The sequence below is a fragment of the Achromobacter deleyi genome (genome assembly GCF_902859705.1).
Classification (GTDB): domain Bacteria; phylum Pseudomonadota; class Gammaproteobacteria; order Burkholderiales; family Burkholderiaceae_B; genus Achromobacter; species Achromobacter deleyi.
The window spans coordinates 54,573-165,139 of the sequence record NZ_CADIJO010000005.1 but is presented as its reverse complement, the minus strand read 5'-3'; the positions used below and the strand labels follow the sequence as shown (position 1 = coordinate 165,139).

109 protein-coding genes, 1 tRNA gene and 1 pseudogene (2 of these 111 cut by a window edge) are annotated in these 110,567 nt (G+C 66.8%); 57 read left to right on the top strand and 54 right to left on the bottom strand.

Annotated elements, in window-relative coordinates; genetic code table 11:
- The 5 genes from HV798_RS09770 to HV798_RS09750 all read left to right on the top strand — a co-directional run.
- On the top strand, positions 1 to 684 hold the 3' portion of the coding sequence (locus HV798_RS09770; RefSeq protein ID WP_175192591.1) for a tetratricopeptide repeat protein. It extends 24 nt beyond the left edge of the window; 684 of the gene's 708 nt are visible here — the last part of the coding sequence; its start codon lies off the left edge, out of view; its stop codon occupies positions 682 to 684.
- Positions 685 to 741: 57 nt separating this feature from the next.
- Positions 742 to 1,149: a hypothetical protein gene (locus tag HV798_RS09765; RefSeq protein ID WP_175192590.1), complete on the top strand. Its 408-nt coding sequence runs from the start codon at positions 742 to 744 to the stop codon at positions 1,147 to 1,149.
- Positions 1,150 to 1,155: 6 nt separating this feature from the next.
- Entirely contained in the window at positions 1,156 to 1,563 is a 408-nt protein-coding gene (locus tag HV798_RS09760) for a LolA-like protein (protein WP_025135324.1), read from the top strand.
- A gap of 48 nt (positions 1,564 to 1,611) precedes the next feature.
- On the top strand, positions 1,612 to 2,031 hold the full coding sequence (locus HV798_RS09755) for a YbaN family protein (RefSeq protein WP_217481162.1): 420 nt from the start codon (positions 1,612 to 1,614) through the stop codon (positions 2,029 to 2,031).
- A gap of 179 nt (positions 2,032 to 2,210) precedes the next feature.
- On the top strand, positions 2,211 to 3,158 hold the full coding sequence (locus tag HV798_RS09750; RefSeq protein WP_175192589.1) for an alpha/beta hydrolase: 948 nt from the start codon (positions 2,211 to 2,213) through the stop codon (positions 3,156 to 3,158).
- Between the two features lie 78 nt (positions 3,159 to 3,236).
- Here HV798_RS09750 and HV798_RS09745 read toward each other — a convergent pair whose 3' ends face one another.
- The 4 genes from HV798_RS09745 to HV798_RS09730 all read right to left on the bottom strand — a co-directional run bounded on the left by HV798_RS09745 (position 3,237) and on the right by HV798_RS09730 (position 8,025).
- Positions 3,237 to 5,018 carry an IlvD/Edd family dehydratase gene (locus HV798_RS09745; protein WP_175192588.1) on the bottom strand — a complete coding sequence of 594 codons (1,782 nt, stop codon included), beginning with the start codon at positions 5,016 to 5,018 and terminating at the stop codon, positions 3,237 to 3,239.
- 68 nt (positions 5,019 to 5,086) lie between these two features.
- Positions 5,087 to 6,103: a TRAP transporter substrate-binding protein gene (locus HV798_RS09740; RefSeq protein ID WP_175192587.1), complete on the bottom strand. Its 1,017-nt coding sequence runs from the start codon at positions 6,101 to 6,103 to the stop codon at positions 5,087 to 5,089.
- A gap of 52 nt (positions 6,104 to 6,155) precedes the next feature.
- Complete coding sequence (locus HV798_RS09735; RefSeq protein ID WP_025135329.1) at positions 6,156 to 7,436, bottom strand: TRAP transporter large permease; 1,281 nt, start codon at positions 7,434 to 7,436, stop codon at positions 6,156 to 6,158.
- 46 nt (positions 7,437 to 7,482) lie between these two features.
- Positions 7,483 to 8,025 carry a TRAP transporter small permease gene (locus HV798_RS09730; RefSeq protein ID WP_175192586.1) on the bottom strand — a complete coding sequence of 181 codons (543 nt, stop codon included), beginning with the start codon at positions 8,023 to 8,025 and terminating at the stop codon, positions 7,483 to 7,485.
- A gap of 133 nt (positions 8,026 to 8,158) precedes the next feature.
- Between HV798_RS09730 and gntR the strand changes: the two genes are divergently transcribed.
- Positions 8,159 to 9,184, top strand: coding sequence for an HTH-type transcriptional regulator GntR (gene gntR / locus HV798_RS09725; RefSeq protein ID WP_175192585.1), 1,026 nt, complete (start codon positions 8,159 to 8,161; stop codon positions 9,182 to 9,184).
- Between the two features lie 33 nt (positions 9,185 to 9,217).
- Here gntR and HV798_RS09720 read toward each other — a convergent pair whose 3' ends face one another.
- From HV798_RS09720 to HV798_RS09670, 11 genes are all read right to left on the bottom strand, one after another.
- Complete coding sequence (locus HV798_RS09720) at positions 9,218 to 10,153, bottom strand: DMT family transporter (RefSeq protein ID WP_175192584.1); 936 nt, start codon at positions 10,151 to 10,153, stop codon at positions 9,218 to 9,220.
- A gap of 7 nt (positions 10,154 to 10,160) precedes the next feature.
- Positions 10,161 to 11,225 (bottom strand): histone deacetylase family protein, encoded by a 1,065-nt coding sequence (locus HV798_RS09715; protein WP_175192583.1) that lies wholly within the window; start codon positions 11,223 to 11,225, stop codon positions 10,161 to 10,163.
- 22 nt (positions 11,226 to 11,247) lie between these two features.
- Positions 11,248 to 11,541: a cupin domain-containing protein gene (locus HV798_RS09710; protein ID WP_025135334.1), complete on the bottom strand. Its 294-nt coding sequence runs from the start codon at positions 11,539 to 11,541 to the stop codon at positions 11,248 to 11,250.
- A gap of 27 nt (positions 11,542 to 11,568) precedes the next feature.
- The gene (locus tag HV798_RS09705) at positions 11,569 to 13,203 is read right to left on the bottom strand and encodes an ABC transporter ATP-binding protein (protein ID WP_175192582.1); all 1,635 of its coding nucleotides are present in this window, start codon (positions 13,201 to 13,203) and stop codon (positions 11,569 to 11,571) included.
- A 9-nt stretch (positions 13,204 to 13,212) separates the two neighbouring features.
- Positions 13,213 to 14,052 carry an ABC transporter permease gene (locus tag HV798_RS09700; protein WP_025135336.1) on the bottom strand — a complete coding sequence of 280 codons (840 nt, stop codon included), beginning with the start codon at positions 14,050 to 14,052 and terminating at the stop codon, positions 13,213 to 13,215.
- Positions 14,049 to 15,056, bottom strand: a complete 1,008-nt coding sequence (locus HV798_RS09695; protein WP_025135337.1) for an ABC transporter permease — start codon at positions 15,054 to 15,056, stop codon at positions 14,049 to 14,051. The genes HV798_RS09700 and HV798_RS09695 overlap by 4 nt, the downstream gene beginning before the upstream one ends.
- Before the next feature lie 90 nt (positions 15,057 to 15,146).
- Positions 15,147 to 16,721 carry an ABC transporter substrate-binding protein gene (locus HV798_RS09690; protein WP_175192581.1) on the bottom strand — a complete coding sequence of 525 codons (1,575 nt, stop codon included), beginning with the start codon at positions 16,719 to 16,721 and terminating at the stop codon, positions 15,147 to 15,149.
- Between the two features lie 196 nt (positions 16,722 to 16,917).
- On the bottom strand, positions 16,918 to 18,417 hold the full coding sequence (locus tag HV798_RS09685; protein ID WP_175192580.1) for an aldehyde dehydrogenase: 1,500 nt from the start codon (positions 18,415 to 18,417) through the stop codon (positions 16,918 to 16,920).
- An 18-nt stretch (positions 18,418 to 18,435) separates the two neighbouring features.
- Complete coding sequence (locus tag HV798_RS09680) at positions 18,436 to 19,677, bottom strand: Zn-dependent hydrolase (protein ID WP_175192579.1); 1,242 nt, start codon at positions 19,675 to 19,677, stop codon at positions 18,436 to 18,438.
- An 18-nt stretch (positions 19,678 to 19,695) separates the two neighbouring features.
- Complete coding sequence (locus HV798_RS09675) at positions 19,696 to 21,411, bottom strand: thiamine pyrophosphate-binding protein (RefSeq protein WP_175192578.1); 1,716 nt, start codon at positions 21,409 to 21,411, stop codon at positions 19,696 to 19,698.
- A complete protein-coding gene (locus tag HV798_RS09670) occupies positions 21,408 to 22,106 on the bottom strand; it encodes a FadR/GntR family transcriptional regulator (RefSeq protein ID WP_175192577.1) in 699 nt (232 codons plus the stop codon). The genes HV798_RS09675 and HV798_RS09670 overlap by 4 nt, the downstream gene beginning before the upstream one ends.
- 356 nt (positions 22,107 to 22,462) lie before the next feature.
- On the opposite strand from HV798_RS09670, the gene HV798_RS09665 reads away from it, so the two are divergent.
- Entirely contained in the window at positions 22,463 to 23,893 is a 1,431-nt protein-coding gene (locus tag HV798_RS09665) for a glycosyltransferase family 39 protein (RefSeq protein ID WP_175192576.1), read from the top strand.
- A 52-nt stretch (positions 23,894 to 23,945) separates the two neighbouring features.
- Here the strand turns inward: HV798_RS09665 and HV798_RS09660 are convergent, their stop codons facing one another.
- Entirely contained in the window at positions 23,946 to 24,209 is a 264-nt protein-coding gene (locus HV798_RS09660; protein ID WP_025135344.1) for a hypothetical protein, read from the bottom strand.
- 120 nt (positions 24,210 to 24,329) lie between these two features.
- On the opposite strand from HV798_RS09660, the gene hemN reads away from it, so the two are divergent.
- On the top strand, positions 24,330 to 25,757 hold the full coding sequence (hemN, locus tag HV798_RS09655) for an oxygen-independent coproporphyrinogen III oxidase (RefSeq protein WP_175192575.1): 1,428 nt from the start codon (positions 24,330 to 24,332) through the stop codon (positions 25,755 to 25,757).
- A gap of 6 nt (positions 25,758 to 25,763) precedes the next feature.
- On the opposite strand, the gene HV798_RS09650 is transcribed toward hemN, so the two are convergent.
- The gene (locus HV798_RS09650; RefSeq protein WP_232786465.1) at positions 25,764 to 26,405 is read right to left on the bottom strand and encodes a response regulator; all 642 of its coding nucleotides are present in this window, start codon (positions 26,403 to 26,405) and stop codon (positions 25,764 to 25,766) included.
- Between the two features lie 400 nt (positions 26,406 to 26,805).
- Between HV798_RS09650 and rfbD the strand changes: the two genes are divergently transcribed.
- The 7 genes from rfbD to ptsP all read left to right on the top strand — a co-directional run bounded on the left by rfbD (position 26,806) and on the right by ptsP (position 34,344).
- Entirely contained in the window at positions 26,806 to 27,720 is a 915-nt protein-coding gene (gene rfbD, locus HV798_RS09645) for a dTDP-4-dehydrorhamnose reductase (RefSeq protein WP_175192574.1), read from the top strand.
- 334 nt (positions 27,721 to 28,054) lie between these two features.
- Positions 28,055 to 30,007, top strand: a complete 1,953-nt coding sequence (gene thrS, locus HV798_RS09640) for a threonine--tRNA ligase (RefSeq protein ID WP_175192573.1) — start codon at positions 28,055 to 28,057, stop codon at positions 30,005 to 30,007.
- 20 nt (positions 30,008 to 30,027) lie between these two features.
- Positions 30,028 to 30,579 (top strand): translation initiation factor IF-3, encoded by a 552-nt coding sequence (infC, locus tag HV798_RS09635; RefSeq protein ID WP_076812461.1) that lies wholly within the window; start codon positions 30,028 to 30,030, stop codon positions 30,577 to 30,579.
- A 180-nt stretch (positions 30,580 to 30,759) separates the two neighbouring features.
- A complete protein-coding gene (gshB, locus tag HV798_RS09630) occupies positions 30,760 to 31,731 on the top strand; it encodes a glutathione synthase (RefSeq protein WP_025135349.1) in 972 nt (323 codons plus the stop codon).
- 13 nt (positions 31,732 to 31,744) lie between these two features.
- Positions 31,745 to 32,146, top strand: coding sequence for a PTS sugar transporter subunit IIA (locus HV798_RS09625; protein ID WP_025135350.1), 402 nt, complete (start codon positions 31,745 to 31,747; stop codon positions 32,144 to 32,146).
- A 109-nt stretch (positions 32,147 to 32,255) separates the two neighbouring features.
- Positions 32,256 to 32,525 carry an HPr family phosphocarrier protein gene (locus HV798_RS09620; protein WP_025135351.1) on the top strand — a complete coding sequence of 90 codons (270 nt, stop codon included), beginning with the start codon at positions 32,256 to 32,258 and terminating at the stop codon, positions 32,523 to 32,525.
- A 43-nt stretch (positions 32,526 to 32,568) separates the two neighbouring features.
- Positions 32,569 to 34,344 (top strand): phosphoenolpyruvate--protein phosphotransferase, encoded by a 1,776-nt coding sequence (gene ptsP / locus HV798_RS09615; RefSeq protein WP_281360820.1) that lies wholly within the window; start codon positions 32,569 to 32,571, stop codon positions 34,342 to 34,344.
- A gap of 134 nt (positions 34,345 to 34,478) precedes the next feature.
- Here the strand turns inward: ptsP and amt are convergent, their stop codons facing one another.
- Together amt and HV798_RS09605 are read right to left on the bottom strand one after the other, a co-directional pair.
- Positions 34,479 to 35,717, bottom strand: a complete 1,239-nt coding sequence (gene amt, locus HV798_RS09610) for an ammonium transporter (RefSeq protein ID WP_025135355.1) — start codon at positions 35,715 to 35,717, stop codon at positions 34,479 to 34,481.
- 31 nt (positions 35,718 to 35,748) lie between these two features.
- The gene (locus HV798_RS09605; RefSeq protein ID WP_006218735.1) at positions 35,749 to 36,087 is read right to left on the bottom strand and encodes a P-II family nitrogen regulator; all 339 of its coding nucleotides are present in this window, start codon (positions 36,085 to 36,087) and stop codon (positions 35,749 to 35,751) included.
- A 539-nt stretch (positions 36,088 to 36,626) separates the two neighbouring features.
- Between HV798_RS09605 and HV798_RS09600 the strand changes: the two genes are divergently transcribed.
- Positions 36,627 to 37,052 carry a DUF5339 family protein gene (locus HV798_RS09600; RefSeq protein WP_175192572.1) on the top strand — a complete coding sequence of 142 codons (426 nt, stop codon included), beginning with the start codon at positions 36,627 to 36,629 and terminating at the stop codon, positions 37,050 to 37,052.
- A 150-nt stretch (positions 37,053 to 37,202) separates the two neighbouring features.
- Positions 37,203 to 37,454, top strand: coding sequence for an accessory factor UbiK family protein (locus HV798_RS09595; RefSeq protein WP_025135357.1), 252 nt, complete (start codon positions 37,203 to 37,205; stop codon positions 37,452 to 37,454).
- Positions 37,455 to 37,528: 74 nt separating this feature from the next.
- On the opposite strand, the gene HV798_RS09590 is transcribed toward HV798_RS09595, so the two are convergent.
- Together HV798_RS09590 and HV798_RS09585 are read right to left on the bottom strand one after the other, a co-directional pair.
- The gene (locus HV798_RS09590; protein WP_175192571.1) at positions 37,529 to 38,269 is read right to left on the bottom strand and encodes an RES domain-containing protein; all 741 of its coding nucleotides are present in this window, start codon (positions 38,267 to 38,269) and stop codon (positions 37,529 to 37,531) included.
- 11 nt (positions 38,270 to 38,280) lie between these two features.
- On the bottom strand, positions 38,281 to 38,949 hold the full coding sequence (locus tag HV798_RS09585; RefSeq protein WP_175192570.1) for a hypothetical protein: 669 nt from the start codon (positions 38,947 to 38,949) through the stop codon (positions 38,281 to 38,283).
- A 197-nt stretch (positions 38,950 to 39,146) separates the two neighbouring features.
- Between HV798_RS09585 and HV798_RS09580 the strand changes: the two genes are divergently transcribed.
- The 8 genes from HV798_RS09580 to HV798_RS09545 all read left to right on the top strand — a co-directional run bounded on the left by HV798_RS09580 (position 39,147) and on the right by HV798_RS09545 (position 46,260).
- Positions 39,147 to 40,673, top strand: coding sequence for a YifB family Mg chelatase-like AAA ATPase (locus tag HV798_RS09580; RefSeq protein ID WP_175192569.1), 1,527 nt, complete (start codon positions 39,147 to 39,149; stop codon positions 40,671 to 40,673).
- A 397-nt stretch (positions 40,674 to 41,070) separates the two neighbouring features.
- Complete coding sequence (gene rpmI, locus HV798_RS09575; RefSeq protein WP_003812834.1) at positions 41,071 to 41,268, top strand: 50S ribosomal protein L35; 198 nt, start codon at positions 41,071 to 41,073, stop codon at positions 41,266 to 41,268.
- A 17-nt stretch (positions 41,269 to 41,285) separates the two neighbouring features.
- On the top strand, positions 41,286 to 41,645 hold the full coding sequence (rplT, locus tag HV798_RS09570; protein ID WP_006387998.1) for a 50S ribosomal protein L20: 360 nt from the start codon (positions 41,286 to 41,288) through the stop codon (positions 41,643 to 41,645).
- A gap of 77 nt (positions 41,646 to 41,722) precedes the next feature.
- Positions 41,723 to 42,745, top strand: coding sequence for a phenylalanine--tRNA ligase subunit alpha (pheS, locus tag HV798_RS09565; protein ID WP_006387999.1), 1,023 nt, complete (start codon positions 41,723 to 41,725; stop codon positions 42,743 to 42,745).
- A gap of 12 nt (positions 42,746 to 42,757) precedes the next feature.
- The gene (gene pheT / locus HV798_RS09560) at positions 42,758 to 45,175 is read left to right on the top strand and encodes a phenylalanine--tRNA ligase subunit beta (protein ID WP_175192568.1); all 2,418 of its coding nucleotides are present in this window, start codon (positions 42,758 to 42,760) and stop codon (positions 45,173 to 45,175) included.
- 3 nt (positions 45,176 to 45,178) lie between these two features.
- Complete coding sequence (locus tag HV798_RS09555; RefSeq protein ID WP_025135360.1) at positions 45,179 to 45,517, top strand: integration host factor subunit alpha; 339 nt, start codon at positions 45,179 to 45,181, stop codon at positions 45,515 to 45,517.
- 58 nt (positions 45,518 to 45,575) lie between these two features.
- Positions 45,576 to 45,992, top strand: a complete 417-nt coding sequence (locus HV798_RS09550; protein WP_025135361.1) for a MerR family transcriptional regulator — start codon at positions 45,576 to 45,578, stop codon at positions 45,990 to 45,992.
- 191 nt (positions 45,993 to 46,183) lie between these two features.
- Positions 46,184 to 46,260, top strand: a tRNA-Pro gene (locus tag HV798_RS09545).
- 223 nt (positions 46,261 to 46,483) lie between these two features.
- Here HV798_RS09545 and HV798_RS09540 read toward each other — a convergent pair.
- Genes HV798_RS09540 through HV798_RS09530 form a run of 3 tightly spaced genes read right to left on the bottom strand, consistent with a single transcriptional unit; the run spans position 46,484 to position 49,586 of the window.
- On the bottom strand, positions 46,484 to 47,914 hold the full coding sequence (locus HV798_RS09540; protein WP_175192567.1) for a DHA2 family efflux MFS transporter permease subunit: 1,431 nt from the start codon (positions 47,912 to 47,914) through the stop codon (positions 46,484 to 46,486).
- Positions 47,915 to 47,972: 58 nt separating this feature from the next.
- Complete coding sequence (locus tag HV798_RS09535; protein WP_175192566.1) at positions 47,973 to 48,635, bottom strand: NUDIX hydrolase; 663 nt, start codon at positions 48,633 to 48,635, stop codon at positions 47,973 to 47,975.
- Positions 48,636 to 48,665: 30 nt separating this feature from the next.
- Complete coding sequence (locus HV798_RS09530; RefSeq protein WP_175192565.1) at positions 48,666 to 49,586, bottom strand: LysR family transcriptional regulator; 921 nt, start codon at positions 49,584 to 49,586, stop codon at positions 48,666 to 48,668.
- 260 nt (positions 49,587 to 49,846) lie between these two features.
- On the opposite strand from HV798_RS09530, the gene HV798_RS09525 reads away from it, so the two are divergent.
- From HV798_RS09525 to HV798_RS09500, 6 genes and pseudogenes are all read left to right on the top strand, one after another.
- Positions 49,847 to 50,617, top strand: coding sequence for a 5-oxoprolinase subunit PxpA (locus HV798_RS09525; RefSeq protein ID WP_175192564.1), 771 nt, complete (start codon positions 49,847 to 49,849; stop codon positions 50,615 to 50,617).
- Between the two features lie 42 nt (positions 50,618 to 50,659).
- A complete protein-coding gene (locus HV798_RS09520) occupies positions 50,660 to 50,902 on the top strand; it encodes an acetyl-CoA carboxylase (RefSeq protein ID WP_025135365.1) in 243 nt (80 codons plus the stop codon).
- A 3-nt stretch (positions 50,903 to 50,905) separates the two neighbouring features.
- Entirely contained in the window at positions 50,906 to 52,294 is a 1,389-nt protein-coding gene (locus HV798_RS09515) for an acetyl-CoA carboxylase biotin carboxylase subunit (protein ID WP_175216353.1), read from the top strand.
- Entirely contained in the window at positions 52,291 to 53,166 is an 876-nt protein-coding gene (locus HV798_RS09510) for a 5-oxoprolinase subunit B family protein (protein WP_175192562.1), read from the top strand. Before HV798_RS09515 ends, HV798_RS09510 begins: the two co-directional genes overlap by 4 nt.
- Positions 53,156 to 54,145, top strand: a complete 990-nt coding sequence (locus HV798_RS09505; RefSeq protein ID WP_175192561.1) for a 5-oxoprolinase subunit C family protein — start codon at positions 53,156 to 53,158, stop codon at positions 54,143 to 54,145. Before HV798_RS09510 ends, HV798_RS09505 begins: the two co-directional genes overlap by 11 nt.
- 163 nt (positions 54,146 to 54,308) lie before the next feature.
- Positions 54,309 to 55,595 (top strand): annotated as a pseudogene (locus HV798_RS09500) (purine-cytosine permease family protein); the annotation flags it as partial.
- A 12-nt stretch (positions 55,596 to 55,607) separates the two neighbouring features.
- Here the strand turns inward: HV798_RS09500 and HV798_RS31660 are convergent.
- Positions 55,608 to 55,766, bottom strand: a complete 159-nt coding sequence (locus HV798_RS31660) for a DUF6726 family protein (protein ID WP_081821516.1) — start codon at positions 55,764 to 55,766, stop codon at positions 55,608 to 55,610.
- A 250-nt stretch (positions 55,767 to 56,016) separates the two neighbouring features.
- Between HV798_RS31660 and HV798_RS09495 the strand changes: the two genes are divergently transcribed.
- The 3 genes from HV798_RS09495 (at position 56,017) to HV798_RS09485 (ending at position 58,139) form a co-directional block, all read left to right on the top strand.
- Positions 56,017 to 56,322 (top strand): NIPSNAP family protein, encoded by a 306-nt coding sequence (locus HV798_RS09495; protein ID WP_175192560.1) that lies wholly within the window; start codon positions 56,017 to 56,019, stop codon positions 56,320 to 56,322.
- A 151-nt stretch (positions 56,323 to 56,473) separates the two neighbouring features.
- Positions 56,474 to 57,391 (top strand): PhzF family phenazine biosynthesis protein, encoded by a 918-nt coding sequence (locus HV798_RS09490; RefSeq protein WP_175192559.1) that lies wholly within the window; start codon positions 56,474 to 56,476, stop codon positions 57,389 to 57,391.
- A gap of 313 nt (positions 57,392 to 57,704) precedes the next feature.
- Positions 57,705 to 58,139 (top strand): GNAT family acetyltransferase, encoded by a 435-nt coding sequence (locus HV798_RS09485; RefSeq protein ID WP_175192558.1) that lies wholly within the window; start codon positions 57,705 to 57,707, stop codon positions 58,137 to 58,139.
- Between the two features lie 35 nt (positions 58,140 to 58,174).
- On the opposite strand, the gene HV798_RS09480 is transcribed toward HV798_RS09485, so the two are convergent.
- Genes HV798_RS09480 through HV798_RS09470 form a run of 3 tightly spaced genes read right to left on the bottom strand, consistent with a single transcriptional unit; the run spans position 58,175 to position 60,520 of the window.
- On the bottom strand, positions 58,175 to 58,555 hold the full coding sequence (locus HV798_RS09480; RefSeq protein WP_175192557.1) for a hypothetical protein: 381 nt from the start codon (positions 58,553 to 58,555) through the stop codon (positions 58,175 to 58,177).
- Positions 58,556 to 59,509: a M14 family metallopeptidase gene (locus HV798_RS09475; RefSeq protein ID WP_025135374.1), complete on the bottom strand. Its 954-nt coding sequence runs from the start codon at positions 59,507 to 59,509 to the stop codon at positions 58,556 to 58,558.
- Positions 59,510 to 59,521: 12 nt separating this feature from the next.
- On the bottom strand, positions 59,522 to 60,520 hold the full coding sequence (locus tag HV798_RS09470; protein ID WP_175192556.1) for a Bug family tripartite tricarboxylate transporter substrate binding protein: 999 nt from the start codon (positions 60,518 to 60,520) through the stop codon (positions 59,522 to 59,524).
- 149 nt (positions 60,521 to 60,669) lie between these two features.
- Here HV798_RS09470 and HV798_RS09465 point away from each other — a divergent pair, with 149 nt between their 5' ends.
- The 3 genes from HV798_RS09465 (at position 60,670) to HV798_RS09455 (ending at position 62,787) form a co-directional block, all read left to right on the top strand.
- Complete coding sequence (locus HV798_RS09465) at positions 60,670 to 61,533, top strand: MurR/RpiR family transcriptional regulator (RefSeq protein ID WP_175216352.1); 864 nt, start codon at positions 60,670 to 60,672, stop codon at positions 61,531 to 61,533.
- 157 nt (positions 61,534 to 61,690) lie between these two features.
- Positions 61,691 to 61,945, top strand: a complete 255-nt coding sequence (locus HV798_RS09460; protein ID WP_175192554.1) for a hypothetical protein — start codon at positions 61,691 to 61,693, stop codon at positions 61,943 to 61,945.
- A 248-nt stretch (positions 61,946 to 62,193) separates the two neighbouring features.
- Entirely contained in the window at positions 62,194 to 62,787 is a 594-nt protein-coding gene (locus HV798_RS09455; RefSeq protein WP_175192553.1) for a BPSL1445 family SYLF domain-containing lipoprotein, read from the top strand.
- 89 nt (positions 62,788 to 62,876) lie between these two features.
- Here HV798_RS09455 and HV798_RS09450 read toward each other — a convergent pair whose 3' ends face one another.
- Both HV798_RS09450 and HV798_RS09445 read right to left on the bottom strand, forming a co-directional pair.
- A complete protein-coding gene (locus tag HV798_RS09450) occupies positions 62,877 to 63,110 on the bottom strand; it encodes a hypothetical protein (RefSeq protein ID WP_025135379.1) in 234 nt (77 codons plus the stop codon).
- A 102-nt stretch (positions 63,111 to 63,212) separates the two neighbouring features.
- Positions 63,213 to 63,683 (bottom strand): Lrp/AsnC family transcriptional regulator, encoded by a 471-nt coding sequence (locus tag HV798_RS09445; RefSeq protein WP_025135380.1) that lies wholly within the window; start codon positions 63,681 to 63,683, stop codon positions 63,213 to 63,215.
- 175 nt (positions 63,684 to 63,858) lie between these two features.
- Here HV798_RS09445 and HV798_RS09440 point away from each other — a divergent pair, with 175 nt between their 5' ends.
- From HV798_RS09440 to HV798_RS31900, 5 genes are all read left to right on the top strand, one after another.
- Complete coding sequence (locus HV798_RS09440; RefSeq protein WP_437340544.1) at positions 63,859 to 64,752, top strand: DMT family transporter; 894 nt, start codon at positions 63,859 to 63,861, stop codon at positions 64,750 to 64,752.
- Positions 64,753 to 64,821: 69 nt separating this feature from the next.
- Positions 64,822 to 65,046, top strand: coding sequence for a hypothetical protein (locus HV798_RS09435; RefSeq protein ID WP_175192551.1), 225 nt, complete (start codon positions 64,822 to 64,824; stop codon positions 65,044 to 65,046).
- 346 nt (positions 65,047 to 65,392) lie between these two features.
- A complete protein-coding gene (locus HV798_RS09430; RefSeq protein ID WP_006218759.1) occupies positions 65,393 to 65,605 on the top strand; it encodes a hypothetical protein in 213 nt (70 codons plus the stop codon).
- Between the two features lie 151 nt (positions 65,606 to 65,756).
- A complete protein-coding gene (locus tag HV798_RS09425; RefSeq protein ID WP_175192684.1) occupies positions 65,757 to 66,863 on the top strand; it encodes an AGE family epimerase/isomerase in 1,107 nt (368 codons plus the stop codon).
- A 102-nt stretch (positions 66,864 to 66,965) separates the two neighbouring features.
- A complete protein-coding gene (locus HV798_RS31900; RefSeq protein WP_025135384.1) occupies positions 66,966 to 67,181 on the top strand; it encodes a hypothetical protein in 216 nt (71 codons plus the stop codon).
- A gap of 73 nt (positions 67,182 to 67,254) precedes the next feature.
- Here HV798_RS31900 and HV798_RS09420 read toward each other — a convergent pair whose 3' ends face one another.
- Entirely contained in the window at positions 67,255 to 68,178 is a 924-nt protein-coding gene (locus tag HV798_RS09420; protein WP_175216406.1) for a LysR substrate-binding domain-containing protein, read from the bottom strand.
- A 151-nt stretch (positions 68,179 to 68,329) separates the two neighbouring features.
- Here HV798_RS09420 and HV798_RS09415 point away from each other — a divergent pair, with 151 nt between their 5' ends.
- The 8 genes from HV798_RS09415 (at position 68,330) to HV798_RS09380 (ending at position 75,751) form a co-directional block, all read left to right on the top strand.
- Complete coding sequence (locus HV798_RS09415) at positions 68,330 to 69,316, top strand: Bug family tripartite tricarboxylate transporter substrate binding protein (protein ID WP_025135386.1); 987 nt, start codon at positions 68,330 to 68,332, stop codon at positions 69,314 to 69,316.
- A 24-nt stretch (positions 69,317 to 69,340) separates the two neighbouring features.
- A complete protein-coding gene (locus HV798_RS09410) occupies positions 69,341 to 70,219 on the top strand; it encodes an N-formylglutamate amidohydrolase (protein ID WP_175192550.1) in 879 nt (292 codons plus the stop codon).
- A gap of 147 nt (positions 70,220 to 70,366) precedes the next feature.
- A complete protein-coding gene (locus tag HV798_RS09405) occupies positions 70,367 to 70,687 on the top strand; it encodes a hypothetical protein (RefSeq protein ID WP_175192549.1) in 321 nt (106 codons plus the stop codon).
- A gap of 166 nt (positions 70,688 to 70,853) precedes the next feature.
- A complete protein-coding gene (locus HV798_RS09400; protein WP_175192548.1) occupies positions 70,854 to 71,885 on the top strand; it encodes an ABC transporter substrate-binding protein in 1,032 nt (343 codons plus the stop codon).
- Entirely contained in the window at positions 71,872 to 72,891 is a 1,020-nt protein-coding gene (locus tag HV798_RS09395; RefSeq protein ID WP_175192547.1) for an ABC transporter permease, read from the top strand. Before HV798_RS09400 ends, HV798_RS09395 begins: the two co-directional genes overlap by 14 nt.
- Positions 72,885 to 73,697, top strand: coding sequence for an ABC transporter ATP-binding protein (locus tag HV798_RS09390; protein ID WP_175192546.1), 813 nt, complete (start codon positions 72,885 to 72,887; stop codon positions 73,695 to 73,697). Before HV798_RS09395 ends, HV798_RS09390 begins: the two co-directional genes overlap by 7 nt.
- On the top strand, positions 73,691 to 75,160 hold the full coding sequence (locus HV798_RS09385) for a cytochrome c (protein ID WP_246288660.1): 1,470 nt from the start codon (positions 73,691 to 73,693) through the stop codon (positions 75,158 to 75,160). The genes HV798_RS09390 and HV798_RS09385 overlap by 7 nt, the downstream gene beginning before the upstream one ends.
- A 57-nt stretch (positions 75,161 to 75,217) precedes the next feature.
- The gene (locus HV798_RS09380; RefSeq protein WP_175192545.1) at positions 75,218 to 75,751 is read left to right on the top strand and encodes an OsmC family protein; all 534 of its coding nucleotides are present in this window, start codon (positions 75,218 to 75,220) and stop codon (positions 75,749 to 75,751) included.
- 60 nt (positions 75,752 to 75,811) lie between these two features.
- On the opposite strand, the gene HV798_RS09375 is transcribed toward HV798_RS09380, so the two are convergent.
- Positions 75,812 to 76,654: a LysR substrate-binding domain-containing protein gene (locus HV798_RS09375; protein ID WP_175192544.1), complete on the bottom strand. Its 843-nt coding sequence runs from the start codon at positions 76,652 to 76,654 to the stop codon at positions 75,812 to 75,814.
- Between the two features lie 106 nt (positions 76,655 to 76,760).
- Between HV798_RS09375 and HV798_RS09370 the strand changes: the two genes are divergently transcribed.
- On the top strand, positions 76,761 to 77,747 hold the full coding sequence (locus tag HV798_RS09370) for a bile acid:sodium symporter family protein (protein ID WP_175192543.1): 987 nt from the start codon (positions 76,761 to 76,763) through the stop codon (positions 77,745 to 77,747).
- A 73-nt stretch (positions 77,748 to 77,820) separates the two neighbouring features.
- On the opposite strand, the gene HV798_RS09365 is transcribed toward HV798_RS09370, so the two are convergent.
- Positions 77,821 to 78,210 carry a Rieske (2Fe-2S) protein gene (locus tag HV798_RS09365; RefSeq protein WP_175192542.1) on the bottom strand — a complete coding sequence of 130 codons (390 nt, stop codon included), beginning with the start codon at positions 78,208 to 78,210 and terminating at the stop codon, positions 77,821 to 77,823.
- Between the two features lie 51 nt (positions 78,211 to 78,261).
- Complete coding sequence (locus tag HV798_RS09360; protein ID WP_175192541.1) at positions 78,262 to 80,067, bottom strand: ABCB family ABC transporter ATP-binding protein/permease; 1,806 nt, start codon at positions 80,065 to 80,067, stop codon at positions 78,262 to 78,264.
- Between the two features lie 170 nt (positions 80,068 to 80,237).
- Between HV798_RS09360 and HV798_RS09355 the strand changes: the two genes are divergently transcribed.
- On the top strand, positions 80,238 to 81,065 hold the full coding sequence (locus HV798_RS09355; RefSeq protein ID WP_175192540.1) for an aldo/keto reductase: 828 nt from the start codon (positions 80,238 to 80,240) through the stop codon (positions 81,063 to 81,065).
- 24 nt (positions 81,066 to 81,089) lie between these two features.
- Here HV798_RS09355 and HV798_RS09350 read toward each other — a convergent pair whose 3' ends face one another.
- The gene (locus HV798_RS09350) at positions 81,090 to 81,284 is read right to left on the bottom strand and encodes a hypothetical protein (protein ID WP_025135399.1); all 195 of its coding nucleotides are present in this window, start codon (positions 81,282 to 81,284) and stop codon (positions 81,090 to 81,092) included.
- The gene (locus tag HV798_RS09345; protein WP_175192539.1) at positions 81,281 to 82,456 is read right to left on the bottom strand and encodes a PepSY-associated TM helix domain-containing protein; all 1,176 of its coding nucleotides are present in this window, start codon (positions 82,454 to 82,456) and stop codon (positions 81,281 to 81,283) included. Before HV798_RS09345 ends, HV798_RS09350 begins: the two co-directional genes overlap by 4 nt.
- A gap of 188 nt (positions 82,457 to 82,644) precedes the next feature.
- Here HV798_RS09345 and HV798_RS09340 point away from each other — a divergent pair, with 188 nt between their 5' ends.
- Positions 82,645 to 83,361 (top strand): metallophosphoesterase, encoded by a 717-nt coding sequence (locus tag HV798_RS09340; protein WP_175192538.1) that lies wholly within the window; start codon positions 82,645 to 82,647, stop codon positions 83,359 to 83,361.
- A 105-nt stretch (positions 83,362 to 83,466) separates the two neighbouring features.
- On the opposite strand, the gene HV798_RS09335 is transcribed toward HV798_RS09340, so the two are convergent.
- Both HV798_RS09335 and HV798_RS09330 read right to left on the bottom strand, forming a co-directional pair.
- Positions 83,467 to 86,142 (bottom strand): penicillin-binding protein 1A, encoded by a 2,676-nt coding sequence (locus HV798_RS09335; RefSeq protein WP_175192537.1) that lies wholly within the window; start codon positions 86,140 to 86,142, stop codon positions 83,467 to 83,469.
- Positions 86,143 to 86,358: 216 nt separating this feature from the next.
- Complete coding sequence (locus HV798_RS09330; RefSeq protein WP_025135403.1) at positions 86,359 to 87,162, bottom strand: AraC family transcriptional regulator; 804 nt, start codon at positions 87,160 to 87,162, stop codon at positions 86,359 to 86,361.
- A 202-nt stretch (positions 87,163 to 87,364) separates the two neighbouring features.
- On the opposite strand from HV798_RS09330, the gene HV798_RS09325 reads away from it, so the two are divergent.
- The gene (locus HV798_RS09325) at positions 87,365 to 88,630 is read left to right on the top strand and encodes an MFS transporter (protein ID WP_175192536.1); all 1,266 of its coding nucleotides are present in this window, start codon (positions 87,365 to 87,367) and stop codon (positions 88,628 to 88,630) included.
- Here HV798_RS09325 and pgaD read toward each other — a convergent pair whose 3' ends face one another.
- The 4 genes from pgaD to pgaA are packed head-to-tail and all read right to left on the bottom strand — an operon-like array spanning position 88,631 to position 94,983.
- The gene (pgaD, locus tag HV798_RS09320) at positions 88,631 to 89,083 is read right to left on the bottom strand and encodes a poly-beta-1,6-N-acetyl-D-glucosamine biosynthesis protein PgaD (RefSeq protein WP_025135405.1); all 453 of its coding nucleotides are present in this window, start codon (positions 89,081 to 89,083) and stop codon (positions 88,631 to 88,633) included.
- Positions 89,080 to 90,417, bottom strand: a complete 1,338-nt coding sequence (pgaC, locus tag HV798_RS09315; protein WP_175192535.1) for a poly-beta-1,6-N-acetyl-D-glucosamine synthase — start codon at positions 90,415 to 90,417, stop codon at positions 89,080 to 89,082. Before pgaC ends, pgaD begins: the two co-directional genes overlap by 4 nt.
- Positions 90,414 to 92,453, bottom strand: a complete 2,040-nt coding sequence (pgaB, locus tag HV798_RS09310) for a poly-beta-1,6-N-acetyl-D-glucosamine N-deacetylase PgaB (protein WP_175192534.1) — start codon at positions 92,451 to 92,453, stop codon at positions 90,414 to 90,416. The genes pgaC and pgaB overlap by 4 nt, the downstream gene beginning before the upstream one ends.
- A 7-nt stretch (positions 92,454 to 92,460) precedes the next feature.
- Entirely contained in the window at positions 92,461 to 94,983 is a 2,523-nt protein-coding gene (gene pgaA, locus HV798_RS09305) for a poly-beta-1,6 N-acetyl-D-glucosamine export porin PgaA (RefSeq protein WP_175192533.1), read from the bottom strand.
- Positions 94,984 to 95,537: 554 nt separating this feature from the next.
- On the opposite strand from pgaA, the gene HV798_RS09300 reads away from it, so the two are divergent.
- The gene (locus HV798_RS09300; protein ID WP_175192532.1) at positions 95,538 to 96,764 is read left to right on the top strand and encodes a GGDEF domain-containing protein; all 1,227 of its coding nucleotides are present in this window, start codon (positions 95,538 to 95,540) and stop codon (positions 96,762 to 96,764) included.
- Here the strand turns inward: HV798_RS09300 and HV798_RS09295 are convergent.
- Entirely contained in the window at positions 96,754 to 98,658 is a 1,905-nt protein-coding gene (locus tag HV798_RS09295) for an alpha/beta hydrolase family protein (protein WP_425486134.1), read from the bottom strand. The two genes, HV798_RS09300 and HV798_RS09295, sit on opposite strands and share 11 nt — an antisense overlap.
- A gap of 182 nt (positions 98,659 to 98,840) precedes the next feature.
- On the opposite strand from HV798_RS09295, the gene HV798_RS09290 reads away from it, so the two are divergent.
- Positions 98,841 to 99,293, top strand: a complete 453-nt coding sequence (locus HV798_RS09290) for a BPTD_2524 family lipoprotein (protein ID WP_175192530.1) — start codon at positions 98,841 to 98,843, stop codon at positions 99,291 to 99,293.
- 4 nt (positions 99,294 to 99,297) lie between these two features.
- Here HV798_RS09290 and HV798_RS09285 read toward each other — a convergent pair whose 3' ends face one another.
- Positions 99,298 to 99,723 (bottom strand): PaaI family thioesterase, encoded by a 426-nt coding sequence (locus HV798_RS09285; protein ID WP_025135412.1) that lies wholly within the window; start codon positions 99,721 to 99,723, stop codon positions 99,298 to 99,300.
- Between the two features lie 183 nt (positions 99,724 to 99,906).
- On the opposite strand from HV798_RS09285, the gene dinB reads away from it, so the two are divergent.
- On the top strand, positions 99,907 to 100,989 hold the full coding sequence (gene dinB, locus HV798_RS09280; protein WP_025135413.1) for a DNA polymerase IV: 1,083 nt from the start codon (positions 99,907 to 99,909) through the stop codon (positions 100,987 to 100,989).
- Positions 100,990 to 101,091: 102 nt separating this feature from the next.
- On the opposite strand, the gene HV798_RS09275 is transcribed toward dinB, so the two are convergent.
- From HV798_RS09275 to HV798_RS09230, 10 genes are all read right to left on the bottom strand, one after another.
- On the bottom strand, positions 101,092 to 102,177 hold the full coding sequence (locus tag HV798_RS09275) for a hypothetical protein (RefSeq protein ID WP_175192529.1): 1,086 nt from the start codon (positions 102,175 to 102,177) through the stop codon (positions 101,092 to 101,094).
- Positions 102,178 to 102,233: 56 nt separating this feature from the next.
- Positions 102,234 to 102,695 (bottom strand): GatB/YqeY domain-containing protein, encoded by a 462-nt coding sequence (locus HV798_RS09270; RefSeq protein ID WP_175192528.1) that lies wholly within the window; start codon positions 102,693 to 102,695, stop codon positions 102,234 to 102,236.
- Between the two features lie 136 nt (positions 102,696 to 102,831).
- Entirely contained in the window at positions 102,832 to 103,272 is a 441-nt protein-coding gene (locus HV798_RS09265; protein ID WP_025135415.1) for a hypothetical protein, read from the bottom strand.
- A 36-nt stretch (positions 103,273 to 103,308) separates the two neighbouring features.
- Positions 103,309 to 104,532, bottom strand: a complete 1,224-nt coding sequence (locus tag HV798_RS09260) for a beta-ketoacyl-ACP synthase (RefSeq protein WP_175192527.1) — start codon at positions 104,530 to 104,532, stop codon at positions 103,309 to 103,311.
- Positions 104,532 to 105,263, bottom strand: coding sequence for a 3-oxoacyl-ACP reductase FabG (fabG, locus tag HV798_RS09255; protein ID WP_025135417.1), 732 nt, complete (start codon positions 105,261 to 105,263; stop codon positions 104,532 to 104,534). The genes HV798_RS09260 and fabG overlap by 1 nt, the downstream gene beginning before the upstream one ends.
- On the bottom strand, positions 105,260 to 105,715 hold the full coding sequence (locus tag HV798_RS09250) for a hotdog family protein (RefSeq protein ID WP_175192526.1): 456 nt from the start codon (positions 105,713 to 105,715) through the stop codon (positions 105,260 to 105,262). The genes fabG and HV798_RS09250 overlap by 4 nt, the downstream gene beginning before the upstream one ends.
- The gene (locus HV798_RS09245; protein WP_175192525.1) at positions 105,712 to 106,911 is read right to left on the bottom strand and encodes a beta-ketoacyl-ACP synthase; all 1,200 of its coding nucleotides are present in this window, start codon (positions 106,909 to 106,911) and stop codon (positions 105,712 to 105,714) included. The genes HV798_RS09250 and HV798_RS09245 overlap by 4 nt, the downstream gene beginning before the upstream one ends.
- On the bottom strand, positions 106,908 to 107,477 hold the full coding sequence (locus tag HV798_RS09240; RefSeq protein ID WP_175192524.1) for a DUF3261 domain-containing protein: 570 nt from the start codon (positions 107,475 to 107,477) through the stop codon (positions 106,908 to 106,910). Before HV798_RS09240 ends, HV798_RS09245 begins: the two co-directional genes overlap by 4 nt.
- 7 nt (positions 107,478 to 107,484) lie before the next feature.
- Positions 107,485 to 108,732, bottom strand: a complete 1,248-nt coding sequence (locus HV798_RS09235; protein ID WP_175192523.1) for an NAD(P)/FAD-dependent oxidoreductase — start codon at positions 108,730 to 108,732, stop codon at positions 107,485 to 107,487.
- Positions 108,733 to 108,774: 42 nt separating this feature from the next.
- On the bottom strand, positions 108,775 to 110,567 hold the 3' portion of the coding sequence (locus HV798_RS09230; RefSeq protein WP_175192522.1) for an MMPL family transporter. Its footprint extends 535 nt past the window's final position; 1,793 of the gene's 2,328 nt are visible here — the last part of the coding sequence; its start codon lies off the right edge, out of view; its stop codon occupies positions 108,775 to 108,777.

Below are 110,567 nucleotides of genomic sequence, written 5' to 3'. Positions count from 1 at the left end.
GCCCCCCTGATTGCCTGCCTGACGCTTGCCGGCTGCCTGGCGACCGCGCCGGTTGCGCCGCAGTCGCGGGTGGACGAGATTCCGATGTACGGGGGCATGGATCGGTCGGCCCCTGACATCAAGGCCGCCGACGACAAACTCACGGCGGACGCGAGCCGCGCGTTTGGGTCGCCGGCCCGCGCAGCGCAGGCCTGGATCGAGCAGGGTTATCGCTTTTACCGCGCGGATCAACTCGGTATGGCGACGCGGCGATTCAATCAGGCCTGGCTGATGGATACGCATAATCCCGAGGTCTATACCGGCTTTGCCGCGGTGCTGCACGACCAGGGCAAGTATTGCGACGCCATGAAAATGATGGAGACGGCGCTGAGCCTGAAGCCGCCGTCATTCCAGGGCATTTATGCCGATGCGGGCCGTATTGCCGCACGTTGTGCCGCCGCGGACCAGACCTTGTCGGGCCCGGAACGCGCCGCGATGATCACGCGTTCCGACGCCTTGTTCCGCAATGGCGAAGCTGTCGAGCCGGACAAGGCCTATCTGTATAACGCGTGGGCCAGTGCGTATTACTGGAACGGCCAGTATGCGGATGCCTGGGCGATGGTGGCCAAGGCGCGCAGGGCCGGCGGACAACCCGGTGCGCGGTTTCTGGAAATGCTGCGCGAGAAAATGCCGGAGCCGGTCTAGTCCTGGTCAGTCCACGGTATATTGCGGCTGGTCCAAGCCAGAATCCGGGAGCTGATCGTGTTGAAAATATTGGGGTGTTGCCTGGCGGTATCGCTGCTTGCGGGGTGCATGGGCGTGCCCATCGATGCCACGACCGCGCCGCGCGCGGCGCAGAATTATTATCTGGATCCGCAGGTCAGCGAAAGTGGACCGGGCAAGGGTTTGGTGCGCGTTGCCAGGGACAAGGGCGGCTGGGGCAAGTATCAGCCAGCATTGATCTATGTCGACGGCCGGCATGTGGCGAATGTTCTTGAAAATACGGTGCTTGAACTGAATCTGCCCGTGGGGCCGCACAAAGTGGGCCTGCAGATGGTGGACCGGGCGCACCCGATCGATTATCTCGACGTCCAGGTCAAGGACGGCCAACCCGTGGGGCTGCGTGCGTATGTGGGCGCAACCATGACGATTTTCGAACCCATCAAGTAGGTGTCTATGTCCAGAATCCTTGTGGCCGGACTGCTCGCGTCGATGCTGGCGGCCTGCGGCACCACGCCCGTCGATCCCAATCGGGCGCCGCAGTTGGAGTCGTCATTTGTCATGGACCCCTCGCTGCTGCAATCGTCGACTGAAAAGAGTTCGATCCGGGTGGTGCGCGATTCGGGCACCTGGGGCAGCGCGATCGACATTCTGATCTACCTTGACGGCAGGCATATTGCCAGCATCAACGCCAATCGCGTCTTGCAGATCTGGGTGCCGCCGGGTGCGCACAAGGTCGGGATGCAGGCGTTCAACGCCTCTTATCCCGTGACTTATCTGGATGTGACGACCCGAGCGGGCGAGGTGGCTGATTTCCGGGTGTACCAGGATGGCAGCAATTGGCAGATTGTGCCGCTCAGGTAAAGGGCGGCGCAGGCGCGCCCGCCCGCGTGCGTTATCCTGCACCCCATCATGATGAGAGTACTGTGGTTGATCCTGGGTTGCGTGATGCTGGCGTTGGGCGTGATCGGCGCTTTTCTGCCGGTGATGCCGACCACGATTTTCCTTATCCTCGCGGTGGGCTGCTTTTCGCGCTCGTCGCCCCGGCTGGAGCGCTGGCTGCTGGACAGTCCCACTTACGGTCCGTCGCTGCGCGCCTGGCGTGAGCAGGGCGCGGTGTCGCGCAAGGGCAAGCTGTACGCGTCGCTGGGCATGGCGGTGGGCTATGGCCTGTTCTGGTGGGGGGCGCATCCATCGCTTTGGCTGGCGCTGGGCGTGGGAGTGTTTTTCCTGGCAAGCGCTGCCTACGTGTTGAGCCGGCCCAGCCCACAAATCCGTGAACCGGCCGTTGCCGCATCGGCGCAACCGGATGATCCCGCGCCAGGCGCCTGACGCCTGCTTGAACGCCGCGCATCGCGCGTAACGCACCGAAACGGGCGTGTCCATTTTGTCGCCGCCGGGCCTGCAAATCTCTGCTTAAATTGCCTGCAGCGCGGCCATGGTCTTTGTTGCCAGGCCCTGTCCGGCGGGCGCCTCGTCCGCCCTGACATTTCGGCCCGCGAGGACGACCCATGCATATCAAACGACGAGAACTCCTGTTCGCCGGCCTGTCCAGCGCCGCGCTGGGGCTGATGACCGAGCCCGCGATGGCGATTGCCGCGCCCACGGGCCAACCCACCCTCGATCTGTGGCCGGGCAACCGGGCCCCGGGGGGACCCGGCCCGAAAGAGGCCGAGAAGGTCAGCGCCAAGGGCTCGGTCACGCAGGTGTCGCGGCCGCGCCTGGTGGTCTACCGGCCCGAACGCCCCAACGGCACGGCCATGCTGGTGATTGCCGGCGGCGGCTACGCCCACATCGAGCGCGGCACGGAAAGCACGCCGGCCTGCCTGTGGCTGCAATCGCAAGGGGTGACGGCGTTTGAACTGGTGTATCGCCTGCCCGGCGAGCATTGGCCCGCCGTGGCGCCCTTGCAGGATGGACAGCGCGCGATGCGGGTGATTCGCGCCTCGGCCCAGGAATTCGGCCTGGATACGGGGCATGTCGGGGTGATGGGGTTTTCGGCGGGCGGGCACCTGGCCGGTATCACCGCGGCCACGCCGGGCGTGGCCCGCTACCCGTTGCTGGACGAGACCGACAAGCTGTCGTCGCGGCCGGATTTCGCGGCGTTGATCTATCCGGTGCTGACGTTCATGCCGCCGTTCGACCATACCCATGCGCGCCGCGAGATCGTCGGCGAGCACCCCACGGCCGAGGAGAGCGCGGCGTTTTCCGTGGACCACCTGGCCACGGCGCAGATGCCGCCCACGTTCCTGGCCCAAGCGCAGGACGATCCCATATCGCCCGTGGACAACAGCCTGCTGATGTTCGGCGCGCTGCGCCGCCTGGGCGTGCCGGCCGAGATGCATATCTTCGCGGCGGGCAAGCACGGCTGGGGCATGGGCAAGCCAGGCTCGCTGGTGCAGGCCTGGCCCGAGCTGTTCGCCAAATGGGCGGCCTTCAATCAGTTCTTCAAGGCGTGATGTTGCAGGCCTTGCCCTCAAGGCCTGATTTCCTGCCCGTGATCCTCCAGGCCTGATCCACCGCCCCGTCGCTCGCGTTCAGTGCGAGTGCCTGGGATCGCCGCGCGTCTCCACCACCTTCAGGTAAAGCGTGGCTGGCTCCAGGCAGCCGCCGGTGGATAGCTGGCCCACCAATTGGCGATACAACGCTTGCCAGGGCGTCTGCGACGCCGGGGGCTGGTAGCCGGGCGCTTGCCGGCGCCGTTCCATCTCGGCGTCGTCCACCAGCGCGATGACGCTGCGCTGGTTCAGGTCGACCCGTATCCGGTCGCCGGTGCGTAGCAGCGCCAGGCCGCCACCGACGGCGGCCTCGGGCGACATGTTCAGGATCGACGGGCTGCCCGACGTACCGCTCTGGCGGCCATCGCCCAGGCAGGGCAAGGAGTCGATGCCGCGCTTGATCAGGTGCGACGGGGGCGCCATGTTCACGACTTCGGCGCTGCCGGGGTAGCCCACCGTGCCGGCGCCGCGTATGACCAGGATGCAGTGTTCGTCGATATCCAGTGACGGATCTTCGATGCGGGCGTGGTAGTCCTCGGGGCCGTCGAACACGATGGCGCGGGCCTCGAAGGCATTTTCGTCGCCCTCGGTGGACAGGTAGGTGCGGCGGAACGCCTCGCCCACCACCGACATCTTGATGACGGCGCTATCGAAGAAATTGCCCGACAGCACGATGAAGCCGGCGCGGTGCTTGAGCGGCGCCTCACAACTGCGGATGACATCGGCGTCGCGGGTCTTGGCGCTGGCGGCGATGTCGCCGATGGTCTTGCCGGATACCGTGGGGCAGCCGGCATGCAACCGTCCGGCCGCCAGCAATTCGTGCAGCACGGCCGGCACGCCGCCGGCGCGGTGAAAGCCTTCGCCCAGGTGCTCGCCGGCCGGTACGCAGTTCACCAGCAGCGGCACGTCTTCGCCCAGGCGCTGCCAGTCGTCCAGGCTGAGGTCGATGCCGGCGTGGCGCGCCATGGCGATCAAATGCGGCGGGCAGTTGCTGGATGCGCCCAGGGCGGACGCGACGACGATGGCGTTCTCGAAGGCCTGGCGGGTCAGGATGTGGGACGGCCGCAGGTCTTCGCGCACCATGTCGCAGATGCGCAGGCCGGTGGCGTAGGCCATCTGGCCGCGTTCACGGTAGGGAGCGGGAATGCTGGCGCAGGTGGGCAGCGACATGCCCAGCGCTTCGGCCAGCGAGTTCATGGACAGCGCGGTGCCCATGGTGTTGCAGTGGCCCACCGACGGCGACGACGCCGTGGCCAGTGTCATGAAGCCTTCGTAGTCCAGCTTGCCCGCGGCCATCAGGTTGCGGGCGTGCCAGATGACGGTGCCGGAACCCACGCGCTGGCCGTCGTGCCAGCCGTCCAGCATGGGGCCGCCCGACAGCACGATGGCGGGAATGTCGACGGTGGCGGCCGCCATCAGGCAGGCGGGCGTGGTCTTGTCGCAGCCGGTGGTGAGCACTACGCCGTCCAGCGGATAGCCGTGCAGGATCTCGACCAGACCCAGGTAGGCCAGGTTGCGGTCCAGCGCGGCGGTCGGGCGGCGGCCCTGTTCGGCCAGCGGATGCACCGGGAATTCCATGGGGATGCCGCCCGCGTCGCGGATGCCGGCCTTGATGCGCTCGGCCAGGGCCAGGTGGTGGCGGTTGCAGGGCGCCAGGTCGCTGCCCGTTTGTGCAATGCCGATGACGGGCCGTCCGGATTGCAGTTCCTCGCGGGTCAGGCCGTAGTTCAGGTAGCGCTCGACGTAGATGGCCGTCATGTCGGCATGGGCGGGGTCGTCGAACCATTTCTGGCTGCGCAGCTTGCGGGGGGTGTCGGTCATGGATGCGTCTCGTGTGCTTCGAAGGCTTGCGGCGCGGCGGGCACGCCGCAAGCCAGAGGGCCCTGGGGCTAGTTGCGCGCCTTGCTGATTTCCGTGTTCAGTTGCTGGATCAGGTCAGGCCCCAGCTCCTGCGTGTACTTGTCGACCACGGGCTGCACTTTTTCGCGCATGCGGGCCACTTCCTCGGGCGACACCGTGTTGATCTTCATGCCGGCCTGCTCCAGCGTGCCCATGGCTTTCAGCGAATCGGCCCGGCTGTCCTTGCGCTCGAAATCGCGCGAGGCCTCGGCCGCCTGGCGCACCAGGCGCTGTTCGTCGGGCGAGAGCTTGTCCCACCATTTCTTGGACGCCAGCACCACCCAGGGCGTGTAGACGTGCCGCGTGATCGTCAGGTAGGGCTGCACTTCGTAGAACTTGCTGCTCTGGATGGTGGTGATGGGGTTTTCCTGGCCGTCCACCGTGCGGGTTTCCAGCGCGGTGAACAGTTCCGAGAACGGCATGGGCACGGCGTTGGCGCCCAGCGTGTTGAAGACGCCCAGCGCGATCTGGTTCTGCATCACGCGCAGCTTGATGCCCTGCATGTCTTCGGCGCGCACGATGGGGCGCTTGGAATTGGTCATGTTGCGAAAGCCGTTTTCCCAGTACACCAGGCCGACCAGGCCCTTGGCTTCCAGCTTCTTGAGCAGGTCCTGCCCCAGTTGGCCGTCGAGCACGGCGTCGGCCTCTTTTTCGCTGTTGAACAGGAACGGCAGGTCGAAGACGCCGAATTCCTTGACCATGCCGGCCAGCGGCGCGGTGGACCCGACCATCATTTCCTGCGCGCCGCCGGCCAGCGCGCCCTGCATCTGCTCGTCCGACCCCAGGTTGGCCGAGCCGAACGTCTTCATCTTGAGTTTGCCGCCGCTGATCTTTTCCAGTTCCTGCGCCAGGTAACGGGCAGCGCGGCCCTGGACACTTTCGTCGTTCAGGCCGTAGCCGAAGCGGATCAGCCGCGGCTTGACGTCGGCGGCGGCCGCGACGCCGGCAACGGTGCAGGACAGTACGGCGGCCAGCACGATGAGGCGGGTCTTCAAAGGCTTGTACATGGTGTTCCTCCTTGGTTTCTTGTCAGGGGGGCGCGGGCGTGCGTCGCGGACCCTAGTGCATCCAGCTTGCGGGAACGGTGATCAGCTCGGGGAAGATCACCAGCAGAACCAGCAGCAGCGTGTAGGCCACGACGTAGCGCCACACGCCCCTGCAGATGGTTTCCATATTGATGCGGGCAACGCCGCAGACCACGTTCAGCACCGTACCCACCGGCGGCGTCAGCAGGCCCACGCAGCCGACCATGACGAACATGACGCCGAAGTAGACAGGGTCGATGCCGGCCTTGGTGACGACGGGCATCAGCACCGGCGCCAGGATCAGGATGGTGGGCGTCAGGTCCATGACGGTGCCCACCAGCGTCAGCAGCACCAGCAGGGCGAACATCAAGAGCTTGGGCTGGTCCAGCACGGGTTCCAGCAGCGCAATCAGGTCCTGCGGCATGTCGGCCAGGGTGATCATGTACGACGAGACCATGGCGGCAGCCACCAGGAACATGACGATGGCGGTGGTGCGTGCGGCGTTGACGAACAGCGGCAGCAGGTCGCGCACCCCGATCTCGCGGTAGACGAACAGGCTGACCAGCAGCGCATACACGGCGGCGACCACGGCGGCTTCGGTGGGCGTGAAGATGCCGCCGCGCAGGCCGCCGATGATGATGACCGGCAGCATCAGCGCCCAGGCGGATTCGCGCAGGGCGCGCAGGCGGGCGCGCCACGGCTGGCGCGGCGCGGGCTTGATGGCGCCATGCTTGCGCGCCACCCAGGTCCATACCGCCACCAGCGTCAGGCCCATCATCAGCCCGGGGGCGATGCCGGCGAAGAACAGCTTGGTGATGGAGACGTTGGTGGCGACCCCGAAGATGATGAACGAGATGGACGGCGGAATGATGGGCGCGATGATGCCGCCCGCGGCGATCAGGCCCGAGGCCTGGCCGGCGTCGTAGCCTTTTTCTCGCAGCATGGGGATCAACAGGGAACCGAGCGCGGCGGCGTCCGCCACGGCCGAACCGGACAGGGCCGCGAGCAGCACGCTGGCGAAGATCGCCACGTAGCCCAGGCCGCCCTGGATGTGGCCCACGAACATGCTGGCCAGGTTGACGATGCGGCGCGAGATGCCGCCGGCGTTCATCAGTTCGCCGGCCAGCATGAACAGCGGTACCGCCATCAGCGTGAAGCTGTTGGCGCCCGACAGCATGTTCTGCGCCAGGATCTGGGTATCGAAGAAATCAAGCTGGAACATCATGGCGATCGCGCTGAGCAGCAGCGCGAAGGCAATCGGCATGCCCAGGGCGATCAGCCCCAGCAGCACGAGCAGGAAGACGGTCAGGATCATGGCGCGGGTCCGGGCGGGAGGGCGGAAAGGGGGAAGGGGCGGCCGGTCAGACCGACGGGTCTTCGGGGCTGGATTCCGCCGGCAATGGACCGCCGGTCAGCACGCGTATCAGGTCGACCAGGGTCAACAGGCCCATCGCCACGGCCGCATACAGTGCCGCGGCGTTGAAGACGGCCAGCGACATGGCCGTGACGGGCAGGCGGGTGTCCAGGCCGATCACGGTCTGCACCCAGCTGCCTTCGGCCATCAGCCACAGCACCCACAGGATCAGCAACTGACAGAAGATGTGCGAGACGCGGCGGGCGGCGGGGCCGAAGCGGTCCACCAGCATCGTGACGCCGATGTGCTGGTGATCGCGCAGCGCCAGCACCGACCCCAGGAAGATCATCCAGACGAACGCCAGGCGCGACACTTCGTCGGACGCGTTGATGCCGGAATTGAACAGATAGCGCATGGCGACGTTGCCGAACAGCAGCACCACCATGACGGCCAGGCAGGCGACCATCAGCCACGTCTGCAGGCGGGCGCACCAGTCTGCGGCGCGGGCCAGCGGCGTGCCGCCAGGCCGCCCCTTGGGGGAACCATGCATTCTTGTCTCCAGTTTCCGTTTTCCGGATTTTTATGAGGTCGTGCGGTGCTGATGTTAGCGCTAACATTTTTGGTTTGGCAAGCCCCCCGCTTTGCGTCAGACTACGGGCTCGCCAACTGGGTCAGAAAGATCGATGTCCATCCGAAAGCCGCGCAGCACCCGAGCCGGGCGGGTGACCATGCAAGAGGTCGCGGACCGCGCCGGGGTCAGCGCCATCACGGTTTCCCGCGCGCTGCGCACCCCCGACAAAGTCGCCGAAGGGCTGCGCCTGCGCATTGCCCAGGTCTGCCAGGAATTGGGTTACGTGCCCAACCACGCGGCCAGCGCGTTGGCGTCGTCGCGTTCGCAGACCATCGTGGTGCTGATTCCTTCGCTCAGCAATGCAGTGTTCATCGACATCATCACGGGCATCAAGGACGTGCTGGACGCGCAGGGCTATCACCTGCTGATCGGCGTGACCGGCTATTCCCCCGACGCCGAGGAAGCGCTGCTGCGCAAGTACCTGCAGCATCTGCCCGACGGCCTGATCCTGACCGGCATCGACCACAATCCGGGCGTGTGGGATCTGCTGCGGGCCCAGGGCATGCCCACCGTGCACACGATCGAAACGCTGGCTGGGGACGACGGCATGAGCGTGGGCTTCTCGCAGGCCGATTCGGGCTACGCGGCGTGCCGGCATCTGGTGGATCGCGGTTACCGGCGCATCGCCATCGTCGGCGCACAACTGGACCCGCGTTCGCTGCGCCGCTGCGAAGGCGGCCGCCAGGCGCTGCGCGATGCCGGCCTGTACGACCCGTCGCTGGAAATCATGACGCCCGAGAAATCGTCCATCGGCCTGGGCGCGACGCTGTTGCAGACCTTGCTGGCGACGCATCCCGATTGCGATGCGGTGTTCTTCTGCAACGACGACCTGGCGCAGGGCGCGGTGTTTCAATGCGGGCGCCTGGGGGTGAGCGTGCCGGCGCAGGTGGCGATCGTGGGCTTTCACGATCTGGCGGGCACGGCGTGGACCACGCCGCCCCTGTCCACCGTCGCCACGCCGCGCTATGAGATCGGCCGAGAGGCCGCGCAACTGCTCTTGCGGCAACTGGCGGGGCAGGGCATCGAACAGCCCCACGTGGATCTGGGCTTCACCCTGGTCCAGCGCGAAACCACCTGATCACCGGGGGCGTGGCGGCGATCAGCGCCGGCTCTAGTTCGCCCGCCGCAACGCCAGGAACACGCCCGATGCCATGATCAGGCCCATGCCGGCCAGCGCCAGACCGTCGGGCGGACGCTGGAACCAGAACGTGCTGAAACCCACGGCCAGCAGCAGCTGGAAGTAGTTCAGCGGCGCCAGGGTCGCGGCCGACACGCGCTGGAACGCGGCAATCAACAGAATCTGTGCCAGGCCGCTGCATGCACCCAAGGCCACGATCAGCGTCATGTCGATGGCGGGGGGCCAGGGATCGGGCAGGAAGAACGGCGCGGGCAGCGCCGTGGCGATGAGGCAAATGAAGGCGGTGTAGGCATACTGCACCGGCCCGTCGACCTTGCCCGACAGCTTGCGGGTCAGCACCTGGAAGAAGGCATAGCTGACGGCCGATATCGCCATCAGCACGGTGCCCAGCACCGGCAGGTCGGACCCCGGCCGCACGATCAGCAGCATGCCCGCAAAGCCCGCCGCCACGGCCGTCCATTGCGCCGCCCTGACCCGCTCGCCCAGCAGCCAGGGCGACAGCGCCACCATGATGAGCGGCGAGGTGAAGTAGATCGCCGTGGCCTCGGACAGCGGCATCCAGATCAGCGCCGTCATGAAGCAGCTGGCCACCGTGGCCAACATGACGCCGCGCAGTACCAGCAGCGGCTTTTGCGGCGCATCGCGCAGGCGCTGGCCGCGGTGGCGCCACAGCATCGCCAGCGCCAGCGTGGCCACCGCGATGTAGCGCATGACGTTCAGGAACGGCGCCGGGTAATACGTCAACAGCTGCTTGGACCCTGCGTCGAACGTGGCAAAGGCCATGAGGGCGGCGAAGAACAGCAGGATGCCGCTGCGGCGCGATCCCGTGGGCGTGGCTGCGGCAGCCGACGCTGCGGCAGCCGTTGCTGCGGCGCCCGGCGCAGGCGCCGCCGATGAGGGAAGGGTCATGGTCCGCTCAGGCGCCGCCTTCGCTCATGCCTTGCAGGAAAGCGTCCAGCGCCGGGCCGATCGCCTGGACCATATAGCCGCCTTCCTGCACCACCACCGTCGGCACGCCCAGGCTGGCCACGCGGGCGCCGATGTCGCGGTAGGCGCCGATGTCCAGCTTGAGCACGCTGATGGGGTCGTCCTTGTAGGTGTCGAATCCCAGCGCCAACACCAGGGCCTCGGGCGCGTACCCGGCCAGCGCGGCCAGGGCCGTGTCCAACGCCTTCAGGAAGACGTCGTTGCCCGACCCGTGCGGCAGCGGCAGGTTCAGGTTGCAGCCTTCGCCCGGGCCGTGGCCGCGTTCGTGCGCATAGCCGGTGTAGAACGGGTAGTAGCCAGCGGGGTCGGCGTGCAGCGACACGGTCATGACGTCGGCGCGCTGGTAGAAGATGTTCTGGGTGCCGTCGCCGTGATGCGCGTCCACGTCCAGCACCGCCACCCTGGACCAGGTCTGCAGCAGGCGGCTGGCGGCCGCGGCGCTGCTGTTCAGGTAGCAGAAGCCGCCGGCGCGGTCGCGGTGGGCGTGGTGGCCCGACGGCCGGCACAGCGCATAGGCCAGCTTGCCGCCTGCGGCAACGTGATCGGCCGCGGCTACGGCGCTGTGGGTCGAGCGCAGCGCCGACCGCCAAGTCTGCGGGCCGATGGGGCACGACAGGTCGCTCAGGTAATACCCCGTCTGCGCCACGATGGACGGCGACGGGCAGGGGCCGCGCCCGGCCGTTTCAACGCGGCCGTTGTAGTAGGGCGACAGGTTCGGCAGCACCTCCGGGCCGGGGTCCACGCCGGGCGCCTTCATGGCCTGCCAGCGGGCATACGCGGTTTCCAGGTAGTCCAGGTAGTCCTGGCTGTGGATGCCTTCCAGCGGCTTGCGGCCGTAATCCGACGGAGCCTGAACCGTGATGCCGCGCGCCGCCAGCGCGCTTTGCAGGCTTTCGGCGCGCGAGGGCAGGTCGGTCGGCGCGCTGATGCGCCCCAGCCGCATGAACTGCTGGGGCGAGTGCAGCAGCTGTTCTTCCGAGAAAAACGCCTTCATGATGATCCTTGTCGAGGGGGCGTCAGGCCGCCTGCTTGATTTCGATTTCGACGAACACGAATTCGGTGTCGCTGGGGTTGATGACGTTGTGCTCGACGCCCACCGGCCGGTAGTAGGCCACGCCGGTGGTGAGCTGGCTGGTGATGGGGCCGTCGGGCGTATCCAGCAGCAGCGGGCCGGTGGTCTGCGGCACGACCACGTAGTTCATGCCGTGACGGTGCCAGCCGGTCTCGCCGCCCGGCGGAAAGCGCCATTCGGTCACGGTGACCTGGGCGTTGTCGATCTGGACGGTCGGGATGGCAGCGGGGCGTTGCATGGTCGAGTCTCCTGGTTGATGCCGCTTTCAGGCGGCGGCCTGCGCCTGGGTGGGATCCCAGTGCTGGCCGGGCACCGCGGCGATGAGTTGTTGCGTATAGGCGTGTTGCGGGTTGTCGAAGATCTGGCTGGGTGATCCGTATTCCACCACCTTGCCGCGGTGCATGACCAGCACCGAATTGCAGATCTGGGCGGCCACGCGCAGGTCATGGGTGATGAACACCAGCGCGATCTTCAGGCGCTGCTGCAGGTCGTGCAGCAGTTGCAGCACCTGGGCCTGCACGGATACGTCCAGCGCCGACACGGATTCGTCGGCCACCAGCACCTTGGGTTCGAGCGCCAGCGCGCGCGCGATGCCGATGCGCTGGCGCTGGCCGCCCGAGAACTGGTTGGGATAGCGGTCGAACGCCGACGGGTCCAGCCCCACCAGCGACAGCAGCTCGCGCACCCGGGCCTCGGCCTGGGCTCGCGGCACGCCGTTGGCCACCGGGCCGTCGCTGATGATTCGGCCCACGGTGTGGCGCGGATTGAGCGACGCAAAGGGGTCCTGGAAGATCATCTGGATATCTTTGCGCAGCGGCCGAAAGCGCGACTCGGGCAGGGCGGCGATGTCCTGGCCGTTGAAGATCAGCTGGCCGCCATTGATGCCGACCAGCTTGAGCAGGCATTTGCCGATGGTGGACTTGCCCGACCCCGATTCGCCCACGATGCCCAGCGTTTCGCCGCGGCGCACGCTAAAGCTCACGCCGTCCACCGCATGCACTTCGCGTTTGTTGCCCAGCCAGCCGTGGCCGATGACGTAGGTTTTCTTCAGGTCTTTGACTTCCAGCACGGGCCGGTCGTCGGCAGCCGCGGCGCGTTCTTCGCCGCGGCGGTGCGGCACGGCGGCGATCAGGCGCTGGGTGTACGGATGGCGCGGCCGGTTCAGCACCTCGTCGGCCGGACCCTGTTCGACCAGTATGCCCTTTTCCATGACGGCCACCCGGTGCGCGATCTCGGCCACCACGCCGAAGTCGTGGGTGACGAACATCACGCCCATGCCCTTTTCCTTCTGGATGCGGGCGATCAGCGCCAGGATCTGGGCCTGGGTGGTGACGTCCAGCGCGGTGGTGGGCTCGTCGGCGATCAGCAGCGCGGGTTCCAGCGCCAGGGCCATGGCGATCATGACGCGCTGGCGCTGGCCGCCGGACAGCCGGAACGGGTACACGTGATAGAGCGTGGCCGGGTCCGGCAGGCCGACGAACGCCAGCAGGTCCAGCGTGCGTTTCATGCGCTCGGCGCCCGGGTAGGCGTTGTGCACCCGCATGACTTCGCTGATCTGTTCACCCACCGTCATCAGCGGGTTCAGCGCCGACAGCGGTTCCTGGAAGATCATGGCCATGTCCTTGCCGCGCATGCCCTGCAGGGTGGCTTCGTCCTGTTGCAGCAGGTCGGTGCCGCGGAACAGGATGCGGCCTTGCTGCGGCGTCAGGTAGTCGGGCAGAAGGCCCATGATGGCGTTGGCGCTCATGGACTTGCCCGAGCCGGATTCGCCGACGATGCACAGGATTTCACCGGCATGGATGTCGTACGAGACGTCCTGCACCGCGAACGGGCGGTCGCCGCCGCTGGGCAGCGCGATGCTGAGGTTCTGGATGGAAAGCAGGGGCGTGGATGCGTTCATGCCGGTCTCCTATTCGCCGCGCTTGCGCAGTTGCGGGTTGAGGGCGTCGTTCAGGCCTTCGCCGATCAGGTTGATGGCCAGCACGGTCAGCAGGATGGCCACGCCCGGCCACACGCTCATCCACCAGGCTTCGCGGATCATGGTGCGGGCCGCGCCGATCATGAAGCCCCAGCTCATCAGGTTGCGGTCGCCCAGGCCCAGGAAGGACAGCGACGATTCGGTCAGGATGGCGGTCGCCACCATGAACGAGGCCGACACGATGATGGGCGACATGGCGTTGGGCAGGATCTGCGTGCCCACGATGCGGGCCGGCGTCTGGCCGATGACGATGGCCGCCTGCACGAACTCGCGCTGCTTGAGGGTCATGAATTCCGACCGCACCAGGCGCGCCGCCGGGGGCCAGGACACCACCGCGATGGCGCCCATGATGGAATACACCGACGGGCTCAGGATGGCCACCAGCACCACGGCCATGGCCAGCTGCGGAATGGTCTGGAAGAACTCGGTAAAGCGCATCAGCGCATCGTCTACGCGGCCGCCGCAATACCCGGCGATGGACCCCACCACGATGCCGAACACCAGCGCCACGGTGGTGGACAGCAAGCCCACCATCAGCGACACGCGGGCGCCCCACACCAGGCCGGCGGTGATGTCGCGGCCCAGCATGTCGGTGCCGAACGGGTAGGCCGCGTCGGTGAACGGCGGGATCAGCGGGTCGGCCACCATCATCCACGGCGAATCCGGGTACAAGAGCGGCGCGGCCAGGGCCACGATGACGACGACCAGCATGATGGCCAGGCCGGCCACCGCGCCGTAGTTGCGCATATAGCGTCGGGCAAAGGGGCTCATGCGGCGGCTCCTTGTTGCGCGCCCGCGCCGATGCGCGGATCGATCAGCCGGTACAGCACGTCGGTCAGCAGGTTGAACACCACCACCATGATCGAGGTCACCAGGAAAATGCCCAGCAGCAGCTGGTAGTCACGCTGCAGCAGCGCATCGAACATCAGCCGGCCGATGCCGGGCCAGGCGAACACCGTCTCGGTCAGCACCGCGCCGCCAGCCATCTGGCCCAGCTGGATGCCGGCAAACGTAATGACGGGCAACAGCGCGTTGCGCAGCACGTGGGCGCGGATGACGCGGCTGGGGCTGACGCCCTTGGCGCGCGCCGTCTTGACGAAGTCCATGCCGATGACTTCCAGCATCGACGCCCGGGTCAGCCGCACATAGACGGCCATGAAGAAGCAGCCCAGCGTGACGGTCGGCAGGATCAGATGCTGCGCGATGTCGGCTGCGCGGGCCCAGCCGGTCAGGCCGGCGCCCACGGTTTCCATGCCGAAGGCCGGCAGCCAGCCCAGCACCACCGAGAACAGCAGGATGCCCATCAGCGACAGCCAGAACAGCGGCGTCGCGTAGAGCAGCAGCGCGCCGGTCATGACCGAGCTGTCGATCCAGCGGCGCTTGTTGCGGTAGCGCGCCTTGGCGGCCACCACGCCCAGCAGCACGCCCAGCACGATCGAGAACACGAAGGCGCAGGACATCAGCAGGAAGGTGGCGGGCAGGCGCTCGACGATCAGGTCCAGCACCGGCACGTGGTTGCGGTAGGAAAAGCCCAGGTCCAGCTGGACCACGCCTTTCAGGTACAGGAACAGCTGCGTCAGCACGGGCTTGTCCAGCCCGAACGCCACGCGCAACTGTTCGACATAGGCGGCATCGCCCGCGCCCGCCTGGCCCGCCAGCACGGCGGCGGGGTCGCCGGGCGCCAGGCGGATCAGGAAGAAATTGATGATGACCACGCCCAGCACGACCACCAGGGCCTTGCCGATGCGGGATACGAGGAAAGACAGGAATTTCATGCTCAAGGTCCTCCGTGGACGGGCGCGGGTGTCCGTCGCGCGGCCGGGCGCCGCCGCCGGGGTGCCGGCCCCGGTGGCGGTGTGCGGCGCTTACTTCTCGATGTAGACGTCGTCGAACGACTCGTTCAGGCCGATGGCGGTCTTGACCAGGTTCTTGACGTTGGCGCGATACAGCGTGGGAAATTCCATGTCCACCAGGAAGCCGTTGGCGACCTCGTTGACCAGCGTGGTCTGCAGTTGCGTGTAGAGCGCCTGGCGCTTGGCCGGGTCGACTTCGGACGCCGCCGCTTCCCATTGCTTGTCGGTCTCGGGGTTGCTGTAGCCCTGCACGTTGGCAAACGGCGACCCCTTGACGATGTTGGACGAGATGTACAGGCGCTGCACGCCCAGCGCGGGGTCGCCGTACTGGTAGGTGAAGTTGGTGGTCAGGTCGAAGTCCCAGTTGCCGGTACGGCTGGCCCAGCCGCCCGCATCGGTCGATTCCAGGTTGACCTTGAAGCCCAGCTGTTCCAGCGCCTGCTTGGTGTATTCGCCCAGGCGGTCCCAGGTCGAGCCGTACGGGAAGCTCAACTGGCGGATGGTGTAGTCGCCGGGCTTGATGCCCGATTCCTTGATCAGTTCGCGCGCCTTCTTCATGTCGAAGGCCATGGGCGGCATGTTCTTGTCATAGAACATCTCGGTCGTCACGAACGGGCTGGTGGACACCTTGCCCAGGCCGAAGAAGATGTTGTTGACCACCATGTTGCGGTTCATCGCGGCCATGACGGCCTGGCGCACCTTCAGGTTGTCGAACGGCGGCTTGCGCATGTTGAAGATCAGGTAGGCCTGGGGCGAAAACATCTCCCAGCCGGCCGTGGTGTATTCCACCTTGGGCAGCGCGCGCAGGCGCTTGATGTCGACGTTGTCGACGTCGCCGCCGCGCAGCACGTCCACGCTGCCGCGCTCGAACGCCACCGCGCGCGAGGCCGCATCCGGGATCACGTTGAACACCAGTTCATCCAGGTAGGGCATGCCCGGCTTCCAGTAGTCGGGGTTGCGCACCAGCTTGATGTATTCGCCGCGCTTCCATTCCTTGAACATGAAGGGGCCGGTGCCGATGGGCTTCTGGTTGGCCGGGTTGGTCATGTAGTCGGTGCCGGCGTAGATGTGCTTGGGCATCATCGGTGCAAAGCCGGGCTCGAACATCAGCATGAAGGCCGGGAAGGGCGACTTCAGCTTGATGACCACGGTCTTGGGGTCGGGCGCCTGCACCGAATCGACGAACTTGTTCAGGATCACGCGGGCCCGCGCATGGGTCTTGGGCAGCATGTCCGACAGCGTGAAGACGACGTCGTCGGCGGTGAAGGGCTTGCCATCATGCCATTTGACGTTGTCCTGCAGGTGGAAGGTGTAGGTCAGGCCGTCAGGCGACGCTTCCCACGATTTGGCCAGGCCAGGCTGCGGTTTCAGGTCGGTCGAGTAGGTCAGCAGGCTTTCGTAGATCTTGCCGGCGACGAACTGGGTTGGGCCTTGCTGGTTGATGGCCGTGACGATCACGGGCGGTTCGGGCTGGACGATCATGTTCAGCGTGCCGCCCTTGGTCTGGGCCAGGGCCTGCGTGGCGGGCAAGGCGGCGGCCAGGAGCAGGGCGCCGATGCTGAGGGAGAACCATTTCTTCGATTTCACTGCGAGCCTCCGGGCTGGAAGAGTGTCAATCAGGTGGGCGCCTGTTTACGCGGCGCGTGCCGGCTATGACAAGCAAACCTCGTGCCACCTGGGTTTCTCAGGGAACTGCGGGTGGAGCTGCTACAACAATGCTTCGTTCAGGTGCCAGGTAAGGCGCCGCGCACCAATGCGGCGAAAACAGTGCACGGTGCGGGGCCTACAGGCTGATGTCGATCCAGGTGGTCTTCAGGTCGCTGTACTTGTCCAGCGCGTGCAGCGACTTGTCGCGTCCAAAGCCCGATTGCTTGACGCCGCCGAACGGCACGGTGATGTCGCCGTCGGCATAGCAATTGACCCAGACCAGGCCGGCGCGCAGCCGCCGCGACAGGCGATGCGCGCGGCCCAGGTTGGCGGTCCAAAGCCCCGCACCCAGGCCGTAGGCCGAATCGTTGGCCAGCGCGATGGCTTCGTCTTCGCTGCGAAAGCGTTGCGCGGTCAGCACCGGCCCGAAGATCTCTTCGCGGACCAGCGCGTTACTGGCGTCAACGCAGTCGAAGATGGTGGGCTCGATGTAGAAACCGCCGCTGTCGGTGCGTACCTGGCGCCCGCCGATGCGCAGCGTGGCGCCGTCGGCCTGGCCGGCTGCAATGCGCGCCATCACCGAACGCGTCTGGCGTTCGTCGACCATGGCGCCCAGCGTGGTGTCCGGGTCCAGCGGATTGCCGGGCCGCATGTCGGCGGCGTGGCGCGCCACTTTTTCCATGAAGGTGTCGTAGATGGCGTCGTGCACGTACAGGCGCGAGCCGGCGATGCACACTTCGCCCTGGTTCGAGAAGATCGCCAGCGCGGCGATCAGCGCGGCGCGGTCCAGGTCTGGGCAGTCTTCGAACACGATGTGCGGCGACTTGCCGCCGCATTCCAGCCAGACCCGCTTAAGGTTCGATTCGCCCGAATAGGTCATGAAGCGCTTGCCGGTGGCGGTGGACCCGGTGAACGCCACGCAATCCACGTCCGGATGCAGGCCCAGCGCCTGGCCGGCGACGAGGCCGGTGCCGGGCACGACGTTGAAGACCCCGGCGGGAATGCCGGCATGTTCGGCCAGCGCCGCCAGCCGCAACGCGCTCAGCGACGACTGTTCGGCCGGCTTGAGAATGACGCTGTTGCCGGCGGCCAGCGCCGGCGCCACTTTCCAGGCGGCCATCAGCAGCGGGTAGTTCCAGGGCACCACCGCGGCCACCACGCCGACCGGTTCGCGCGTCACCGTGGCCAGCACGTTCTGGCCGGTGGGGGCGATCTCGTCGTAGACCTTGTCGATGGCTTCGCCGTACCAGGCGTAGCACTGGGCGGTTTCGGGCAGGTCGAAGGCCAGCGCGTCGCGTATCGGCTTGCCCATGTCCAGCGTTTCGATCAGGGCCAGTTCTTCGCTGTGATCGGTGATGAGCTGCGCCAGCTTGAGCAGGCGCGCCTTGCGTTCGCGCGGCGGCAGGCCGGACCAGACGCCGCTGTCGAAGGCGCGGCGGGCCGCGGCGACCGCGCGGTCGACGTCGGCCTGGCCGCAGGCGGCCACGTCGGCCAGCTTGCGGCCGTCGATGGGGCTGGTGGCGACGAACGTGGCGCCGTCGGCGGCATCGGCATAGGCGCCGTCGATGTAGGCCTGGCCGCGCAAGGTCAGCGAGCGGGCCCGGGCCTGCCAGTCGTCAAAGGTGTAATGGGTCATGGCGGTGTCCTAGTCGAATCAGCGCGGGCTGTTGGCGCGCGCCACCATGGCGTCCAGCAGCACGTTGCAGCCGGCTTCCAGGTGGCCGGGCTGGGCGTCTTCGATTTCGTTGTGGCTGATGCCGTCTTTGCACGGCACGAAGATCATGGCTGTGGGCGCCACCGCCGCCATGTAGACGGCGTCGTGGCCGGCGCCCGTCACGATGTTCATGGCCGCAAGGCCTCGCTGGGCGGCGCCCTGGCGCACCTTGTCCACCAGATCCGGATCGAACGGGGTGGGGCGGAAGTACTGCACGTCCTTCACGTCGACCGTCACGCCATGTTTTTCGGCGATCTCGCGGCAGGTGTCGCGCCAGGCGGCATCCATGCGGGTCAGCGTGGCTTCGTCTTCGTGGCGCAGGTCGGTGGTGAAGCGCACCTGGCCGGGAATGACATTGCGCGAACCGGGGTGGGCATGGATCTCGCCCACGGTGCCGCGGCCATGCGGCTGGTTGGCGTTGGCGATGTTGACCACGGCCTGCAGCAGGTAGCTGGCGGCGAACAGCGCGTCGCGGCGGATGCCCATCGGCGTGGGGCCGGCGTGCATTTCCATGCCGGTCACCGTCACGTCGTACCAACGCAGGCCCAGCGACCCGGTCACCACGCCGATGACTTTTTCTTCATGTTCCAGGATCGGACCCTGTTCGATGTGCGCTTCGAAATAGGCATCCACCGGGCGACCGCCCACGGGGTCAGGCCCGGCATAGCCGATGGCCTGAAGTTCGTCGCGCACCGCGATACCCTTGGCGTCGCGCGCGCTCAGCGCCGTTTCCAGCGGGAACTTGCCGGCGAACACGCCCGATCCCATCATCACCGGCACGAAGCGCGAACCTTCCTCGTTGGTCCAGATGGCCACTTCCAGCGGCGCCTCGGTCTGTACGCCCGCATCGTTCAGCGTGCGCATCACTTCCAGCCCGGCCAGCACGCCGTAGCAGCCATCGAACTTGCCGCCGGTGGGCTGCGTGTCGATATGGCTGCCGGTCATGACCGGCGGCAGCGCGTCGTTGCGGCCGGCGCGGCGGGCGAAGATGTTGCCCACCTGGTCCACGCGCACCGTGAGGCCGGCGTCGCGCATCCAGCCAGTGACCAGGTCGCGGCCCTGGCCGTCCAGCGCGGTCAGGGCCAGGCGGCAGTTGCCGCCCTTGGGGGTGGCGCCGATCTGCGCCAGATCCATCAGGGATTGCCAGAGACGGTTGCCGTTGACGGACAGGGAAGAAGTCATGGATGAGCCTCGTTCGGGTCAGTGGGAGGGCGCGGCGGCGTGGCGTGCCAGGGCCGCGGTGCGGATGGAGGTAAGCGTCTGGCCGGGCGCGATGCCGTCTGCGTCGTAGCGGATTTCCAGCAGCGCGGGCCGCTGTTCGCGGTCGGCGTAGGCCAGTGCGCGGTCGAACGCCGCGGCGAAGTCCTCGGTGCGCTCGACGGCTTCGCCATAACCGCCGTAGCCGCGCACGATCTGGGTGAAGTCCGGGTTCTCGAAGCCCAGCGCAATGGGGCGGCCGGGGAATTCGCGTTCCTGGTGGGCGCGGATGGTGCCCCACATGCCGTTGTTGAACACCAGCACCACGATGCCCAGCCGGTATTGCTGGGCCACGCCCAGTTCCTGCAGGTTCATCTGGAAGCAGCCGTCGCCGGCATAGCAGACCACGGTCTTGCCGGGATGCTCCAGCTTGGCGGACACGGCTGCCGGCAGCCCGTAGCCCATCGCGCCCACGGTGGGCGCCAGGCTGGTTCCGGGGCCGGCAAACTGACGGTAGCGGTGCGGATACAGCGCGTAGTTGCCGGCGCCCACCGTCACGCAGGCGTCCGCCGGCAGGCGCTGGTTGGCCTGCACGGCGATCGTATCCAGGCTCAGCGGCCCTGGCGCGGGCAGCGGCGCCAGCGCATCCAGATACTCGGCATGCGCCTGGCGCACGGCGTCGCCGCGTGGCTTGGCGTGGCCCGGCTGCAGGCGGGCCACGGCCTGCGCAAAGCCCGTCACGCTGGCCACGATGGCCTGGGTCGGCGCGTACACACGGCCCAGTTCCTGGGCGTCGGGATACACATGGATCAGCCTCTGGCGCGGTTGCGGGCTCTGCACCAGCTGGTAACCCTCGGTGGTGGCTTCGCCCAGGCGCGTGCCCACCGCCAGGATCAGGTCGGCCGACTGGATGCGAGCGCGCAGCGCGTCGGTCATGCCCCAGCCCACTTGGCCGGCGGCGTTGGCATGGCGCTGGTCAAAGCATTCCAGCCGTCGCCAGGCCGTGCCTACCGGCAGCTCGAAGCGTTCGGCAAAGGCGGCAATCTGGCCGATGGCTTCGCCCGTCCAGCCGCTGCCGCCCACCACCATGACGGGGCGTTCGGCGGCGTCGAGCAACTGCCGCAGGCGATCCAGATCGGGCTCGCCCGGATGCGCCACGATGCGCGGGTAGGGCGGCAGGTCGGGCACCGATGCGGTGCCCCAAAGCGTGTCTTCCGGCAGCGCCAGCACCACGGGGCCTGGGCGGCCGCTGGTGGCAGTGGCGTAGGCGCGCGCCACGAATTCGGGAATGCGGTCGGTGCGGTCGATCTGCGCGACCCACTTGGCCATCTGCCCGAACATGCGGCGGTAGTCGATTTCCTGGAAAGCCTCGCGCTCGTAGAAGTCGTTGCCGACCTGGCCGACGAACAGGATCATCGGCGTGGAATCCTGGAAGGCGGTATGCACGCCGATGCTGGCATTGGTGGCGCCCGGCCCCCGGGTGACGAAGCACACGCCCGGCTCGCCGGTCAGCTTGCCGTAGGCCTCGGCCATGTATGCCGCGCCGCTTTCCTGGCGGCAGACGATGGGTTCGATGGCGCCTCGGTGTTCGTTCAGCGCGTCGATGCAAGGCAGGTAGCTTTCGCCCGGAATCATGAAGATCCGGCGCGTGCCATGGATGCGCAATTGCTGCATCAGGATCTGGCCGCCGTTGCGGGCAAGGGGGGATACAGCCGTCATGCAAACACTCCGAAGTCTTCCCGCAGGCGGGCCAGGATGCCAATCAGGTGGGCGTGCATGGCATGCCGCGCGCGGATCGGGTCGCGGGCCAGGATGGCCGTCAGGATGCGTTGGTGTTCGGCGTGGGCCACGGCCCACACCTTGGTATTGACGAAGTAGTCCTGCATGCGGCTGAACACCGGGCTGGCCAGGCTCAGGTCCCATAAATGCGCCACCGACGAGGCCAGCGCCGCGTTGCCGCAGGCGGCGGCGATGGCGCGGTGGAACTCGCGGTCATGCAGGCCGGGCGAATCCGTCAGCGACATGCCCTCGTGGGCCTTGCGAATGGCGGCAAGCTGCGCGTCGGACCCCTGTTGCGCAGCCAGCGCGGCGCATTCGGGTTCGATCAGCATCCGCGCCTCGAGCAGGTCGAACGGGCCGATCTCGTCCAGGGCCGCCGATGACGGGGCGGCGCTGTCCCGGGCGGCCGTCACGAACACGCCCGAACCCACCCGCACTTCGACATAGCCTTCGATTTCCAGGGCGATCAAGGCTTCGCGGATCGACGCGCGGCTGACCTGCAATTGTTCGGCCAGTTCGCGTTCGGAAGGCAAGCGACCGCCCCGGGGGAAATCGCCCGCCCGGATGCGGCCGGCGATCTGGTCGGCAATCATTCGGTACAGGCGGGTAACGGCCACGGCTTGGAAGGTGTTCATCAACGGCTGCGTCAATCTCTTGGTCTAGTGGTCAGGCCACTTATGCGCCAAGCTTGTCATTGAAATCAAACAAAAAATAGGCCTATCAAGGGAAAACGATCAGAGGGGTTTCCCGTCTTTCTATCTGGTGGTCAGGCCAGTTATGGCGGCGTGCTTGGCCCCGCGCGCTTTACATTTTTTGAACAATTGCCGAACAAAACCCCTGCGCTTGTGACGGGAGGCGAACCCGATAATCGCTGCGCCCCAAGGTGGGGCGACAGAGGGCGGGGCATTGCGTACGCCAGCAACGGGAGAGTGGCGTGCAGCATGGGGAGTCCGCGGCGGGAAAGCCGGATTTCTGGCGGTTGGGTCTGGGCATGGTGGTCTTCGCCCTGGGCTGGCTGTGGTTGTCCGACCGCGCCGTGCTGGCGCCGCCGACCGACAACATCGAACAATTGATCTGGGTCCGCAGCCTGGAGTGGGGCTACTACAAGCATCCGCCCCTGCCCACCTGGCTGCTGTGGCCGGTGGTGCAGTTGCTGGGCTGGACCGCCTGGGCCACCTACCTGCTGGGGGCGGCCTGCACGTTGGGGGCCTTCGTCTTGCTGTGGGGTCTGCTGCGCGGCATGCGGGGCGAGGCCTATGCGGCCATTGCCGCCCTGGCAGGTCTGTGTGTCACGTTCTATAACGGCCGGCTGTACTTCTACAACCATGAAATCGTCCTGATTCCGTTGGTCGCGGGGTGCGCGGCGGCCTGCTGGAAAGCCTATTGCACCCGCAAGATCGGCTGGTGGATCGTATTGGGCATCTGCCTGGGGTTGGGTGCCCTGGCCAAGTACCAGGTCGCCGTCGCGGGCCTGGCCGTGCTGCTGTTCTGGCTGAGCCAGAAAGCCTGGCGCGATCCGATGCACGTCTTTGGCTTGCAGGTGGCGGGGTTGACGGCCTTGGCGCTGTTCGCCCCGCACCTGGTCTGGCTGATCAGCCACGACTTCAAGCCGCTGCAATACGCCATGGCCTCGTCCCTGGCCGCCAGCCTGCCGTGGGGCGCGCGGCTGCACGAAGTCGCCAACTGGTGGGGCGACCAGTTGTTCAATCGCGCCTTGCCGGCCTGGGTCTTCCTGGCAGTGCTGTGGCTGCTGGGGCGCCGTGCACGCCGGGCCGCCGTTGCGCCGCCTGCGTCGCCCTCCCGGGAGCAGGCCACCGGCCGTGCCTTGCTGCTGTCCTTTGGACTGACGCCGTTGATCTTCGTCAGCGTCATGACGCTGGTGTCCGGCTCGCACATCCAGCTGCACTGGGGCACGCCGTTCCTGCTCTTCATCGTGCCTGCCGCCATGGAGTTGGCGCGGGGCGCCTGGGCCGCACCCACACCGCTGCGCCATGCGGTGTGGGTCTTCATCGTGATCCAGTTGCTGCTGATGGCACGTGTCGAGCTGACGTCTCCCAATGGCGCGGGCCTGCTGCGCCGCGCGTCGGACTGGCGTTATTTCGATGCGCAGGCGCTGGCCGACACCCTGCATGGCCGTGCCGTGGCCGAACTGGGCGGACCGGTCAAGGTGATCTCGGGATCGTGGGCCGAATCCGGCGCGCTGGCGCTACGTCTGCCCGAGCAGCCGGTGGTGCTGATCGATGGGCAGCTTCAATTCAGCCCATGGGTGCGGGCCGATCTGGTCGCCGAATGCGGTGCGCTGGAATTGCAGCGGGCCAAGACGCCGCCCGAAGGATTCGACCCGGTGGGGGCGGCGTTTCCGCGGCTGTACTGGCGCGTCAGGCGCCCGACCGCTCCATGCGGCGCAAGGCCGGCCGGGTGAGGGTGGTGGGGGATGCTGGTTGTGGGGGGAGCGCCAGTCGTGACCGCCGGGCTCAGGCTTCTTCGCCGGGCTCGGGCGTCTGGGTAAAGGCGCGCACCATGCGGGCGATGCCGTCCAGTTCATCATGGGCGCCGACCACCCAGTCGGGTTTTTCGAACGGGCTGTCCGACGGCGTCTTGTCCAGGTTGGCCTTCAGATCGTCAAGCAGCTCCAGCGCCATGTCGGTGGCCTGGGGACTGCTGCGGGTGGAAAGGGCAATGGCAATCGCCAGGGCTTGGCGCAGAGCCAGCAGGCGGCCGTCCAGTTCGGTATCCACGGGGGTGTCCTTGTCGTGTAGGGGGAATGGCCGCATTTTACGGGCCGCCCGCCACGCCAGCGGGCGGATATTTGCGCAAGATCAAGGCGGTGGGGCCGCCGCAAGCGAATAATTCACGGTATGCAAGCCGCCCTACGTCCTCTACTCGCAGACCCCCCGGCCCAAGCCGCCGAACCCTTCTTTCCGCCCCAGTTGCTGGCCCGGTTGGACAAGAACGGACCACGCTATACCTCGTACCCCACGGCAGACCGCTATCACGGCGGATTTGGCGAACGCGAATACCGCCAAGCCTTGCGCCAGCGGCGTGAAGCGAGCCCCGCCGAACCGCTGTCGCTGTACGTGCACATCCCGTTCTGTGATTCGGTCTGTTATTACTGCGCCTGTAACAAGGTCGTGACCCGCCATCACGACCGGGCCGCTCGCTACCTCGATGCGCTGGCGCGCGAGATTTCCCTGCACGTCGCCGAGCTGGGGCAGGGCGTGCCCGTATCGCAGCTGCATTTCGGCGGCGGCACGCCCACTTTCCTGTCGGACGACGAACTTGAGCGCCTGATGGCCGACCTGCGCGGCGCGTTCGTCTTTGAACCCGACGCCGAAATCTCCATTGAAGTGGACCCCCGCACCGCCACGCCCCAACGCCTGGCACAGTTGCGCAAACTGGGCTTCAACCGCCTGAGCTTTGGCGTGCAGGACTTCGATGCGAGGGTGCAGGTGGCGGTGCATCGGGTGCAGTCGTTCGAGGACGTGCGCGACCTGATGCAAAGCGCCCGCACGCTGGGCTACGCGTCGGTCAATGTCGACCTGATCTACGGCCTGCCGCTGCAAACGACCGAATCGTTCGCGCGCACCATTGCGCAGGTCACCACGTTGCGGCCCGACCGCATTGCCCTGTACGCGTACGCGCATCTGCCCGAGCGCTTCAAGCCGCAGCGCCGCATCAACCAGGCCGATCTGCCCGATCGCGAGACGCGTGTCGGCCTGCTCAGCGCGGCCATCGACGGCTTTCTCAAGCAGGGCTACACCTACATCGGCATGGATCATTTCGCGCTGAACACCGATGCCTTGGCGATTGCCAAGCAGCGCGGCGAACTGCACCGCAATTTCCAGGGGTACAGCACCCAACCCGACCGCGACCTGATCGCGCTGGGCGTGTCGGCCATCGGCCGCATCGGCAATACCTACAGCCAGAACGCCAAGGACCTGGACGGCTACTACGCCGCGATCGAGTCCGACCACTTTGCCGTGGAACGCGGCCTGGCACTCAATGCCGATGACCTGGCGCGACGCGAGGTCATCATGGACATCATGTGCCAGGGCCGCGTGGATTTCGCCCGCATCGAATCGCGCCATGGCTTGCGCTTTGGCGACTATTTCGGACCCGAACTGTCACAGATGACCAACCTGGCCGAGTTGGGTCTGGTCAACCTGCGGGCAGGGGAGCTGCGGGTAACCGGCCTGGGCTGGTACTTCGTCAGGGCCGTTGCCATGGCGTTTGACGGCTACCTGCGCAGCGCCAGCACCGCGGCCAGCTACTCGCGGATCATCTAGCGCGGTTTATTCCGTGAACTTCTCCCTGAGGTAAAGCGCCAGCGCCAGGTCGTCTGACAGCTGCAGCTTGCGCATCGCGCGGCGCTTGTGCGTGCTGATGGTTTTCTTGCTGCGCATCAGCCGCGCGGAAATCTGCGTGACCGACAGCCCCTGGCTGATATGCCGCAGGATCTCGACTTCGGAGGCGGTCAGCAGGGCGTGCGGATGCGTCGGAGCAATGGCGCGCACCTTGCCGTCCTGGACGGACAGGAAAGGGTCTTTGCCGCTCAGTACGCCCTGGATCATGTCGGGCAGCAGGATCATGCCCCATTGCTTGGCGAGGTAGCCGTTGGCGCCCGCCCGAAAGGCGGCGTACTGCGTTTCCAGCCGGTTGCCAGCCGAGAACGTGATGATCGCCATGTTCGGGTGATAACGCCGCACCCGACGCAGGAAATTCACGCCGTCCCAGGGTTCATGGGGGAGATAGAAGTCGATCAGGGCGACATGGCACGGCGCCACGGTCAGCTTGTCGAGCAGGCCGCGGGCGGAGGTTTCACGGTGTACGACGCGAAACCCCGGCCGGGAATCCAGGAAAGCGCCCACGCCCAGCGCAACCACGGGGTGGTCGTCCAGGATTGCCACGCGTATCAAGGGGGGCGGTTGCGACATCAGGAGATGCTTGCGCGAATGGGTGCGATTGCCCTCTTTCTTGCCGCAAGACCTGTCGGCAGGAAGGAAAGCGGAATCTTGCGCTGAAACACTGTTCATCGATGCTCCACGGTATGGCCAAGGGAACGCGGGCGGCGTCAGAGCTGGTGTGGCGATGGCGTCCGGTGCGTGTCGGGGTTGTGATTGGTCTTAAATTTGTACGGGCAGATTACGTTTTGTTGGGCCTTCCGGATCGCCTTCGGTCCAAAATCGGACTGATGCACCGGTCGGGTTTACTCGGGGTCGACAGATCCCCGTCGTCGCGGCACGCCCGGCATGACGGTGTTCGGGTCATAATCGCGTCCGGAAACCGGCCTGTTGCCGGACCGCAGCGCATCGCAAGCAAGGCGGCGGGTGGCGAATGCCCAAGAAGATTCTGGTGCTAGGCAGGGACGGTCAGTTGGGCTTCGAGCTGCGGCGCAGCCTGGCGCCGCTGGGCGCCGTGGTGGCCACCGGCCGCAGTGATTGCGACCTGACCTATCCGCTGCAGATCGCGCGGCTGGTGCGCCGTGAAAAGCCCGATGTCATTGTCAATGCGGCGGCCTATACCGCCGTGGAGCGGGCAGAAGAAGACGCCGTGCGCGCCATGCGCATCAATGCCGAGGCCGCGGGCGAACTGGCTACCCTGGCGGCTGGCCGTGGCGCGCTGATCGTCCATTATTCGTCCGACTACGTGTTCGATGGCGCCAAGGGCGGCGCCTACGATGAGCGCGACGCGGCTGCGCCGCTGAATGCCTATGGCCGCAGCAAGCTGGCCGGCGAGCAGGCGGTGCAGGCGATGAACCCGGCGCATCTGGTGTTTCGCACCTCGTGGGTCTATGGCGTTTTCGGCAACAGCTTCCTGAAGACCATGCTGATGGCGCTACGCCAGCCGGAATCGCTGCGGGTGGTGAGCGACCAGCGCGGCGCGCCCACCGGCGCCGCCTTCATCGCCGACGCCACTGCGCTGGTCGTTGCCCGCTACCTGACCCGGCGCGAACACGACGATTTTCCCTTCGGCCTGTATCACCTGGCTGCCTCGGGAGACGCCAGCTGGCACGAATACGCCTGTTTCATCGCCCAGCAGGCACGCCGGGCAGGTCTGGCGGTGACGCTGACCCCGGCCGACATCCGCGCGGTGGCGTCCGACCAATACCCCACGTCCGCCCGCCGCCCCTTGAATTCACGGCTGGACAGCCGCCTGCTCGAACGCACGTTCGGCATCCGCGCGCCGCACTGGGAAGAGGGCGTGCTGCATGCCCTGGCCGCGATTGCGGACAGCCGTAACCTCGCCTGACGGGCGTCCGGGGGCGGCCTCTGGCTGCGGCGTGGCGTTTTCGCCACGAAAAAGGTCCAAAGGGTGCTACAATCGGCAACGATAAGCGCGCCAGCCATTGCGCCCGCGCTCACCCAGTCCACCCCTGAAGGCCCAAGCATCATGTTTTTCCCGCTGGCACGAACTACGACCCGGAACTTTCGCCCTATGTCGCGTTAGTTTTTCGTGCGTCGGGTTTCACCGTGTCAGGTCAGCGGTAGGACTCAGCAAGACAACCAGATAAACGCGGCTACCAGCCGCGTTTGTCGTTTCTGAATTTCGTATTTCATTCCCAGAACCCCAGGAAGCACTCCCGATGGTACAGATCACATTGCCCGATGGTTCGCAGCGCCAATACCCGGGACCGGTCACGGTCGCCGAGGTGGCGCAATCGATCGGCGCGGGATTGGCCAAAGCCGCCTTGGGCGGCCGCGTGACCTTTGACGGCGCCGACTCCCAACTGGTCGACACCAGCTACCGCATCGAGGGCGACGCACGCCTGGCCATCGTGACCGCCAAGGACGCCGACGGCCTGGATCTGATCCGCCACTCCACGGCCCACTTGCTGGCCTACGCCGTCAAGGAATTGTTCCCTGACGCGCAGGTCACCATCGGTCCCGTGATCGACAACGGCTTCTACTACGACTTTTCGTACAAGCGCCCGTTCACGCCCGAAGACCTGGCCGCCATCGAGAAAAAGATGGCCGAACTGGCCAAGAAAGACGAAGTCGTGACCCGCGAAGTCTGGTCGCGCGACGACGCCGTCGAATTCTTCAAGGGCATCGGCGAAAAGTACAAGGCCGAGATCATTGCGTCCATCCCGTCCAACGAGCCGCTGAGTCTGTACCGCGAGGGCGATTTCATCGACCTGTGCCGCGGGCCGCACGTGCCGTCCACGGGCAAGCTCAAGGTCTTCAAGCTGATGAAGGTCGCGGGCGCCTACTGGCGCGGCGACAGCAAGAACGAGATGCTCCAGCGCATCTACGGCACGGCCTGGGCCACCAAGGAAGAGCAGGAAGCCTACCTGCACATGCTCGAAGAAGCCGAGCGCCGCGACCACCGCAAGATCGGCCGCGAACTCGACCTGTTCCACTTCCAGGACGAAGCCCCCGGCCTGATCTTCTGGCATCCCAAGGGCTGGGCCCTGTGGCAGCAGGTCGAGCAATACATGCGCTCGGTCTACCGCGACAACGGCTACCAGGAAGTGAAGGCGCCGCAGATTCTCGACATCTCGCTCTGGAAAAAGACGGGCCACTGGGACAACTATCGTGAAAACATGTTCACGACCGAGTCCGAGAACCGCGTCTACGGCCTCAAACCGATGAACTGCCCGGGCCACGTGCAGATCTTCAACGCCGGCCTGCACTCGTACCGCGAATTGCCCTTGCGCTACGGCGAATTCGGCCAATGCCACCGCAACGAACCGTCGGGCTCGCTGCACGGCATGATGCGCGTGCGCGGCTTCACGCAGGACGACGGCCACATTTTCTGTACCGAAGAACAGCTCCAGGACGAATGCGCCGACTTCACGGCCTTGCTGCAGAAGGTCTACCGCGACTTCGGCTTTACCGAAGTGCTTTACAAGGTCGCCACGCGCCCGGAAAAGCGCATCGGCTCGGACGAAGTCTGGGATACGGCCGAACAGGCCCTGATGGAAAGCCTGCGCCGCACCGGCTGCGAATTCGAGATCTCGCCCGGAGAAGGCGCGTTCTATGGTCCCAAGGTGGAATACACCCTGAAAGACGCCATCGGCCGCCACTGGCAGTGCGGCACGATCCAGGTCGACTTTTCCATGCCCGTGCGCCTGGGTGCCGAGTACGTGGACCAGAACGACCAGCGCCGCCCGCCCGTCATGCTGCACCGCGCCATCCTGGGTTCGCTCGAGCGTTTCATCGGCATGTTGATCGAAAACCACGCCGGTGCGATGCCGCCCTGGCTGGCTCCGGTGCAGGCCGTGGTGTGCTGCATTTCCGAACCTTCGGCCGATTATGCGGCTGAAATCACGCAAAGCCTGAAAAAACAAGGCTTTAGAGTAGAGTCCGATTTGCGCGGTGAAAAAATCACTCGTAAAATTCGGGAGCACAGCCTGCAAAAGGTGCCGTACATCCTCGTCGTCGGCGACAAGGAAAAGCAAAACGGCACCGTCGCCGTACGCGGACTGGGCGGACTGGACCTTGGCGCCATCGCATACGACGAGTTCGTCGCGCGACTGTCCGAGGACGTGTCCACCCGCCGTGACGTCAATCAACCTGATAGCAGCGCTGCTTAACATTTCTAGGAGCTTTCAACATCGCCACTGAAAAAGCCAATCGCATCAACGGTGAAATCCGCGTCCCCGAGGTGCGCCTGATAGGTCTGGACGGAGAACAGCTGGGCATCGTCAAGATTGCCGACGCGTTCCGTCTTTCCGAGCAAAACGACGTGGATCTGGTGGAAATCGCGCCGAACGCCGAGCCGCCGGTCTGCCGTTTGATGGACTACGGTAAGTTCAAGTACCAAGAGCAGAAGCGCCAAGCCGAAGCTCGTTCGAAGCAGAAGGTCATCCAGGTCAAGGAAGTCAAATTCCGTCCGGCCACCGACGAGGGCGACTACCAAGTCAAGCTGCGCAACCTGCGCCGCTTCCTCGAAGAAGGCGACAAGGCCAAGGTGACGCTGCGGTTCCGTGGCCGCGAAATGGCTCACCAGGAACTGGGTATGCGGGTGCTTGAACGTGTGCGCGACGACCTGCTGGAACTGGCCCAGGTCGAAGCCATGCCGAAGCTCGAAGGCCGTCAGATGGTCATGGTGCTGGCGCCCAAGAAGAAGGCCGTGCCCGCGGGCAAGCCTGAATCGGCGGCGTAAAGCTCCCAGCGGAGCCTTCCCGACAGGCTCATCCCTACCGGGTCGGCCCCTGCCGCTCCCCCTCGCGACCCGCCGTCCATACCGTGTTCGGCGGGTTCGCTTATTGGGCGGCTCTGCGCTACGATGTCATAGATAGCCGCCTTCCCGAAAGGGAAGGCGGCGTACGTTCGGGGTGTCGCGATGCATGTTTTGTTCGTTTTGGATCCCTTGCCGCTCTTGAAAGCGTACAAGGACAGTTCTGTCGCCATGATGCGTGCGCTGGTCGCGCGCGGCCATACGCTCAGCGTGGCCATGCAGGGCGACCTTTACATCGAAACCGGCACGGTCAAGGCCGTCACCACGCCCATCGAATTGGTGGCCGACGCCGACCTGCACGGCCATGACTGGTGGCGCGAAGGCGCTGCCCGTGACCTGCCGCTGGCCGATTTCGGCGCGGTCGTCATGCGCAAAGACCCGCCTTTCGACATGGAATACGTGTATTCCACGCATCTGCTCGAATACGCCCAGGCCCAAGGCGCCCACGTGTTCAACAGCGGCGCGGCGATCCGCAACCATCCCGAAAAGCTGGCCATCACCGAAATCAGCGAATTCACCGCCCCGACGCTGGTGACGCGCAACATGGCGCGCCTGAAGGCTTTCCACGACACGCACCACGACGTGATCGTCAAGCCGCTGGACGGCATGGGCGGCACGGGCGTGTTCCGCCTGCAGCCCAAGGACCCCAACCTGAACGCCATCCTGGAAACGCTCACCGACAACGGCGCGCGCACCATCATGGCGCAGCGTTACATCCCTGAAATCGTCAAGGGCGACAAGCGCATCCTGCTGATCGGCGGCGAACCGGTGCCGTATTCGCTGGCGCGCATCCCGCTGGCCGGTGAAACGCGCGGCAACCTGGCCGCCGGCGGCCGTGGCGTGGCCCAGGAATTGTCCCCGCGCGATCGCGAGATCGCCGAGGCCGTGGCGCCCAAGCTGGCCGCGCGCGGCCTGCTGCTGGTCGGTCTGGACGTCATCGGCGACTACGTCACCGAGGTCAACGTCACCAGCCCGACGTGTTTCGTGGAAATCGCCGAACAGACCGGCTTCGACGTCGCCGGCATGTTCGTCACGGCGCTCGAAAAAGCCGTGGCCGCCGCGCCGGCTGCGGCCTGATCCGGAAACCGTCATGACCACGGGTATTGTCATCGTCGTGCATGCGCCCCTGGGCGCAGCCATGCGCGAATGCGCCAGCCACGTCATGGGCAACCTTGACGGCATGCTGGCCATTCACGACATCCAGCCCGAAGACCGGCCGGACGACCAGGCGCCCGCCGTGCTCAAGGATATCCTCGAGCAAGACCACGGCGGCGGCGTTCTGGTGCTGACCGACCTGATCGGCGCCACGCCGGCCAATATCTCCAAGCGGGCCGTGGCCGACGCCCAGGCGCAGGGCATCCAGTGCTGTGTCCTGGCGGGGCTCAATACCCCCATGCTGCTGCGGGCGCTGACCTACCGCAACCTGACCCTGGCCGAGACCCGCGAAAAAGCGCTGGCCGGCGGGGTTCAGGGCGTCTTGCGTGTAGACTGACGGGCGGGAATTTGCCCTATTATGTCGGCTAATATTTCAAGCCGATGGGCGGTTCGACCTTTTGCTGCAACCACCACTGCGGCTTGCCACCGCGGTCATGATATTTCCTATGCCTAATACAGACATCGTCATCAGCAATAAACTGGGTTTGCATGCGCGGGCGGCCGCCAAACTGACGCAGCTGGCCAGCAAGTTCTCGAGCGAGATCTTCATTTCCCGCGGCGCGCAACGCGTGAATGCCAAGAGCATCATGGGCGTCATGATGCTGGCCGCCGGATTGGGCGTGACCGTCAAGCTCGAGGCTTCCGGCAACGATGCCGACCAGGCCCTTTCCGAAATTGAAACTCTGTTCGACAGCAAATTCGGTGAACAGGAATAGCAGCGCTTCCGAATCCGCCGGTCCGGGCAACGCCCGGGCCGGCATGTCCGCGGCCGCTGCCGCGGCTCAGGTCCATGACGGGGCTGGCGCTGCCAGCCCCGTCATTTGTTTGTACGGCAAGGGCGTGGCGCGTGGTTATGCCATCGGCCGCGCGGTGGTCATGGGGGCGGCGGCGCTGGAAGTCGCGCATTACCGCATTTCCCCTGAAGACATCCCCGCCGAAAGCCGCCGCCTGACCGAGGCGCTGGACTCGGCGCAGCAGGAATTGCGGCTGTTGGCCGACACCTTGCCGGCCGACGCGCCGCGCGAGCTGGGCGCCATGCTGAACGTGCATAGCCTGCTGCTGGGCGACCCGCTGCTGGCCGAGCAGACCCTGGCCCTGATCGCCGAGCGTCACTACAACGCCGAATGGGCGCTGACCACCCAGGGCCAGATCCTGGGCCAGCAGTTCGACGCGATGGAAGACGAATACCTGCGCGAACGCGGCGCCGACGTGCGCCAGGTCATCGAACGGGTGCTGCACGTGCTGTCCGGCACCTCCGCCATCCTGCCGGATATGTCGCACATGGGCGGCGACGACGCACTGGTGGTGGTGGCGCACGATATTTCGCCGGCCGACATGCTGCGCCTGCGGGGAGGGCGGTTTGCCGCCTTCGTGACCGACCTGGGCGGCCCGACCTCGCATACGGCGATCGTGGCGCGCAGCATGGGCGTGCCGGCCGTGGTGGCCATGGGCAATGTGCGCGAGCTGGTGCGCGACGGCGACATGCTGATCATCGACGGCGCCGCTGGTGCCGTGGTGGTCAACCCGTCGGACCGCATCCTGCAGGAATACCGCCGCCGCCAGGCCGCCTACGCCGACGAACGGGCCGAACTCAGCTTGCTGCGCGACGAGCCTTCCGTCACGCTGGACGGCATCGACATCGTGCTGCACGCCAATATCGAACTGCCCGAAGAAGCCGCGCTGGCGCTGGCCTCGGGTGCGCACGGTATCGGCCTGTTCCGCAGCGAATTCCTGTTCATGGGCCGACCTGACCTGCCGGGTGAAGAAGAACAGTACGAGGCTTATTCCTCGGTGGTGAAAGTGATGGCGGGCCGTCCGGTCACCATCCGCACGCTGGATATCGGCTCGGACAAGACGCTGGACGGCGAGGCCACGGTGGCCACCAATCCAGCCCTGGGGCAGCGAGCCATCCGCTACTGCCTGGCGCGTCCGGAAATGTTCGCCACGCAGTTGCGCGCCATCCTGCGGGCGTCGGCCCATGGGCCGGTGCGCCTCTTGATTCCCATGATCGCGCACATGCATGAAGTCGTGGCCACGCGCGCGGCCATCGAATCGGCCCGGCGCGAGCTCGATGCGCGGGGGCAGGCCTACGCGCCGCACATGGAAGTGGGCGCCATGGTCGAAGTGCCCGCGATCGCCATCGCGATCGAACCCTTTGCCCAGGCGCTGGATTTCCTGTCCATCGGCACGAACGACCTGATCCAGTACACCCTGGCCATTGACCGCGGCGACCACGACGTTGCCGCGCTTTACGATCCGCTGCATCCCGCCGTGCTGCGTCTGGTCGCGCACACCATCAATGCCGGTGAACGCGCGGGCAAGCCCGTGGCCGTCTGCGGCGAAATGGCCGGCGACTCGCGCATGACCCGCTTGTTGCTGGGCCTGGGGCTGACCGAATTCTCGATGCATCCGCAGCAATTGCTGGATGTGAAGCGGGAAGTCCGGCGCGCCCACACCAACGCGCTGCGGGTCAAGGTGGCCAGCGCGCTGAACCGCGCCTTGCCGGTGGACCTGGATACCCTGGACCTGGCCTGAGGCCGTCCGGACCCTTGCTCAGCCCAAGCCCGTCGCGTGACGGGCTTTTTTTCGGCCATGAAAAAGCCCCCTGCAAGAGGGGGCTGGGAGCGCCGCCCGGCCTGTCGGCGCGGGCGGGATGTGCATCGGCGGGATCAGCTGTGATAGGCCGATTCGCCGTGGCTGGTGACGTCCAGGCCTTCGCGTTCCTGGTCTTCCGGCACGCGCAGGCCGCACAGGGCGTTGGCGATCTTGTAGGCAATCCAGGCCACCACGCCAGACCAGACGATGGTGATCAGCACGCCTTCAAGCTGCACCCACAGCTGGCCCAGGATCATGCCGGGCTCCGCCAGGCCGGGGCCGCCCAGGACCTGCGCATTGAACACGCCCGTCAGCAGGGCGCCGACGATGCCGCCCACGCCGTGTACGCCGAACACATCCAGCGCATCATCGGCACGCAGCAGGCGCTTCAGGCCGTTGACGCCCCAGACGCAGACGATGCCGGCGATCACGCCGATGATCAGTGCGCCCACCGGGCCGACCAGGCCGGCAGCCGGGGTGATGCCCACCAGGCCGGCGATGGCGCCGGACGCAGCGCCCAGCATGGACGGCTTGCCCTTGATGGCCCATTCGGTGAACAGCCAGGACAGCACGGCGCCCGCGGTGGCGATCATGGTGTTGAAGAAGGCCAGCGTCGCATTCTCGTTGGCGGCCAGCGCCGAGCCGGCGTTGAAGCCGAACCAGCCCACCCACAGCAGGGCGGCGCCCACGAACGTCATCGGCAGATTGTGCGGCTGCATCGCTTCGCGGCCGTAGCCCACGCGCTTGCCCACCACGTAGGCGCCCACCAGGCCGGCCACGCCGGCATTGATGTGCACCACGGTGCCACCGGCAAAGTCCAGCGCGCCCTTGGCGTTCAGCAGGCCCGGGGCCGTTTCAGAGGCGAACCACACCATGTGCGCGATGGGGATGTAGGCAAACGTGAACCAGATCACCGTGAACACCAGCACCGCCGAGAAGCGGGCGCGTTCGGCGAAGCTGCCGACGATCAGCGCGCAGGTGATGCCTGCGAACGTCGCCTGGAACGAGGCGAACAGCAGCTCGGTCAGCGAATTCGACATGGCGTACTTGCCGTCGGCCGGGGTGAACATGCCAGAGAAGAAGGCGCGCGAGAGGCCGCCGAAGAACGCGTTGCCTTCCGTGAAGGCAAGCGAGTAACCGTAGATGAACCAGAGGACCAGGCCCAGCACGAACGTGCACAACACTTGCAGCAGCACCGACAGCACATTCTTGCTGCGTACCAGGCCGCCATAGAACATCGCCAGACCGGGTACGGCCATCATCAATACGAGGAGGGTAGAGACGAGCAACCAGGAGATATCTGCTTTATCCATTTTCAGGCTCCAATGAGTCTTTCTTATTTGTCTACAGTGCAGCTTCGCCGGCTTCGCCCGTCCGGATGCGGATCACTTGTTCAAGGGGGGCGGCAAAGATCTTGCCGTCGCCGATCTTGCCGGTGCGGGCGGCTTGTTCGATGGCTTCGATGACCTGATCGACCAGGTGGTCGGGCACGGCGGCTTCGACTCGCAGCTTGGGCAGGAAGTCGACCGCGTATTCCGCGCCCCGATAGAGTTCGGTGTGGCCCTTCTGGCGCCCGAACCCTTTCACTTCAGTAACAGTGAGGCCCTGGACGCCGATTCCGGATAGAGCCACCCGCACTTCGTCGAGCTTGAATGGCTTGATGATGGCGATGATGAGTTTCATGGCATTTCCTCTCATGGTTGCACTTGGCCTCGTCATTCAAGCAAATTCCATGCCATGGGCTGCGGTGCCCGTAGGGCGCCCGGTCAGGCGCGTTTGTTGTGCCTGTTTGCACCAATATAGTGCGCCATGCACCGTGCGTCAGCCTCAAATCGGTGCATGGCGCCGTGATGGTGAGGAATGCAACGGAATATGTGTCCCTACCGCCATTTGTTGCCAGTTGATGCCGCTGGGGTTGCGCTTTGTAGGGCTTGCAAATCCCTGCATCGGCTTGGGGCGAAATCTCGGGTCGGCCGCGGATCGTTGCTGGCCGGGCTTCGCGCGGCGATGCGCTCTTTTTCAGCAGGCTGAAAGCGAATCGCAAGAGGTGCAAAAAAGGGGGCGGGGCGTGATACGAGGGTTTACACGCATAAGCTTGTTGCCAAAGGTAGGCTGAAGAAGAATCGAATCCAGCTCATGACGCTTGGTGGGCTTGATCGGGCCGCAGCAAGGGGTTCCGGCGTTGCGGCTCTTACATACAAAAAGCAAGAAAGGAAAGAGGAATGATGACGATCCAACGCAAGACCCTTGGCGTGCTGGCGCTGACTGCCGCGCTGGCCGTACTGGCCGGCTGCAACAAGAGCGACGAAAAGGCCGCGCCGCCCGCGGCATCGACCACCCCGGCTCCTAGCACCACCACCCCTGGCACGCCGCCCGCTGCCACCACGCCGCCCGCCACCACCACGCCCGCACCTGCCGCGGGCGCCACCGCCGGCCTGCCCGCGGAGTGCGACGCCTACCTGAGCAAGGTCAGCGCGTGCATGGACAAGCTGGGCGCTTCCAACCCGGCCGCAGCCAGCTTCAAGCAGCAGCTGGACGCCGCCAAGACGCAGTGGGCCACGATCAGCGACAAGACGCAGCTGGCCGCGCAGTGCAAGCAGTCGGCCGACCTGTTCGCGCAATCCGCGACACAGATGGGCTGCCCGTAACGATGTTGGTAGGGGGCTGCCCCCAAGGCGGCCCGGTTTTCTCCTGTGCTTTGATGGGCGGTCACCGCATGCGGCCCGCCCTTTTTTTTGCCAGCGGCAGGGGCGGGGAAAGCACTACACTTGAGGCACCAAGAACACCGTGAGGCCGCTATGAACAATCGCACCCAATGGATGGAAGACATCCAGAAGAACATTTCCGACCTGATCGCCCGCAGCCCCGCCGCGGACGTCGAACGCAACGTGCGCGCCATGATGACGCAGGCGTTCTCGAAGCTGGATCTGGTCACCCGCGAGGAATTCGACGTCCAGGCCGACCTGCTGGCGCGCACCCGTGCCCGCGTGGACCAACTGGCCGCGACGGTCGAGCAACTGGAAACCCGCTTGTCCGCCCTGGACAAGTAGGCTGTCCGAGGGACCCTTTTGCCACGGCCGCTGATGCGGCCGTTTTTGTTTTGGAGTCCAAGGACTCGCGACCGTTATTTTGGACTGGCGCCTGGGAAGGCGAGCATGGGCACAGTCCGATTTGGCGGTGGCCCGTATAACGGGTCTGCGATTAATGCGGCATAGGCGGCGGTCGCCGTGAATCGCTCGTGGCGGACGTTGGCGATCGTTCGTAGTTCGGGCAGCAATTCGCTTCGAAGTGCAATCGCTTGGTGCCCCCGCATTTGTCGGGACTGGTAGATGATGCCGTCTGGCATCAAGGCGCAATCGCAGTCAAGCATTGCCTTTCGCAGACGATGGCCAATCCAGTGGCAGGCCTCGTAATCGCTTGACGAGATGGTGTCTTGGATTCCGAGTTTGGCGCAGGCTTCTCCTGCCAGTTTCCAGAGGCGCAGGTCGCGGCCAAAGGCAATCTGGCCGACGACCCCAGTCTTTACGGCAGACGGGTCCAGGTAGAACTGACCTGCGCGAGTGGCGTCGTTTCGAGCAAAGCGGCCTTCCCATATCGCGGTAGGCACGTCCAGCGCAACATAAAACCAGGCGTAAGGCAGGGCGCCGTGCTGCAGGCGCAGTTCTCTTGGCGGGCCGAATCGATAGGCGTTGTGAAAGGTCTCGGGGAGCAAATACTTCGGATCACCGGCAGTGCGATACACCGCCGTGTGGGCGGCTAGTGATGCAGCCGAATGCCTGAGTGCAGCATACAAGGCCTTGATGGAAGGAACCCGCGCTATCAAATGGGGCGGCGGTTGATCGGAGCCCTGTGAGTCGACTGGCATGCTATGGCGGCTTAGTCGCGCATGCCTGTTCCCGCTTGTCTGGCAAGTTCAAGGACGCGTTGCAGCCGCTGCGCGGTGGCGAGCGACAGAAGCCGCTGCTGTGCGATCGATATGTTTGCGCGATTTTCGAAGGGTAGTCCCGCCAGCATTTCGGCGGGAGAGAGCGCATTGAGGTCTTCCTGCTCGGTCACGAAAAATGCGTGGATTTCGAACTGCAAGACCCCTCGCAATGCGGCAATGACGGTTTGCAGAAGCTTGGGAACGGGTTCAACGAATTGCCAGGCGGGGAACGCGCGCCCGTTCTTTTTCGTCGATGGCACGACGCAATAGAGCCTGCCGTCCTTGTCGTACCGATACAAGGTCGTCAACGCGCTCAGTTTTTGCCGGGCGAGCACTTCTGCGGGAGACCACAGGGCAACGGGTAGAGCGGGGGGCTTTTCGCCGACAGGAGCTTTTTCGTTGACGAGCCAGGCTTCTAGCTGCCGCACGATGACGTGCAGCAGGTCGTCTGTGCGGCCGGATTTCCGCAGGGGCGATAGTTCCTTGGCCAGGGTGGATGCCATGCGCTTGATAACCTCGTGGGGATCGCCTGAATAACTGCCGTTGACGATAGCCCGGACGTCGTCGGTTGTGGTGGGTGGCTTCCGTAGGATTGGTCCCATAGTGATCTCTTCAGGCATCCGAGTCTTCAGCTTATGCTTTTTTTTCCATTATTTCCATTTTTCCCAGTTTTACCAATGTGCTGACAGCACCGGACAAGACGTGTCTTCCGTCCGAGGCCGGGCACCCCACCAGCCAGGGACACTTTTGCCACGGCCGCTGATGCGGCCGTTTTTGTTTTGGGCATACTGGTTTTCGATCGCAACCGGAGACCGCCTTGACCCTTGCCGTTATTGCCAGCCGTACCCTCAGCGGCCTGCATGCCCATGCGGTGCGGGTCGAGACGCACCTGGGGCCGGGCCTGCCCAGTTTCAACGTGGTGGGGCTGCCCGACACCGAGGTGCGTGAAAGCCGCGAGCGCGTGCGGGCGGCCATCATCAACAGCGGCTTCAATTTTCCTGCGGGCCGCATCACCGTCAATCTGTCGCCGGCGGATCTGCCCAAGGAATCCGGCCGTTTCGATCTGCCCATTGCGTTGGGGTTGCTGTTGGCGACGGGCCAATTGGCGGCGCCAGCATCGGATGGCAACGCCGGAGTTGCGCCCGACCCGTTGCTGGCCGGAGTGGTGCTGGCGGGGGAACTGTCGCTGACCGGCGCGCTGGTGCCGGTTGCCGCGGCCCTGGTCATTGCATTGAGCGTGGCGCAGGAATCTCCCGGCGCTACCTTGATCCTGCCTGCCGGTAGCGCCGAACAGGCGGCGTGGGTGGAGGGGCTGCGGGTGCTGTCGGCCCGCAGCCTGGCGGATGTGGCGGCGCATGTGGCCGGACATGGCCGCTTGCCCGACGCGATTCCGCTGGCGTGGCCGGATGCCCCGCCGGGGCCGTGCCTGTCCGATGTGCGAGGGCAGCCGGGGGCGCGGCGGGCGCTGGAGGTTGCCGCGGCGGGCGGCCATAGCTTGCTGATGGTCGGGCCGCCGGGGGCGGGCAAGAGCATGCTGGCCGCGCGCTTGCCCGGCCTGTTGCCGCCGCTGACGCGGCGCCAGGCGCTGGAGGCCGCCGCCATTGCGGCGTTGGCGGGCGTGCCCGATGCCAGGATGGGCACGCCGTCGTTCCGGGCGCCGCACCATTCGGCGTCCGCCATGGCCCTGGTAGGTGGGGGCGGTCGGCCGCGCCCTGGGGAAATCAGCCTGGCGCATCACGGCGTGCTGTTCCTGGACGAATTGCCGGAATTCAGCCGCCGTACGCTGGAAGCGCTGCGTGAGCCGCTGGAAACGGGCAGGGTGATCATCGCCCGTGCCCTGCATACGGCGCAGTTTCCCGCGCGGTTCCAGTTGGTAGCGGCGATGAACCCGTGCCCTTGCGGCTGGCGGGGCCATCCGCGCAGGGCCTGCACCTGCACGCCCGACCAGGTCGCGCGCTACACGGGCAAGATATCCGGTCCCTTGCTGGACCGGATCGACCTGCATGTGGCATTGCCGCCCTCTGACCTGGAATGCATGCAGGGGCCGCCGGGCGAGCCGTCCGAGCCGGTGCGCGAGCGGGTGGCGCGCTGCCGCGAGCGCCAGCATGCGCGCCAGGGCAAACCCAATGCCGGGCTGGCGGGGGCCGAACTGGAATGCCACTGTCCGCTGCAGGCCGACGCCCGCGACCTGCTCTTACAGGCCATGCGTCGCCTGGCGGGGTCGGGGCGGGCCATGCACCGGGCCCTGCGGGTGGCCAGGACGATCGCCGATCTGGACGGGCAGGACATGCTGGGCGCCAGCCATGTCGCCCAGGCGGTGCAGTACCGCCGGCCGGGCGTATGATGGCCCGTTTCCCGTGCTAGAGCGCCTGTTCGGACGGGTTCCGTCCCCCTGGCGCAGGCAGGGCGCCGCGCCGACCTGCCAACCGGCTCGACAAAACCTGGGAAATCACCATATAATCAAAGGCTTTCCCGGATCCAGGCTATCTTTTTTGTCTGGAATGTTTGGAAAAAGCGGGAAAAAGCGTAGTACCCCAAGCAGTATCTAAGCAGTACCCCAAGCAGTACCCCAAGCAGTACCCCCCCAAGAAGTGGCAAGAGGTCCTAAAGTTTTGCCGCAATGGTGTAGGTAGCGTGTTCCCCAGGCAGCGATGCCGGGTGCGGACAGACCGCCAACCGCCTTGCGCCAAGCACCTCGCGTCATGTAAATCAACAATCAGTGTTTAGTTTAGGGAATCATCATGCCCAAGATGAAAACCAAGAAAAGCGCCGCAAAGCGCTTTAAGGTTCGCGGCAGCGGATCCATCAAGCGTGGTCAGGCGTTCAAGCGTCACATCCTGACCAAGAAGACCACCAAGAACAAGCGCCAGCTGCGCGGTTCGGCTGCGGTCCATGAAACCAACGTGGCCTCCGTCAAGGCCATGATGCCTTTCGCTTGATCTAAGGGAGATCTACTATGCCTCGCGTCAAACGCGGCGTTACTGCCCGCGCACGTCACAAGAAAGTCATTTCCGCCGCCAAGGGTTACCGTGGCCGCCGCGGTAATGTGTTCCGTATTGCCAAGCAAGCCGTCATGCGCGCTGGCCAATACGCCTACCGCGACCGTCGTAACAAGAAGCGCACGTTCCGCGCGCTGTGGATCACGCGTATCAACGCTGCCGTCCGCGAACACGGCGTCAGCTACAGCGTGTTCATCGCTGGTCTGAAGAAGGCTGCCATCGAACTCGACCGCAAGGTCCTGGCCGATCTGGCCGTGCGCGACAAGGCCGGCTTTGCCGCCATCGTGCAGCAAGCCAAGGCTGCCTTGGCTGCCTGATCGCGCGCTTTAACTCATCGCGCATCGCTGCAAACGGGGCTGTAATGGCCCCGTTTGCGTTTTGAAGGCTGGATTTCATGACTCAATCGGTTGACGACCTGGTTTCCCAGGCGCAAGAACGCTTCGCCGCGGCCACGGACGCCGCCGCGCTCGAAAATGCAAAGGCCCGCTTCCTGGGCAAGGATGGCGCGCTGACGGTGCTGCTCAAAGGCTTGGGCAAGCTCGATCCCGAGCAGAAGCGCGACATGGGCGCCCGGATCAATCAGGCCAAGCAAAAGGTCGAAGAGCTCCTGAATCTGCGCCGCGCCGCGTTGGCGCAGGCCGAACTGGACGCCCGACTGGCTTCCGAAACCATTGACGTATCGCTTCCGGGCCGCGGCCGCGTGCCGGGCGGCATCCATCCGGTGATCCGGACCTGGGAACGCGTCGAAGAGATCTTCCGCTCCATTGGCTTCGATGTGGCCGACGGCCCCGAAGTGGAAAACGACTGGACCAATTTTACCGCGCTGAACAATCCGCTGGACCATCCGGCGCGTTCGATGCAGGACACGTTCTACGTCGACATGAAAGACGCTGACGGCCTGCCGCTGTTGCTGCGCACGCACACCAGCCCCATGCAGGTGCGTTATGCCCGCATGCACAAGCCGCCCATCAAGGTCATCGCGCCGGGGCGCACCTATCGCGTCGACAGCGACGCCACGCACTCGCCCATGTTCCACCAGGTGGAAGGGCTCTGGATCGCCGAAGACATTTCGTTCGCCGACCTGAAGGGCGTGTACACCGATTTCCTGCGTTGCTTCTTCGAAAGCGACGACCTCGTCGTGCGTTTCCGCCCGTCGTTCTTCCCGTTCACCGAACCGTCCGCCGAAATCGACATGATGTTCACGTCGGGGCCCAATCGTGGCCGCTGGCTGGAGATCTCCGGTTCGGGCCAGGTGCATCCCCAAGTGGTGCGCAACTTCGGCCTGGACCCCGAGCGCTACATCGGCTTTGCCTTCGGTTCCGGCCTTGAGCGCCTGACGATGCTGCGCTATGGCGTCAACGACCTGCGCCAGTTCTACGAAGGCGATTTGCGCTTCCTGCGCCAGTTCAACGAATAAAGACGGCTGATCATGCAATTTCCCGAATCCTGGCTGCGTACGCTGGTCAATCCCCCGATCGCAACCGACGAACTCGCGCACCGGCTCACCATGGCCGGCCTGGAAGTCGAAGACACCGTGCCGGCCGCACCCGCGTTCAGCGGCGTGGTGGTGGGCCACATCGTCGAGATCGCTCCGCATCCCGATGCCGACAAGCTGCGCGTCTGCCAAGTGGACGACGGTTCGGGCACGCTGCTGACGATCGTCTGCGGCGCGCCCAACGCGGCCGCCGGCCTGAAAGTGCCGCTGGCCCGCGTGGGTGCGGAACTGCCCGGCGGCATGAAGATCGGCGTGGCCAAGATGCGCGGCGTGCAATCGTCGGGCATGCTGTGCTCGGCCCGCGAACTGGGCCTGTCGCAAGACCACGGCGGCCTGTTGGAACTGCCGGCCGACTTCGTGCCGGGCCAGTCGATCCGCGACGTGCTGGACCTGGACGACACGCTCTTCACGCTGAAGATGACGCCCAACCGTGCCGACTGCCTCTCGATCCTGGGCGTGGCGCGCGAAGTCGCCGCCCTGACCGGCGCGCCGCTGTCGGTGCCCACGGCCAAGGCCGTGCCGGTGACGCTGGACGAAGTGCTGCCCGTCAAGGTCGAAGCCCCTGATCTGTGCGGCCGTTTCGGCGGCCGCGTGATCCGCGGCGTGAATGCCCGCGCAGAGACCCCGGAATGGATGAAGACGCGCCTTGAGCGCGCCGGTCAGCGTTCGGTGTCGGCGCTGGTCGACATCTCCAACTACGTCATGCTGGAACTGGGCCGCCCCTCGCACGTGTTCGATCTGGACAAGATCCACGGCGACCTGTCGGTGCGTTGGGCCCGCGAAGGCGAGACCCTTGAACTGCTGAACGGCCAGACCGTCACGCTGGACGCCAAGGTAGGCGTGGTGGTGGCGGGCGACCAGGTCGAAAGCCTGGCCGGCATCATGGGCGGCGAAGCCACGTCGGTCACGCTGGACACGACCAACATCTATCTGGAAGCCGCGTTCTGGTGGCCGCAATCGCTGGCCGGCCGCGCGCGCCGCTTCAAGTTCAGCTCTGAAGCCAGCCACCGCGGCGAGCGCGGCGTGGACTACGCCACGATCCCGCAGCACATTGAATTCATCACGCGCCTGATCGTCGACATCTGCGGCGGCCAGGCCGGTCCGCTGGACGACCAGATCGTCAACCTGCCCAAGCGCGAGCCGGTGCGCATGCGCCTGGCGCGTTGCCACCGCGTGCTGGGCGTGCCCGTCACGCAAGCCGACGTGGCCAAGATCTTCAACAGCCTGGGCCTGGAATTCACGGTCGAAGGCGATGACTTCATCGTCACGCCGCCGTCGTACCGTTTCGATCTGGTAATCGAAGAAGACCTGATCGAGGAAGTGGCTCGCATCTACGGCTTCGAGAACATTCCCACCGTGCCGCCGATGGCGCGCGCCAAGATGTTCTCGCAGCCGGAAGTGCGCCGCGGCGCCCACGCGCTGCGCCGCCTGGCCGCTGCGCAGGACTACCAGGAAGTCGTGAACTACAGCTTCGTCGAAGCCGACTGGGAACGCGACTACGCGGGCAACGACACGCCGGTCAAGCTGGTCAACCCCATCGCCAGCCATCTGTCGGTGATGCGTTCCAGCCTGATCGCCAGCCTGGTCGCCAACATCCGCCACAACGCCAACCGCAAGCAGACGCGCGTGCGCCTGTTCGAGCTGGGCCGCGTTTTCGTGCGCGATGCTGCGGCCGAAGACGGCCCGCTGGCCGTGGCCGGCGTGCGCCAGCCCCTGAAGCTGGCCGGCGCTGCCTGGGGCCCGGTGGTCGAAGAACAATGGGGCGTGCCCACGCGCCAGGTGGATTTCTACGACGTGAAGACGGACGTGCAGGCGCTCTTCGGCGCGCGCGGCAGCCGCCTGCGCTTCGAGGCCGCCGCCTACCCGGCGCTGCATCCGGGCCGCAGCGCCCGCATCGAACTGGACGGCCAGCAGGTCGGCTGGATCGGTGAATTGCACCCGCGCCTGGCCCAGCAAGCCGACCTGGCGCACGCGCCGGTCGTGTTCGAAGTCGACGTGGCTGCACTGTCCGAAGGCGAGTTGCCGCAGGTGCGCGAGCTGTCGCGCCAGCCCGTGGTGGTGCGCGATCTGGCCCTGTGGGTCGATGCGCCGGTCACCGCGCAATCGATGCTGGACACCGTCGCTGCCGCCGTCAAGGCCGATCCGCAACTGGCGGTGGTGCAGGACGTGCGCCTGTTCGACGTGTGGCGCGAGAAGGCCCAGGGCGACCAGCCCGTGGCCGAAAAAAGCCTTGCGTTCCGTTTCTGGCTACAGGACACTGAAGTCACACTGGACGAAGCCCGGGTGGCCGATTGCCTGGCACGCATCAAAGACGCTTTGGTCAGTGCCCACGGCGCGCGCCAGCGTGCTTGAACCATGGGGAACAGTATGCTTGCCGAGCCGCGCACCCTGACCAAGGCCGAGCTGGCCGAACTGCTCTTTGAGCGGGTCGGCCTGAACAAACGCGAAGCCAAGGACATCGTCGACACGTTCTTCGAGGAAATCCGCGACGCCTTGGCGCGCGGCGATTCCGTCAAGCTTTCGGGCTTCGGAAACTTCCAGGTGCGCGACAAACCGCCGCGCCCCGGCCGCAATCCCAAGACCGGCGAGACCATACCCATCGCCGCCCGCCGCGTGGTCACGTTCCACGCCAGCCAGAAACTCAAGAGCGTGGTCGAGCAGGCCACTCCCACGGCGCCCGACGCCGAGGAGTGATACGCTTTGTCGGTAATTGTTATCGGCACTCGACTTCCGCGCGGCATAAAATTCTCTTATGACACGTACTGAATCCACCGTAACCCTACCGCCCATTCCCGCCAAGCGCTATTTCACCATCGGTGAAGTCAGCGACCTGTGTGGCGTCAAGCCTCATGTCTTGCGGTACTGGGAACAGGAATTCACGCAGCTCAAGCCGGTCAAGCGGCGCGGCAACCGCCGCTACTATCAGCACCACGAAGTTCTGCTGATCCGCCGCATCCGGTCGTTGCTGTACGAGCAGGGCTTCACGATCAGCGGTGCGCGCAATCGCCTGGGCGATGCACGCGATACGCCGCACGATCAAGACGCCGCCGTGCGCCTGACCGGCGCCGAGATGCAAGCCTTGCGCAACGAGCTGGGCAACGTGTCGACGATGCTCGGTGAAGCGCTGGGCACGCCGGCCGCAAGCGCCAGCAGCACTGCACAGGCTTGATGCGCGGCGCGCTTCAAGCAAGCACGAACTTTTTTCAAGCACGACATCTGGACCCTTGCGTCTTGTGCGCGAGACCTGCAGGCAGGTGATGCAGGCATCGCGCAGGGGACGCAAATTTTTTTGAGTATTCAGCACTTTTTTTGCACCAATGCGTGCAAACAATTTTTTGTTCTGCTATACTCTTTTTCTTTCGGGGCGTAGCGCAGCCTGGTAGCGCACTTGCATGGGGTGCAAGGGGTCGCGAGTTCGAATCCCGCCGTCCCGACCAGCAATACCCTAAGGGGGTTAGTGATGAAAATCACTAACCCCCTTTTCATTTTGCGCGCAAAAGTCGTGACAAAAGCTCGCGCAACGATGGATACCAAGAGCACGTGCCATGACCTCTACCAAGAGCACGTGTCGTGCTGTGGGCCCAAGCCGCGCCAACGACGCGTATGCGCACGGCAGCCACATTTTCGGGCGGTTCGATTGAGCATTGCGAACACTGTCATTCACTCGCCACGCTGCCGGTACACCCGCGCCAGGCTGGCCAGGAATGACAACGCGGCAATGACGCTGGCGAGCGTGAAGACGACGACGGCAAATTGACCATCGGCAGTCGTGCTTGCGCGGCTTGCTCCGTTGTCGTTGGCCAGTGGGCCGCCCACCAATGCAATCACGACGGCCACCAGCGCCGCGCCCAGGGATTGGCCGGTGGTCCTGGCCGTAGACAGCACGCCCGATGCCGTGGCGGTGCGGTTCTTGGCGGCGTTGGCGAACATTTCCTTGTTGTTGGGCGGCAGGAAGAAGCCATAGCCCATGCCGCACAGGGCGACGCGCCAGATGATGCTCTCGACCGAAGGCTGCTCCGGTAGCAAGGCAAGTGAGCCGAGTCCGGTGCAAAACGCCAACACGCCGATGCTTGATACCTGTGTGGCATTCAAGCGGTTTGCCAAGCGGCCGGCAATAGGTGCGCACAGCGCGACGGCGATGGGCCAGGGGGTAAAGACAAGTGCGGATTCCAGCGCGCTGTAGCCATAACGGGTCTGCAGCACGAAGGGTAAGGCGACGAGCGCCATGCCCTGGGACACGAACATCGTGATGGAGATCAGGACCGCAAAGGAATAGCGGCGTGACCGGAAAATGTCCAAAGGCAGAAGCGGGTGCCTGGCCTGGGTCTGGCCAAACGCGAACAGCAGCATCAACAGAACCGAGACGACGCCCAGTGTGATCACGGTGCTGTTAGCCCATCTGCCAATCTGATCGACGGCAAGCACGAACAGGCCGAAGGCTACGGCAGAGGTGATGGCGCCCGGCAGGTCGAATCCTTGCTCCTTGTGGCTGTCCCCTCCCAGCGCCATGATCGAGAATACGATGGCGGCGACCCCGAAGGGAATGTTGATGTAGAACAGCCAGGGCCACGAGGCATACGAGACGATGAGGCCTCCCAGTGTGGGGCCCAGGGCGGTGCCCACCGCAAACACCAGTGCGTTCAGGCCGAACACGGTGCCCAAGGACGCGGGCGGAAAGATGACGCGGTAAAGGCCGTAGCCCACGCTGATGAGTACGGCGTAGCTGATGCCTTGCAGTATTCGCAAGGCCACCAGGGCCGGGTATGAGGGAGCCAGGCCGCAACCGAGCGAGGCGATGGTGAACAGGATCAGTCCCAGCGTGTAGAACTGCCTTTCGCCGATCCGTGAACCCAGGGATGCGCAAGTCAGCATGATGGCCGCACTGGCGACCTGGTAGGCATTGGCCACCCAGATGACCTCGGCGGCATCGACGTCCAGGTCGATCGCGATGGTGGGCAGGGCAATGTTGACGATGGAACTATCCAGCGCCGACATGAAGACGCCGATCAGGATGGCGGCGGCTGCGAAATAGCGCCGGGGGCTGTCAAAGCCCGTGTCATCGAATTCGTGGAGCTTGTCTGTGCAGGCCATCTTTTTGCGGATTCGCAGAGGTAGGGACGATGGATGAAGACTGCAACTGCCGTGGATGCTATTCGCGCGCGGATGCCAACGCCGCCAGCGATTTCAAGATAAGCGCGGTGACGCCCCAGATATCGTGTTGCTGTTCGGCCCAATACCAGGCGCCGGCGCGTTCACCGTCGACGTATTGACGAAGCAGATCCGGGTTGAGCAGTGCGTTGAAAGGGAACTCGAAGATCGATTCGACTTCCGCCGGAGATACTTCCCAGCGCGCACTTTCCGAGGTGATGCCGACGACCGGAAAAATGGCGTGATTGCGCTTGCGGGTCTTGTGCAGCGGCAAGCAGCCGATCAAGCGCACAGCGTTGGGAGCCAGGCGGATTTCTTCGAAGGCTTCGCGCAGGGCGGTGGCGCCGACAGTGCTGTCGGCCGCCTCGGGGCGACCGCCCGGAAAGCTGACGTGCGATGAGTATTCACTGAGACCTGACGAACGTTGCGTAAGCAGGATCGTCGGCTCGGGCCGCGGCACGATGGCGATCAGAACGGCCGAGAATTTCCATTGGCCGTCGTTGTCGGGGAAGTGCTGCCGGGCGGCGGGCCAGTCGATCGACGTGGGAATCTGGAAGCTCTCCACGCCGCGCAAGATGGCTTGCAGGGCGCTTCGTTTGGTGGCGTCGTGGAATAGCTGTTCTGCACTTGCGCTGTCGTCCGTGGCAGGCCTGTCGATGCTCATGTCGTTCTCCGTCAAGTGGTTGAATCCGTATCAGACCCGCACGCTATCCGTCCCACGTGGCAAGGCATAGGCGTGGCGGAAGTAGTCGCGCAGCACGCGCCTGGGGCCGGAGATGTCGGTGCCCTTGCGCCAGGCCAGGCCGACGTTCATGGGCGGGATCGGGTCTTTGAGCTGGATGGTCTCGATGCGGCGGCCTTCCAATGACCAGGGCCGATAGACCATGTCCGACAGCACCGCGACGCCGCCGCCGTTGGCGACCGTGCTGCGCACCGCTTCGACGGACGAGGTGCGCAGGCGCACGTCGGGTCGGAAGGGCGTTTCGCTCCAGTAGCGCAGGGCGGTGTGGGCGGCCTCGTCGACGGTGAGCATGATGAAGGGTTCTTCCGCCACGTCCTCAAGCGTGACGGTATCGCGCGCCAGGAGGGGATGGCGTGCCGGCACCCACAGGCGCCGTGGCGAACCGAAGAAATGCTCTACCGCCAGTTCGGGATTCACCACGTTGGAAGTGAGCAGCACCGCCATGTCGTAGCGGTGCGCGATCAGTCCTTCTTCGATGGCGTTGCGGTTGAGCTCGTGCAGCTGGATATCCAGATTGGGGTAGAGCTGCGACAGGCGCTGCAGGTGATAAGGAAGGAAGTAGCCGATCACGGTGTACGAGGCCGCCAGCAGCAGGCGGCCGCTTTCGCGCGCGTCGGCCCGGGGCATGCGCAAGGCCTCGTCGACCGACGACAGGATGTTGTAGGCGTGGTTGAGAAAACCGCGGCCGGTTTCGGTCAGGGCGACGCCGTTGGCGCCACGCAGGAACAGGGGCGAACCGACGATGTCTTCGAGCTCGCGGATCGCGGTGGTGACGGCCGATTGTGAAATGGCGAGCTGGATCGCCGCCTGCGAGATCTGTCCCAGTTCGGCAGCCGCGACGAAATATTTGAGTTGCCGAAGCGTGAGTGACATGACGGGCTTATCTGATTAATAGATAGTGAAGCCACAGGATATCTGTTTATCCGCACCATCAGCGTGCCTGGGATTTCAGGGAAATCCCTGAATTCCCATAGGAATCCGTCGAGTGCCCTGATGTGGTGCATGAGACGGGGTATCGAAAATTCAGATAAAGATCGATCCAAAAAAAGAACTTTTTATCCCTTGGTGCCTTCGCTACTGTGCAGCCATGACGCGGGCAATCGGCCCGCAGGTAGAAAGGAGGACCCTGTTTCATGACCAAGGCGACGATAGACCTGAACTCCGACATGGGCGAGGGATTTGGACCCTGGAAGATCGGCGACGACGTGGATGACGCGATCATGCCACTGATCAGTTCGGCCAATATCGCCACCGGATTTCATGCCGGGGACCCCAACATCATGAACCGCATGGTCAAGATGGCGCGCGAGCACGGCATCGGCATCGGCGCGCATCCGGGGTTTCGTGATCTGGTGGGCTTTGGCCGACGTGACCTGAACGAAAGCGCCGAGGGCCTGGTCAACGACATCGTCTACCAGTTGGGCGCGCTGCGCGAATTCGCCCGCCTGCATGGGCTGCGTCTGCAGCATGTGAAGCCGCATGGCGCGTTGTACATGCGCGCCGCGCGGGACGAAACGCTGTCGCGTCGGCTGGTGGAGACTTTGCGCGACCTGGAACCGACGTTGATGCTGTATTGCATGGAACAGTCCGTGACCTGCCAGGTGGCGCGGGAAATGGGCGTGCCCGTGGTGCGCGAGTTCTATGCCGATCGGGATTACGACGCCAGCGGCTCGATCGTGTTCACGCGGTACACGCAAGCGCTGGATCCGCAGCAGGTGGCCGACAAGGTGCTGCGCGCCTGCGTCCAGGGCAAGGTGCGCACCGTCGAGGGACGTGACATCGCCATCGGGTTCGATTCCGTCTGCATCCACAGCGATACCCCCGGCGCCCTGGCGCTGGTGCAGGCCACGCGGGCCCGGCTCGAGGCCCACGGCATTCGCATCGCACCGCCGCAACTGGCCTGACGCGGACTACGAATTCCACATCCATTCCAAGGAGAAAACCCCATGTCGCAGCAAGAGATCCAGAGCCCTCTGCCGGGCACCTTCTATCACCGCCCCAGTCCGGATGCCGCGCCGTTTGTCGAGGTGGGTACGACCGTGCGGCCCGGCGATGTGATCGGCATTGTCGAGGTGATGAAGCAGTTCAACCAGATCGAGGCCGAAGTGGGCGGGGTGGTGCGCGAGATCCTGGTGGCCGATGGCGAACCGGTCGAACCCGGTCAGGCGCTGTTGCGCATCGAGGGCTGAGGCATGGGTATTCCTTCGTTCTATCGGCCTCGTCGCATCCACACCTTGCTGGTGGCCAATCGCGGCGAGATCGCCGTGCGTGTGATCCGCGCCGCGCGCGAGTTGGGGATGCGCACGGTGGCGGTCTACAGTGACGCGGATCGCGGCGCCCTGGCGGTGCGCCTGGCCGACAGCGCCGTGCACATCGGCGCGGCCCACGCGTCGCGCAGCTATCTCAATGCGCAGGCCTTGCTGGACGCGGCGCGCGAGAGCGGCGCGGACGCGATTCATCCCGGGTATGGTTTCCTGGCCGAAAACGCCGATTTCTCGCAGGCGGTGACCGATGCCGGGTTGATTTTCGTCGGCCCCGACGCCCGCACCATCCGCAGCATGGGTGACAAGGCCGCCGCGCGCGCCAGCGCCAAGGCGGCGGGGGTGCCGACCGTGCCGGGCAGCGAGGGCGTGGTCGGTTCGCTGGACGAGGCGCTCAGCCACGCGGCGCAGATCGGCTACCCCTTGATGATCAAGGCGTCGGCCGGCGGCGGCGGGCGCGGTATCCGGGTGGCGGCCGACGAGGCCGCGCTGCGCGAGGCCATTCCCATGGCGCAGGCCGAGGCCCGCGCCGCCTTCGGCGACGGTGGCGTCTACCTGGAACGCTACCTGCCGCGTGCCCGCCATATCGAGGTGCAGGTATTGGGCGACGGCCAGCGCGCTGTGCACCTGTTCGAACGCGAATGCTCGTTGCAGCGGCGGCGCCAGAAGGTGTTCGAGGAAGCGCCGTCGCCCGCGCTCAGCCCCGCTTTGCGCCAGGCGCTTTGCGAGTCGGCGTTGCGCCTGACCGAGTCGGTGGGCTATCGCGGTGCCGGCACGCTGGAATACCAGTACGACGAGACGCGCGGAGAGTTCTATTTCATCGAGATGAATACGCGCATCCAGGTCGAGCATCCGATCACGGAAGCCATTACGGGCATCGACCTGGTGCGCGAGATGCTGCGCATCGCCGACGGCGAACCGCTGCGCCTGAAGCAGTCGGACATCGTGATGCGCGGCGCCGCCATCGAATGCCGCCTGAATGCGGAAGACCCGTCGCGCAATTTCGCGCCCGGCCCGGGCACGGTGTCGCATGTGCGGTGGCCGGCAGGCCCGGGCGTGCGCATCGATTCGATGGTCTATGCCGGCAGCGTGGTGCCGCCTTACTACGATTCATTGCTGGCCAAGCTGATCGTGTGGGACGAGGACCGGGCCAGTGCGCTGGCGCGGATGGCGCGGGCGCTGGACGAGACGGAATTCGAAGGGGTGCCTTCGACGCTGGCCCTGCACCGCGCGCTGGTGGCCGACCCGGATGTCGTCGCGGGCGACTATCACACGAATTACCTGGAAAGCTGGATGCAGCAACGGGAGGAAACCCAATGACGGTGCGCTATACCCATGGGGGCGATGAGTTCATCTTCGCCGAGATCAGCGAGTCCATGTCGCTGGCCGCGTTCTTCGAGGGCATGGCGATCACGCGGGCCCTGCGCGAGCGCGCCGTGCCGGGCGTGAGCGAAATCTGCCCGGCCAATGCCTCGTACCAGATCCGCTACGATCCCGAGCAGGTCGCGCCCGCCGCCATGGTGGAGATCCTGCGGGAGATCGAGGCCGGCATCGACCTGGACAACCTGCGCCTGGAGACCCGCGTCATCGAGGTGCCGGTGCTGTACAACGACCCCTGGACGTACGAGACCCTGATGCGCTTTCGCGAACGTCACCAGGACGCGGGTTCGACCGATCTGGAGTACGCGGCGCGCATCAACGGCTATGACGGCGTCGACGCTTTCATCGCGGCGCATTCCGGGGCGCCCTGGTTCGTGTCGATGGTGGGCTTTGTGGCCGGCCTGCCGTTCATGTTCCAGATGGTCGAACAGGAACGCCAGATCGAGGTGCCCAAATATCTGCGGCCCCGCACCGACACGCCCAAGCACACCGTGGGGCATGGCGGCTGCTTCGCCTGCATCTATTCGGTGCGCGGCGCGGGCGGCTACCAGATGTTCGGCGTGACGCCGGCGCCGATCTTCGAGCCGGCCCAACGCCAGGCGCATCTGCGCGAGTCGATGGTGTTCTTCCGGCCTGGCGACATCGTCAAGTTCAAGCCGATCAGCCGCGCCGAATACGACACGGCAGAGGCCGAGGTCGAGGCCGGCACTTTCCTGCTCAATATTCGTCCGGTGTCGTTCTCGCTGGCCGAGTTCATGGCTGCGCCGACGCAGTACAACACCCGCCTTCTGGAGACGCTCCATGCCGCATGACGAACCGCTCATCGAAGTGATCAAGCCCGGGCTGGCGACGTCGGTCCAGGATCGGGGCCGCCAGGGCCATTACCACCTGGGCATCCCGCCGTCCGGGGCGCTGGACCAGTATGCTTTGGCCGCCGCCAATCTGCTGGTGGGCAACCCCGAGGGGGCGGCGGTACTGGAATGCACGCTGCTGGGCCCCGAACTGCGGTTCACGCGTGCGGCGCTGATCGCGGTGACGGGCGCGACCATGGTGCCCAAGATCGATGGCCAGGCCCAGGCCTGCAACACCGCGCTGGCGGTGCCGGCCGGCGCCCGGCTGTCGTTCGACTTCGTGCAGGCCGGTGCCCGCGCCTGCCTGGCGGTTGCCGGCGGTATCGACGTGCCCGAGGTGCTGGGCAGCCGCTCCACCTACACGCTGGGGGCGATCGGCGGTTTCGAGGGGCGCCGCCTGCAGGCGGGCGATCGCCTGCGGGTGGGGCCGCCGTCGCCCGGTGCCCGGGCGGGCCGGGCGCTGCCGGCGGCATTGGCTGTCGCTTGCCCCAAGGAACAGGTGCTGCGCGTGGTGCCGGGCCTGTATGACCATCGGCTGATGCCGGAGTCGGCCGCCTCGTTCTACGAGGACAGCTGGAGCGTGACTTCGGAAGCCGACCGCATCGGCTATCGCTACAAGAAGGGCCGCGCGCTCAAGTTCCAGCCGCGCGAACAGCCGTTCGGCGCGGGCGCCGATCCGTCCAATATCGTGGACGCCTGCTACCCGATCGGCTCGATCCAGGTGCCGGCCGGTGTGGAACCCATCATCCTGCATCGGGACGCCGTTTCCGGCGGGGGCTACGCCATGATCGGCACCGTCATCAGCGCCGACCTCGACAAGGTCGGCCAGATGCAGCCGAACCAGCAGGCCCGCTTCGAGCGCGTCACGCTCGAGACGGCGCTGCAGGCGCGCAAGGACTATCGCGCCAGCCTGGAGCGATTGCGCGCCGCGTTGGGCTGATTCCCGCCTCGCTTTCCCATTGATCGCTGCTTTCCTTCCGGCCTGTTCCGACAGGCCGGACGGGCCTTCTTGCGCCCGTGCTTTGCGCGTTTCACCCGCTGTACGCCGTACCGCCGTACTCGTCCGCGTTTCGCGGTTCTTCAGCACGTCAGGAGAGCCTTTCATGGCCAACCTCAATTCCAGCGCCGCGTCTTCGGACCGGGATACTTCCATGGCCACCGTGGCCGACGCCGACCGCATGGGTCGATTTCCGCTCACCATGGCCTGGTGGGCAGTTTGCAGCGCCATTTTCTATATCGTGGTCGGCGCCACGCTGGCGCTCAATTACGGCGCGCGCAACGCTATCATCGGCATGCTGCTGTCGGTGGTTTCCTATGGCCTCATCAATGGCGTGATTTCGCGCTATGCCATCCGAACCGGCCAATCGGTGGCGCTGTTCTCGCGCAGCGTGTTCGGGACGTCGGGCGCTGCGCTGGCCACCTTGATCTTCTTCGCCACGGCCATCTACTACGCAGTGTTCGAGGGGTCGGTGATGGCCGTGGCCGCGCACCACATGTTCCCGGCCGTGCCATACTGGGCCTTTGCGTTGCTGGTGGTGATCTACAGCGTGCTGCTGATCTTCGGCAGCGTGCAGCGCTGGCTAGACAAGTTCAACGGCGTGTTGCTGCCGTTCTACCTGGGCGGCCTGCTGTTGGCGGTGGTCATGGCCACGCGCGAGTACGGCTACAGCGATGCCTGGCTGGCATTCGGGCCGTCCGGTGGACCGGTGGCAGGGGGCTGGTGGGACGCCTACGTCTATTACATGGGCGTGTGGGTCCTGATGATGTTCACGTTCGACTATGCCCGCTTTGGCCGCCGCGAAGATATGCGCTATCACGGCCGCTACAACTTCGGCATGCCGTTCTACCTGGTGACGTTTCTGCTCAACGGCGTGGCCGGCATCTACCTGGTCAGCATCATTCCGGGCGATGGCGCGCTGAGCGAAGTGTCGGTCGTGCTGGCACTGCTCAAGCTGATGGGCCTGGGCGGACTGTTTTTCGTGTGGGTGACGCAGACCCGCATCAATACCGCGAACTACTACCTGGCCACCATCAATATGCAGGCCTTCTTTGCACGGTTTGGCGGAGCCCGGCTGTCCAAGGCGATGTGGGCGGTGATCGTGGGCGCGGTGTCGTACGCGCTCATGTTGTTCGACGTGTTCGCCTACCTGTTGCAGGCGCTGGCCTACCAGGGCATTTTCGTGGTCGCGTGGGTGGCCGTGGCATTGGTGCACATCCTGGCGGCCGGCAACGTGCCACAGACGGCGGCCGAGGGCGGCAGCGCCTATAACCGCCGCGGGCTGGGCGCCTGGTTCGCTGGCGCCGCCAGCGGCCTGGTGCTGATGCACTTGAGCGGCCTGGCGGCGACCTTCGCGGCGCCAGTCAGCTTCGTAGTGGCGGGCGCGGGATACTGGCTCTTTCAGTCAGTCGATGATCTCGGCACAGGCGTCGGTGGGCGCGGCCGCGACGCCGCCCACGACCGGCACGATCTTGATGACGGCCGAGGTGACGCGGCAAGGGGCGGCCGCCAGGCCACAGCCCGAGGCGAGCAGGCATAAGGTTGAAACCAGGATCCACTTCATCGAATTCGCTTGGAAAGAATGGGCGGCCGGCGCCGCCCGTTCGCCCGAGGGGGCGCATGCCCGGAATTCTGGCGCAGAGACGGCGGGACTCTTACGCGCAAATGAGGGGGGAATGTGAATATCTGTGCAGTGGCGGCATTGACGCCGGGCAGCGCTTGTGGGATTGTCCCAGCCCGGCGGCAGGCTGCCTGGCGGCAGCGGCGCCCATTTGCCGCGGCATGCGCCGCGGCGTCCCCTCAACGGAGCATCCATGGTTACCTGCTATCTGCGTTACGTGATCGATCCCAGCCGCCTGAAGGAATTCGAGGCCTACGGCAAGATGTGGATTCCGCTGGTGGAGAAGTTCGGCGGCACGCACCACGGCTATTTCCTGCCGTCGGAAGGCGCCAACAACATTGCGCTGGCCATGTTCACGTTCCCGAGCCTGGCGGAGTACGAACGCTACCGCCAGCAATCGATGGACGACGCGGCCTGCCAGGCGGCGTTCAAGTATGCCGAGGACACGCGCTGCATCGTGAGCTACGAACGCAGTTTCTTCCGGCCCGTATTCGACTGACGCCTGGGGCCGGGGCACAGCCTGGCGCCGGCTTGCCAAGCCGTTGGCACTCTGGCTGTTATGGCCTGATTCGGCCCGCTCTGTGCCTGTCGCGCCGATCTGGCACGCCGCATAATCCCTGGCATTCATTTCCCTGATGCCAGGATGCCCCATGCGATACCGCTACGTCACCGCCGATGTATTCACCGCCCACGCCTACCAGGGCAATCCGCTGGCCGTCGTGCTGGGCGCCGAGGGACTGGATACCGCGCAGATGCAGCGCATTGCGCGAGAGTTCAATTACTCGGAGACCAGTTTCGTGCTGGCGCCGCGCGATGCCGCGCATACGGCGTGGGTGCGCATTTTCACGCCCGACCGCGAAGTGCCGTTCGCCGGCCATCCCAATGTGGGCACGGCGGTGGTGCTGGCGCGCGAGATGATCGCGGCGGGGCGCCCGGCGCCGGCGCGCTTTGAATTCGAGGAAGAGGCGGGCCTGGTGCGGATTGCATTGCAGTACGACGAGGCCGGCCGGCTGCTGGGCGCCGAATTGGCTGCGCCGCAGCCCTTGATGCGAGGCAGCCAGGCATCGGCCGAAGCGGCCGCGCGCGCGCTGCGGCTGCAACCGGCCGATATCGAGTTGACCGAGCATGCGCCGCAGGTGGTGTCCGTGGGCTTGACGTTCCTGGTGGTGCAATTGGCCAGCCGCGATGCGCTGCGCCGCGCCGTGCCGGACCCGGCCGGCTATGCCGCGCTGATGCCGCTGGATGGGGCGCGTTCGATCTACGCCTACACCACCGATGCGGGCGGCAATACGGCGCAGGGGCCGACGGACATCCAGGCGCGCATGTTCACTGGACGCATGACGGAAGATCCTGCCACGGGCAGCGCGACGGGGGCCATGACCGCGTTGCGGGCCGCCTTGCGCGGCGCGGGCGAACTGCGGTTGCGGGTGGGGCAGGGCGTGGACATGGGGCGGGCCAGCCTGCTGTTGGCGCAGGCCGAGGTCCGCGCCGACGGCGTCTGGGCGGGCGTGGCCGGGCAGGCCGTGGTGGTGATGGAAGGCACGTTGCCGGCGCCGGTGATGGATTGATCCGCCACGTCGACCAAGGGCAAGCCGGTGCTAGGGCGGGCTTGCTGCGACGCACAATCTTCTAGTATGCTGGCCGCCATGCCTATCGCCCATTTCTCCCCGCCGGCCTTGCCGGCCCGGGCAGACAACCGACGAATCACTCGACGCCTGCGTTGAGTGGCAAGCCGTGTTCAAGCGCCGGATTTCCGGCGCTCCCACCAGAAGGCCACGATACCCCTCGTGGCCTTTTTGTTTGCGCGGCATGCGCGACCTGTTTTCCAGCCATCGAGGTGTCGCGCCCGGCCTTCGTTTTTCCTGCAAAGAGGAACGAAGCATGAAGCACCCTGAACTGGCCATCCGGCCCTTCCACCCGTCCGACGAAGCCGCCGTGATCGGGCTATGGACCGCCTGCGGGCTGACGCGCCCGTGGAACGATCCGCGCAAGGACGTGGCCCGCAAGCTGACCGTGCAGTCCGACCTGTTCCTGGTCGGCGAAGCGGACGGCGAGATCGTGGGCACCTTGATGGGCGGGTATGACGGCCACCGTGGCTGGATCAATTACCTGGCGGTCTCTCCGGCGCATCAGCGTCGCGGCTATGCGTCCACGTTGATGCGGACGGTGGAACGCAAGCTGCTGGAAAAAGGCTGCCCCAAGATCAATCTGCTGATCCGCTCGGGCAACGAGGCGGTGCAGGATTTCTATGCCAGCCTGGGGTTCGAGCAGGATCAGGTGATCAGCCTGGGCAAGCGCCTGATCCCGGATCTGTGAGGCCGTGGCGTGGCCACTTGGCGAGGCGCCCGGTGTCAGTCACGCACGGACGCGCGTGATCTGACGGGTTCCGGCGGCAGGCGCCACGCGGGCGGCGCTGGGTCGAAAAACCCCCAGGGCTGCCAGGGGACGTCTGCCGCATCCTGCGGCCGCGTCCACAGCCCCCATTCGGGCGGGTCCGGAAAGCCGTGCCAGACCAGCTGGATCAGCAGCCAGTGCTCGCCCTGCAAGGTGGCGTGGCAGACGGCATCGGCCGAGATGAGTTCGTCGCGCGTCAAACCGAACAGGCCGGCCGGCGGCAAGTCGTCGTAGGCGATGCGCTGCCAGTCGACCGGTACGCCAGCCCTGGCCTCGAAGCCCTGCCGCTGAAGGCTGGCGGCAGGGTCGTCCAAGTCCCAGGGATGGGGCTCCCACATTTACATCGGCTCGGTCAGGTAGACGCCTTCGCGCCCGACGATCGGCATGCGGGTCGGCATGAAGATCGTGCAGTGGTCGCAGGGCGAGCGGATTTCTTCGCCGGCGTTGATGGCGATGAGCTCGCCTTTGTTGAAGACCTCGAAACCGATGACGGGGCGCACGAAGGAGAAGTCTTCCGACTTGACCATATGCACTTCCAGCAGACGGAACGGCTGGGCGGGCGGGGGCGGCGCGGCGGCGGCGGGCGTGTCGATCAGGCCCAGGTGGGCCAGGAAGCGCAGCGTGACGTCGGTGGCCAGGTCGGCTGCCGATTGCGCGAAGTGCTGGCCGCATTCGACCACCAGCGCGCCGCCGCTGTTCGAGGCGGGATCGCCATGGCGGCCGTAGTTGAGCACGCCGGTGCCGGGGAAACGCCCGGCCGGCATGACCAGCTGCACCGCGGGCGCGCCGACGGCGGCGGCCAGGGTGGTGTTGCGGTCGATCTCGGGGTAGACCCAGAAGGGTTGCACGGGGGCGCGGGTGGAATGGATGTCCAGCACGTAGTCGGCCACGTCCAGCACCGGCCGCAGTTCACGGGCGCGCCGCAGTTCGGGGCTTTGCTCGGCGCCGTCCAGCCATTCGGGCGACCAGATGCGGTTCAGGTTGTGAACCAGCTGGCGGTTTTCGTAGGGGTTGTCGATGTCGAAGGCGTTGTAGGCCTCGATGTTGGCGAAGCTGACGGTGAGCGTGCCGATCTTGGGCCGCACGCCGGTATCGAGCAGATGCGTGGCCGCGACCATGCCACAGATTTCGTTGCCGTGGGTGAGGGCGTTGATGAGCACGTGCGGGCCGGGCTTGCCCGATTCGAAGCGGTGCACGTAGTCGATGCCGGTGTTGCCCTGGCGGTAGGCGGAAAGGTCGCGCGGCAGGACTTCGAGCGGCGCGGTGTCGGGAGCGAAAGCGGGATTGGACATCTGGGATAGGGCCTATTCGGGGCGGATGCCGGCGCGGTCGACCAGGTCTTTGTACAAGGCCAGGCGTTGCGACATCATGGTGGTGAAGGCTTCAGGGGTCTGCAATTCGGGCGGCAGGGCGCCGCTTTTTTCCAGGGATTGCACGGTGGCCGGCTCGCGGGCCGCGGTCTGGACGGCGGTCAGCAGCTTTTGCACGATATCGGGCGGCGTGCCGGCGGGCGCGGCCAGTCCGATCCAGGACATCGAGTTAAGCACGGGATAACCCAGTTCGGCAAAAGTGGGGATGTCCGGCAGTGTATCCAGGCGGCTGGGGGCGGCCACGGCCAGGGCGCGCATCTTGCCCATCTGGATGTGCGGCAGGAAGGGGGCCAGGTTGTCCAGCGCGAACTGGGCTTCGTTGGCCAGCAGGGCATTCAAGAGCGGCGCGCCGCCGCGATAGGGCACGTGCACGGCCTTGACCTGCACGGTGTTCTTGAGCAGTTCGGCATTGAGCTGGCCCATGCTGCCCACACCGGCGGTGGCGAAGTGCACCTCGTCGGGGTGCGCCTTCAGGTAGGCGACGAATTCGGCGAAGGTCTTGACGGGCAGTTCGGCGCTGGTGACCAGCACGTTCGGGGTGCGCGCCAGCTGCGAGATCGAGGTGAAGTCCTTGATCGGGTCGTAGCCCAGGTTGGGATGCATGATGGGGTTGGCCAGGTGCGAGCTTTGCGACGAGGCGACCAGCGTGTAGCCGTCAGGCTTGGCGCGCGCCACGCGCTGGCTGCCGATGGCGCCGCCGGCGCCGTCACGGTTCTCGACCACGAGGGTCACGCCCAGCACCTTGCCGAGCGCTTCCGCGTACAGGCGGCCGACCAGGTCGACGGAACCGCCGGCCGGAAACGGCACGACCAGGCTGATGGGGCGCGAGGGGTAGGTGTCGGCGCGTGCGGCCAGGGGCAGCAGGGCGGCGCCCACGCCGGCGGCGAGCAGGTTGCGGCGGCCTGGCGACGGCGCCTCGGATCGATGCTTCATGAAGCTCTCTTGTAGTGACGGACGGTTCGGTCTATTCTGCAACGAAAATTGCAGGATGAAATATAGTCTGCAACGAACGTTGTTGAATTTGGGGTTATCACCTAGCGGCATGGCAGCCGCTGCGTGCCCCTCATGGAGTCCGACCGCACGTGAACCTGCACCAACGCATCACCGCCTACGACAAGAAACTGACCAAGACCGAACGGCTGGTGGTCGAGGACATGCAGTCGCGCTATCCCCATGGCCTGCTGGAATCCGCCACGGCGTTGGCGCGCAAGGTCGGCACCAGTGCATCCACCGTGGTGCGCCTGTTGGCCAAGCTGGGCTACGACAGCTACGCGCAGGCGCAGATGCAGGCGCGGGCCGAGGTCACGGCGATGCTGGCCTCGCCGGGCGAACGGGCCGACGCGGTCAGCGTCGACAACCCGTCGGCGCAAGCCTGCCTGCAGAACGCCTTGCTGCATGACCAGCACAACCTGGAAGCGACGTTTGCCGCCATCGATGTGGCCGCATTCGAAGCGGCCGTGCGCGCCCTGACCCAGCGCAAGGCGCGGGTGCACGTGCTGGGCCTGCGCCAGGCCGCGCCGTTGGCCAGCCACGTCGCGCTGTACCTGAATCTGTGCCTGCCCGGCGTGAAGGCCATGACGGCGTCCGGCCCGCTGTTCCTGGAAGACCAGCTGCTGTGGCTGGACGAGCAGGATGTCTTGCTGGCGTTCACGTTCAGGCGCTACTCGGTGGCCGCGGCCAATGCCGTGAAGGTGTTCAAGGAGCGCGGCGGCAAGGTGGTGCTGATCACCGATTCGGCGGCCGCGCCAGCCGCCGCGTTTTCGCATCACGTGCTGCTGGCCCGCACGTCCAGCGCGTCGCCGTTCGATTCCTATACGGCGGCGATGTCGATCTGCAACGCGCTCTTGGCAGCGGTGGCGTTGCGCCGTAAAAAGGAACTCGCGGCCACGCTGGAACGCGGCGAGGCATTGTGGGATTCGCAGTGGATCCACCCGCCCGCGCGTTGACGCAAAATCGGCCCGATTTTGCCTCCTTTCCGGGCTTGTCCAGATACGCCGGCACTAGCTGTTCTAGTACGGTATGACTGCCCCAAAACACGGCTTTTCAAGCCGTTTTTTTTTTGGCATATTGCGGCCGGACAAGCAGATTTCAGGAGTGCGGGAAATGGACTTGTGGCCGCAACGTCACATCGACGGCTTCGAGGTGAAGTGTGAAGTGGTCAGCCTGGATGCGGGCGTGCTGGCGATCGAGATCGCCGTGTCGCGGCCAGGCGATGCGGACTTCCAGCAGCGCTGGTCGCTGCCGCGTTTCGTGACCTTTGCCGACGAGAGCGTGGCCAGGCGCCATGCGGAACTGGTGCTGTCCGGCATCGTGTCGGTGGACCCGGCGACGGGCGAGCCGCGTTACGGTATTCTTTGACGCACGGGCTCGGCGCGGCCAGATGTCGATCTGCTTGCAGGCAGGTATCCAGACACGGCTTGCCCTACTGAATGTTGCGGTGCGCCACCAGGTGCCATGGGCTGCAAATCTTGTGGCCTGTGGATTGAAGCGGGTTCTGGCAGGGTGTGGACGGTGTAGGTTTTGTTTCGTTTATCACATCATGTGCCTTGCGCCTTGGCCAGGGGCCGGTAGAGTGGTTAACGGATGACAACAACAAGGAGAGTTCCATGTTCGACAGTTTTCCTCGCTTGCGCCGCGCAGGCATGGCCGCCGCGACGATCGGCGTAGCCGGGCTGCTGTTTGCCGGCTGCACCACCACTTCCCCCAAGTCCGCCGCATCGGCGACCGAGCAACGGCAATCGATCAACAGCGCGGCCAACGCGTCGTTGGGCAAGCTGTACGAAGCCTCCCCCCAATCCAAGGAATTGATCGCGCGCGCCAAGGGCGTGCTGATTTTCCCTGACGTGCTGAGCGGCAGCTTCTTCATCGGCGCCGAGCACGGCAAGGGTGTGTTGCGGGTGGGTGGCGCCAATGCCGGCTACTACAGCACCACGGCAGGCTCGATCGGCTTCCAGGCCGGCGCGCAGTCCAAGGCGATGTTCGTGCTGTTCATGACGGACGACGCCCTGAACAAATTCCGCAACAGCAATGGCTGGACGGTGGGCGCGGATGCCACGGTCGCGGTGGTCAACATCGGCGCCAATGGCCGCATCGATACCAACACGGCGCAACAGCCGATCGTGGGTTTCGTGCTGAACAATGGTGGCCTGATGGCAGGCGTGTCGCTGGAAGGCACCAAGATCTCGAAGATCGATATGTAAGGGGCATTGGCCCTCGGGATGTCGATCCCATGCAAAACGCCGCGGTGGCTTCACCGCGGCGTTTTTTCTTTGGAAGGCGTTGGCGCCGTTCAGCGCAGGATGTCGTCGCCGTGGTTGCGGACCGCGCTTTCGCGTTCGATTTCAGCGGCTTCGATTTTCGGGTCCAGGCCGCGCCAGCGCAGGATGTGGCCACGTTCTTCGGCGGGTTCCCAGCCCAGGATGCCGTAGCGGGTGATTTCGGTTTCGCCGGTGTCGAACGCCACTTCAAAGTAGCCCTGACGATCGGGTAGCGTGCTGCCGGGGAACCATTCGGTTTCAGGCATGGTGTGCTCCTTGCTAAGCGATGGAGGGGGCGCCGCTGCCGGGTCGGTCCGGCGGCGGACATTTTCATTGTGGGCTTGCCGGCCCGATACCGCAAGCGCGCATCAGGCCAGCGGCACGGCGGTGGTGTAGAGCACCTGCTTGAGCGCGAAGCTGGAGCGAATGCTGGCCACGCCGGGAATGCGCGTGATGTGTTCGACGATCAGGCGTTCGAGCGCATCCACGTCGGGCACCAGTGCACGGATCAGGTAGTCGGCATCGCCCGACATCAGGTAGCACTCCATGATTTCGGGCAGCACGGCGATTTCGCGTTCGAACACGTCCAGCGCGGCCTTGCGCTGCTTGTCCAGCGAGATCTGGATGAACACGTTGACCTTCAGGCCGAGTTTGCGGGCATTGAGCAGCGTGACCCGACGGTCGATCAGGCCTTCGGTTTCCAGCCGCCGCACGCGCGCCAGGCAGGGCGAGGCCGACAGGTTGACGCGCGCGGCCAGCTCGACGTTGGTCAGGCGGGCGTCGCGCTGGAGTTCATTGAGAATACGGATGTCGGTGGCATCCAGGTTGATGTCCGGCATAAGTCACCTGTGGTTCTGGAGTCGGCAGTTCATTTGTGCCGAGTATGCATGGAATGGCGGTAAATTGAGGTGAAATATGCTGGGGTTTACCCTATAGACTGTTTCTTTCTTTGGCTAATCGGCCAAAGCACGGAATATTCAAGCGGTAGATGTAGCTGTGAGCCACGAGAGCACGTTGCGCAAGTTGTTGCCCCTGGCGGGGGCGGTCATGATCTGGGGCGGCAATTGGCCCGTCATGAAGCTGGGGTTGGCGCACATGAGCCCGCTATGGCTGGCGGCCAGCCGGTTCGGTTCGGCCGCGCTGATCAGCGTGGCGGTGCTGGCCATGCTGGGACGGCTGCGTTTGCCGACGCGCCAGGAATGGCCGCTGGTGGCAGGCGTGGCCTTGCTGCAGATGGGGGCGTTTACCGCGCTGGCGCTGTGGGCGCTGCAATACGTGGCGCCGGGGCGCGCATCGGTGATCGCCTACGCCACGTCGATCTGGGTCATTCCGCTGTCGTCGCTGGTGCTCAAAGAGCGCCTGTCGCCCGCCCAATGGGGCGCGACGGCGTTGAGCTATGCCGGCATCGGCGTGATCGTCGCGCCGGCGTTCAGCCCATGGCAGGCGCACACAGTGATCGGCCTGGTGATGCTGCTGGGCGCGTCGTTCGCCTGGGCCTGCAACATCATCCAGCTGCGCGGCAACCGCCACGTGCGGCTGGGCGCCGACATGATTCCGTGGCAGACCGCGATTGCCACGGTGCCGCTGGCCGCGCTGGCCTGGCTGCGCGATGGCAGTCCCGCCTTCCTGGCGGTGCCGGATGCCTGGCCGATCATTCTGTATACCGGGCCGCTGGCCACGGCGCTGACGTTCATCGTGGTGCTGGGCATGACGCAGAAACTGCCGCCGGTGGCGACCTCGATTGCGATGCTGTGCGTGCCGGTCATCGGCCTGATCGTGTCGTCGGTGGTGTTCCATGAGCGCATTTCGCCGGACCTGGCGCTGGGCCTGGGCTTGATTGCCCTGAGCGTGGCGGCGTCGGCCGCGGCGGCGCGCATGAAGCGGCCCCTGGCGTTGCGGCCCTCGTAGGGCGCGCATGGCCCGGTTGGCCCGGGGCGGCATGCTATCGTTGCGGTATTCATTTGAGAGTCACCACGCATGGCATTGCATCGTTTCGAGAAGGGCGAACTGGGTCATTGGCTGCGCATCGTTGCCGACAATTCGGAACCGGGCGCCGTCCAGACCAGCGTGCCCGAGCATGTGGCGCAAGCGCTGCAAACCCTGCGCTGCATCGAGGCCGGCGCCGACGGCGCCTGGCGCATCACCGACAAGGGCAAGCTGTCCCTGCGCATGGAAGAACCCGGCGCCATGCATTTGCGCTAGCGCGCATGCGCCATCGGCCTTAGGGCATCAGGCCGAGCCCCTCCTGCATCGTCATCTCCCGCTACGTGTTTGTGACGCATCGCTTCGCGCGCTTCGTGGCGAATTAGTGCGTTTCTTGCGAACTTTGACGCGGTATTGCGCGACTTTCAGTCCTATTTTCGCGCCCTACGGGAATCTCCTGAGACGGTTTGTCTGATTTGGCTGCGTCCGGACGTATCGCGCTGGGGTGCGCGCCGGTAAGATGAACTTGCGTGACGTTTTCAGGTCTATTCATTGCGCGGGAATTCTGCAACCCGCTACGTCACGCGTGGTTCACGCGTTTAGGTAACCGACTGGGAGGTAACACATGCAGCATCGTGACCAGGAAGTACTGATCGACGTTTCCACAGCGGCCATGGATACCGGCGGATATGGCGTACTGCTGACGGTAACGGCTGAGGGCGGCACCGAGGTGGATGCCGCGTTTTCCCACTTGGGCAACTGCGCTTCGTTGGACGAAGCACGAGATCGCGCGGAAATCTTCGCGCAGAACTGGGTCGAGGAAAACATCTTCCGATAGGGCATGGCAAGCCCTTGAAGGAAGTTGAACGGCTGTACCGGTCTGTGTGCGCATGACGCTCCGAATGATGCTTGCACGATGGCGACATAAATTTGGGTTATCGTCGCTGCTCCCTAACAAGCAGCCCTTATCGGGCATGCGTCGTTCCAAGATGACTGCCGCACAGACCAACTCCGCGCTGGCGGAGCACATCAACGCTTTCCGCGCGCATTTCGACTCCGTCATCCTGCCCATGTGGATCGGGCCGGGCTTCAATGACGTGCTGGGTCTGCCCTTTGAATCCCTGGATGCGGCCACGGGCCGGCCGATGCCGGCCGAGCGCTATCGCGCCATGGCGTGCGCGCGTCAACTCTACGTGTATGCCGAGGCGCCGGGCGCTGCGGCCGCGGCGCACGCCGACCGTCTGTTTGCATCGTTGCGGCGGCTGTTTCGCGACGAGTCGCATGGGGGCTGGCGCTACAGCATCGACGCCGCGGGGCGGCCGCTGGACGAGACGCAGGACCTGTACACCCATGCCTTCATCGTGTTCGCGTGCGCGGCGTATTTTCGCCGGTCTCGCAACGCGGACGCGCGCAAGCTGCTGCTGGCCACGGCCGAGACCATCGAGTCGCGCTTCAAGGCGGCCGATTCGCTGTACCACGCCGCGCTGAGCCCGGACTGGAGCCAGGTGCTGCGCGGACCGGCGCAGAATCCCATGATGCACCTGACCGAGGCCTACCTGGCCGCGGCGCAGGTGGCCGAGCCGGCCCTGTTCGCGCAGCGCCTGCGCGGGCTGGCGCAGGCGATGACGCAGTCTTTCCTTAGCGCGCCGACGCAATGCATCTCGGAAGCGCCGCAAGGCGCGGCCGGCAACCGCATCGAACCGGGCCATCAGTTCGAATGGCTGTCACTGGTGCGTGGCGCGGCCGACGTGTTCGACGGACTGGACCTGGCCGAATCCCTGCCGCGCGGGGTCCATTGGGCCCGTGGACACGGCGTGGATGCGGGCGGCGTCATTGCCGCGCTGGACGAGCGCGGCGGGGTGCTGGACGACACGCGCCGGATCTGGGCGCAGACCGAATACCTGCGGGTCCTGGCGGTGGTGGGTGACCTGCCGGCGCTGGCGTCGGCTTTGGGGCATTTCCGGACCCATTTCCTGCATGCGGGCGGCTGGTACGAATGCCTGGACGGCAGCGGCAACGTGGTGCGGGCAGACATGCCGTCGACCTCGCCTTACCACCTGGCAACCTGCCTGGCGGCCTTGCCGGCCGTTGTTTAATTGCGCCGTTAACAATTTTTGTCTAATCGGGGACAGATTTTGATAGAAAAACATTGGTGAAATCCCTTACAATTTGGTAACTATGTTTGTGGGGAAGCATCAATGAGCGTTATGTGCTTGGCTTGCCAACGCATTAACCCCGGGCTTGCGGGCGTTGCACCGCATTCTCATTTGGGGCACCAGGGATTCACCAACCCGACACAGAAGGGCCGCGAGGAAAGCCGCGAAGACCACTTCCGCTGCTTGAGCTGCGGCGCCAAGTGGCTGCGTGAGACGGACAAGTGGGGTGTGGACCTGGGATTCAAGCTGGCCCCCTGACGGGCTGGCGGCGGCGCCCAGGCCGCCTACGTAGTGCAAGTGCCGGGCCCCGCAAGGGGCCCGTTTGTTTTTGTTACGGCATGGCCGCTTCGGGGTCTTGCCGGGCGGTGTCCAGCAGCCAGTCGCGAAAGCAGGCCAGCGCGTAGTGGTCGCGCCGTTGCGGCGGGGCGCACAGGTGGTAGCCGCGGGCGATGGCGATGCGCAGGTCGGGAAAGGGCGAGACCACATGGCCGGCCTGCAGGTCGTCCTGCACCAGGCAGCGCTGCAACACCGCAATACCCATGTCCGCCATGACGGCGCGCACCAGGATGCTGACCTGTTCGAAGCCGCTGGCCAGGGTGATGGCGTCGCGCTGCACGCCGGCCGCGTCGAACCACCGGGCCCAGTTGTCTGGGCCGTTGGAGTGGTAGAGCAGCGGTTCGCCAAGCAGGCCGATGGGCCGGTCCCACAGGCCGCACGCGCGCCGGGTAGCCAGCCGCGCCGGGCTGCAGATGACGACCATTTCGCGACCGATCACGTAGTCCGCCTGCCAGCCGGGCCATTGGCCGGCCACGCCCGAAAGAATGGCGGCGTCCGGCGTGGCGCCGGAGAAGTCCTCGTTGCGGCGGTAGGCGGCAAAGCCCAGCTGGATGTCGGGATGGCGCCGGTGGAAGTCGGGCAGGCGGGGCACCAGCCAGGCACTGGCCAGGGTGGGCACGCTGGCCAGCGTCAGCCGCAGGCGGCGGTTGTCGGCGCGCAGTTCGGCGCTGAGCGCCTCGATGGCCTGCAGCGGCGCCAGGCCGCCTTCGTAGAGCTTGCGGCCGGTGTCGGTGAGGGTCAGGCCGTGGGCGTCGCGGCGCATCAGCGGCTGGCCGAAATGCGCTTCCAGACGGGCGATGGCGCGGCTGACGGCACCCTGGGTGACGCACAGGTGGTCGGCCGCCAGGGTGAAGCTGCCCAGCCGCGCCGCGGTCATGAAGGCGTGCAGCTCGGACATGGACGGCGAGTGCAGGCGCATGGCGCGGCGGTCCTTGGAACCCGTCAAGCGCGGGTCCTAGCATGAGCATTGGTAATGAAGGCGTGCAATATAGTCGTTTGAAAGGCGATCGTAAAGTTTGGACACTGGCGGCCTCGCAGCACGACCTGCACCTTATTTTCGGAGTCGCTCCATGTCCCGCCTTTTCGGCTGTTCCGCGCGCATCGCGCTTGCCGGCGTCTGCGCCGCGCTGTCTTTCGCTGGCACGGCCACCGCCGCCGACTATCCCTCGCGCCCCATCAAGCTGGTGGTGCCGTTTGCCGCGGGCGGCTCGACCGATATCGTGGCGCGCCTGGTGGCCGAGTATGCCGGCCGCGACCTGAAGCAGACCATCGTGGTGGAGAACAAGGCGGGGGCGGGCGGTTCGCTGGGCATGGAGCAGGTGGCGCGCTCGGTGGCCGACGGCTACACCATCGGCATGGCGACGATGAGCACGCACGGCTCGAACCCGGCCGTGTACCGCAAGATGAACTACGACCCGGTCAAGGATTTCGAACCCGTGGCCAACGTGCTGGCCGTGCCCAGCATCTTCGCGATCAACCCGAACATTCCGGTCAAGAACATGGCCGAGTTCGTGGCGCTGGCCAAGGGTTCGCCGGACAAGTACAGCTTTGCCTCGCCGGGCGTGGGCTCGCTGGGCCACGTGAACATCGAGAACTTCATGATGCTGGCCGGCATCAAGCTGCTGCACGTGCCGTACCGCGGTGCCGGCCCGGCGCTGAACGACGTGATGGGCGGTCAGGTGGATGCGATCACCGACAACCTGTCGTCGACGCTGCCCCAGGTGCTGGGCGGCAAGCTGCGTCCCCTGGCCGTGCTGGGCGCCGAGCGTTCGCCGCTGCTGCCGGACGTGCCCACCTACATCGAGCTGGGCTATCCCGACATGGGCACCGGCGGCTGGTTCGGCCTGGTGGCGCCGGCGGGCACGCCGCCCGCGGTGGTGCAGCGCCTGAATCAGGCGGTGCGCGCGGCCATGCAGGACCCGGAGTTCCGCAAGAAGGCCGAGGACGTCGGTGGTACGCTGATGCCCACGACCCCGCAGGAATTCAAGGTCCAGATCGAGCAGGCCCTGGCGCGTTATGCCAAGGTCGCGAAGGCCGCCAACATCCAGGCCGATTAAGGCCTGTCAACCCGACACCCGACGATGACACACGCCGATTTCCAAGCCGTTTCCGTGCACGCACCGACCGCGCCGGCCTTGCCGCTGGTCTGCGATTCGCCGCATAGCGGCGAGCAATATCCCGCTGACTTCAATGCCGCCGCCAGCCTGGCGCAATTGCGCCAGGGCGAGGACACGCACGTGGACGCCTTGTGGTCGGCGGCCCCCGCGCTGGGCGCCACGTTGATCGCGGCGCATTTTCCGCGGGTCTACATCGACCCGAACCGCACGTTGCGCGACCTGGACCCGGAACTCTTGGCCGAGCCCTGGCCCGAACCGCTGGACCCCGGCGAAAAGACGCGGCTGGGCAAGGGGCTGATCTGGCGCCGCATGGACAAGGCCACGCCGATCTACGACCGCAAGCTGACGCTGGCTGAAGTGCGGCATCGCATCCAGGCGTACTACGAGCCCTACCATGCGGCGCTGGCGCAGGCGATCGAAACCGCACAGCGCGATTTCGGCGCGGTCTGGCACCTGAACCTGCATTCGATGCCGAACGACGCCTACGAGCGCCTGGGGCGCCAGAGCGAGCATCCGCTGGCGGACTTCGTGCTGGGTGACCGTGACGGCACCACCTGTGAGCCGGAATTCATCGCGCTGATCGAAACCGAACTGCGCGATCGCGGCTACACGGTGGCGCGCAATGATCCGTACAAGGGCGTGCAGCTGATCGCGCAGATCGGCCAGCCGGCGCTGAACCGCCACAGCCTGCAGGTCGAGATCCGTCGTCCGCTGTACATGGACGAGGCGACGCGCGAGCGCAATGCGGGCTTTGACGGCCTGCGCGCAGACCTGTCGCAGGTGCTGGAAAGGGTGGCCCATTATGTGCGGTCACGCATGACGGCCATATCGTCGACAAAATAGACGCGCGTGCATATTGCGTGGCGGTGCGGCCCCGGTTGATGCAGATCAACCGGGGCCGCGCTGCATGCGCTTAAGTTTCGCCGTGGCGGGCCGTTGTCGCTAACAACGTGCTGCGCCGCCACTGGGCGCGGCCTATAGGGAACCTGTATGGCCGAGAAGATCATCAACGGTTTTTCCGTCGTGGCGTATGCCACGCAGCCTGAAGGCCGTGTGCCCGCGCGCGCTTTCCTGGAAACGCGGCGCTTGCCGGCCAAGCCCGTGAAGCCGGCCAAGGGCGCACCGGTGCCGCCCGAGCCGCAGGTCGAGGACGAACCCGCGCCCGCGGACGAACCGGAAAGCCTGGCGTTCGAGATCTTCGTGACGCGCCGTTTTCGCAGCACCGTCGAGGCCATGTCGGCTGCGCGCAACGCGCTGGATCGCGTGAAAGCCGTGGATGCCGAGGGCGTGCCGGACCATCTGCCGGACTGAGTTCTGCGGCGCACCCGCCGGATTGAACAAGACCCTGGGCGAATCCTCTGCGAGAGGGTCCGCCCATATTGTTATCCCCACTTTGTATTTGTCGAACGCCTGAGCACGGGCCGATGATGCCGCATGGCAAGCATCGCCATTCACAGTCTGCTCAAAAGGAAGGTTGATGAATACGAACGTCCAATCGGGCGCCCAAGCGGCGCGCGGAGTATCGCGGCGCACGCTGTTGCGTGCGGCCAGCCTTGCAGGCCTGGCTGCGCCGCTGGGCATGTTGGGGTCGCGCGTGCTGGCGGCGAACACCGCGCCGCGCACCTACAAGATCGCATGGAGCCAGACCGCGGTATGCCAGTCGCCCGTATCGGTGGCGCTGGAGCGCGGCTTTTTCGACAAGTACAACCTGAAGGTCGAGCGCATCAATTTCAGCGGCTCGACCGACCAATTGCTGGAAGCCATCGCCACCGGCCACGCCGACGGCGGCATCGGCATGGCGCTGCGCTGGCTCAAGCCGCTGGAGCAGGGCTTTGACGTGAAGCTGGCGGTGGGCACGCACGGCGGCTGCATGCGCTTGCTGACTGCGGCGGATTCGCCGATCAAGAGCGTGCAGGACCTGAAGGGCCGCCGCATCGCGGTGTCGGACCAGGCCAGCCCGGTGAAGAACTTCTTTGCGATCCGCGTGGCGCAGCTGGGCATCGATCCGGAATCCGTGGACTGGCGCCAGTATCCGCAGGACCTGTTCGGCGAGGTGCTGCGCAAGGGCGAGGTGGATGCGATTGCGGGCGACGATCCGCTGATCTACACGCTGCGCGAAGACAACAAGCTGCGCGAAATCGCCACCAACATCGAAGGCGACTACGAGAACCGCACCTGCTGCGTGCTGGGGCTGCGCGGCGATCTGGTGCGCAAGGACCCGGAGTCGGCCGCGGCGATCACGCGCGCGGTCATCGACGCGCAGCGCTGGACCGCGTCCAATCCGGACGAGACGGCGCGCATCTTCGCGCCGTACGTCCCGGGCAAGGTGCCAGCCGAGCGCGTGGCGGCGATCCTGCGCACGCACAGCCACGGCCATGCGTCGACGGGCGCGGCGCTGCGCGAGGAAATCGTGGGCTACGCCAAGGACCTGAAGACGATCAAGGTGCTGAGCGCCAACCTGGATATCAACAAGTACGCGCAAGCGGTGGTGCCCAATGTCCTCGGCTGACGCACTGGCGGCGGGCGGGTTGCGCGGCGCGCCGACGGCCGTGCAACCCTGGCGCCTGTGGAAGACCGGCGTGGCGGCCGCGGCCCTGTGGGCCGTGGTGGGCGGGCTGACGCTGCGCTGGCCCAATGTGGAAGTGGGTTTCACGTCGTGGGGCTACACGCAGGAGTTTGGCGTGGCCGCGCTGGCGCTGGCGGCCGTGCTGCTGCTGGTGGCGGTGGCGGGCGCGGCCCATTGGCGGCCGGTGCGCGCGCTGCACCGCGCCGGCCCCTGGCTGCTGGTCCTTGCGGTGGCGGTGGGCGTGTGGGAAGTCGCGACCGCCAAGCTGGCGCTGCTGCCCAGCCCGTTCTTCGCGCCGCCGCAGTCGCTGATCGAGGTGTATGTCAGCGACTACAAGCGGTTGGCCGATAGCCTGGTCAATTCGCTGTGGCTGCTGGCCAATGGCTTCCTGCTGGGAGCGGCCGCGGGTTTTCTGACGGGCGTGGCGATCGGCTGGTCGCGCGGGTTGGGCTACTGGGTGCATCCGGTGCTGCGCTTTCTGGGCCCGGTGCCGTCGACGGCGTTGCTGCCGATGGCGTTCTTCTTCTTTCCGTCGAGCTGGTCCGCGGCGGTGTTCCTGATTGCGCTGGCGACCTGGTTTCCCGTCACGGTGCTGACCTGGTCCGGCGTGGCCGGGGTGAACCGCGCGTACTACGACGTGGCGCGCACCATGGGAGCCAGCGAATGGTTCCTGGTGCTGCGGGTGGCGATTCCGGCGGCGCTGCCGCAGGTGTTCGTGGGCCTGTTCATGGGGCTGGGCGCGTCGTTCTCGGTGCTGGTGGCGGCCGAGATGATGGGCGTGAAGTCCGGCCTGGGCTGGTATTTGTCGTGGGCGCAGGGCTGGGCCTCGTACGCCAACATGTACGGCGCGCTGATCGTGATGGCACTGGTGTTCTCGGGCCTGATCACGCTGCTGTTCCTGGGGCGTGACCGCCTGCTGGCCTGGCAGAAGGGAGTCGTGAAATGGTAGCGGTGGCGCAGGTGTCCAAGCCTTCCCATGCGGCGGCGCAAGCCGATGCGCGCGGCGCCGCCCTGGCGGTGCGCGGCGTGAACCACCGCTTCGACCTGGATGGCGCGGCGCTGCCGGTGCTGGACGGGATCGACCTGGACGTGCAACCCGGCGAGTTCGTGGCCTTGCTGGGCCCCAGCGGCTGCGGCAAGTCGACGCTGCTGCGGCTGGTGGCGGGGCTGGAGCCGCCGGCCGAAGGTGACCTGCTGGCCGATGGCGAACCCATCGACGGCCCGTCGCCGTCGCGCATCGTGGTGTTCCAGGACCCCACGCTGTACCCCTGGCGCACGGTGTGGCACAACGTGGCGCTGGGCTTGCAGGCGCGCGGGCTGCTCAAGACGCAGCGCGACCGCGTCGACGACGCGTTGCAGCGCGTGGGGCTGGCGGCGTTCAGCCAGGCCTACCCGCACCAGTTGTCGGGCGGCATGGCGCAACGCGCGGCCCTGGCGCGTGCGCTGGTGAACGACCCGCGGATCCTGATTTTGGACGAGCCGCTGGGCAAGCTGGATTCGCTGACGCGGATCGCGATGCAGTCCGAGCTGGTGGAACTGTGGCAGCGCACCGGCGTGACGGCCCTGCTGGTGACGCACGATGTGGAAGAGGCGCTGTTCATGGCGTCGCGCATCATCGTGCTGAGCGAGCGGCCGGCGCGGATCAAGGACGAGATCGTCAATGATCTGCCGTACCCGCGCCATCGCGGCGATCCGCGGCTGGCCGAATTGCGCCGCCAGGCGCTGGCGTTGCTGGGGCTGGATGCGACGTGGTGAGCAACGCGGCGGTGGCGCTGGCGGCCGTGGCGGCGCCGGCGGGCATGCTGGCGGGCCTGGCCGCGGCGCGCAGGCGTGCCGGCGGCGCGGCAATTACTGTCGGCGTACCGTTGCCGGGGCAGGCGGCCTTGGCCCTGATCGCGGCTGTCGCCGTGTTGGCCTTGGGCTGGCAGCGGGCGCAGGGTGCGCCGGGCTTGCTGGGGTCGCGCCTGGGGCATCTGGTGCTGGCGACGGTGGCGGTGTTGCTGCTGACTGCGCTGGCGGCTGCCTGGTTGCACAGCCGTGCCACGGGGCGTGCGGCGCAGGCGCCGTGGCGTCACGCCGCGGCCATGCTGTTGGGGGCGCTGGCGCTGTTGGCTGGCCTGCTCGCGGCGGCGATTGCGTGGCAGCCCGAAGAGGCGCTGGCCATTGCGCACTGGCCCTTCGCCTGGCGTTTTGACCCCGACCTGCCGGTAGGCACGCAGACCTGGCGTCGGCTGTGGTTGGCGGCGGGGCTGACGGGGCTGGCGTTGGCATTGCTGTTGGCGGCCTTGTTCGCGCGGCGCGGCCGTCTGGTGTGGCTGACGGCCGCGGCCGGCCTGCTGGCCTGCGCCAGCTGGCCCGCGCCGCAGCTGCTGATGACCGAGGCGACGCGCACGTCGTACCAGCGATCGCCGCTGGCGTTCACGGATCGCAACGTGCTGCAAGGCGGCCGGCTGTATCAGGCGCACTGCGCGGGCTGCCATGGCGCCCAGGCCGACGGCCGCGGGCCGTTGGCGGCGGGGCTGCCCGCCTGGCCGAGCGTGCTGGGGCCGGCGCTGTTCGAGAACCGCCTGGAAGGCGAGCTGCATTGGCGGGTGGCACACGGCGGCGACGGACGCGGCGGGGCGTCGGCCATGCCGGGCTTTGGCGCGGCGCTGGGCCCCGATGAAATCTGGCAGGTCTTGGACTACTTGCGGTTGCGGGCCTATGGCGTGAGCGGCGGCATGGGCATGCCGGCGATTCCGGCGCCGGGCGTGGCGGTGACGTGCCGTGATGGCCGTGCGACCACGCTGGCGGGGCTGCGCGGCCTGCCGCTGTGGATTGGGGCCGCGGCGGCAAGCGCGTCTGCGCCGAACGCGATGCAAGAGCCGCTGGACCCGCGTCTGTTGACCGTGGCCCTGACCTGGGGCGGCGGGTATTCGGCGGACGGCAATTCGGCGGGCGCCGATTGCGTGGCGTCGGGCGAAGACGCCTGGAACGCCTACGCGCTGGCGGCGGGCGTGCCACCCGACGCGCTGGCCGGCGCGCAGTTCATGGTGGACCGCCGCGGCTGGCTGCGCGCGCGGCGGCTGCCAGGCGCGGCCCCGGCCTGGACCAGCGCGGACAACGTCTGCGGCCCGGGCGGCCGCATGGAAAACACATCCGCCCAGGGGCTGGGCGCGCTGTTGCTGGCGATGGACCGTGCCCCCATCGGCATTCCGGATACGCGGCGCTGGCAGTAGCGCCGTGCGGGCACATCCGCTTTAACCCTTCCACTATTACTTACGCGAGGCAGGAACATGAGTACCTTGAACGAATACCTGGGCCAGAAGCGGCAGGCCGTGCTGGTGCGCAATGCGCGCGATCCGCAGACGGTGACGCCGGTGAAGCTGCGCGCCCATGTCAGCGCCGAAGGCCGCAGCGGCGTGCGCCGCATCCGCATCCGCGACCATCAGGTGGTGAGCGACAGCCCGGCCGATTTCGCGGGCTACGACCTGGGGCCGAGCTCGCCCGAGCTGCTTCTGGGGTCGTTGGGCAGTTGCCTGACGCACATTTTCCTCATCAAGGCGGCCGAGCTTGAATTGCCGCTGGAATCGCTGGAAGTCGAGATCGAAGGCGACCTGGACCCGCGCGGCGGCAAGCCGGGCTATGAAAAAGTGCCGTTCTTTCCGCACAACATCCGCTATACCGCGCACATCGTGTCGCCGGCCGATGAAAGCGCGGTACGCGCCGTGCACGAGGCAGTCGAGCAGTGGTGCCCGATCCTGAACCTGCTCAAGCAGCCGCAGCCGCTGGAAGGCAGCGTGCGGCACACGCGGCCGTCGGCACAGTAGGGCATTGCGGGCGCTTTCCAGCCGCCGGCTTGTCGGCGGCGCCCGTGTGTTGCCGCAGCGTCAGGTCAGCGAGCTGCGCATCAGGATTTCGGTCAGCGCGCGCGTGGGCTTGTTGGGCGCGGGGGCCGAGATGACGATGAATTCCACCTGGGGCAGGGCCGGCAGGGCGTGCACGCCAGCCGGCGCGGCTAGCCCGGCCGTGGACAGGTGCGAGGGCTGCACGGTGATGCCCAGACCGGCGCGGGCCGCCGCCTGGCAGCCCGCGTAGCTGGTGCTGGTGCAGACGATCTGCCAGTTGCGTCCGGCCCGCGCCAGCGCGTCCAGCGCCAGCGTGCGGGTGACGCTGGGCTCGCGCAGCAGGATCAGCGGCAGCGGCGCGTCCGGCGCGATGCGCAGGCCTTCCTTGGCGCGCCACAGCAGCGCTTCCTTGTGCAGGGTCTGGCCGCGGCGGTCACCGCGGCGGCGCTTGCCGATCATGACGTCCAGTCCGTTGTCGTCCAGCAGCCGGTAAAGATCGCTGGTGACGCCGATGGTGATGTCCAGTTCCACTTCGGGGTGGGCTTGCCGGAACGCGGCCAGCACGTCGGGCAGCGGCCCCATCGCCAGGTCGTCGGACGTGCCCAGGCGCACGCGGCCACGCAGCCGCGGGGCGTCGAACAGGCGTTCGGCGCGTTCGTGGGCATCAAGGATGATTTCGGCGTGCACCAGGAGGCTGCGGCCGTCGCTGGTCAGGGCCAGGGAATGCGTATCGCGCAGGAACAGGCGGCGGTTCAGCGTCTGTTCTAGCTGGCGGATATGTTCGCTGACGGTGGGCTGGGTCAGGCCCAGCCGGCGTGCGGCTTCGCTGAAGCTGGGCGAGGCCGCGGCCGCGGCGAAGGTCTTGAGCCAGAGCGGGTTGAGCATGGCGGGCTGGTCATAGGATATTCCGATGACAGTTAAAGTAACCAGTGGCCTTCACGATAGCAAGCGGCGCGCCTATAGTGGCGCAAATTTCCCGGAAAACCCCGCCATGCGCCGCTTTTTGCCCGACCAGTTCACACTCATTCTGATCGCCACCGTGGCGTTCGCCAGCTTCTTTCCCGCCGTGGGCAAGGGGGCGTCGTTCATGATGGTGGCCAGCAACGTGGCCATTTCGCTGCTGTTCTTCCTGCACGGGGCGCGCCTGTCCACCGATGCGATCGTGGCGGGGGTGAAGGACGTGCGGCTGCATGCGCTGATCCTGGGCTGTACCTTCATTCTGTTTCCCGCGCTGGGCCTGGGGCTGCGCGCGCTGTTCCCGGGCCTGTTGACGCCGTCGCTGTGGCTGGGCGTGATCTTCGTGTGCACGCTGTCGTCCACGGTGCAGTCGTCGATTGCGTTCACCTCGATGGCGCGCGGCAACGTGCCCGGCGCCATCTGCGCGGCCACGGCGTCGAACCTGCTGGGCACGGTGCTGACGCCGTTGCTGGTGGCGGTGCTGCTGCACCGCCAGGGCGGCGGGCATGGACTGGCCGACGCCGGGCGCATCCTGCTGCAGCTGCTGCTGCCGTTCGCGGTGGGCAGCCTGCTGCGGCCGTGGATCGGCGCCTGGGCGCAGCGCAACAGCCGCGTGCTGTCCAAGGTGGACCGCAGCTCGATCCTGCTGGCGGTGTACACGGCATTCAGCGAGGCGGTGGCGCAGGGCATCTGGCACGCGTTTCCGGCCATCGATCTGGCGACCATGGTGCTGGTCAATGCGCTGCTGCTGGGCGCGGTGCTGCTGATCACCACGTGGGGCAGCCGCAAGCTGGGCCTGTCCAAGGAAAACGAGATCACGCTGGTGTTCTGCGGCTCGAAGAAGTCGCTGGCCTCGGGCATTCCGCTGGCGACGGTGCTGTTCGGCACCTCGCAGATGGGCATCGTGGTGCTGCCGCTGATGATCTTTCACCAGATGCAGCTGATGGTCTGCGCGGTGCTGGCGCGCCGTTATGCGGACCGCGGCGAGCCGGGCCAGGTTGCCGCGCCCGCCCAGGCCTGAGCCTGGCGTGCCGCCGCGCCGGCAACCGGCGCGGCCGATTGCCGCGCGGGGCGGGCGGCCAAGGCGGTGGCGGTCAACCTTCGGCGGCGTCCAGCGGCCAGATCTTGCCACTGGGCTGCCAATAGACGGCGCCCTCGCGTTCCTGCACCGCCAGCACCGTCAGGCGGCCATTGCGGCAGGGGCCGCCCACGCACAAGCCCGTGTCGGGCTCATAGGTGGCGCCGTGGCGCGCGCACATGATCAGGTCGCCGGCGCGGGTGAAGAAGCTGCCTTCCCAGTCGAGTTCGACGCCCACGTGGGCGCAGCGGTTCAGGTAGCCGTGCACGCGGTCCTGGTAGCGCACGAAGAACGCGGTGGTCTGGCCGGCGCTGTCGGTGACGGGCACCTTGACGCCCAGGCCGCCGTTGACCAGGTCGGAGGCGGCGCAGACGCGGATTTCGGGGGCGCTGGAGGAATCCTGCATGGCGGGCCTTGGAATCAAAGGGTGCGATATTCGGATAGGGGGACGGGCTTGTCAATCCGCGGGCGCCGCGGCCGCGCTTTCCTGCTGGCGGGTCCACATGGCAGCGTACAGGCCATTCTGGGCCAGCAGCCGCGCATGGCGGCCGCGTTCGGCGATGCGGCCGTCTTCGAGCACGATGATTTCGTCGGCGTCGGCCACGGTGGACAGGCGGTGCGCGATGATGAGCGTGCTGCGGCCCTGGCTGACTTCGCGCAGGTTGGCCTGGATTTCGCGTTCGGTGTGGGTGTCCAGCGCGCTGGTGGCTTCGTCGAACAGGAAGATGGCGGGGTTCTTGAGCAGCGTGCGGGCAATGGCCACGCGCTGTTTTTCGCCGCCGGACAGCTTCAGGCCGCGTTCGCCCACCATGGTCTGGTAGCCGTCGGGCATGGCCATGACCAGGTCGTGGATGTGGGCCAGGCGGGCGGCGGCTTCGATCTCGGCATCGGACGCGCCGGGGCGGCCATAGCCGATGTTGTAGCGGATGGTGTCGTTGAACAGCACGGTGTCTTGCGGCACCACGCCGATGGCGGCGCGCAGGCTGGCCTGGGTGACGTCGCGCACGTCCTGGCCGTCGATCAGGATGGCGCCGCTGTCGGCGTCATAGAAGCGGAACAGCAGCCGGGCGATGGTGGATTTGCCTGCGCCCGAGGTGCCCACCACGGCCACGGTCTTGCCGGCCGGGATGGTGAAGCTGACGCCCTTGAGAATCTGGCGCCGCTCGTCGTAGCCGAAGCGCACGTCGCGGAATTCGACCTCGCCGCCGGCCACGCGCAGCGGCTGCGCGCCGGGGCGGTCGGCGACCTCGCGGTCCTGGCCCAGCAGTTCGAACATGCGTTCCATGTCGATCAGGGCCTGCTTGATTTCGCGGTAGATGAAGCCGAAGAAGCTGAGCGGCGTGTATAGCTGCAGCAGGTAGGTGTTGACCAGCACGAAGTCGCCCAGCGTGTAGCGCCCCTGCGCAATGCCGCGGGCGGCCATCCACATGACCAGGGTGAGGCCGGCGGAAATGATGACGGCCTGGCCGATGTTCAGCACCGACAGGCTGACCTGGCTGCGCACGGCGGCGCGTTCGTAGCGGGTCAGCGAAGCGTCGTAGCGGCGGGCCTCGTGCTCTTCGTTGCCGAAGTACTTGACCGTTTCGTAGTTCAGCAGGCTTTCGATGGCCTTGGTGTTGGCTTCGGAATCGGTTTCGTTCATCTGGCGCCGGAACTTCGAGCGCCACTCGGTGACGGCCAGCGTGTAGCCCATGTAGAGGATGACGGTGGCGCCGGTGGCCAGCGCCAGCCAGGCATCGAACATCTTCCACAGCACGATACAGACCAGCCCGATCTCGAAGAAGGTGGGCAGGATGTTGAACAGCAGGAACGACAGCAGGGTCTGGATGCCCTTGGTGCCGCGTTCGATGGCGCGGGTCAGGCCGCCGGTCTGGCGGGTCAGGTGAAAGCGCAGCGCCAGGCCGTGCAGGTGGCGAAAGATCTGCAGGCCGACCGAGCGGATGGCGTGCTGCCCGACGCGGGCAAAGATGGCGTCGCGCAGTTCGGAAAACAACAGGGACAGAACCCGGGCCGCGCCGTAGGCCAGGATCAGGCCCAGCGGCACGGTCACGGCGCCCGGCGCGCCCTGGCCCAGTTCATCGATGGCGTGCTTGTACAGGATGGGCACGTAGACGGTGGCCGCCTTGGCGGCGAACAGGCAGAGCAGGGCGGCCACCACCCGCAGCTTGAGCCCCGTCTGGCCGGGCGGCCACAGGTAGGGAAACAGGGTGCGAAGGGTGGAAAAACCGCCGCGGCCGGGCGGCCGGGAGTCAGGTGCGGGCATGGGTCGGCAGGGAGCAATGGTGGGGGCCGGCGCAAGGCGCAGGCCGGGTATGACGGCCATTATCCGGCACGGGCGCTATTATTTAGTGGAAAACCCCTGGGACGGAAGTACCACTTTCTGCCGAATTCCAGGGGTTTTGCATCCGCATTTCGCCTACTTCGGAGGGACTCATGGTGAAGGTACCCGCAGTAAAACTGAACGACGGCAGCAAGATTCCGCAATTGGGCCTGGGGGTCTGGCAAGTGCCCGACGACCAGGCCGCCGCCAGCGTCAAGGAGGCCCTTGCAGCGGGCTACCGTTCGGTGGACACGGCCGCCATCTACGGCAACGAATCCGGCGTGGGCGCCGGGCTGCGTGCCGCAGGCGTGGCGCGCAAAGACCTGTTCGTCACGACCAAGCTCTGGAACGACAAGCACGGTTTCGACGCGGCGCACAAGGCGCTGGATGAGAGCCTGGAAAAACTGGGCCTGGCCTACGTGGACCTGTACCTGATCCACTGGCCGGTGGCCGGCAGCGACAAGTTCGTGGACGCCTGGCGCGCCATGATCGAGATGAAGGAAGACGGCCGCGCGCGTTCGATCGGCGTGTCCAACTTCACGCAGGCCAATCTCGAACGGCTGATCGACGCCACCGGCGTGACGCCGTCGGTCAACCAGATCGAGCTGCACCCGGGCTTTGCGCAGCGCGAACTGCGCGCGTTCCACGACAAGCATGGCATCGCAACCGAGTCCTGGAGCCCGCTGGCGCAGGGCGGCATCACCAAAGAGAAGACGATCCTGGAACTGGCCAAAAAGCATGGCAAGTCGCCCGCGCAGGTGACGCTGCGCTGGCACTTGCAGCACGGCCTGATCGTGATTCCGAAGTCGGTGACGCCAGCGCGCATCCGCGAGAACATCGACGTGTTCGACTTCGAGCTGTCGCGCGCCGAGATGGACGCGATCGATGCGATCAAGGAAGCGGGCCGCCTGGGACCCGATCCGGAGAAGTTCGGCAAGTAAGGCTGGCCGGTCCTGCGCGTAGCGCTACTGCGCCGGCTGCCTGGGCGGGAAGAACCAGTACCGCACGATGACGATGATCAGGACGGTCAGCGTCGTCCAGGACGCCCAGTGCCAGCCGCCGGTGCCCAGCAGGGCGGCCAGCAGGCCGAACACGCTGAGGATGCCCAACAGGATCGGCACGCCCCAGACGAACATGAAGCCACGGCTGTTCTTGCTCATGCGGGGCTCCGTTGGGGCGCGGCGGCGGCCTGGTGCTTGCGCACCAGTTCGGCGATGCGGGCTTCGGTGGCGCGCCGCCGCGCCAGCCACAGGTACAGGCCGCTGACCAGCACCACGATGGTGATCAGGTCCAGCACGGCCCAGATGATCTTGAGCGGCAGGCCGGCGTAGTCGCCGAAGTGCAGCGGCCGCGACAGTTCCAGGGCGGTCAGGTACCAGGGCATCTTGGCGACGGTGGTGAGCTCGCCGGTGCGTCCATCGACCAGGACGGGCGTATTCATCTTGGACGTCAGCGGGGTCGCGCCGCGCATCCAGGTGATGTAGTGGTGCGGGCTGCCGAAGGCGTTGCCGGGGAAGGCGATGAACGACACTTCATTGCCCGGCAGGGCCTTGCGCGCCGTGTCGGCCGCGCCCTGGGCCGAGGCCAGCTGGGCGGGCACGCTCTGGCCCTTGTAGGGTTCCAGGATGCGCACGAGCTCGGTGCCCTGCCACAGGCGGAACAGCGGCGTGGACAGTTCGTTGATGACGCCGGTGACGCCCACCACGAAGGCCCACACCAGCGTGACGATGCCCAGCAGGTTGTGCAGGTCCAGCCACTTCAGGCGGGTGGAGCGGCCGGCGCGCACGGTGCCGAAGTCCAGCTTTTTCATGAACGGGCCGTACAGCACCACGCCGGAGACGATGGCGATGCAGAACAACAGCCCCATGAAGCCCAGGAACAGTTCGCCGGGCAGGCCCGCGAACAGGTCGACGTGCAGGGCCAGCATGATGCCCATGAACGAGAACTTGTCTTCGGTGTAGAGCGGGCCGTCGAGCAGGACGTCGCCGGTGCGGCCGTCCATGCGCACCGCGTGGCCGGACACCTGGCCGTCGCCGGGCTTTTTCGCCATGCCGACGTAGACCTGGGGCTCGTCAGGGTCGAAGAACAGGTAGTCGACGACTTCGCCCGGGTACATGGCCTTGGCGTTTTCCACCAGCTTGTCCAGGTTGGCGGGCGGGGTCGAGGCGGGTACGTCGGACAGCGGCTTGGCGTCGTCCAGCCAGTGCTCGATCTCGTGGTGGAACACCAGCGGCAACCCGGTAAGACAGATGATGAGCAGGAAGATCGTGCAGACCAGGCTGGTCCATTTGTGGACCAGGTACCAGGTTTTGATGGTGGAGGCGGCGGTCATGGCGACGGCGGGGGCGGCAGGCGCGGCCCCGTTCAAGGTATGGTTTGGGAAAGTCGGAACATTATCACGAATAATAGCTATTCTCGTACCGGAATTTGCACGACGAAGCGAATGGGGCCATTAATAAGGGATGCATTCAAAGCGGGTTAAAAAAGAGGCTTGGGCCCGATCGGGCAAGCTGGATCATCATGCAGCAACGTTTTCTGAAAGTGCCGCGCAACGCGCTGGGCCGTGATTTCGCGGTGGGCGATGTGCACGGCTGTTTTACCCGCCTGCAGCAGGGTCTGGACCAACTGGGGTTCGACCCCACGCACGACCGCCTGTTTTCCGTGGGCGACCTGGTCGACCGCGGCCCGGAATGCGAAAGCGTGCTGGCCTGGCTGGAGCAACCCTGGTTCTACGCGGTGCAGGGCAACCACGAAGACTACGCCGTGCGGCACATCCGCACGAAGCAGGTCGACGTGGACAACTGGCGCAGCTACGGCGGCGGCTGGTTCCTGGACCTGCCGCCCGAACGCCAGCAGGTCTTTGCCGATGCCTTCGACCAATTGCCGATCGCGATCGAGGTGGAAACGTCGTCGGGCCCCGTGGGGCTGCTGCACGCGGATTGTCCGGTGCTGTTCTGGCCGCGGCTGGAATCGGCCCTGCAAGACCGCTACAAGCGCACCAGCGCGGCGTGCCAGTGGTCGCGCGATCGCTTGCGCCAGATGGACCGCACCGGCATCCGCGGCGTGCGGGCGGTGGTGGCGGGGCACACCCCGGTGGCCGAGCCGCTGGCGCTGGGCAACGTGTACCACATCGATACCGAGGGCTGGCGCGGCGGCTACTTCACCTTCCTGGACCTGGAAACGCTGACGGCATGGCCGCGCGCGGTGGTGACCGAGCTGGCAGAGACCGAGGATTGACGCCGGGGAGCGGCGCCGCCTGGGCGCCGCGGGCACGGAATGCCGCTCGCGTGAGTCGGCGCGCGATCGCGCACCGACGGATGACGATGACGGGAAAAACGTGGCTTACAGCGGGCGGGCGGCCAGCGGGCCGCTGCCATTGACCGCGCTGGTGCGCACGCCATCGCTGCCTGCGTCCACGCGCGGCACCGGGATCGGCGGAATGGGCGCATTGCCGCCGTTGCTGCCCCCGTTGTTGAGGACGCCGCCGCCGGCCGCCGGCACCGGAATGGGCTGGGCCACGGGCGCTTGCTGCGGCTGGGCTTGCAACGGCTGCCCTTGCGGCGCCTGCGCCTGCGGGGTCTGCGTTTGCGGCACCTGAGTTTGCGGCGCGGCGGCGCCCGGCACCGGCAGGGGCTTGACCGAGTTGTCCACGCCGTCGGTCGAGCGGTTGTTGTTCAGGAAGTCGGTCAGCGCGTCGCCGCTGGACAGGTCCAGCGAGGCCACGGCCTGGCCCGGCGGGAATTCCGAGAAATAGTATTCGCCGTTGTCGACCAACAGGCCGTCCGGCCGGGGCGCGGGCTTGGCTTCGGGCACGCCCTTGAGCACCGGCTGCATGTAGTCGAGCCAGGTGGTCAGGGCCAGACCGCTGCCGAATTCGTTGGTGCCCAGCGACTTGGGCTGGTCAAAGCCCATCCAGACGGTGGTGGCCAAGGTGGGCGTGAAGCCCGAGAACCAGACGTCCACGGCTTCGTTGGTGGTGCCGGTCTTGCCGCCGACGTCGTTGCGCTTGAGCACCTGGTGCGCGCGCGCGGCGGTGCCGCTGGTGGTGACGCCGCGCAGGATGTCGTCCATGACCCAGGCGGTGCGCGGGTCGATGGCGCGCGCGGCGGCGTCGCCGGCCACCACGGGCTGGGCCTGCATCAGCACGTTGCCCGAGCGGTCGGTGACGCGGTCCACCAGGTAGGGCGTGACGCGGTAGCCGCCGTTGGCGAAGACGCTGTAGCCGTTGACCACCTGCAGCGGCGTGGCGCCGCCGGCGCCCAGGCCCAGCGGCAGCACGGCCGGCCAGCGGGCCTTGTCGAAGCCGAAGCGGGTCAGGTAGTCCTGCGCGTACTGCGGCGAGATGGCCTGCAGGATGCGGATGGTGACCATGTTCTTGGACTTGTACAGGCCCTGGCGCAGCGTCAGCATGGGCTCGTAGCGGTTGCCGTCGTTCTTGGGCTGCCAGTCTTTCGAGCCGGTCTGCGCGGCGGTCAGCATGAAGGGCTGATCGGAAATCTGCGTGGCCGGGGTCAGCCCGCGTTCAAGCGCCGCGGCGTAGACGAAGGGCTTGATGTTGGAACCGGGCTGGCGCCAGGCCTGCGTGACGCGGTTGAAGGTGCCGCGGTTGTAGTCGAAGCCGCCGATCATGGCGCGGATGGCGCCGTCTTGCGGAGCCATCGACACCAGCGCCGCCTGCAACGCCGGCATGTTGATGATTTCCCAGCTGTCGCCGTTTTTGTGGATATAGACCACCGAGCCGCGGCTGATGCGCTGGCTGTCGCTGGCCTTGGGGTTCAGGGCGCGCGCCACCACGGCCAGCGCCTTCTTGTCGGAAATGGTGATGATGTCGCGGGCGCTGCGCGCCACGGTGACTTCCTGGGGGCTGGCGGCCAGCACCACGGCGGCGAGCAGGTCTTCGCTGTCGGGCGTTTTTTCCTGCACGCCGTCCAGGATGTCGTCCAGCGCGGCCGGGTCTTTTTCAACGCCGTCGGGCAGCTCGATCTGGTCTTCGGGGCCGGGGTAGACGGCGCGGCGGGTGTAGTCCAGCACGCCGTCGCGCACGGCGCGGTAGGCGGCTTCCTGCGCCTTGGAATCGATGGTGGTGTAGACGTCGATGCCCTTGGAGTAGGTCTGTTCCTGGAAGACGCCGTACATCAGCTGGCGCGCCAGTTCGGCGGGGTAGTCGCCGTGGATGGCGAAGCCGCGCGTGCTGGAGCCGTCGGCGCCGCGGATGGTGATGTGCTGCTTGAGGGCTTCGTCGGCCTGTTCGGGCGTCAGGTAGCCCAGCGTCTTCATGCGGCCCAGCACGTAGTGCTGGCGGATTTCGGCGCGCGGGAAATTGGTGATGGGGTTAAAGCGCGACGGCGCCTTGGGAATGCCGGCCAGCATGGCGGCTTCGGCCGGCGTGACTTCCGCCAGCGGCTTGCCCAGGTAGGTGCGCGAAGCCGCGGCAAAGCCGTAGGCGCGATGTCCCAGGTAGATCTGATTCATGTAGAGCTCAAGGATCTGGTCCTTGGTGAGCTCGGATTCGATCTTGTAGGTCAGCAGCAGTTCGTAGAACTTGCGCGAATACGTTTTTTCGGACGACAGGTAGAAATTGCGCGCCACCTGCATGGTGATGGTGCTGCCGCCCTGGGTCTTGGACTGTTTGACCAGGTTGACGAGCACCGCGCGCACCATGCCCATCCAGTCGACGCCGCCGTGCTGGTAGAAGCGGTCGTCTTCGGCCGCCAGCACCGCCTGGCGCATGACCGGCGGGATTTCATCGAAACGCAGGACGTTGCGGTGTTCTTCGCCGTATTCGCCGATCAGGACCTTGTCGGCCGTGTAGATGCGCAGCGGCACCCGTGGCCGGTAGTCGGTCATGGCGTGCAGGTCGGGCAGGCTGGGCCAGGCCAGGGCCAGCGCCAGGCCGACGAGCACCGCCCCGCAGACGCCGAGGCCGGCGACGGCGACGCCCGCCTTGATGAGGAGTCGTTTCCAGGGGAAGCCCGATTTGCCGCCCGGGGTGGCGGAGGATTGCTGGGGGGTGCTCATTGCTGGCGATTCTAGGGCAGAACCTTCATAGACCGGCGACCGCACCGGAAGGTTTCAGTAACCAAACTTGCCCGGCGGGATGGTCCGCACGACGGGTAAAGGATATAGGGACGGAGTTGAGCATACGCGCTGCGCGGGTTTCGCGCTGCGGCGCTGCACAAGCGCGCCGTGAAATGTATTGCGCGCCGTGACAAACGGCAAGGCCGGTTGCAGATGTCATGCGGCGTTTTGCAGGTAGCGTTGCGGCGGTGCACCCAGCGCGCGGTGGAACATGGCGCTGAATGCGCTGGGGCTGCGGTAGCCGAGATCGGCCGCGATACGCGCCACCGGCTCGCCCAACGATAGGCGGCAGACGGCATCGGCCAACCGCACCTGCTGCACCCACTGTCGGTAATTCAGTCCCAATTCAGCTTGAAACAGGCGGATCAAGGTACGCGCGCTGGCGCCGACTTCGCTGCCCCAGTCTTCGATGCCGCGCTGCAGGCCGGGCTGGTCCAGGATGGCTTCGCAGATGGTCTGCAGGCGGCGGTCGCGCGGCCAGGGAATCTGGATCGGCACCACGCGGGCGGCGGCCAGTTCGGACAGGATCAGCGCGGCCACCTGCTCGGCGCGGCCGCCCAGCGGGTAATCGATGGGTTCGGCGGTGAGGGTCAGGATCAGTTCGCGCAGCAGGCCGCTGACCTCGATGACCTGGCACTGCGGCCAATACGTGTGGGCGGCATCGGGCTGGATGTAGAGCGAACGCATCGAGACCGCGCCGATCATGTCGACCCCATGCGGCACGCCCGCCGGCACCCACAGCGCGCGCAGGGGCGGCAGGGCCCAGAAGCCGCTGGGCGTGGTGACGTGCATCACACCCTGGACGGCATAGATCAACTGGGCGCGCGGGTGCGAGTGGGCGCCGGTGCGGGCGCCGGCCGAAAATTCCTTGGCCATGGCGGTGACGCTGCGCGGACGGTGCTGGTAGTCCTGCGCGTCGATGCTGCGGGCGGGGTCGGGGCGGGTGGGCCGGGTCGGCATGGTGTCACTTCCAGCAATAGGATGAGGCCGAAATAAGGGTGGGAATGAGGCTATTTTGTCACTTTCCCGACGAAAATTGGCAGGCAGGGGAAAGCCGCCGTTCCTACACTGGGGCCTGTGCGAGGCGTCTTGTCGCCCCGATGGCCCCCTGTTCGCGGCGTATCGCCGGCGCAGGGTCCTTTGTTCCTGATCCCGCCACCCCATGAATTCCGCCCAGAATCCCGCCGCCGACCTGCCGGACCTGTCCGCCCCGGCGGCCACGCCGACCCCCGCCGTGTCCGACCCGTCCACCGCCTTCAAGGTGCTGGGCGCGATCAGCGTGGCGCACCTGATGAACGACATGATCCAGTCGATCCTGTTGGCCATCTACCCGATGCTGAAGGAATCATTCAGCCTGTCGTTCGCGCAGATCGGCCTGATCACGCTGGTGTACCAATTGGCGGCGTCGCTGCTGCAGCCCTTCATCGGTTTCTATACCGACCGCAATCCCAAGCCGTATTCGCTGCCGGTGGGCATGGGCTTCACGCTGGTGGGCTTGCTGCTGCTGTCGATAGCGCCGTCGTTCGGCTGGCTGCTGGTGGCCGCGGTGCTGGTGGGCACGGGCTCGTCGGTGTTCCACCCCGAGTCATCGCGGGTGGCGCGCATGGCCTCGGGCGGGCGTCATGGCCTGGCGCAGTCGCTGTTCCAGGTGGGCGGCAACGTCGGGTCGGCCCTGGGCCCGCTGCTGGCGGCGCTGTTCATCATTCCGCACGGCCAGGGCAGCGTGGCCTGGTTTTCGCTGGCGGCGCTGTTCGGCATCGTGGTGCTGACGGGCATTGGCCGCTGGTACAGCGCCAACCGCGTGCGCCTGAAGCCGCGCGCCAAACGCGAAGGGGCCGGCAACGGCCTGACGCGCAACCAGGTGCTGGGCGCGCTGGGCGTGCTGGGGCTGCTGGTGTTTTCCAAGTACTTCTATCTGTCCAGCCTGAACAGCTATTTCACGTTCTACCTGATCGACAAGTTCGCCCTGTCGGTGCGGGAAGCCCAGCTGTACCTGTTCCTGTTCCTGGCCGCGGTGGCGGTGGGCACGGTGGTGGGCGGGCCGGTGGGCGACCGCATCGGCCGCAAGATCGTGATCTGGGTGTCGATCCTGGGCGTGGCGCCGTTCACGCTGATGCTGCCCTACGCCAACCTGTTCTGGACGGGCGTGCTGGTGGTGATCATCGGCATGGTGCTGGCGTCGGCGTTCTCGGCCATCGTGGTGTATGCGCAGGAATTGGTGCCAGGCAAGGTCGGCATGATTGCCGGCCTGTTCTTCGGGTTTGCGTTCGGCATGGGCGGCCTGGGCGCGGCGGCGCTGGGCAAGCTGGCCGATGCGACCAGCATCGGCTATGTGTACCAGGTGTGCGCGTACCTGCCGCTGTTGGGCGTGGTGGCGGTGCTGCTGCCGAATGTGGAGCGCAAGCAGGTAGCGCGCAAGCAGGCCTGATCAGGCCGCCGCGCCCGCCACTGCGGCCAGCCGCGGCCGCGCCGCCTCGATGCCCCGGATTTCGCCATCGCCACTGTGGTGGATGACGGCGACGCGGGCGCCGCGCAGCTGGGCCAGTTGCTGCGGCGTCACCGCGAAGCTCATGGCCAGTTGATGGTCGTTCAGGGCATCGATGGGCTGGCGGCGGTCTTTGCCGCGAAAGCGCAGGTGGTTGTAGACGGCCCAGGCCACCAGCACGGCGGCGTTGGCCAGCGCCAGCAGGGCGTAGCCGGCCAGCGTGTGCAGCGTGGGCAGGAAGGTCGGCCACAGCGGCGCCTGCGGGCCGCTGGCGGCGCCGCGCAGGATGGCGGCGATGCCGGAACCGAACAGGTAGACGAAGGCGAACCAGCCCACCGCGGTCAGCAGCAGGTCGAACAGGTAGCCCGCGCGCGAGCGTTGCGTGGTGATGATCATGAGGCGTCCGAAGATTTGATGCCGCGGTCGGGGCTGGTCCAGCGCGCGCGCCGGGCCTGCTTGCGCAGCATGACTTTGGGGAAACTGACCAGGGTGGTGAAGAGACTGACCATCCAGTACGCCAGCGGATACCAGATGACCCAGTACAGCGCGCGCCACAGGCCGGGCTCGTAGCGGCGGTCGATCAGGATGCTGATGGCGAACTGCAGCAGGCAGACCACGGCCAGCATCATGCCGGTGAAGGCGGGCGGCATCAGGCTGGCGATGTGCATGTTGTGCGGCAGGGTCACGACCTGGCTGACCAGCCACAGCAGCACCGACACGCCAAAGGCGAAGGCCCAGGCGGTGGACAGGCAGAATTCTAGCATCAGCGGCCACAGGCGGCGGTGGCGCCAGGTCCAGATCGACCGCAGGTTCTTCAGGAACACCTCGGCGCCGCCCTGGGCCCAGCGCAGGCGCTGCTTCCACAGCCCGCGCAGCGTTTCCGGCATCAGGATCCAGCACAGGCCGCGCGGCTCGTAGAAGATCGACCAGTGGTCGCGTTGCAGCTTCCAGCTGATGTCGATGTCTTCGGTGATCATGTCCAGGCTCCAGTAGCCCACCCGGTCAAGCGCGGCGCGGCGAAAGGCCGCGACCACGCCGGACACGGTGAAGACCTGGCCGTAGACGCGCTGGGTGCGCTTGATCAGCCCGATGATGGACGAGAACTCGCCCACCTGGATGCGGCCGATCAGGGTCGAGCGGGTGCGGATGCGCGGGTTGCCGGTGACGGCGCCAACCCGCGGGTTGTCGATCAGCGGCGCCACCAGGTAGGCGGCGGCGTCGGGGTCGAGCACCGCGTCGCCGTCGATGCACACCAGGTATTCGCTGCGCGCGGCCAGGGCGCCCATGCGCAGCGCCATGGCCTTGCCCTGGTTCTGCGCCAGGTGCACGACGCGCAGGCGCGGATGCTGCGTGGCCAGGCGGTCCAGCATGGCGCCGGTGCCGTCGCTGGAACCGTCGTTGATGGCGATGACCTCGATGTTGGGATAGTGCTGGCCCAGTGCGGCCAGCAAGGTCTCTTCGCCGTTGTCGGCCTCGTTGTAGCAGGGCACCAGGATCGACACGAGCGGGTCGCCGGCCAGGGCGGGCGGCGGGCGGCCGGGGCCCCAGTCCCAGCGCCGTTCCCAGTGCCACCAGAAGTACAGGCCACCGGCCATCCACATGCCGGACATGAACAGGGGGTAGAAGAAGACGAAGCCCAGCAGCGCCTGGCCGGTCAGCATCATGGTGAAGCCGAACGGCGCGCCAAGCACCGCCAGCAGGATAATCAGGGCGATCAGTCGGTCGATCATCGGATGGGGTACCACGCTTCAGAGATGGCGGGCCGGATGCCTTGCAGCCGGGGCTGGTCTTGCGAGAAGTCGTCGGGGTAGTAGCCGAAGCTGCGGGCGCCGCGCAGTTGCAGGCGCTGCATCCAGCCGGCCAGCACGGCGGTGTCCACCGGCGTCACCTCGGGGCGGCCCGGGCCCGTGCGCCAGTCGCGCGCCTGCAGTTCGAACACGGTGCGGTCCAGGCCGCCGGGGCGTTTGGCCACCTGGTCGACCAGCCGGTCGAGCCAGGCGTTTTCCTGGCCTTTGGGCACGTTTTCCATCAGCGGCATGGCCATCGGCGCGGTCCAGTCGTAGGCGCCCAGGAAATCGTCCAGGTTCTGCGCGAACCAGGCTTCGGACTGCGGGTCCAGGATCGGCATGGCGAAGATGTTGCGCGCGGTCTTGATCTGCGGGCCGCGCACGGCGCGCACCTTGGCGGTCAGTTCGGCGGTGAAGTCGATCAGCGCGCGGCTTTTCACGCGAGTCCAGCGCTGCATCGTGGCCGGGTCGGCGCGCAGCTGCGCGATGTCGCCTGGCAGGCCGGCGGCGCGGTAGGCGGCCAGCGCGCCGGGGCTGGCGTCTTCGAAGTCGGACAGCACCGCGTCGTCGTGGAACAGGATGCCGTCGAAGATCGCGTGGCGCGCCAGGTCTTCGTACAGGTCGCCGATGCGGGCCCGCGCGGTGGCGTCGAACGGCGACAGGCGGCGGTACTGGTCGGGGTCGGGCTGGGGCGCGGCTTGGGGCGAGTCCGGCTGCCAGCGCGTGACCCGCGCGATGGCCGGGTCCAGGTCATAGGCCAGCACCGGCATCCAGGCGTAGACCATCACGTTGGCGCGGTTGTGCAGCTGCCAGGCGGCGCGGTTGAAGAGATCGGCGCGCATCGGCAGCCAGCGGTTGGGGAAGTACACCGAACGCACCAGGCCGTCGCCGGTGGGGTCCGAATAGGCCTGCAGGAACACCGTGTTGATCTGCATGTCCAGAATGCGCTGCACCAGCTCGCCCAGGTTGCGGTCGGTCTGGGCCGGGTCCGGGTCGTAGACGTAGTCCAGGTCCACGTGGGCCACGCGCATGAAGGGCGTGGTTTCCATGCCCACGACGCTGTTGGCGAAGGACTTCAGCGCCGGATCGCTGGCCAGCAGCAGGCGCGGGGTGGACATCAGCCGGTCGAGCCGGCCGGCGCCGTCTTCCAGCGTCAGGGCCAGCTGGTAGCCGTGTTCGGCGGTGATGCGCAGGGTGGTGCCGCCTTCGGCGCCGTAGGGCCAGACCCAGACGCGCGGCGCCTTGCCCGTCACGCGTTCGATCTTGCGGCTGATGGCGGCCACGTCGGCGCCCATGCGGGCGTTGAACTGCGCTTCGGATTCATATTGGCCGGTGGCGGCGTCGTAGGCGCGCACGGCGGCGGCGGGCTCGGTGTTGCCTTGCGGATTGGCCAGCGCGCCGTAGTGCGAGGCGTTGGTGTGCGCGGCGATCTCGACCAGGCCCGACTGCGAGATCTCGCGGATCTCGTCCCAGTTCAGGAAACGGCCGCGGGGTTCGGGGCTGCCGCCGAAGTCCACGGGCTTGTCGGCCGGCGTGTCCATCCAGGTGCCCACGGGCGCCAGCAGGGCGGGCCAGCGGTAGGCCTTCAGGATGGGCAGCACGCGGGTGTAGAAGCTGCGGTAGCCGTCGTCGAACGACAGCAGCACGGCGCGCTCGGGCAGCGGCGCGCCGCCTTGCCGTGCGGCCAGGATCTGGTCGACGGTGACGGCCTGGTAGCCGTTTTCACGCAGCCAGGCCAGCTGGTCGACCAGGCGGTCGGTGCGCACGCTGAGAAAGCCCTGGTCGGGGTCTTCGTCTTCGACGTCGTGGTAGGCCAGTGCCAGGAAGTGGCCGGACTGCCAGGGTTGTTCAGCCGCGGCCACGGGGCGCGCGGATGGCGGCGTGTAGACGGGAATGTCCTTGGCGCAGGCGGTCAGCACCAGGATGAGCCCCAGCAGCAAGGCCGCCAGGAGGATGCGGGTGGGTAGCTTGAGCAGCATGTCGGTCTCAGAAGCGATAGGCAAGGTCGAACGTGATGCGCAGTTCGCGCTCGCGCTGGCCGTCGTAGGGGCGGCTGATGCCGGTGACCATGGCGCCCATGTCCAGCACGTCGTTGGCGCGGTAGCGCTGGCCGTAGCCCAGGGCGATGACGCCGCCGGTGCCGTAGCCCTGCTGGGTGTAGGTGCCGGCGCCGAGCGTGCCGATCTGTTCCCAGGCGGTTTCGTAGCGCCGGTACAGCGTGTGGGTGACGCGTGCGCCGGGCAGCAGCATCAGGTCCGAGCGGGGATTGAAGTAGGGCGCGTCGTCGCGGCTGTTGCGCTGGGTCGACAGGTCCAGCGTCAGGTCGGCCTTCAGGTGCGGCGCGGTGTAGACGCGTTCGCGGCCGGCCAGGCCCAGTTCCCAGCGCTGGTTGCCATCGGAAAAACGCGACGGCGCCAGCGACAGCGTCCATTCGCGCCGCTCGTTGGCGCGCCAGCGCACAAAGCCGTTCAGCCGGTTGGACGAGATGTCGTTGGTCAAGGCGCGCAGCGGCGTCTCGCGCGACATGATTTCGCCGCCACCGCCTACTTGCCAGTGGTCGTCCAGGTCATACGCAGCCGACAGGCGCACGCCGGGTTTGACGCCATGGCCGTAGCTGTGGGTCGAGACTTCGCCTTCCACGGTCAGGTCGCGGCCGCGCCACTCGACGCCGGTGCGCAGCCAGCGGTAGTAGCCGCGGCCTTCCTCGAAATTGCCGGTGGCGTAACCGCCGCCGCCAAAGGCGCGCCAGTTGTAGTCGATGGGCGGCGAGTACAGCACCGCGTCGATGCCGAAGTCGCCATTGCCGTTCACCGGGCTGTCGGACGCCAGCCCGCGGTAGCCTTCGATGCGCAGTTCGGCCTTGTTGTGCACTTCCCATTCGCGGGCCAGGCGGCGGCTGGTCAGGTCGTCGGGCGCGCGCGCCAGCGTATCGGCGGACAGGGCTTCGGCCTGGCGCCATTCCTGCAAATCCATGGCGGTGAAGCCCTGGCCGTTCTCGACCGACAGCGCGCGCGGCGCCAGCGTCTCGGCCAGCTTCAGTTCACGTTCGGACGCCCGGGGCCAGTCGCGCTTGCGGTAGGTGGACGCCAGGTCGGCGCGCAGCGTGGAATTGTTGGGCGCGTTGGCGACCATGTCTTCCTGTTGCTGCTGGGCGGCCACCGTGTCGTCGGCCAGCAGCCGCGCGGACGCCACGGTCTGGGCGCTGGCCAGCTTCAGGTCGTTGGGGTTGCGGGTGGCCTGGCCCCTGTAATACAGCCACGGTGCATAGCCCGAACCGACCGCGTCGGTGACCGGGGCGGTCTGGTCGAACTGTTCGGCTTCGGCCAACGCGTAGTACAGGCCAGTCTCGGTGCTGAGGCGGTCTTCGGGATCGTCCTGGCGCCAGGCGTCGTCGGCGGCAACCTCGCGGTACAGGTCGCGCGCCTTTTCGGGCTGGCGCAGATACAGGTAGGCCGACGCGACGTCGTTCAGCGCATAGCGCGGCACGGCCACGCCCTGCGCGCGCAACGCCTCGTATTCGGCCACCAGGTCGGCCATGCGGACCCGCGCGTGCAGCGCATGCAGGCGGTCGATGCGGGCGCGCAGCACGTCGGCCTGCGCCGGCTCGCCCAGTGCCTGCCAGGCGGGAATCAGGTCGGCGTAACGGGCCAGCGCGCGGTCGGCGATGACGAAGCGTTCGGCTTCGCTGCGGGTGGGCATGGACGCCAGCCGCACCTGCTGGGCGACGGCGTCGGCCTCGAAGCGCCGCAGCTGGGCGGCGTTGTACAGGTCGGGATGCTGGCGGGCCAGCGCCAAGGCCTGTTCGGCCATGCGGGCGCGGCTGAGCGCGTCGATGTATTCGCGCAGCACGTAGGGCGTGCCGGGGGCGATGGCCAGCGCCTGGTCGGCCTGGTGCAGGGCCTCGTACGGCTGGCGCAGGCGCACGTGGACGTAGCTCAGCGCCAGGCGGGCGTCGGCGTTGCGCGGTTCGCGCTTGATCCAGGCCTGGCCGGCCTCGCGCGCCGCGGCGGTCTGGCCGGCGTCGGCCAGGGTCATGATTTCACCGGCGGCAAAGGCGGCCTGGCCGGGGTGGCGGCGCAGGCCGGCGCGGTACGCGGCCAGGGCCTCGGGCCAACGTTGCAGGTCGCGATAGGCGCGGGCCGCGGCCAGCTGGATGTCGGCGGGCAGGGCGGCGGCGGCCGGCAGCGTTTCGTAGGCGGCCACGGTTTCGGCGGGCTTGCCGGCCCAACTGGCGATGACGATATGGTCGTAGACCGCCTGGCGGCCTGCGCCCGGCCCTTGCTGGCGCAGCATGGCCAGCGCAGGTTCGTAGTCACCGGCCCGGGCGCGTGCGATCAGCGCGTCGTAATCGTTGGTCGGCGCGGCCCACGCCAGGGCCGGCGCCAGTACCGCACAGGCCGTCAGCGCCTGCCAGCCGGGGCGGGCCGTGCGCCGTCCGGGCAGGATCTGCTGGGCGGGCAGAGCGTGGCGGGCGTTCTCGCCCCGTCGGGGCGTTCCTTTTTTCAGCATCTGTAGCACTTCCGCAGTTGCAATATGGGCGCTCGTGGCTCCGCCAGCCGGACGCGGGCAGGCCGCGTTGCCGAATCATGCGCAGCACAAGCGCCAATGGCGCCGGCGGCGAAGGGAATGAGCGTTCAGGTTTTTCACTGCGCGGCGCCCGCTACGGGGACCTTCGCACTCGCGCGGAAATCCGGGAGTGCATGGCTAGTACGCGCCACGCCCGCAGGGCGTGATCGCGGCGCTTCTGGCGGCACCGTCGACAGGCCGAACTTTATGGGTTTTCGGCCGATCCAACTGTCAATTAGTGCAAAGGACGGGCCGCGGTGCGAACCCTTGGCGTATTCTTTGCCGCATACCGCACAACCGTCGTGGCGGTATGCCGACAGTCGGGCCGACCCGGCACGGAACGTTTCATGCGACGGAGATGGCAGGTGGCTTTTGCCACGCTGGTAACAAAAAACGTCAAAGATACGGGTGTGTAACGTGTCCCCGACTGTGAATCCGGTGCAACAGATGTTCCAAGCGACGGCGACCGCCCACGGGGGCGAGAAGCCGGCAAACACATGACGACTGCTCTATTTTTTCTGGTCTGGGGCCTGGCGACGGCGCTGGCGCTGCCGCTATTGCTGCCGTTTCACGCGCGCGGCATCGAGGGCGTGCGGGCCTTCACGGCAGCCAACGCGCTGGCGGTGCTGTCGCTCCTGGCCTACGCCTCGTCCGACCTGCTGCCGCCCGGCCTCTACGTGATGGTGTCCAACGCCGCATGGCTGGCCGCGATGAGCCTGGTGTACGTGGGCGTGCGGCAGTTCTTCGGCCTGCGCCCGCACGCACGGCGCGCCGCCGTGGCCGCTGCCGTCGGCATCCTGGCGATGGCGCTGATGCTGTACGCCACAGATAACCTGGTCGGGCGCATGACGCTGTTTTCCGGCTACACCTGTGTGCTGATGGGCGCCACGGGGCGGGTGGCGTACCGCCAGCGCCAACGCATCCAGACGCCGGGCGTGATGCTGTACGTGATGCTGGCGATGTTCGGCCTGGCCGCGTTGAGCGCGCTGCGCGCCGTGGTCTATGGCAGCGGCTGGGTCCATGCGGTGTCGCTGCTCGACCCGGCGCCGTGGGGCCTTTTCTTCATCGTCTGTGGCTCGGTGACGGTGCCGGCGCTGTTCCTGGCGCTGCTGCTGTTGATCCAGACGACGCTGTCCGAGCAGATGCAGGCCGCGCTGACCTTCGACAGCCTGACCCGCGCCTATTCGCGCCGCAGCATCCTGGACGAGCTGGAACATGAATTGCAGCGCTGCGAGCGCGGCGACGGCCGGCTGGCCGTGCTGGTGCTGGACATCGACCACTTCAAGTCCATCAACGACCGCTACGGCCACGCGGCGGGCGACAGCGCGTTGCGGCACTTCGCCCAGGTGGTGCCCAAGGCGGTGCGCGCCAGCGACCGCTTCGGCCGGCTGGGGGGCGAGGAATTCGTGCTGCTGATGTACGGCTGCGATGCCGCCCACGCGCTGGTGCAGGCCCAGCGGGTGTGCGATGCGTTGCGGGATTCGCCGCTGTACCTGCAAGGGCAGGAAGTGCGCATGACCACCAGCGGCGGCGTGGCGACGTTTCAGCCGGGCGATACGGCCGATGGCATTCTGGCCCGCGCCGACCTGGCGCTGTACAAGGCCAAGGAACTGGGGCGCGACCGCATCGAGATGGCCTGGAGCGGGCGCCTGCCGGGCCGCCAGGCGGCCCGGGAGGACGGCGCCGCCGCGTTGGCGACGCCGGTGCAGAACCCTACGGTTTGAGGTGCTGGGTGAAGAACTTTTCCATCGCCTCGTAGAACTCGAACTTGTTTTCGTCGTTGTGGAAGCCGTGGCCTTCGTTGTCCTTGACCATGTATTCCACTTCGACGCCGCGGGCCTTCAGCGCCTTGACCATCTGGTCGCTTTCGTCTTTGTTGACGCGCGGGTCCTTGGCGCCCTGGGCGACGAAGAGCGGCGTCTTGATCTTGTCGGCGTGCAGCGCGGGCGAGGTGGCCGCCAGGCGCGCCTTGTCGCGTTCGGGGTCGCCGACCATGTCCTGCATCTTGGCCAGCATCGGCTTCCAGTAGGGCGGAATCGACTTCATGAACGTGAACAGGTTGGACACGCCCACGTAATCGACCGCGGCGGCGTACAGGTCAGGCGTGAAGGTCACGCCTGCCAGCGTGGCGTAGCCGCCGTAGCTGGCGCCATAGATGCCGATGCGCTTGGGGTCGGCAATGCCTTGCTGCACCAGCCACTGCACGCCGTCGGTGATGTCGTCCTGCATCTTCAGGCCCCACTGGCCGAAGCTGGCTTCCCAGAACTTGCGGCCATAGCCGGTGGAGCCGCGGAAGTTCATCTGCAGCACGCAGAAGCCGCGGTTGGCCAGGAACTGCACTTCGGGGTTGTAGCCCCAGCCGTCGCGGGCCCACGGGCCGCCGTGAGGATTGACGATGCACGCCAGGTTCTTGGGGTCGCGGCCGGCCGGCAGCGTCAGGTAGCCGTGGATGGTCAGGCCGTCGCGGCTTTGGTAGCTGATGGGCTGCACCCGCGCCATGTCGGCCTCGGGCAGGGCCGGGTTGATGTCGGCCAGCTTGCTGAGGGTGTCGGCGCGGGCATCGTAGATGTAGCGCGAACCCGCCGTGCGGTCGTTGTAGGCGGCGACGATGAATTTGTCTTCGTCGCGGTTGGCGCCCTGGATGGCGAACTGGTAGCCCTCGAGCTTGGCTGACAGGTTCTTGAACAGCGTTTCGGTTTCTTTGTCGAAGAACTTGAATTGCGGCTTGTCGGTCTGGTAGGACGCGACGGTCAGGACGCGGCGCTTGCGCGAGAAGCCGGCGGCGTCGAGGTCGACGGTATCCGGGGTGAAGATCTCGTCTTCTTTGTCGGGCGTGGCAGGGTCGATGACCACCAAGCCGAGCTTGTCGCGGCCGCGGTTGGACAGGGCGTAGAACTTCTTGTCGTCGAACGTGAAGAAGGCCGGGCTGACGCTGGTGCGGTAGTCGGTGGTGAGCAGCGGACGGAATTCCGAGGCTTCGTTGTCGCGGTAGAGCAGGGTGGTGTTCAGGCCGTCGCTGGTGACGGCGGCGCGCACCTTGCCGGCGTGGTCGGTCTGCCAGCCGACGATGTTGCCGGGGTTCTGGGCCACCAGCACGCCGGCGCCGGTGTGCACGTTGACGCGGTAGACGTCGAACACCTGCGGGTCGCGCTGGTTGTGGCTGATCAGGATGTGGTCGGGATCGTCTTCGAGATCGTCTTCGATGCTGGCGCGCACGCCGTCATACGGGGTCAGGTCGGTGATCTTGCCGGTCTTGGCGTCCACCGCCAGGACGTGGAAGTTCTCGTCGCCGCCGAAGTCTTTCTGGTAAAGCACGACATCGGGGCCTTTCCAGAAGAAATTGCTGATGTCACGGGCGGTTTCGCTGGTCAGCTTGCGGGGTTCGCCCACCGGCTTGCTGCCTTCCAGAGCCTGCACGTAGATGTTCATGCGGGGCGGCTTGCCGTCCACGCTGGTGGGCTGCATGAAGCCCAGGGTCTTGCCGTCGTCGGCCAGGCGGAAAAAGCCGCGTTCCGGGTTGCGGAAGAAGTCTTTCAGCGGGTAGGCACGGGGGGGCTGCGCGGCGTGAGCGCCCAGCGAAGCGCCGACGATGCCGGCAGCCAGAAGGGTGTGTTTCATGAATGAGAGCAAGGCGGACCTCCGACGGATGCAGCCGGCTGCACTTGCCGCCGGACTCATCGATAATGCCATAGCCGCGCCCGGGGTGTCGAACCGCCGGGTGACCGAATTGTCCCGCCGGGAGCGGTCCCCGGGATTGCCTCGTTTGCGGGATAATCGCGGCTATCAATCTGGAGAAACACATGGTTAGGAATCTGGTCGCGGTGTCGGCGCTGGCCCTGGGCCTGGCGGGCTGCTCGCTCGGCATCTCGCAAGACAGCGCGTCGCCGCACAGCGAATTCAAGGCGCCCGTGAACTACAAGGACGCCTACGCGACCGTCGTGCGCCAGGCCAATGCCTGCCTGCGCAGCACCGACAACGCCTACCGCGTGGTGGCCAACCTGGACGAAAGCGCGCAGTCCGGCGTGGTGCGGGTGCTGGCCCCCTACACCGACAACGAAATGACCCGCGTCGACCTCAAGGCGGCGGGCCCCAAGACCACCGACACCCGCATCGTGATGTGGGGCAAGGGCACCTGGGACGCGGCCGCGATGCGCGCCATGCAGGACGCGATCTACTACAACCTGACGTCGTGCTCGTCCTACATGCCGCTGGATCCGCGTCCGCCAGCCAAGCCTTCCAGGGATCTGAAGTAGAGAATCAATCGCCGCCAGGTCGGCGGCGGATGATCTTGAAGGTGGCGGTGGCGCGGGCGACGAGTTCGCCGTCGGCGCGGCGGATGTCGCCTTCGCAGAAGGCGATGGATGCGCCGCGGCGCAGGCAGCGGGCTTCGATGACCAGGTCGCCGGTGGCGGGGGACAGGAACGTGGTGTTCATGTCGATCGTGGCCATGCCTTCGGTGGCGTCGGCCGACCCGCGGGCGGCGGCGCTGAGAGTGAAGTCCAGCACGCTCATCAGGGTGCCGCCGTGCACGTCGCCGCGGCTGTTGGTGAGGTCTTGGCGCCAGGGCAGGGTGGTGCGGGCGTAGGCCGGCGCGATGCTTTCGGGCACCAGGCCCAGAAAACTCATGAAGGGAATCGCCAGGCCGAAATACTCACCCGGGGCGGGGGTTGCGGTTGCAGTCATGGAAGCGGTGTGCGGGAAAGGAATAAGACAGGAATTTGCCGGTCATAATATCCACTTTTCCGGCGCGCGCATGGCCTGGCACCCCCCAGGTGTCCGGCAAGCGTCCAGTGGGCATTCGATAGTGTTCGTTGATCGAACCCGTTGCGTGGTCCGCGCCCGTTTTGCCTGCAACCGTTTTGCCCCATGAGCGAGCCCAGCCGCAAGATCGTACACATCGACATGGACGCGTTCTACGCGTCGGTGGAACAGCGCGACAACCCCGACCTGCGCGGCAAGCCGGTGGTGGTGGCCTGGACCGGACCGCGCTCGGTCGTGTGCGCCGCGTCGTACGAGGCGCGCCGCTTTGGGGTGCATTCGGCCATGTCGGCCATCCGCGCGCAGCGGCTCTGTCCGCAGGCGGTCTACGTGCCGCCCGATTTCAACCGGTATCGCGACGTCTCGCGCCAGATCCGCCAGATCTTCGCCCGTCATACCGACCTGATCGAACCCTTGTCGCTGGACGAGGCCTACCTGGACGTCACCGTCAACAAGCTGGGCCTGCCGTCAGCGACCGAGGTGGCGCAGGTGATCCGCCAGCAGATCCGCACCGAAACCGGCCTGACCGCGTCGGCGGGCATTGCACCCAACAAGTTCCTGGCCAAGATCGCGTCCGACTGGAACAAGCCCGATGGCCAGTTCGTGATCCGCCCGACCAAGGTGCTGGAATTCCTGCAGCCGCTGCCGGTGCGCAAGGTGCCGGGCGTGGGCAAGGTGACGCAGGCCCGGCTGGAACAGTTGGGCATCCATACCGTGGGCGACCTGGCCACGCACGGCGCCGAAGAACTCGAACACTATTTCGGCCGCTATGGGCGGCGCCTCTTTGAACTGGCGCGGGGCATCGACGAACGCGAGGTGCAGACCGACCAGCCGCTGCAGCAGGTGTCGGCCGAAACCACGTTTTCGGAAGATATCCGGCTGGATGCGCTGGGCGATGCCATCGACCGCATGGCGGACAAGGTCTGGGACCAGGCGCTGAAGAAGGGCGCGCTGGGCCGCACGGTGGTGCTCAAGCTCAAGACCGACCGCTTTCGCATCCTGACGCGCAGCCAGACCAGCCCCAATCCGCCGTCGTCGGCCGCCGAGCTGGCGGCGGTGGCGCGGCTGCTGTGCGAACGGGTGGAATTGCCGGCCGATACGCTGTACCGGCTGGCCGGGGTGGGCATGAGCAATTTCGCCGACCCCGCCGAGCAGTCGCGCCAGCCGGACCTGTTCGGCGGGGCGTTCTAGCGGGGGCGTGCTCAAGCGGAGCGCTGCTGAATCCGTGTGTGCGTCCGAGTATGCGTTCGTGCTTGCGTCCGGGTATGCGGAATCAGCGCATGCTGAATCGGGCTACGCCGGGTCCAGCTCGCGCTTGATGGAATTGTGCTTGATGGCCTTGCGGCAGCGCGCGACGTAGGCCTTGTCCCGCGAGGCCAGCCCCAGTTCCAGCAGCAGCCAGTCGCGCAGTCGCGCATCGCCGTGCTTGAGCTTGGGGTTCATGGCGTTCACGCGTTCGAACAGCGCATCGAATTGCGCGGTATCCGGCGGGTCGGCCGCTTTTTTCTGCTGCTGGCAGAACGCAGGCACCAGGAAGGCCAGGCCGTCGCCGCTGTCGGCGCTGGCCAGGTCGGGGTGTGCGGTCAGCGCGGCCTGCACGGCCTGGTACTGGCCGGCGTCCACGACCGGCCGCAAGGCGTATTCGCGGCAGGCCGGGCCGATGCGTTTGTGGTCGCACAGGTCCAACGCCGCCTGCAGCCCGTCGCGCGCACTGACGCTGGTCACCAACCGGCTCTTGATGATGGCGATCTCGTCGCGTTCGCTGCGGGTGTTGCACTGGGGCAGCAGTTTCAGGGCGGCGGCGGCATCACCGTGATCGGCGGCGTCGCGCAGCAGGATGCGGTAGCCCTGGTAGCGGTTGTCTTCCTCGCGAAAGATGTGGGTGGCGCGCAACTGCTGGACGTAGGGTTCGACTGCCGCGGCGCGGGCGGCCTGGCCGGCGCCGTCCTGCGCGGCCAGGGCCAGCGCGTCTTCGATGATGTGCAGGGTGAGGTGATTGAAGACGATGTCGTCTTGCAGCCCGGCCACGGCTTGCGCCATGCCGGCGGGCGACAGGCGCGCGGCCTGGAACAACAGGTACAGGCAGCGGGAGTAGTCCAGCGCGCCGTCGGCGTCGGGTCGGCTGGAATGATGGCTGCCGCGCCACAGGCCCAACGTGACCTTGCGCGCTTCGCGGTAGGCCAGCGCAGAGCCGCCGCCGCAACCCCAGCCGTAGCCGTTGTCGGGCGCGGCGGCCAGGGCCTCGATGACTGGCGCAATGGCGTCAGACAGACGGCGCAGGGCGTCCGGGTCTGACTTCAGCGGATCGACAAGGGTGGTGTCGTAGCGGGATTCGAAATGCCGGCGGCCGATATTGATGGCCTCGACACAGTCGCGCATCGCCCCGCGCAAGGGCGGGGCGACGGCGTCCAGCGCGATGGCGCTGGCGGGCGGCTTCAGGCGAGCCGCCCTTTGACTTGCTGCGACAGCGCGGTCATGTCGGCGCGGCCAGCCAGCGATTGCTTGAGCAGGGCCATGACCTTGCCCATGGCCGGAGCGCCGGTGACGCCCTGCGCGGCCACTTCGGCCAAGGCGGCGTCGATGGCGGCGGCCACTTCTTCAGGCGTGGCGGCCTGCGGCAGGAATTCCTGCAGCACGACCAATTCGGCCTTTTCCTGTTCTGCGGTTTCGGTGCGGCCGGCCTGCTCGAACGCGGCGATGGACTCGCGGCGTTGCTTGACCTGCTTTTCGATGATGGCGGTGATTTCGGCGTCGGTCAGGTCGCGGCGCTCGTCCACTTCTTTCTGCTTCACCGCGGCCAGCAGGAAGCGCAGGGTGGCAAGGCGTTCGCTCGCCTTGGCGCGCATGGCGTCCTTGACGGCGTCGGACAGGCGGGTCTTGAGCGTAGCGGAGCTCATGGGGGAACCTTTGTGTGGTGTTGCGGCAAAGCGGAAGTTTAACCGGCCCGGGTCAAGGACGGGTGGCGGTCATCCGCGTCGGTGCGCCCCGCAGGGCAGCCGGGGGCAGGGCGTCGGCCCGGGCCCCGGGCAAGGATCACTTCACGTTGGTCAGGTCGCCGCGCAGGGCGACGCCCGCCACGGTGGCGCCGGCATGGCACTCGTAGTTGATCTTGTTGCTGTATTCGTTTTTGCGGTAGTAGCTGACGATATTGGTGACCGCATTGGCGCCGGCCTTCTTGGCGGCTTCGTGCAGGGCGATCACGGCCGACTGGGCGACCCACAGGCACGCTTCGTCGTCGGACTTGCCGACGGCGTTGGTCTTGCGGTTGGTGACCACGCCAGCTTCCACGACCTTGCCTTTGGGGCCGGTGCCGGCCATGTAGAACTTGACGCTGCCGTCGATCTTGCCGCCGGCCAGCGCGGCGTCGACGGCCGCTTGCAGGGGCTGGTAGACCGAGGTGTCCCGGGCGAGCACGGGGGCCGAGCAGGCCAGCGACAGGGCCAGGGCGCCAAACAGCTTATGGGAGACGTTCATGGGTTGCGTTCCAGGTGACAGGTTGAGGGAAGGGCTTCAAGGCCAGCGGCGGAAAATCAGCGACGTATTGATGCCGCCGAAGGCGAAGTTGTTGTTCATGACGTATTCGTGGCTCATGCGGCGGCCTTCACGCAGATAGTCCAGGTCGCCGCAGCGCGGGTCGACGTTCTGCAGGTTGAGCGTGGGCGCGTACCAGTCGCCGCGCATCATTTCGATGCTGAACCAGGACTCCAGCACGCCGCAGGCGCCCAGGGTGTGGCCCAGGTAGCTTTTCTGCGAGCTGATCGGCATGCGCGCGCCGAACAGGCTGTGGGTGGCCTGGGTTTCGGCGATGTCGCCCTGCTCGGTGGCGGTGCCATGGCCGTTGACGTAGCCGATGGCGTCGGGGGCCAGGCCGGCGTCGGCCAGCGCCATTTCCATGGCGATGCGCATCGTGCGGGCTTCGGGCCGGGTGATGTGGGTGCCGTCGGAATTGCTGCCGAAGCCGACGATTTCCGCGTAGATCGTGGCGCCGCGGGCCTGGGCGTGTTCCAGCGATTCCAGCACCAGCATGCCGCCGCCTTCGCCGATGACCAGGCCGTCGCGGTCCCGGTCGTAGGGGCGAGGGGTCAGTTCGGGCGTGTCGTTCTTCTGGCTGGTGGCGTACAGGGCGTCGAACACCAGCGCTTCGCTGGGGCACAGTTCTTCGGCGCCGCCGGCCAGCATCAGGTCCTGGCGGCCGTAGCGGATGGCTTCGAAGGCGTAGCCGATGCCTTGGCTGCCCGAGGTGCAGGCGCTGGACGTCGGGATGATGCGGCCCTTCAGTTCAAAGAAGATGCCGACGTTGGCCGCGGTGGTGTGCGGCATCATGCGCACGTAGGAATTGGCGTTCAGGTCGTCGGTGACGCCGTTCAGCAGCATGTTGCCGAAGGCGCGGATTTCGGCGGTGCTGCCGACCGACGAGCCGCAGGCCACGCCCATGCGGCCATCGGCGATGGTCGGGTCGCCCAGGAGGCCGGCGTCGGCCAGCGCCAGTTCGGCGGCGCGCACGCTCAACTGCGACACACGGCCCATGCTGCGCAGTTGCTTGCGGGTCCAGTGGGCGGGCACCTGGAAGTCGTCGATGGGGCCGCCCAGGCGGGTGTTCAGTTCGGTGTAGCGCGACCAGTCGGGCATGACCCGGATGGCGCTGCGGCCGGCCTGGAACGCCTGCTGGATGGTGGCCCAGTCGGACCCCAGCGCGCTGATGCCGGCCATGCCGGTGATGACGACGCGTTTCATCAGCAAAGACCTCCGTTGACGGCGATGACCTGGCGCGTGATGTAGGCAGCGCCGGGCGACATCAGGAATGCGACCGTGGCCGCGACTTCTTCGGGGCGGCCCATGCGCTGGGCGGGAATGGCTTTCAGGATTTCATCGACGGGCACGTGCTCGTCGATCATGTCGGTGTCGATCAGGCCGGGGGCCACGCAATTGACGGTGATCTGGCGCTTGGCCAGTTCCACGGCCAGGGCCTTGGCGGCGCCGATCAGGCCGGCCTTGGACGCGCTGTAGTTGACCTGGCCGCGGTTGCCGACCAGCCCCGAGACCGATGCCATGCAGACCACCCGGCCGGGGGCGCGGCGGCGGATCATGGGCATCGCCAGCGGGCTGAGCACGTTGTAGAAGCCGTCCAGGTTGGTGCGCAGCACCTGGTCCCAGTCGTCGCCGGTCAGGGCGGGAAAGGCGCCATCGCGGGTCAGGCCGGCGTTGAGCACGACGCCGTAGTAGGCGCCATGGGCGTCGGTATCGGCCTGCAGCACGGCGGCGCACTGGGCGCGGTCGGCCACATCGAACTGCAGCACGCGCGCCTGGCGGCCGCGGGCGGCGACTTCAGCCTGCACGGCTTCGGCCTGGGCGCGTTGCTGGCGGCAGTGCAGCACCAGGTCGTGGCCGGCGTCGGCCAGGGCCAACGCGATGGCGCGGCCGATGCCGCGGCTGGAGCCAGTGACGAGAATGGGAGCGGCGCTCATTGGGGCGAATCTTCCTGGATGAAAACGGTGGGGTCCTTGGGCTGGTAGACGTTCAGCCGGGCGGCCGCCAGCAGGCGGTCGCCGTCGCGCAGTTCGCATTCGAAGACGCTCATGCCGCTGTCGTCGATGAACCCGCGCTTGACGGGAATGGTGAGCACGGCGCCGGCCGGCAGGCTGTCGGCGTGGCAATCGTAGCGGCGCGTGCCGAGCAGAAAGCCGAGCTTGACGGCGGTGCCGGCCAGCCGGGCCTGGCAGCCGGCCCAGGCGCCCACGGCCTGGGCCATGAGTTCCAGGCCCAGCCACGGCGGCAGCGAACCGTCGGGCAGCGAGTAGGGGCCGGGCTTGACGACCGCACGCGCGGTCAGGCTGTCGGCGTCGTGCGCTAGCACCTCGTCGATCAGGATCATGTTGCCTGCGTGCGGCAGCAGGCTGGCGATGGGCCAGGCGGTCATGATGGCGTCCCCAGGATCAGGCTGGCGTTGTTGCCGCCGAAGGCGAACGAATTGCTCATGGCCACGCGCGGCCGGCCCGGCGCATAGCGGTGCTGCGTGGTGGAGAAGTCCAGCGCGGGCAGGGCCGGGTCCGGCTGGCCGTCCCACACGTGGGGCAGCAGCCGGCCGTCGGCGTTGGCTGGCGCCAGGGTGATCCAGGCCAGCGCCGCTTCAAGCGCACCGGCGGCGCCCAGCGCGTGGCCGGTCAGGGGTTTGGTCGAGGCGCACGGCACGCCTTGCGCAAACAGCGCGTGCACCGCCAGGCTTTCCATGGCGTCGTTGTGCTGGGTGCCGGTGCCGTGCAGGTTGACCCAGCCGATGTCGGCGGGCGCCAGGTCGGCGGACCGCAGGGCGGCGCGCATGGCCTGCAGCGCGCCGGCGCCGGTGGGTTCGGGCGCGGACATGTGCCAGGCGTCGGAACTGGCGCCGCCGCCCAGCAGGGCCACCGTGTCATCGCCGGTGGACTCGCGCTGCATCAGGAACAGCACGCCGGCCTCGCCGATGTTGATGCCGCGGCGGTTGGCCGAGAACGGCAGGCACAGGGCTTCGTCGACCGCTTCCAGGGTGGCGAAGCCATTGATGGTCAGGCGGCACAGCGTGTCGGCGCCGCCGCAGACCACGGCATCGGCCAGGCCCAGGGCGAGCAGGCGCCGTGCGGACAGCAAGGCGCGGGCGCTGGAGGTGCAGGCGGTGGACAGCGTGTAGGCCGGGCCGGTGGCGCCCAGCCATTCGGCCAGGAACGAGGCGGGCGCGGACAGCGCCTGGCGCCGGTAGTCGTAGCTGGCAGGCCAGGCGCCCTCGGCCGCCAGGGGGCGGAACGCGGGCGCGTTGTCGTTGACGCCCGACGTGCTGGTGCCCAGCACCACGGCGACCCGGTGGGCGCCATGGCGGGCCACCGCAGCGCGCAGCGGGGCTTCGATCTGGCGGGCCGCGGCCAGCAGCAACTGGTTGTTGCGGCTGTGGTGGTGCGGCGCAAAGGTGTCGGGGATGGCGGGCAGCGGCGTGGCGCAGGCGCCCAGCGTGAGTTCGCGGCCGGCGACCCAGCCGGCCTGGCGGCGCATGCCGCCGGTGTCGCCGGCCAGGGCAGCGCGCGCCACGGTCTCGATGCCGGCGCCCAGCGCGCAGACCACGCCCGGGGTGCTCAACCAGGTGTTCATGGCTGCTCCTTCAGCGGCGCGACGTGCCAGGTGCTGCCGTCGGCATCGCGGATATCGAGTTCGCCCGCGGCCGCGCCTTGCGGCCAGCGTACGGTCCAGCGCGCCTGGCCGCGTTGCAGCAGCTCGCGCTGCGCTGCGCCGTCGGCTGCCTGGCTGGCGCGCCAGCTGCCAGCGCCGTAAGCGGCGTCCAGGTCGGCTTCGGGCGTCCAGGCGAACACCAGGGCGGCGAACAGGTCGCGCGCCTGGGCGTTGGGCCGCAGGAAGCCGTCGTTGCGCCAGCGGCCGTCTTCGAGCATCTGGCGCGCCTGCGGCACGCCCATGGGGTCGAACAGCGACCAGCGCGTGGCGCCGGCCTCGCGCTGCACCACCAGCAGCGTGTCCTGCACGGGCTGGCCGGGGCGCGATTGCACCACGTGCAGCTGGCGCGGCAGGTCGAACGGCGCCAGCCTGGCGGGCACCGGCGGCGCCCCGGCGCACCCGGCCAGCAGCGCCAGGGCCAGCGCGGCTGCGGCCGTGTGGCGGATGGCGCGCGCCAGCGGCGGGAACGGGAAGAAAGCAGGCGTCATGGGCGGGTCAGGCGGGTACCGGTTCGGCGCCGGGCGCGCGGCACAGTTCGCTCAGCATGCGCAGGCGGCGCTGCGGGCTGGCCACGAACGGGTTGGTCTGGTCCCAGGCGTAGCCGGCCAGGATCGAACTGATCATGCGGCGGATCTCGGGTTGGGCGTTTTCATAGAAGACCACATCCTGGAATTCGCCGCTGTACCAGCCTTGCACGTAGGCGCGGAAGGTCTCGACGCCGACCATCAGCGGGTCGGCGAAATCGGCCTGCCAGTCGACGGTGTCGCCGCCCAGCTGGCGGTGCAGGGCGTCGGCGGCCAGCTTGGACGAGCGCAGCGCGATGGTGACGCCGGACGAGAACACGGGGTCCAGGAATTCGGCGGCGTTGCCCAGCAGGGCAAAGCCCTCGCCGTGCAGCCGGGTGACGCTGGCGGAATAGCCGCCGATGGTGTTGGCGGGCGTGTCCCACACGGCGTTGCGCAGCACCCGCTTCAGGTTGGGGGCGGCGTCGGCCATGGCGCGCAGGGTGGTCATCAGGTCTTGGTCGGGGCTGCCGAACAGGTCCTGTCCGCCCACCACGCCGAACGAGCAGCGGCCGTTCGAGAACGGAATCAGCCAATACCAGATGCCGCTCTGTTCGGGGTGCACGCTGATGAGAATCTTGTCGCGGTCAAAACCGGGGTCGTCGATGCGGTCTTCGATGTGGGTGAAGATGGCCTTGCGCGGCGGCATCGACGACGGCCGTTCCAGATCGAGCAGGCGCGCCAGCACGCGGCCGTAGCCGCTGGCGTCCAGCACGAACCGGCTGCGCACCTGGTATTGGCTGCCGTCGGCGCCGCGCACGTCCAGGAGCGGGCCGTCGCCCGAGAAATCGGCGGCGGTCACTTCCTGCTGGTAGCGCACGTCTACACCCTGGCGCGCGGCGTCGTCGGCCAGCACCTTGTCGAACTGGGCGCGCTGCACCTGGAAGGTGGTGCCGGGGCCGGCAGTGAACTTGTCGCGGAAATCAAAGTAGGTATAGCGTTCGCCGCGGGCGAAGGCGGCGCCGTTCTTGACCTGGAAGCCGGCCGCCTGCACGGCCGGCATCATGCCGGCTTCTTCGATGAATTCCAGGCAGTGGGCCAGCAGGCTTTCGCCAATGGAAAAGCGCGGAAACTGCTGGCGTTCGAGCACCAGGACGTCGTGCCCCTGGCGCTTGAGCAGCGCGGCGGCCACCGCCCCGGCGGGGCCTGCCCCGATGACAACCACTTCCCGATGTTCCATGCCGGATGTTTCCTTGAAGAATCGATAGAAAGAATGACGGTGTCAGGCCTTGGCCGCGGGCCGCACCCATGGCGCCCACAGCAGCGAAAAGCCCACGCCCAGCGCCACCGCCATGCCGAAGTTGGCGATGGCGGGGGTGCTGCTGACGGCCAGCAGGCCGAACGACAGCAAGGTGGTCAGGGCGCCCAGGACGATGCCCACCAGGCTGGCCGCCGCACCGGCGACCCGCTCGTACATGAAGATGGCGTAGTCCACGCCGATGGCCGACACCAGCAGCAGCCCGAACAGGCTGAACAGTGTGAGCGGCTGGCCCAGGTAGCCCAGCGCGGCCAGGCTGCACGCGGTGGCGGCCAGCGGCACGGTGAGAATGCGCCAGGCGGCCGCGCGGCCCAGCGTCAGGCACAACAGCAGCGCCGCTACGGCGTACGACAGCAGCTTGAGTTCAGCGGCCTCGATGCGGGTGGCGGTGAACATGCGGTTCAGCTCGCCGCTGCGGTCCACCAGCGTGACGCCGGGCGTGGACTGGGCGATGGCGGCCAGGGCCGCCGGGTCGCGCAGCCCCAGCAGCGTGACCATGCCGGCGGCTTCGCCATCCCGCTGGCCCAGCCACAGCGGGCGCCAGCGTTCACCGACCTGGCCCTGCATGGCGGCGTCCAGCGTGACGGGCGGCAGGGCCGCCAGCGATTGAAGTTCCTGCCGGATGACGTCGAACGGCACGCCGATGTCGGTCAGGGGCTGCCAGGCCTGGGGCTGGTCGGCCAGCTGGTTCAGCGCGGCCGCGGCGGCCTGCTGGTCGGCCATGGGCGCCACGCGCTGGTTGAGGGCGTTGTAGGCCTGCAGGCCGCCGGCAGCGACCAGCGTATCCAGTTGCCGCGCGATCTGCGCTTGCCGGCGCAGCAGTTCGTCCGGGTCTTGGGCGCGCACCAGGAAGAACTGGCTGGTGGGCATGAAACCGGTGATTTCGCCGATCTGGCGCGCCTGCTGCAACAGCGGCGCGGGCAGGGCGAGCCATTGGCGCAGGTCGTCCTGGATGTTCAGGCGGCCGATGCCGCCGGCGGTGGCAGCGGCCAGCAGCAGGGCGCCTGCCCACAGCACGCCGCGGCGGCCGGCCAGGCGTTCGCGTGCGGCCAGCGCCGCCTGGGCCCCACGCAGCAGCGGCGGCCAGGGACGGGGGCGGAAGTTGCGCAGCCAGGCGGGTAGTTGGCATACGGTGCAGGCATAGGCGCCCAGCAAGCCGGCGGCGGAAAACACCGCCGTCTGGGTCAGGGCGGGAAAGGGCGTGAACGCCAGGGCCACGTAGCCCACCAGGCTGGCCGCCAGGCTGATGGTCAGGCCCGGCAGCACGCGGTGCAGCGCGGGCCAGGCGCGCCAGTCGGGCATGCCGTAGCTCTTGCCCAGCCAGTGCATCGGAAAATCGACCGCCACGCCGATCAGGCTGGCGCCGATCACCAGGGTCAGCACGTGGATCGAACCGAACACGGCCACGCAGGCCACCGTGCCGGCGATCAGGCCGACGACCACGGGCGCCAGCGCCAGCAGCGCCTGCCAGCGGCGCAGCGCCAGCAGCAGCACCAGCACGATGCCGGCAACCGCAATGCCGCCGATCCAGCTGCTTTCGGCCACGGCCTGGGCGCGCCCGGCGGCAGCGTACAGCGCGCCGCCGGCCACCAGCAGGTCGGCGCCGGTGGCGGCCAGCGCCTGGCGGTCTTGCGCGATCTGTGCGGCGATGCGCGCGGGGGCATTGCTGTCGAAGGCGTCTTCGCGCGTGGTGGCGCGTACCAGCACCCAGGCGCGGCCGTCATGCTCGGCCAGCAGCGTGCCGGTGGCCACGTCGT

Bases quoted from the DNA above. Each gene is read 5' to 3' on its own strand.
- HV798_RS09760 (WP_025135324.1), top strand. From the start codon at position 1,156: ATGTCCAGAATCCTTGTGGCCGGACTGCTCGCGTCGATGCTGGCGGCC.
- HV798_RS09755 (WP_217481162.1), top strand. From the start codon at position 1,612: ATGATGAGAGTACTGTGGTTGATCCTGGGTTGCGTGATGCTGGCGTTG.
- HV798_RS09750 (WP_175192589.1), top strand. From the start codon at position 2,211: ATGCATATCAAACGACGAGAACTCCTGTTCGCCGGCCTGTCCAGCGCC.
- HV798_RS09745 (WP_175192588.1), bottom strand. From the start codon at position 5,018: ATGACCGACACCCCCCGCAAGCTGCGCAGCCAGAAATGGTTCGACGAC.
- HV798_RS09740 (WP_175192587.1), bottom strand. From the start codon at position 6,103: ATGTACAAGCCTTTGAAGACCCGCCTCATCGTGCTGGCCGCCGTACTG.
- HV798_RS09735 (WP_025135329.1), bottom strand. From the start codon at position 7,436: ATGATCCTGACCGTCTTCCTGCTCGTGCTGCTGGGGCTGATCGCCCTG.
- HV798_RS09730 (WP_175192586.1), bottom strand. From the start codon at position 8,025: ATGCATGGTTCCCCCAAGGGGCGGCCTGGCGGCACGCCGCTGGCCCGC.
- gntR (WP_175192585.1), top strand. From the start codon at position 8,159: ATGTCCATCCGAAAGCCGCGCAGCACCCGAGCCGGGCGGGTGACCATG.
- HV798_RS09720 (WP_175192584.1), bottom strand. From the start codon at position 10,153: ATGACCCTTCCCTCATCGGCGGCGCCTGCGCCGGGCGCCGCAGCAACG.
- HV798_RS09715 (WP_175192583.1), bottom strand. From the start codon at position 11,225: ATGAAGGCGTTTTTCTCGGAAGAACAGCTGCTGCACTCGCCCCAGCAG.
- HV798_RS09710 (WP_025135334.1), bottom strand. From the start codon at position 11,541: ATGCAACGCCCCGCTGCCATCCCGACCGTCCAGATCGACAACGCCCAG.
- HV798_RS09705 (WP_175192582.1), bottom strand. From the start codon at position 13,203: ATGAACGCATCCACGCCCCTGCTTTCCATCCAGAACCTCAGCATCGCG.
- HV798_RS09700 (WP_025135336.1), bottom strand. From the start codon at position 14,052: ATGAGCCCCTTTGCCCGACGCTATATGCGCAACTACGGCGCGGTGGCC.
- HV798_RS09695 (WP_025135337.1), bottom strand. From the start codon at position 15,056: ATGAAATTCCTGTCTTTCCTCGTATCCCGCATCGGCAAGGCCCTGGTG.
- HV798_RS09685 (WP_175192580.1), bottom strand. From the start codon at position 18,417: ATGACCCATTACACCTTTGACGACTGGCAGGCCCGGGCCCGCTCGCTG.
- HV798_RS09680 (WP_175192579.1), bottom strand. From the start codon at position 19,677: ATGACTTCTTCCCTGTCCGTCAACGGCAACCGTCTCTGGCAATCCCTG.
- HV798_RS09675 (WP_175192578.1), bottom strand. From the start codon at position 21,411: ATGACGGCTGTATCCCCCCTTGCCCGCAACGGCGGCCAGATCCTGATG.
- HV798_RS09670 (WP_175192577.1), bottom strand. From the start codon at position 22,106: ATGAACACCTTCCAAGCCGTGGCCGTTACCCGCCTGTACCGAATGATT.
- HV798_RS09665 (WP_175192576.1), top strand. From the start codon at position 22,463: ATGGTGGTCTTCGCCCTGGGCTGGCTGTGGTTGTCCGACCGCGCCGTG.
- hemN (WP_175192575.1), top strand. From the start codon at position 24,330: ATGCAAGCCGCCCTACGTCCTCTACTCGCAGACCCCCCGGCCCAAGCC.
- HV798_RS09650 (WP_232786465.1), bottom strand. From the start codon at position 26,405: ATGTCGCAACCGCCCCCCTTGATACGCGTGGCAATCCTGGACGACCAC.
- rfbD (WP_175192574.1), top strand. From the start codon at position 26,806: ATGCCCAAGAAGATTCTGGTGCTAGGCAGGGACGGTCAGTTGGGCTTC.
- thrS (WP_175192573.1), top strand. From the start codon at position 28,055: ATGGTACAGATCACATTGCCCGATGGTTCGCAGCGCCAATACCCGGGA.
- gshB (WP_025135349.1), top strand. From the start codon at position 30,760: ATGCATGTTTTGTTCGTTTTGGATCCCTTGCCGCTCTTGAAAGCGTAC.
- HV798_RS09625 (WP_025135350.1), top strand. From the start codon at position 31,745: ATGACCACGGGTATTGTCATCGTCGTGCATGCGCCCCTGGGCGCAGCC.
- HV798_RS09620 (WP_025135351.1), top strand. From the start codon at position 32,256: ATGCCTAATACAGACATCGTCATCAGCAATAAACTGGGTTTGCATGCG.
- ptsP (WP_281360820.1), top strand. From the start codon at position 32,569: ATGTCCGCGGCCGCTGCCGCGGCTCAGGTCCATGACGGGGCTGGCGCT.
- amt (WP_025135355.1), bottom strand. From the start codon at position 35,717: ATGGATAAAGCAGATATCTCCTGGTTGCTCGTCTCTACCCTCCTCGTA.
- HV798_RS09605 (WP_006218735.1), bottom strand. From the start codon at position 36,087: ATGAAACTCATCATCGCCATCATCAAGCCATTCAAGCTCGACGAAGTG.
- HV798_RS09600 (WP_175192572.1), top strand. From the start codon at position 36,627: ATGATGACGATCCAACGCAAGACCCTTGGCGTGCTGGCGCTGACTGCC.
- HV798_RS09595 (WP_025135357.1), top strand. From the start codon at position 37,203: ATGAACAATCGCACCCAATGGATGGAAGACATCCAGAAGAACATTTCC.
- HV798_RS09590 (WP_175192571.1), bottom strand. From the start codon at position 38,269: ATGCCAGTCGACTCACAGGGCTCCGATCAACCGCCGCCCCATTTGATA.
- HV798_RS09585 (WP_175192570.1), bottom strand. From the start codon at position 38,949: ATGCCTGAAGAGATCACTATGGGACCAATCCTACGGAAGCCACCCACC.
- rpmI (WP_003812834.1), top strand. From the start codon at position 41,071: ATGCCCAAGATGAAAACCAAGAAAAGCGCCGCAAAGCGCTTTAAGGTT.
- rplT (WP_006387998.1), top strand. From the start codon at position 41,286: ATGCCTCGCGTCAAACGCGGCGTTACTGCCCGCGCACGTCACAAGAAA.
- pheS (WP_006387999.1), top strand. From the start codon at position 41,723: ATGACTCAATCGGTTGACGACCTGGTTTCCCAGGCGCAAGAACGCTTC.
- pheT (WP_175192568.1), top strand. From the start codon at position 42,758: ATGCAATTTCCCGAATCCTGGCTGCGTACGCTGGTCAATCCCCCGATC.
- HV798_RS09555 (WP_025135360.1), top strand. From the start codon at position 45,179: ATGGGGAACAGTATGCTTGCCGAGCCGCGCACCCTGACCAAGGCCGAG.
- HV798_RS09550 (WP_025135361.1), top strand. From the start codon at position 45,576: ATGACACGTACTGAATCCACCGTAACCCTACCGCCCATTCCCGCCAAG.
- HV798_RS09540 (WP_175192567.1), bottom strand. From the start codon at position 47,914: ATGGCCTGCACAGACAAGCTCCACGAATTCGATGACACGGGCTTTGAC.
- HV798_RS09535 (WP_175192566.1), bottom strand. From the start codon at position 48,635: ATGAGCATCGACAGGCCTGCCACGGACGACAGCGCAAGTGCAGAACAG.
- HV798_RS09530 (WP_175192565.1), bottom strand. From the start codon at position 49,586: ATGTCACTCACGCTTCGGCAACTCAAATATTTCGTCGCGGCTGCCGAA.
- HV798_RS09525 (WP_175192564.1), top strand. From the start codon at position 49,847: ATGACCAAGGCGACGATAGACCTGAACTCCGACATGGGCGAGGGATTT.
- HV798_RS09520 (WP_025135365.1), top strand. From the start codon at position 50,660: ATGTCGCAGCAAGAGATCCAGAGCCCTCTGCCGGGCACCTTCTATCAC.
- HV798_RS09515 (WP_175216353.1), top strand. From the start codon at position 50,906: ATGGGTATTCCTTCGTTCTATCGGCCTCGTCGCATCCACACCTTGCTG.
- HV798_RS09510 (WP_175192562.1), top strand. From the start codon at position 52,291: ATGACGGTGCGCTATACCCATGGGGGCGATGAGTTCATCTTCGCCGAG.
- HV798_RS09505 (WP_175192561.1), top strand. From the start codon at position 53,156: ATGCCGCATGACGAACCGCTCATCGAAGTGATCAAGCCCGGGCTGGCG.
- HV798_RS31660 (WP_081821516.1), bottom strand. From the start codon at position 55,766: ATGAAGTGGATCCTGGTTTCAACCTTATGCCTGCTCGCCTCGGGCTGT.
- HV798_RS09495 (WP_175192560.1), top strand. From the start codon at position 56,017: ATGGTTACCTGCTATCTGCGTTACGTGATCGATCCCAGCCGCCTGAAG.
- HV798_RS09490 (WP_175192559.1), top strand. From the start codon at position 56,474: ATGCGATACCGCTACGTCACCGCCGATGTATTCACCGCCCACGCCTAC.
- HV798_RS09485 (WP_175192558.1), top strand. From the start codon at position 57,705: ATGAAGCACCCTGAACTGGCCATCCGGCCCTTCCACCCGTCCGACGAA.
- HV798_RS09480 (WP_175192557.1), bottom strand. From the start codon at position 58,555: ATGTGGGAGCCCCATCCCTGGGACTTGGACGACCCTGCCGCCAGCCTT.
- HV798_RS09475 (WP_025135374.1), bottom strand. From the start codon at position 59,509: ATGTCCAATCCCGCTTTCGCTCCCGACACCGCGCCGCTCGAAGTCCTG.
- HV798_RS09470 (WP_175192556.1), bottom strand. From the start codon at position 60,520: ATGAAGCATCGATCCGAGGCGCCGTCGCCAGGCCGCCGCAACCTGCTC.
- HV798_RS09460 (WP_175192554.1), top strand. From the start codon at position 61,691: ATGGACTTGTGGCCGCAACGTCACATCGACGGCTTCGAGGTGAAGTGT.
- HV798_RS09455 (WP_175192553.1), top strand. From the start codon at position 62,194: ATGTTCGACAGTTTTCCTCGCTTGCGCCGCGCAGGCATGGCCGCCGCG.
- HV798_RS09450 (WP_025135379.1), bottom strand. From the start codon at position 63,110: ATGCCTGAAACCGAATGGTTCCCCGGCAGCACGCTACCCGATCGTCAG.
- HV798_RS09445 (WP_025135380.1), bottom strand. From the start codon at position 63,683: ATGCCGGACATCAACCTGGATGCCACCGACATCCGTATTCTCAATGAA.
- HV798_RS09435 (WP_175192551.1), top strand. From the start codon at position 64,822: ATGGCATTGCATCGTTTCGAGAAGGGCGAACTGGGTCATTGGCTGCGC.
- HV798_RS09430 (WP_006218759.1), top strand. From the start codon at position 65,393: ATGCAGCATCGTGACCAGGAAGTACTGATCGACGTTTCCACAGCGGCC.
- HV798_RS09425 (WP_175192684.1), top strand. From the start codon at position 65,757: ATGACTGCCGCACAGACCAACTCCGCGCTGGCGGAGCACATCAACGCT.
- HV798_RS31900 (WP_025135384.1), top strand. From the start codon at position 66,966: ATGAGCGTTATGTGCTTGGCTTGCCAACGCATTAACCCCGGGCTTGCG.
- HV798_RS09420 (WP_175216406.1), bottom strand. From the start codon at position 68,178: ATGCGCCTGCACTCGCCGTCCATGTCCGAGCTGCACGCCTTCATGACC.
- HV798_RS09415 (WP_025135386.1), top strand. From the start codon at position 68,330: ATGTCCCGCCTTTTCGGCTGTTCCGCGCGCATCGCGCTTGCCGGCGTC.
- HV798_RS09410 (WP_175192550.1), top strand. From the start codon at position 69,341: ATGACACACGCCGATTTCCAAGCCGTTTCCGTGCACGCACCGACCGCG.
- HV798_RS09405 (WP_175192549.1), top strand. From the start codon at position 70,367: ATGGCCGAGAAGATCATCAACGGTTTTTCCGTCGTGGCGTATGCCACG.
- HV798_RS09400 (WP_175192548.1), top strand. From the start codon at position 70,854: ATGAATACGAACGTCCAATCGGGCGCCCAAGCGGCGCGCGGAGTATCG.
- HV798_RS09395 (WP_175192547.1), top strand. From the start codon at position 71,872: ATGTCCTCGGCTGACGCACTGGCGGCGGGCGGGTTGCGCGGCGCGCCG.
- HV798_RS09390 (WP_175192546.1), top strand. From the start codon at position 72,885: ATGGTAGCGGTGGCGCAGGTGTCCAAGCCTTCCCATGCGGCGGCGCAA.
- HV798_RS09380 (WP_175192545.1), top strand. From the start codon at position 75,218: ATGAGTACCTTGAACGAATACCTGGGCCAGAAGCGGCAGGCCGTGCTG.
- HV798_RS09375 (WP_175192544.1), bottom strand. From the start codon at position 76,654: ATGCTCAACCCGCTCTGGCTCAAGACCTTCGCCGCGGCCGCGGCCTCG.
- HV798_RS09370 (WP_175192543.1), top strand. From the start codon at position 76,761: ATGCGCCGCTTTTTGCCCGACCAGTTCACACTCATTCTGATCGCCACC.
- HV798_RS09365 (WP_175192542.1), bottom strand. From the start codon at position 78,210: ATGCAGGATTCCTCCAGCGCCCCCGAAATCCGCGTCTGCGCCGCCTCC.
- HV798_RS09360 (WP_175192541.1), bottom strand. From the start codon at position 80,067: ATGCCCGCACCTGACTCCCGGCCGCCCGGCCGCGGCGGTTTTTCCACC.
- HV798_RS09355 (WP_175192540.1), top strand. From the start codon at position 80,238: ATGGTGAAGGTACCCGCAGTAAAACTGAACGACGGCAGCAAGATTCCG.
- HV798_RS09350 (WP_025135399.1), bottom strand. From the start codon at position 81,284: ATGAGCAAGAACAGCCGTGGCTTCATGTTCGTCTGGGGCGTGCCGATC.
- HV798_RS09345 (WP_175192539.1), bottom strand. From the start codon at position 82,456: ATGACCGCCGCCTCCACCATCAAAACCTGGTACCTGGTCCACAAATGG.
- HV798_RS09340 (WP_175192538.1), top strand. From the start codon at position 82,645: ATGCAGCAACGTTTTCTGAAAGTGCCGCGCAACGCGCTGGGCCGTGAT.
- HV798_RS09335 (WP_175192537.1), bottom strand. From the start codon at position 86,142: ATGAGCACCCCCCAGCAATCCTCCGCCACCCCGGGCGGCAAATCGGGC.
- HV798_RS09330 (WP_025135403.1), bottom strand. From the start codon at position 87,162: ATGCCGACCCGGCCCACCCGCCCCGACCCCGCCCGCAGCATCGACGCG.
- HV798_RS09325 (WP_175192536.1), top strand. From the start codon at position 87,365: ATGAATTCCGCCCAGAATCCCGCCGCCGACCTGCCGGACCTGTCCGCC.
- pgaD (WP_025135405.1), bottom strand. From the start codon at position 89,083: ATGATCATCACCACGCAACGCTCGCGCGCGGGCTACCTGTTCGACCTG.
- pgaC (WP_175192535.1), bottom strand. From the start codon at position 90,417: ATGATCGACCGACTGATCGCCCTGATTATCCTGCTGGCGGTGCTTGGC.
- pgaB (WP_175192534.1), bottom strand. From the start codon at position 92,453: ATGCTGCTCAAGCTACCCACCCGCATCCTCCTGGCGGCCTTGCTGCTG.
- pgaA (WP_175192533.1), bottom strand. From the start codon at position 94,983: ATGCTGAAAAAAGGAACGCCCCGACGGGGCGAGAACGCCCGCCACGCT.
- HV798_RS09300 (WP_175192532.1), top strand. From the start codon at position 95,538: ATGACGACTGCTCTATTTTTTCTGGTCTGGGGCCTGGCGACGGCGCTG.
- HV798_RS09295 (WP_425486134.1), bottom strand. From the start codon at position 98,658: ATGAAACACACCCTTCTGGCTGCCGGCATCGTCGGCGCTTCGCTGGGC.
- HV798_RS09290 (WP_175192530.1), top strand. From the start codon at position 98,841: ATGGTTAGGAATCTGGTCGCGGTGTCGGCGCTGGCCCTGGGCCTGGCG.
- HV798_RS09285 (WP_025135412.1), bottom strand. From the start codon at position 99,723: ATGACTGCAACCGCAACCCCCGCCCCGGGTGAGTATTTCGGCCTGGCG.
- dinB (WP_025135413.1), top strand. From the start codon at position 99,907: ATGAGCGAGCCCAGCCGCAAGATCGTACACATCGACATGGACGCGTTC.
- HV798_RS09275 (WP_175192529.1), bottom strand. From the start codon at position 102,177: ATGCGCGACTGTGTCGAGGCCATCAATATCGGCCGCCGGCATTTCGAA.
- HV798_RS09270 (WP_175192528.1), bottom strand. From the start codon at position 102,695: ATGAGCTCCGCTACGCTCAAGACCCGCCTGTCCGACGCCGTCAAGGAC.
- HV798_RS09265 (WP_025135415.1), bottom strand. From the start codon at position 103,272: ATGAACGTCTCCCATAAGCTGTTTGGCGCCCTGGCCCTGTCGCTGGCC.
- HV798_RS09260 (WP_175192527.1), bottom strand. From the start codon at position 104,532: ATGAAACGCGTCGTCATCACCGGCATGGCCGGCATCAGCGCGCTGGGG.
- fabG (WP_025135417.1), bottom strand. From the start codon at position 105,263: ATGAGCGCCGCTCCCATTCTCGTCACTGGCTCCAGCCGCGGCATCGGC.
- HV798_RS09250 (WP_175192526.1), bottom strand. From the start codon at position 105,715: ATGACCGCCTGGCCCATCGCCAGCCTGCTGCCGCACGCAGGCAACATG.
- HV798_RS09245 (WP_175192525.1), bottom strand. From the start codon at position 106,911: ATGAACACCTGGTTGAGCACCCCGGGCGTGGTCTGCGCGCTGGGCGCC.
- HV798_RS09240 (WP_175192524.1), bottom strand. From the start codon at position 107,477: ATGACGCCTGCTTTCTTCCCGTTCCCGCCGCTGGCGCGCGCCATCCGC.
- HV798_RS09235 (WP_175192523.1), bottom strand. From the start codon at position 108,732: ATGGAACATCGGGAAGTGGTTGTCATCGGGGCAGGCCCCGCCGGGGCG.